This is a genomic window from Shinella sp. GW835-FHT14H05, from assembly GCF_058793575.1.
Genome location: NZ_JBXAFY010000006.1, coordinates 1 through 109,098 on the forward strand (window position 1 = coordinate 1; position 109,098 = coordinate 109,098).

Annotated in this window: 108 protein-coding genes, 1 tRNA gene and 1 pseudogene (1 of these 110 only partly in view); 68 read left to right on the forward strand and 42 right to left on the reverse strand. The window is 64.4% G+C overall.

The genetic code is table 11. From position 1 onward, the window contains the following. Positions 1–133: 133 nt before the first annotated feature. Together AC1Q6Z_RS18565 and AC1Q6Z_RS18570 are read right to left on the reverse strand one after the other, a co-directional pair. A complete protein-coding gene (locus tag AC1Q6Z_RS18565; RefSeq protein ID WP_492648829.1) occupies positions 134–553 on the reverse strand; it encodes a SufE family protein in 420 nt (139 codons plus the stop codon). Between the two features lie 159 nt (positions 554–712). Next, entirely contained in the window at positions 713–1,138 is a 426-nt protein-coding gene (locus AC1Q6Z_RS18570) for a DUF5330 domain-containing protein (protein ID WP_256120825.1), read from the reverse strand. A 508-nt stretch (positions 1,139–1,646) separates the two neighbouring features. Between AC1Q6Z_RS18570 and AC1Q6Z_RS18575 the strand changes: the two genes are divergently transcribed. From AC1Q6Z_RS18575 to AC1Q6Z_RS18600, 6 genes are all read left to right on the forward strand, one after another. After that, positions 1,647–3,179, forward strand: a complete 1,533-nt coding sequence (locus tag AC1Q6Z_RS18575; protein WP_492648830.1) for a sensor histidine kinase — start codon at positions 1,647–1,649, stop codon at positions 3,177–3,179. Next, entirely contained in the window at positions 3,151–3,867 is a 717-nt protein-coding gene (locus tag AC1Q6Z_RS18580) for a peptidoglycan-binding domain-containing protein (protein WP_492648831.1), read from the forward strand. Before AC1Q6Z_RS18575 ends, AC1Q6Z_RS18580 begins: the two co-directional genes overlap by 29 nt. A 173-nt stretch (positions 3,868–4,040) precedes the next feature. Further along, complete coding sequence (locus AC1Q6Z_RS18585; RefSeq protein WP_492649041.1) at positions 4,041–5,444, forward strand: methyl-accepting chemotaxis protein; 1,404 nt, start codon at positions 4,041–4,043, stop codon at positions 5,442–5,444. A 44-nt stretch (positions 5,445–5,488) separates the two neighbouring features. Continuing rightward, the gene (locus tag AC1Q6Z_RS18590) at positions 5,489–5,860 is read left to right on the forward strand and encodes a DUF1491 family protein (protein ID WP_492648832.1); all 372 of its coding nucleotides are present in this window, start codon (positions 5,489–5,491) and stop codon (positions 5,858–5,860) included. A 193-nt stretch (positions 5,861–6,053) separates the two neighbouring features. Next, a complete protein-coding gene (locus tag AC1Q6Z_RS18595) occupies positions 6,054–7,700 on the forward strand; it encodes a beta strand repeat-containing protein (RefSeq protein ID WP_492648833.1) in 1,647 nt (548 codons plus the stop codon). A gap of 99 nt (positions 7,701–7,799) precedes the next feature. After that, on the forward strand, positions 7,800–7,931 hold the full coding sequence (locus tag AC1Q6Z_RS18600) for a hypothetical protein (RefSeq protein WP_435265070.1): 132 nt from the start codon (positions 7,800–7,802) through the stop codon (positions 7,929–7,931). 9 nt (positions 7,932–7,940) lie between these two features. On the opposite strand, the gene AC1Q6Z_RS18605 is transcribed toward AC1Q6Z_RS18600, so the two are convergent. After that, positions 7,941–8,855 carry a DUF2336 domain-containing protein gene (locus tag AC1Q6Z_RS18605; RefSeq protein ID WP_492648834.1) on the reverse strand — a complete coding sequence of 305 codons (915 nt, stop codon included), beginning with the start codon at positions 8,853–8,855 and terminating at the stop codon, positions 7,941–7,943. Positions 8,856–9,139: 284 nt separating this feature from the next. On the opposite strand from AC1Q6Z_RS18605, the gene AC1Q6Z_RS18610 reads away from it, so the two are divergent. The 3 genes from AC1Q6Z_RS18610 (at position 9,140) to AC1Q6Z_RS18620 (ending at position 10,811) form a co-directional block, all read left to right on the forward strand. After that, positions 9,140–9,544, forward strand: a complete 405-nt coding sequence (locus AC1Q6Z_RS18610) for a YkgJ family cysteine cluster protein (protein WP_492648835.1) — start codon at positions 9,140–9,142, stop codon at positions 9,542–9,544. A gap of 131 nt (positions 9,545–9,675) precedes the next feature. Then, entirely contained in the window at positions 9,676–10,149 is a 474-nt protein-coding gene (locus AC1Q6Z_RS18615; protein WP_492648836.1) for a hypothetical protein, read from the forward strand. Between the two features lie 473 nt (positions 10,150–10,622). Continuing rightward, entirely contained in the window at positions 10,623–10,811 is a 189-nt protein-coding gene (locus tag AC1Q6Z_RS18620; RefSeq protein ID WP_256120834.1) for a hypothetical protein, read from the forward strand. Positions 10,812–10,919: 108 nt separating this feature from the next. On the opposite strand, the gene AC1Q6Z_RS18625 is transcribed toward AC1Q6Z_RS18620, so the two are convergent. The 3 genes from AC1Q6Z_RS18625 to AC1Q6Z_RS18635 form a co-directional block, all read right to left on the reverse strand. Next, positions 10,920–11,471 (reverse strand): DUF1254 domain-containing protein, encoded by a 552-nt coding sequence (locus AC1Q6Z_RS18625; protein WP_492648837.1) that lies wholly within the window; start codon positions 11,469–11,471, stop codon positions 10,920–10,922. Further along, positions 11,464–12,057, reverse strand: a complete 594-nt coding sequence (locus AC1Q6Z_RS18630) for a DUF1214 domain-containing protein (RefSeq protein WP_492648838.1) — start codon at positions 12,055–12,057, stop codon at positions 11,464–11,466. Before AC1Q6Z_RS18630 ends, AC1Q6Z_RS18625 begins: the two co-directional genes overlap by 8 nt. 89 nt (positions 12,058–12,146) lie before the next feature. After that, entirely contained in the window at positions 12,147–14,318 is a 2,172-nt protein-coding gene (locus AC1Q6Z_RS18635; RefSeq protein ID WP_492648839.1) for a transglycosylase domain-containing protein, read from the reverse strand. Between the two features lie 191 nt (positions 14,319–14,509). Between AC1Q6Z_RS18635 and AC1Q6Z_RS18640 the strand changes: the two genes are divergently transcribed. Next, complete coding sequence (locus AC1Q6Z_RS18640) at positions 14,510–15,013, forward strand: YcgN family cysteine cluster protein (RefSeq protein ID WP_256120915.1); 504 nt, start codon at positions 14,510–14,512, stop codon at positions 15,011–15,013. A gap of 4 nt (positions 15,014–15,017) precedes the next feature. Here the strand turns inward: AC1Q6Z_RS18640 and AC1Q6Z_RS18645 are convergent, their stop codons facing one another. Beyond that, positions 15,018–15,350 (reverse strand): MmcQ/YjbR family DNA-binding protein, encoded by a 333-nt coding sequence (locus AC1Q6Z_RS18645; RefSeq protein ID WP_492648840.1) that lies wholly within the window; start codon positions 15,348–15,350, stop codon positions 15,018–15,020. Between the two features lie 109 nt (positions 15,351–15,459). Between AC1Q6Z_RS18645 and AC1Q6Z_RS18650 the strand changes: the two genes are divergently transcribed. From AC1Q6Z_RS18650 to AC1Q6Z_RS18810, 33 genes and pseudogenes are all read left to right on the forward strand, one after another. Next, a complete protein-coding gene (locus tag AC1Q6Z_RS18650; RefSeq protein WP_492648841.1) occupies positions 15,460–15,729 on the forward strand; it encodes a BrnT family toxin in 270 nt (89 codons plus the stop codon). Further along, complete coding sequence (locus tag AC1Q6Z_RS18655) at positions 15,701–16,021, forward strand: BrnA antitoxin family protein (RefSeq protein ID WP_492648842.1); 321 nt, start codon at positions 15,701–15,703, stop codon at positions 16,019–16,021. The genes AC1Q6Z_RS18650 and AC1Q6Z_RS18655 overlap by 29 nt, the downstream gene beginning before the upstream one ends. A 213-nt stretch (positions 16,022–16,234) precedes the next feature. Further along, the gene (locus tag AC1Q6Z_RS18660; protein WP_492648843.1) at positions 16,235–16,786 is read left to right on the forward strand and encodes a hypothetical protein; all 552 of its coding nucleotides are present in this window, start codon (positions 16,235–16,237) and stop codon (positions 16,784–16,786) included. A gap of 331 nt (positions 16,787–17,117) precedes the next feature. Continuing rightward, positions 17,118–18,293, forward strand: a pseudogene (locus tag AC1Q6Z_RS18665) (DNA-packaging protein); the annotation flags it as partial. Between the two features lies 1 nt (position 18,294). Continuing rightward, positions 18,295–18,906 (forward strand): glycoside hydrolase family 19 protein, encoded by a 612-nt coding sequence (locus AC1Q6Z_RS18670; RefSeq protein ID WP_492648844.1) that lies wholly within the window; start codon positions 18,295–18,297, stop codon positions 18,904–18,906. A 203-nt stretch (positions 18,907–19,109) separates the two neighbouring features. Then, positions 19,110–20,249: a phage portal protein gene (locus tag AC1Q6Z_RS18675; RefSeq protein ID WP_492648845.1), complete on the forward strand. Its 1,140-nt coding sequence runs from the start codon at positions 19,110–19,112 to the stop codon at positions 20,247–20,249. 392 nt (positions 20,250–20,641) lie between these two features. Further along, the gene (locus AC1Q6Z_RS18680; protein ID WP_435265083.1) at positions 20,642–20,956 is read left to right on the forward strand and encodes a DUF6107 family protein; all 315 of its coding nucleotides are present in this window, start codon (positions 20,642–20,644) and stop codon (positions 20,954–20,956) included. 99 nt (positions 20,957–21,055) lie between these two features. Beyond that, positions 21,056–21,613, forward strand: coding sequence for an HK97 family phage prohead protease (locus AC1Q6Z_RS18685; RefSeq protein ID WP_492648846.1), 558 nt, complete (start codon positions 21,056–21,058; stop codon positions 21,611–21,613). Positions 21,614–21,630: 17 nt separating this feature from the next. Beyond that, entirely contained in the window at positions 21,631–22,881 is a 1,251-nt protein-coding gene (locus AC1Q6Z_RS18690) for a phage major capsid protein (RefSeq protein WP_492648847.1), read from the forward strand. A 196-nt stretch (positions 22,882–23,077) separates the two neighbouring features. Then, a complete protein-coding gene (locus tag AC1Q6Z_RS18695; RefSeq protein ID WP_492648848.1) occupies positions 23,078–23,647 on the forward strand; it encodes a head-tail connector protein in 570 nt (189 codons plus the stop codon). Then, on the forward strand, positions 23,647–23,985 hold the full coding sequence (locus tag AC1Q6Z_RS18700) for a phage head closure protein (protein WP_256120847.1): 339 nt from the start codon (positions 23,647–23,649) through the stop codon (positions 23,983–23,985). Before AC1Q6Z_RS18695 ends, AC1Q6Z_RS18700 begins: the two co-directional genes overlap by 1 nt. Next, positions 23,982–24,389 carry a DUF3168 domain-containing protein gene (locus AC1Q6Z_RS18705; protein ID WP_492648849.1) on the forward strand — a complete coding sequence of 136 codons (408 nt, stop codon included), beginning with the start codon at positions 23,982–23,984 and terminating at the stop codon, positions 24,387–24,389. Before AC1Q6Z_RS18700 ends, AC1Q6Z_RS18705 begins: the two co-directional genes overlap by 4 nt. Positions 24,390–24,416: 27 nt before the next feature. Then, positions 24,417–24,824, forward strand: a complete 408-nt coding sequence (locus tag AC1Q6Z_RS18710; protein WP_435265089.1) for a phage major tail protein, TP901-1 family — start codon at positions 24,417–24,419, stop codon at positions 24,822–24,824. After that, entirely contained in the window at positions 24,824–25,174 is a 351-nt protein-coding gene (locus tag AC1Q6Z_RS18715; protein WP_492648850.1) for a gene transfer agent family protein, read from the forward strand. Before AC1Q6Z_RS18710 ends, AC1Q6Z_RS18715 begins: the two co-directional genes overlap by 1 nt. Further along, positions 25,171–25,374 carry a rcc01693 family protein gene (locus AC1Q6Z_RS18720; RefSeq protein ID WP_492648851.1) on the forward strand — a complete coding sequence of 68 codons (204 nt, stop codon included), beginning with the start codon at positions 25,171–25,173 and terminating at the stop codon, positions 25,372–25,374. The genes AC1Q6Z_RS18715 and AC1Q6Z_RS18720 overlap by 4 nt, the downstream gene beginning before the upstream one ends. 3 nt (positions 25,375–25,377) lie before the next feature. After that, entirely contained in the window at positions 25,378–25,908 is a 531-nt protein-coding gene (locus AC1Q6Z_RS18725) for a phage tail tape measure protein (RefSeq protein ID WP_319311061.1), read from the forward strand. A 40-nt stretch (positions 25,909–25,948) separates the two neighbouring features. Next, positions 25,949–26,584: a phage distal tail protein, Rcc01695 family gene (locus AC1Q6Z_RS18730; protein WP_492648852.1), complete on the forward strand. Its 636-nt coding sequence runs from the start codon at positions 25,949–25,951 to the stop codon at positions 26,582–26,584. Continuing rightward, positions 26,581–27,465, forward strand: coding sequence for a phage/gene transfer agent baseplate hub protein (locus AC1Q6Z_RS18735; protein WP_492648853.1), 885 nt, complete (start codon positions 26,581–26,583; stop codon positions 27,463–27,465). The genes AC1Q6Z_RS18730 and AC1Q6Z_RS18735 overlap by 4 nt, the downstream gene beginning before the upstream one ends. Before the next feature lie 166 nt (positions 27,466–27,631). Continuing rightward, positions 27,632–28,060 (forward strand): NlpC/P60 family protein, encoded by a 429-nt coding sequence (locus AC1Q6Z_RS18740; protein WP_492648854.1) that lies wholly within the window; start codon positions 27,632–27,634, stop codon positions 28,058–28,060. Between the two features lie 3 nt (positions 28,061–28,063). Continuing rightward, positions 28,064–31,903 carry a baseplate multidomain protein megatron gene (locus tag AC1Q6Z_RS18745; RefSeq protein ID WP_492648855.1) on the forward strand — a complete coding sequence of 1,280 codons (3,840 nt, stop codon included), beginning with the start codon at positions 28,064–28,066 and terminating at the stop codon, positions 31,901–31,903. Positions 31,904–31,919: 16 nt separating this feature from the next. Next, positions 31,920–32,129, forward strand: a complete 210-nt coding sequence (locus AC1Q6Z_RS18750) for a hypothetical protein (RefSeq protein ID WP_492648856.1) — start codon at positions 31,920–31,922, stop codon at positions 32,127–32,129. A 93-nt stretch (positions 32,130–32,222) separates the two neighbouring features. Further along, on the forward strand, positions 32,223–32,474 hold the full coding sequence (locus AC1Q6Z_RS18755) for a hypothetical protein (protein WP_492648857.1): 252 nt from the start codon (positions 32,223–32,225) through the stop codon (positions 32,472–32,474). Between the two features lie 47 nt (positions 32,475–32,521). After that, on the forward strand, positions 32,522–33,193 hold the full coding sequence (locus tag AC1Q6Z_RS18760) for a response regulator transcription factor (RefSeq protein WP_256120859.1): 672 nt from the start codon (positions 32,522–32,524) through the stop codon (positions 33,191–33,193). Beyond that, a complete protein-coding gene (locus AC1Q6Z_RS18765; protein WP_492648858.1) occupies positions 33,183–34,601 on the forward strand; it encodes an ATP-binding protein in 1,419 nt (472 codons plus the stop codon). Before AC1Q6Z_RS18760 ends, AC1Q6Z_RS18765 begins: the two co-directional genes overlap by 11 nt. Before the next feature lie 109 nt (positions 34,602–34,710). Beyond that, positions 34,711–35,136 (forward strand): RT0821/Lpp0805 family surface protein, encoded by a 426-nt coding sequence (locus tag AC1Q6Z_RS18770; protein ID WP_435265511.1) that lies wholly within the window; start codon positions 34,711–34,713, stop codon positions 35,134–35,136. A 94-nt stretch (positions 35,137–35,230) separates the two neighbouring features. After that, positions 35,231–36,349, forward strand: coding sequence for a c-type cytochrome biogenesis protein CcmI (gene ccmI, locus AC1Q6Z_RS18775; RefSeq protein ID WP_492648859.1), 1,119 nt, complete (start codon positions 35,231–35,233; stop codon positions 36,347–36,349). Continuing rightward, on the forward strand, positions 36,346–36,795 hold the full coding sequence (gene ccmE / locus AC1Q6Z_RS18780; protein ID WP_256120862.1) for a cytochrome c maturation protein CcmE: 450 nt from the start codon (positions 36,346–36,348) through the stop codon (positions 36,793–36,795). Before ccmI ends, ccmE begins: the two co-directional genes overlap by 4 nt. After that, on the forward strand, positions 36,792–38,777 hold the full coding sequence (locus tag AC1Q6Z_RS18785; RefSeq protein ID WP_439618387.1) for a heme lyase CcmF/NrfE family subunit: 1,986 nt from the start codon (positions 36,792–36,794) through the stop codon (positions 38,775–38,777). The genes ccmE and AC1Q6Z_RS18785 overlap by 4 nt, the downstream gene beginning before the upstream one ends. After that, positions 38,774–39,232: a cytochrome c-type biogenesis protein gene (locus AC1Q6Z_RS18790; protein ID WP_256120864.1), complete on the forward strand. Its 459-nt coding sequence runs from the start codon at positions 38,774–38,776 to the stop codon at positions 39,230–39,232. Before AC1Q6Z_RS18785 ends, AC1Q6Z_RS18790 begins: the two co-directional genes overlap by 4 nt. A 226-nt stretch (positions 39,233–39,458) precedes the next feature. Continuing rightward, a complete protein-coding gene (locus AC1Q6Z_RS18795) occupies positions 39,459–41,027 on the forward strand; it encodes a Do family serine endopeptidase (RefSeq protein ID WP_492648860.1) in 1,569 nt (522 codons plus the stop codon). 116 nt (positions 41,028–41,143) lie between these two features. Next, on the forward strand, positions 41,144–41,827 hold the full coding sequence (locus AC1Q6Z_RS18800) for a response regulator transcription factor (RefSeq protein ID WP_439618385.1): 684 nt from the start codon (positions 41,144–41,146) through the stop codon (positions 41,825–41,827). Between the two features lie 13 nt (positions 41,828–41,840). Continuing rightward, a complete protein-coding gene (locus AC1Q6Z_RS18805; protein ID WP_492649042.1) occupies positions 41,841–43,256 on the forward strand; it encodes a sensor histidine kinase in 1,416 nt (471 codons plus the stop codon). 49 nt (positions 43,257–43,305) lie between these two features. Further along, complete coding sequence (locus AC1Q6Z_RS18810) at positions 43,306–46,254, forward strand: bifunctional [glutamine synthetase] adenylyltransferase/[glutamine synthetase]-adenylyl-L-tyrosine phosphorylase (protein ID WP_492648861.1); 2,949 nt, start codon at positions 43,306–43,308, stop codon at positions 46,252–46,254. Positions 46,255–46,266: 12 nt separating this feature from the next. On the opposite strand, the gene AC1Q6Z_RS18815 is transcribed toward AC1Q6Z_RS18810, so the two are convergent. Further along, positions 46,267–48,615 carry a PAS domain-containing sensor histidine kinase gene (locus tag AC1Q6Z_RS18815; protein WP_256120868.1) on the reverse strand — a complete coding sequence of 783 codons (2,349 nt, stop codon included), beginning with the start codon at positions 48,613–48,615 and terminating at the stop codon, positions 46,267–46,269. A gap of 117 nt (positions 48,616–48,732) precedes the next feature. Continuing rightward, a complete protein-coding gene (locus AC1Q6Z_RS18820; RefSeq protein WP_492648862.1) occupies positions 48,733–49,467 on the reverse strand; it encodes a helix-turn-helix transcriptional regulator in 735 nt (244 codons plus the stop codon). A gap of 75 nt (positions 49,468–49,542) precedes the next feature. Between AC1Q6Z_RS18820 and AC1Q6Z_RS18825 the strand changes: the two genes are divergently transcribed. Further along, the gene (locus AC1Q6Z_RS18825; RefSeq protein ID WP_256120870.1) at positions 49,543–49,911 is read left to right on the forward strand and encodes a VOC family protein; all 369 of its coding nucleotides are present in this window, start codon (positions 49,543–49,545) and stop codon (positions 49,909–49,911) included. An 8-nt stretch (positions 49,912–49,919) separates the two neighbouring features. Here AC1Q6Z_RS18825 and pepN read toward each other — a convergent pair whose 3' ends face one another. Continuing rightward, positions 49,920–52,565, reverse strand: coding sequence for an aminopeptidase N (gene pepN / locus AC1Q6Z_RS18830; protein WP_492648863.1), 2,646 nt, complete (start codon positions 52,563–52,565; stop codon positions 49,920–49,922). A 332-nt stretch (positions 52,566–52,897) separates the two neighbouring features. Here pepN and AC1Q6Z_RS18835 point away from each other — a divergent pair, with 332 nt between their 5' ends. After that, the gene (locus AC1Q6Z_RS18835; protein WP_492648864.1) at positions 52,898–53,836 is read left to right on the forward strand and encodes a DMT family transporter; all 939 of its coding nucleotides are present in this window, start codon (positions 52,898–52,900) and stop codon (positions 53,834–53,836) included. Here the strand turns inward: AC1Q6Z_RS18835 and AC1Q6Z_RS18840 are convergent. The 7 genes from AC1Q6Z_RS18840 to AC1Q6Z_RS18870 all read right to left on the reverse strand — a co-directional run bounded on the left by AC1Q6Z_RS18840 (position 53,827) and on the right by AC1Q6Z_RS18870 (position 60,778). After that, positions 53,827–55,113, reverse strand: a complete 1,287-nt coding sequence (locus AC1Q6Z_RS18840) for an MFS transporter (RefSeq protein ID WP_492648865.1) — start codon at positions 55,111–55,113, stop codon at positions 53,827–53,829. The two genes, AC1Q6Z_RS18835 and AC1Q6Z_RS18840, sit on opposite strands and share 10 nt — an antisense overlap. A gap of 389 nt (positions 55,114–55,502) precedes the next feature. After that, positions 55,503–55,646, reverse strand: coding sequence for a hypothetical protein (locus tag AC1Q6Z_RS18845; RefSeq protein WP_256120874.1), 144 nt, complete (start codon positions 55,644–55,646; stop codon positions 55,503–55,505). A 58-nt stretch (positions 55,647–55,704) separates the two neighbouring features. After that, a complete protein-coding gene (locus AC1Q6Z_RS18850) occupies positions 55,705–55,884 on the reverse strand; it encodes a hypothetical protein (protein ID WP_256120875.1) in 180 nt (59 codons plus the stop codon). Positions 55,885–56,094: 210 nt separating this feature from the next. Further along, the gene (locus AC1Q6Z_RS18855) at positions 56,095–56,955 is read right to left on the reverse strand and encodes a uracil-DNA glycosylase family protein (RefSeq protein WP_492648866.1); all 861 of its coding nucleotides are present in this window, start codon (positions 56,953–56,955) and stop codon (positions 56,095–56,097) included. Positions 56,956–57,000: 45 nt separating this feature from the next. Then, positions 57,001–58,293 (reverse strand): Hsp70 family protein, encoded by a 1,293-nt coding sequence (locus AC1Q6Z_RS18860; RefSeq protein ID WP_492648867.1) that lies wholly within the window; start codon positions 58,291–58,293, stop codon positions 57,001–57,003. A gap of 276 nt (positions 58,294–58,569) precedes the next feature. Beyond that, positions 58,570–59,358 carry an SDR family oxidoreductase gene (locus tag AC1Q6Z_RS18865; RefSeq protein ID WP_492648868.1) on the reverse strand — a complete coding sequence of 263 codons (789 nt, stop codon included), beginning with the start codon at positions 59,356–59,358 and terminating at the stop codon, positions 58,570–58,572. Between the two features lie 16 nt (positions 59,359–59,374). Then, positions 59,375–60,778: an FAD-binding oxidoreductase gene (locus tag AC1Q6Z_RS18870; protein ID WP_492648869.1), complete on the reverse strand. Its 1,404-nt coding sequence runs from the start codon at positions 60,776–60,778 to the stop codon at positions 59,375–59,377. A 278-nt stretch (positions 60,779–61,056) separates the two neighbouring features. Here AC1Q6Z_RS18870 and AC1Q6Z_RS18875 point away from each other — a divergent pair, with 278 nt between their 5' ends. From AC1Q6Z_RS18875 to AC1Q6Z_RS18895, 5 genes are all read left to right on the forward strand, one after another. Then, positions 61,057–62,721, forward strand: coding sequence for an electron transfer flavoprotein-ubiquinone oxidoreductase (locus tag AC1Q6Z_RS18875; RefSeq protein ID WP_256120881.1), 1,665 nt, complete (start codon positions 61,057–61,059; stop codon positions 62,719–62,721). A gap of 73 nt (positions 62,722–62,794) precedes the next feature. After that, on the forward strand, positions 62,795–63,277 hold the full coding sequence (locus AC1Q6Z_RS18880; protein ID WP_492648870.1) for a DUF3592 domain-containing protein: 483 nt from the start codon (positions 62,795–62,797) through the stop codon (positions 63,275–63,277). A gap of 126 nt (positions 63,278–63,403) precedes the next feature. After that, complete coding sequence (locus AC1Q6Z_RS18885; RefSeq protein ID WP_492648871.1) at positions 63,404–64,033, forward strand: L,D-transpeptidase family protein; 630 nt, start codon at positions 63,404–63,406, stop codon at positions 64,031–64,033. Between the two features lie 348 nt (positions 64,034–64,381). After that, positions 64,382–65,380: an ABC transporter substrate-binding protein gene (locus AC1Q6Z_RS18890; RefSeq protein ID WP_439618374.1), complete on the forward strand. Its 999-nt coding sequence runs from the start codon at positions 64,382–64,384 to the stop codon at positions 65,378–65,380. Between the two features lie 148 nt (positions 65,381–65,528). Continuing rightward, the gene (locus tag AC1Q6Z_RS18895) at positions 65,529–66,416 is read left to right on the forward strand and encodes an ABC transporter permease (protein WP_256120885.1); all 888 of its coding nucleotides are present in this window, start codon (positions 65,529–65,531) and stop codon (positions 66,414–66,416) included. A 63-nt stretch (positions 66,417–66,479) separates the two neighbouring features. On the opposite strand, the gene AC1Q6Z_RS18900 is transcribed toward AC1Q6Z_RS18895, so the two are convergent. Further along, a complete protein-coding gene (locus tag AC1Q6Z_RS18900; protein WP_492648872.1) occupies positions 66,480–67,388 on the reverse strand; it encodes a DMT family transporter in 909 nt (302 codons plus the stop codon). A 140-nt stretch (positions 67,389–67,528) separates the two neighbouring features. On the opposite strand from AC1Q6Z_RS18900, the gene AC1Q6Z_RS18905 reads away from it, so the two are divergent. Beyond that, positions 67,529–67,999, forward strand: coding sequence for an Lrp/AsnC family transcriptional regulator (locus AC1Q6Z_RS18905; protein WP_023517247.1), 471 nt, complete (start codon positions 67,529–67,531; stop codon positions 67,997–67,999). Between the two features lie 108 nt (positions 68,000–68,107). On the opposite strand, the gene AC1Q6Z_RS18910 is transcribed toward AC1Q6Z_RS18905, so the two are convergent. Together AC1Q6Z_RS18910 and AC1Q6Z_RS18915 are read right to left on the reverse strand one after the other, a co-directional pair. After that, a complete protein-coding gene (locus AC1Q6Z_RS18910) occupies positions 68,108–68,524 on the reverse strand; it encodes a DoxX family protein (protein WP_492648873.1) in 417 nt (138 codons plus the stop codon). A gap of 163 nt (positions 68,525–68,687) precedes the next feature. After that, positions 68,688–69,926 carry an MFS transporter gene (locus AC1Q6Z_RS18915; RefSeq protein WP_439618371.1) on the reverse strand — a complete coding sequence of 413 codons (1,239 nt, stop codon included), beginning with the start codon at positions 69,924–69,926 and terminating at the stop codon, positions 68,688–68,690. A 352-nt stretch (positions 69,927–70,278) separates the two neighbouring features. On the opposite strand from AC1Q6Z_RS18915, the gene AC1Q6Z_RS18920 reads away from it, so the two are divergent. Further along, complete coding sequence (locus AC1Q6Z_RS18920) at positions 70,279–71,217, forward strand: diacylglycerol/lipid kinase family protein (RefSeq protein WP_256120891.1); 939 nt, start codon at positions 70,279–70,281, stop codon at positions 71,215–71,217. 71 nt (positions 71,218–71,288) lie between these two features. Here the strand turns inward: AC1Q6Z_RS18920 and AC1Q6Z_RS18925 are convergent, their stop codons facing one another. After that, positions 71,289–72,647, reverse strand: a complete 1,359-nt coding sequence (locus AC1Q6Z_RS18925) for a glutamine synthetase family protein (protein ID WP_492648874.1) — start codon at positions 72,645–72,647, stop codon at positions 71,289–71,291. A 148-nt stretch (positions 72,648–72,795) separates the two neighbouring features. Between AC1Q6Z_RS18925 and AC1Q6Z_RS18930 the strand changes: the two genes are divergently transcribed. Further along, positions 72,796–74,169 (forward strand): aspartate aminotransferase family protein, encoded by a 1,374-nt coding sequence (locus AC1Q6Z_RS18930; RefSeq protein ID WP_492648875.1) that lies wholly within the window; start codon positions 72,796–72,798, stop codon positions 74,167–74,169. Between the two features lie 6 nt (positions 74,170–74,175). On the opposite strand, the gene vapC is transcribed toward AC1Q6Z_RS18930, so the two are convergent. From vapC to AC1Q6Z_RS18965, 7 genes are all read right to left on the reverse strand, one after another. Beyond that, entirely contained in the window at positions 74,176–74,565 is a 390-nt protein-coding gene (gene vapC, locus AC1Q6Z_RS18935) for a type II toxin-antitoxin system VapC family toxin (RefSeq protein WP_492648876.1), read from the reverse strand. Beyond that, positions 74,562–74,792, reverse strand: a complete 231-nt coding sequence (locus AC1Q6Z_RS18940; protein WP_256120895.1) for a type II toxin-antitoxin system VapB family antitoxin — start codon at positions 74,790–74,792, stop codon at positions 74,562–74,564. The genes vapC and AC1Q6Z_RS18940 overlap by 4 nt, the downstream gene beginning before the upstream one ends. A gap of 59 nt (positions 74,793–74,851) precedes the next feature. Continuing rightward, complete coding sequence (locus tag AC1Q6Z_RS18945; RefSeq protein ID WP_256120896.1) at positions 74,852–76,354, reverse strand: AMP nucleosidase; 1,503 nt, start codon at positions 76,352–76,354, stop codon at positions 74,852–74,854. A 60-nt stretch (positions 76,355–76,414) separates the two neighbouring features. Then, on the reverse strand, positions 76,415–76,735 hold the full coding sequence (locus AC1Q6Z_RS18950; RefSeq protein ID WP_439630524.1) for a YnfA family protein: 321 nt from the start codon (positions 76,733–76,735) through the stop codon (positions 76,415–76,417). A 69-nt stretch (positions 76,736–76,804) separates the two neighbouring features. Next, entirely contained in the window at positions 76,805–76,981 is a 177-nt protein-coding gene (locus tag AC1Q6Z_RS18955) for a hypothetical protein (RefSeq protein WP_492648877.1), read from the reverse strand. A 31-nt stretch (positions 76,982–77,012) separates the two neighbouring features. Next, positions 77,013–77,177 (reverse strand): hypothetical protein, encoded by a 165-nt coding sequence (locus AC1Q6Z_RS18960; RefSeq protein WP_256120899.1) that lies wholly within the window; start codon positions 77,175–77,177, stop codon positions 77,013–77,015. A gap of 170 nt (positions 77,178–77,347) precedes the next feature. Next, positions 77,348–77,686, reverse strand: coding sequence for a DUF2147 domain-containing protein (locus tag AC1Q6Z_RS18965; protein ID WP_492648878.1), 339 nt, complete (start codon positions 77,684–77,686; stop codon positions 77,348–77,350). Between the two features lie 456 nt (positions 77,687–78,142). Here AC1Q6Z_RS18965 and AC1Q6Z_RS18970 point away from each other — a divergent pair, with 456 nt between their 5' ends. Continuing rightward, entirely contained in the window at positions 78,143–78,412 is a 270-nt protein-coding gene (locus tag AC1Q6Z_RS18970) for an SEL1-like repeat protein (protein WP_256120901.1), read from the forward strand. Positions 78,413–78,492: 80 nt separating this feature from the next. Here AC1Q6Z_RS18970 and AC1Q6Z_RS18975 read toward each other — a convergent pair whose 3' ends face one another. The 4 genes from AC1Q6Z_RS18975 to AC1Q6Z_RS18990 all read right to left on the reverse strand — a co-directional run bounded on the left by AC1Q6Z_RS18975 (position 78,493) and on the right by AC1Q6Z_RS18990 (position 82,132). Beyond that, positions 78,493–79,614, reverse strand: coding sequence for a pyridoxal phosphate-dependent aminotransferase (locus AC1Q6Z_RS18975; RefSeq protein ID WP_492648879.1), 1,122 nt, complete (start codon positions 79,612–79,614; stop codon positions 78,493–78,495). A 163-nt stretch (positions 79,615–79,777) separates the two neighbouring features. Continuing rightward, positions 79,778–80,209: a PilZ domain-containing protein gene (locus AC1Q6Z_RS18980; protein WP_256120903.1), complete on the reverse strand. Its 432-nt coding sequence runs from the start codon at positions 80,207–80,209 to the stop codon at positions 79,778–79,780. A gap of 132 nt (positions 80,210–80,341) precedes the next feature. Next, positions 80,342–80,698 (reverse strand): hypothetical protein, encoded by a 357-nt coding sequence (locus AC1Q6Z_RS18985; protein WP_256120904.1) that lies wholly within the window; start codon positions 80,696–80,698, stop codon positions 80,342–80,344. A 210-nt stretch (positions 80,699–80,908) separates the two neighbouring features. Then, positions 80,909–82,132, reverse strand: a complete 1,224-nt coding sequence (locus AC1Q6Z_RS18990; protein WP_256120905.1) for an acyl-CoA dehydrogenase — start codon at positions 82,130–82,132, stop codon at positions 80,909–80,911. 229 nt (positions 82,133–82,361) lie between these two features. On the opposite strand from AC1Q6Z_RS18990, the gene AC1Q6Z_RS18995 reads away from it, so the two are divergent. Then, positions 82,362–83,390, forward strand: a complete 1,029-nt coding sequence (locus tag AC1Q6Z_RS18995) for an extracellular catalytic domain type 1 short-chain-length polyhydroxyalkanoate depolymerase (protein ID WP_435265130.1) — start codon at positions 82,362–82,364, stop codon at positions 83,388–83,390. Between the two features lie 7 nt (positions 83,391–83,397). On the opposite strand, the gene iolB is transcribed toward AC1Q6Z_RS18995, so the two are convergent. From iolB to AC1Q6Z_RS19020, 5 genes are all read right to left on the reverse strand, one after another. After that, on the reverse strand, positions 83,398–84,192 hold the full coding sequence (gene iolB, locus AC1Q6Z_RS19000; RefSeq protein ID WP_492648880.1) for a 5-deoxy-glucuronate isomerase: 795 nt from the start codon (positions 84,190–84,192) through the stop codon (positions 83,398–83,400). A gap of 11 nt (positions 84,193–84,203) precedes the next feature. After that, positions 84,204–85,121 (reverse strand): myo-inosose-2 dehydratase, encoded by a 918-nt coding sequence (gene iolE, locus AC1Q6Z_RS19005; RefSeq protein ID WP_492648881.1) that lies wholly within the window; start codon positions 85,119–85,121, stop codon positions 84,204–84,206. Between the two features lie 156 nt (positions 85,122–85,277). After that, positions 85,278–87,128 (reverse strand): 3D-(3,5/4)-trihydroxycyclohexane-1,2-dione acylhydrolase (decyclizing), encoded by a 1,851-nt coding sequence (gene iolD, locus AC1Q6Z_RS19010; RefSeq protein WP_492648882.1) that lies wholly within the window; start codon positions 87,126–87,128, stop codon positions 85,278–85,280. 23 nt (positions 87,129–87,151) lie between these two features. Continuing rightward, the gene (locus AC1Q6Z_RS19015) at positions 87,152–89,074 is read right to left on the reverse strand and encodes a bifunctional 5-dehydro-2-deoxygluconokinase/5-dehydro-2-deoxyphosphogluconate aldolase (RefSeq protein WP_435265134.1); all 1,923 of its coding nucleotides are present in this window, start codon (positions 89,072–89,074) and stop codon (positions 87,152–87,154) included. Positions 89,075–89,179: 105 nt separating this feature from the next. Beyond that, entirely contained in the window at positions 89,180–90,052 is an 873-nt protein-coding gene (locus AC1Q6Z_RS19020; protein WP_256118755.1) for a MurR/RpiR family transcriptional regulator, read from the reverse strand. A gap of 132 nt (positions 90,053–90,184) precedes the next feature. On the opposite strand from AC1Q6Z_RS19020, the gene AC1Q6Z_RS19025 reads away from it, so the two are divergent. The 3 genes from AC1Q6Z_RS19025 to AC1Q6Z_RS19035 all read left to right on the forward strand — a co-directional run bounded on the left by AC1Q6Z_RS19025 (position 90,185) and on the right by AC1Q6Z_RS19035 (position 95,814). Beyond that, complete coding sequence (locus AC1Q6Z_RS19025) at positions 90,185–91,306, forward strand: Gfo/Idh/MocA family protein (protein ID WP_492648883.1); 1,122 nt, start codon at positions 90,185–90,187, stop codon at positions 91,304–91,306. A gap of 97 nt (positions 91,307–91,403) precedes the next feature. Beyond that, the gene (locus AC1Q6Z_RS19030) at positions 91,404–94,757 is read left to right on the forward strand and encodes a caspase family protein (protein ID WP_492648884.1); all 3,354 of its coding nucleotides are present in this window, start codon (positions 91,404–91,406) and stop codon (positions 94,755–94,757) included. 124 nt (positions 94,758–94,881) lie between these two features. Then, entirely contained in the window at positions 94,882–95,814 is a 933-nt protein-coding gene (locus tag AC1Q6Z_RS19035) for a MerR family transcriptional regulator (protein ID WP_492648885.1), read from the forward strand. Between the two features lie 85 nt (positions 95,815–95,899). Here the strand turns inward: AC1Q6Z_RS19035 and AC1Q6Z_RS19040 are convergent, their stop codons facing one another. Further along, positions 95,900–97,012: a calcium-binding protein gene (locus tag AC1Q6Z_RS19040; RefSeq protein ID WP_492648886.1), complete on the reverse strand. Its 1,113-nt coding sequence runs from the start codon at positions 97,010–97,012 to the stop codon at positions 95,900–95,902. Between the two features lie 267 nt (positions 97,013–97,279). Between AC1Q6Z_RS19040 and AC1Q6Z_RS19045 the strand changes: the two genes are divergently transcribed. The 5 genes from AC1Q6Z_RS19045 (at position 97,280) to AC1Q6Z_RS19065 (ending at position 100,519) form a co-directional block, all read left to right on the forward strand. After that, positions 97,280–97,369: transfer RNA gene (locus tag AC1Q6Z_RS19045), tRNA-Ser, on the forward strand. 275 nt (positions 97,370–97,644) lie between these two features. After that, the gene (locus AC1Q6Z_RS19050; RefSeq protein ID WP_439616916.1) at positions 97,645–97,968 is read left to right on the forward strand and encodes a hypothetical protein; all 324 of its coding nucleotides are present in this window, start codon (positions 97,645–97,647) and stop codon (positions 97,966–97,968) included. A gap of 74 nt (positions 97,969–98,042) precedes the next feature. Beyond that, positions 98,043–98,198: a hypothetical protein gene (locus AC1Q6Z_RS19055; protein WP_439616917.1), complete on the forward strand. Its 156-nt coding sequence runs from the start codon at positions 98,043–98,045 to the stop codon at positions 98,196–98,198. Positions 98,199–98,232: 34 nt separating this feature from the next. Further along, a complete protein-coding gene (locus AC1Q6Z_RS19060) occupies positions 98,233–98,739 on the forward strand; it encodes a hypothetical protein (RefSeq protein ID WP_439616918.1) in 507 nt (168 codons plus the stop codon). Between the two features lie 724 nt (positions 98,740–99,463). Then, positions 99,464–100,519: a porin gene (locus tag AC1Q6Z_RS19065; RefSeq protein ID WP_439616919.1), complete on the forward strand. Its 1,056-nt coding sequence runs from the start codon at positions 99,464–99,466 to the stop codon at positions 100,517–100,519. A 150-nt stretch (positions 100,520–100,669) separates the two neighbouring features. Here the strand turns inward: AC1Q6Z_RS19065 and AC1Q6Z_RS19070 are convergent, their stop codons facing one another. Both AC1Q6Z_RS19070 and AC1Q6Z_RS19075 read right to left on the reverse strand, forming a co-directional pair. Continuing rightward, positions 100,670–101,542 (reverse strand): alpha/beta fold hydrolase, encoded by an 873-nt coding sequence (locus AC1Q6Z_RS19070; RefSeq protein WP_492648887.1) that lies wholly within the window; start codon positions 101,540–101,542, stop codon positions 100,670–100,672. A gap of 84 nt (positions 101,543–101,626) precedes the next feature. After that, positions 101,627–103,696 carry a lytic transglycosylase domain-containing protein gene (locus AC1Q6Z_RS19075; protein WP_492648888.1) on the reverse strand — a complete coding sequence of 690 codons (2,070 nt, stop codon included), beginning with the start codon at positions 103,694–103,696 and terminating at the stop codon, positions 101,627–101,629. Between the two features lie 133 nt (positions 103,697–103,829). Here AC1Q6Z_RS19075 and AC1Q6Z_RS19080 point away from each other — a divergent pair, with 133 nt between their 5' ends. Genes AC1Q6Z_RS19080 through smpB form a run of 3 tightly spaced genes read left to right on the forward strand, consistent with a single transcriptional unit; the run spans position 103,830 to position 105,414 of the window. Continuing rightward, on the forward strand, positions 103,830–103,985 hold the full coding sequence (locus AC1Q6Z_RS19080) for a hypothetical protein (protein WP_492648889.1): 156 nt from the start codon (positions 103,830–103,832) through the stop codon (positions 103,983–103,985). A 33-nt stretch (positions 103,986–104,018) separates the two neighbouring features. Next, positions 104,019–104,903: a 4-hydroxy-tetrahydrodipicolinate synthase gene (dapA, locus tag AC1Q6Z_RS19085; protein ID WP_492648890.1), complete on the forward strand. Its 885-nt coding sequence runs from the start codon at positions 104,019–104,021 to the stop codon at positions 104,901–104,903. Between the two features lies 1 nt (position 104,904). Beyond that, entirely contained in the window at positions 104,905–105,414 is a 510-nt protein-coding gene (gene smpB, locus AC1Q6Z_RS19090; protein WP_256118767.1) for an SsrA-binding protein SmpB, read from the forward strand. A 39-nt stretch (positions 105,415–105,453) separates the two neighbouring features. Here smpB and AC1Q6Z_RS19095 read toward each other — a convergent pair whose 3' ends face one another. Both AC1Q6Z_RS19095 and AC1Q6Z_RS19100 read right to left on the reverse strand, forming a co-directional pair. Then, entirely contained in the window at positions 105,454–105,903 is a 450-nt protein-coding gene (locus AC1Q6Z_RS19095) for a hypothetical protein (protein WP_492648891.1), read from the reverse strand. Positions 105,904–106,106: 203 nt separating this feature from the next. Next, the gene (locus AC1Q6Z_RS19100; protein WP_256118769.1) at positions 106,107–106,682 is read right to left on the reverse strand and encodes a LabA-like NYN domain-containing protein; all 576 of its coding nucleotides are present in this window, start codon (positions 106,680–106,682) and stop codon (positions 106,107–106,109) included. 409 nt (positions 106,683–107,091) lie between these two features. Between AC1Q6Z_RS19100 and rpoZ the strand changes: the two genes are divergently transcribed. Next, positions 107,092–107,496, forward strand: coding sequence for a DNA-directed RNA polymerase subunit omega (gene rpoZ / locus AC1Q6Z_RS19105; RefSeq protein WP_256118770.1), 405 nt, complete (start codon positions 107,092–107,094; stop codon positions 107,494–107,496). 111 nt (positions 107,497–107,607) lie between these two features. Continuing rightward, positions 107,608–109,098, forward strand: the 5' portion of a protein-coding gene (locus tag AC1Q6Z_RS19110; protein WP_435265147.1) for a RelA/SpoT family protein. Its footprint extends 741 nt past the window's final position; only the first 1,491 of its 2,232 coding nucleotides appear in the window; the start codon lies at positions 107,608–107,610; its stop codon lies off the right edge, out of view.

Sequence of the window (109,098 nt, forward strand, 5' to 3'; positions counted from 1 at the left end):
ACACTCGAAATGCTCCAGATCACACTCGACATCTTCCTCGCAAGAAAACGCCTCGCGAGTCCAACATGAACACTCCCCCCACAAGGGGGGAGATCAGTGGGAGCTTGCCGCGCCGTTTCGAAGATGAAGGCCGTTAAGCCGCCACCCGCACCGCCGCCTCTTCGCGGATGCGCTTCACCATCGACCGCAGCCCATTGGCCCGCTGCGACGACAGATGCTCCACCAGCCCGATCTCGTTGAACGTATCAATGGCATCCAGCGCCGCGATCTCAGAGGCATGTTTGCCGGAATAGATGGCGAGCACGATGGCGACGAGACCGCGCACGATATGGGCGTCCGAATCGCCCTCGAAGGTCATCACCGGGTCGGCGGCGTCGTCCGTATGGCTGACGAGCCAGACCTGGCTGGCGCAGCCCTGCACCTTGTTGGCGGCCGTGCGCTTGTCTTCGGAAATGTCCGGCAATGCCTTGCCGAGCTCGATGACATAGCGGTAGCGGTCCTCCCATTCCTCAAGGTAGGCGAAGTCGTCGATGATCTGTTGAAGCGTGGCCATGTCGGTTCCGTCTGCGGCTTTGGCTTTCATATAGGGGAGGCAGCCCGGAATTTGAACCGGAATCCGTATCCGCAAAAAGAAACGCCGTATGGAACGGATCCATACGGCGGTTGCAGGGGCAACGAGTCAGGCAGGCAGAAATTTTAAAAGGGGGTCAGTTCAGCTCTTGTGGTCGGGGCGGCGCGTCGGGATGGCGATGGTGCCGGTGATCACCTCGTCATCGGCATCGATGGCGGCGACGTCCGGGAGCGGCTGGTCGAGCGCTTCCTTGGCGACCGGATCGGCCTTGGCGGTCGCGGTGCCCTCTTCGGCAAACTGGGTATCGAGGAACTGGTAGGCGATGCGGGCGCCTTCGCGGGCCCGGTGGCCGAGGGCGACGAAGGTTTCAGCACCCTTCTCGCAGACGTCCGGCTTCTCCAGGCACATGGCGGTGACGTAGTGCAGCGCCTCGCTTGCGGCATTGAAGGTATCGCCGATCTCGACGCTCGGACCCTTCTCCAGCTTCGCGGAGGATTCCGCGTCGATGAAGGGGAGCAGGACGAGAACCATGGAGAACCAGAACGTTCCCTTGATCAGAAACCACATCGCTTGCCATCCTTGTTATAGGGCCTCGGCTCTTTGCGGCCTTCGGCTTTCGTGTTGGTCCTTGGCGAACCGTTGATGCGAGAATAGGGGCCGGAAGGAAATTCCCCTTTTCAGGAATCACTCAGGTTTTGCCCAGATTTAAGTAAAATGCGACCTATCGGCAGCTTTACCGGCATTTGAGGCAGATTTTAGCGATTGCCGTTAAGGATGATGGCGGAGCGCACTGGCGGAGCGCCCCGGAATGCCGGGAATGGGCGTTCGGCGATGTTGCCCCAGAGGTTAATACGAACAGAAAAATGCCGCAAAATGAGGCGCTTACGCCCCGTTAACCACGCCGGACGAATGGCCGGTGGATTGCCCCGAAATGGGACTTTTCGGGCTTTTCGGACCCTTTCAGGCCCCTGTCGTTTATTCTTTCCTTAAGTCGCCGATGCGATTTTGGGCTCACACAAAAGAACATAAACGGCAGGGTTTTGCATTGCGCCAATTGACCACCATCGCTGACAGAATGGCCGTCCGCCTGGGCGCCGTTGCGGGCGTTGCTGGCGCGCATGCCGCCGATGAACGCCCGTCCGCTTCCCTGCGCGCGACGACGCTCGCCCTTCTGGCCGCCGTCCCCGGCCTGCCGCTCGCCTTCTCCGCCGTCATGCCCGCCTCCACGGCGCTGCCGGCCGGCGTGGCGCTGGTGGGTGCCGGCGCGCTGCTTGCTGCTGCCGCGACCTCCGCCTGGCCGGTGAAGCCGGTTCAGCCCAAGGTAACGCAGATTGACGACGCGCCTGTTACAGAGCCGGCGCCGACCTCTCCTTATGATCTCTTCGCGGGCCTCGTGACGCTGCACGATGCGCGCGGTTTCGTCACCGCCGTGCATGGCCGCGACCGCGCCGACATGCTGGCCTGGATGCGCGACCCGATGGGCCGCGGTTATCTCGACCAGATCCACGTTTCCGATCGCCTCGGCTTCATCGCCGCCATCGATCGCCTGCGCCAGGGCGGCGTGCGCGAGACGGTGGACGTGCGCATCGACCGCCCGCGCATGCAGGCGGATGCCGAGCAGTTCACGCATATGCGCGTGGAAATGACGGCGCTGTGCGGCGCGGATGGCGCGCTGGCCGCCGTCGTCGCCCAGTCGCGCGATGTGTCCGACGAGGCCGTGCTGCGCACGGAAAGCGCGCGCAAGACGGCGCAGGCCGAATCGGCCAACGATGCCAAGACCCGCTTTCTGGCCGCCGTCAGCCATGAGCTGCGCACGCCGCTCAACGCCATCCTCGGCTTTTCCGACATCCTGACCGGCGAATATTTCGGCAAGCTGGAAAACGACCGCCAGCGCGAATATGTGGCGCTGATCCACCAGTCGGGCTCGCATCTTCTGTCGGTGGTCAACACCATGCTGGACGTTTCGAAGATCGAGGCCGGCCGCTACGAGCTGCTGACCGAACCCTTCATCGTCGCCGACAGCGTCAAGGCCTGCGAGCAGATGCTCGGCCTCCAGGCGCGCGAAAAGGGCATCAAGCTGACGAGCCGCGTGCCGCGCGCCATCGGCGAGGCCGTGGCCGACCAGCGGGCGATCCAGCAGATCCTCATCAACCTCGTCGGCAATGCGATCAAGTTCACCGATCGCGGCGGCGTCGTCACCATCGATGCGGCGCGCGAGGGCAAGGACCTTCTCCTGACCGTCAGCGATACCGGCATCGGCATTCCAGCCGACAAGCTGGCGCTGATCGGCCAGCCCTTCATGCAGGTGCAGAACGAATATACCCGCAAATACGAGGGCACCGGCCTCGGACTGTCGCTGGTCAAGGGTCTGGTCGCGCTGCACGGCGGCAGCTTCGTCATCCAGAGCCGGCCGGGCGAGGGCACGGTCATCACCATCCGCGTGCCGGCGGACGGCTCCGGCGTGGCGCGCGAAGGTGACCCGCGGCCGACCACGGCATCCACCGTCGATTTCCCGCCGCGCCTTGCGGCTGCCATTGAGACCGTTTACGAGCCGTCGCTGGATGGCAAGGACACGAACGATGAACGCGCACGTCAGAAGACAGCCTGAGCGGCGGCCGCAAGGCCAGGCCCGCAAGGGCCGATCCGGCACCCGCGCCGAGCCGCAGCGCAGGCCCAATATCGTCATCACCGGGCTGGTCGCGCTCGGCGGCCTTGCCGCGCGCCATCCCAGCACCGTGGGCGGCACCTGCGCCTTCCTGGTGGTCTTCTCCTTCGTGGCGGCCAATGCGCTGTGGTATCAGCCGGGCGGCCATCCCGCACCCTTCCTGAAGATGCGCTCGGCCGACAATTCGCTGGGCTTCACCGCCACCAAGCCGGAACCGCACGACGTGACGACCTTCGTCATCGAGCGCGAGGGCGAAGAGCAGGACCTGCCGGAGGTCACCGACGTGACGCCCGCCGAGCGGCCGTTCGACGAGGTGGCGAAGGTCATCGAGAACAAGCCTGCGCGCACGCAGGCCGAGGAAGAGCTCGATCCGGTCGCCGCCGCCATCATGGAGGCGGAAGCCGATCCCGGCGTCACCTCCGCCGTGGCAAAGCCGGTGCCGAGCGAACTGGTGATGAAGATCCAGAAGGGTCTGAGCAACATCGCCTATACGGATATTGCGGTGGACGGGCTGATCGGCGAGAAGACGCGCACCGCCATCCGCCACTTCGAGAAGCACTATCGCCTGCCGGTGACCGGCGAGCCGAACGAGCAGGTGCTCGCCAAGCTCAAGGATATCGGCGCGCTCTGAGCTTTCTTGTTTTAGCAATGCAGGAATGCGACCAAAGTCGTACGCCTACGACAGGCTTTCCCGTAAAGCATCCGTTAACCATGTCTGCTGGATGATCCTTTGATAATCTGGAGGATCGTCGAGCCATGTCCAACGCTGCCCTGCGTGAGACTGCGCATAACCTGGAAGCGGACATGCCGGAGCCGCAGGCGGATGCCGCGGTGCTGCGGCGCGTCGTGGGGGCGCTTGCCGCCGAGGCGTCGGATCTTGGCCTGCACCTTGTCGATATTGCCGGCTCCATCCAGGACACCGCCACGCAATCGCGCGAGCACGCGACCCTCTTCACCCGGCTGACGCAATCGGCAACGGCGATCGCCAGCGCCAATGGCGGCATCGCCCGCGCGCTGGGCGAGACGGACCAACTGGCCGCGAGCGCCCGAAAGGTGCTGGGCGAGCAGGCGGTGCAGCTCGACGGCTCGATTGCCGCGATCGACCACATGGTGACGGCTTCCAACGAGATCGGCACGGAGATTTCCGCCTTTGCTGTGGCGCTCGCCGATGTCGGGCGGCTGGCAGATGCGATCGGCACGATTGCGCGACAAACGAACCTCTTGGCGCTCAATGCGGCGATCGAAGCGGCGCGGGCGGGCGATGCCGGCAAGGGTTTTGCCGTGGTGGCGGCGGAAGTGCGGACGCTGTCGCTCGAAACATCGAATACGACCGCCTCCATTCAAAAAACATTGCAGGAACTGCGCGCCCGCATCGACCGGCTTGAAGCGGCGGGCGAGGGCGCGCGCGTTTCCGCCGAGGGCGTGAAGGCGACGGCCTCCGACGTGCAGGGCTCGTTTGCCGGGGTGGAAGAGGTCATGTCGAAGATCCTCGACAGCGCCTCCTCGCTCGCCGCGACGACGGGCGCGGTGGACAAGGAATGCAGCGAGTTCGCCCGGTCGATCGGGGCGGCCTCGGCGGAGATCATCCGCTCGAATACCGTGCTGCAGGGCGCCTCCGGAAAGGTCGGCGAGGTGGTGACGATCTCCGAGCGCATTATCCAGGCGACGGCGAGTGCGGGCATCGAGACGCCGGACAGTCCCTATATTAACCTCGTCCAGACGCTCGCCGACGAGGTCTCTGCCCGCTTTTCCGCGGCCGTGCTGAGCGGCGAAATTGGCATGGAGGCGCTGTTCGACCGGCAGTATCGGCCGATCGCCGGCAGCGATCCGGTGCAGATGATGACGCGCTTTACCGATTTCACCGATCGCGTGCTGCCGGCCATCCAGGAGCCGGCGGTGGCAACCGACGAACGCATCGCCTTCTGCGCGGCGATCGACGACCAGGGCTACCTGCCGACGCACAACCGCAAATTCTCCGAGCCGCAGCGCCCGGGCGATCCCGCCTGGAACACCGCCAACTGCCGCAACCGACGCATCTTCAACGACCGCGTCGGCCTCGCCGCCGGCCGCAACAAGGAACCCTTCCTCGTGCAGACCTACCGCCGCGACATGGGCGGCGGGCAGTTCGTGCTGATGAAGGATATTTCGGCGCCCATCACGGTCAATGGGCGGCACTGGGGCGGGTTGCGGTTGGCGATCCGGGTCTAGATCTCGCGATTGCCCCGCGGCTTCGCGCCGTGTAAGCCGCGACCATGCGTCTTCGCTCCGACATTTTCGTTTCCGCCCTGATGCGCCGCGTCTTTGCCCGCGGCGATTTTGCGGCTGTCGAGGTGAAGGGGGCGGAGGAGGCGGGGGCGGTGTTCGTGCGGCAGATGTTTCGCGACGGGCGGGAAAGCCTGCATGCGCCGGCGCCGCAGAGTTTTTTCGAGGCGGACGAGACGGGAATGCGGCTGTTCGAGACCCGGCTGGCGCGGGTCGAGGCGCAGGTCGTGGCCGAGGCGATTGCGCGCGAGCGGCGTTTCGATGGCGATCTTTGGGTGGTTTCGGTCGAGACGGACGAACTTGGCGACCTGATCGACTTCGCGGTAGCCGAGCCGAAGGATGACGGGTTCTTCCGGCGTTAACCCTGTGGCCATGGGACGCGCCCGATTGCCCTGTTTTAAACGGATTTTTCGCCGAAGAGGCGCTAGAGCATTTCCAGCCGAAGCGGCATCGCTTCGGCGTCGGATAATGCGGCAAAAACAAAAATTGGAGCATGTCCGGTGAACCGGACATGCTCCAAGACGTGGTCACGTCAATGACGGACGCCTGATTACCATGAGCAAATACGACATTCTGGTCGACATGATGTCGGCGCTCACCGCCCGCGAGGCCAACAGCCAGTGGATCGTCGCGCCCGGCGTTTCGATCTCCACGGCCGCCACGGCTGTCGATGCCGGCGGGGCTTTTGCCGGGCGCACGCTGGTGATCGATGGCACGGTGAATTCTTACGCCGGCAATGCGGTGGTGTTTGGCGCCGCCGCGCTCGCCGCCAATGCCGGCACCGTGGCGATAAAGGCGGATGGGGTGATCTCGGCGGCGCTTGTCGGGCTGAATGCGGCCGGTGGTGGGTTCGTGTTTTCCAACCAGGGCACGCTTTCAGGCGGCACGGCGGCGGGTGTCTTCAGCGGGGCGGGGCTCAACCTCACCAATCGCGGCTTGGTGCTGTCGTCCGGCGGCCCGGGTATCAAGGCGACCGGCAGCGATGCGCTTGTCACCAACCATGGCACGGTGAAGAGTGCGGGCGATGCGGTGACCGTTTCGGGCACCAAGGCGATCATCACCAATTACGGTTTCATCCAGTCGACGGCGGATGACGGGATCAGGAGCATTGGGGCGACGGCGATCGTCACCAACAGCGGGACGATCGATGCCAGGCTCGATGCGGTGACCGTGACGGGTGCCGGCGGGGTCGTGACCAACAATGGCAAGATCGTTTCGCGCGCCGACGAGGGCGTGGTCATTGCCGGTTCGGGCGCCGTGATGGCGAACAACGGTACGATCTCGGCCGTGAAGGATGGCGTGCGGCTGGATGGCGCGAAGGTCAATTTCGCCAATCACAAGACAATCACCTCGACTTCGGGCGACGCCATCGATGTCGGCGGCGCCTATGCGCAGGTGATGAACAACGGCACGCTGAAAGGCACCTCCGGCATCCATATCGATGGTGCCGGTGCGACGCTGACGAACAATGGCTCGGTGACGGCGACCACCGGGATTGCGGTCGCACTTCTCGGCAAGGGCACGAACAGTTTCGGTAACAACGGCACGTTGAAGGCGGGCGACCTGGCGCTGAAGGGCGGCAATGGCGTCGAGGTGGTCATCAACAACGGCACGATCCGCGGCGATGTCGATCTCGGCGCTGGCAACGACACGTTTGACACACGCGGCGGCAAGGTTTTCGGCACGGTCGCGGGCGGCAAGGGCAACGACACCTATCTCGTAGCCGATGCCAAGCTGAAGCTCGTCGAGAAGGTGGGCGGGGGCACGGACACGGTGCAGTCGACGGTGAGCTACACGCTGGGCGCCAATCTCGAAAAGCTCATCCTGCTCGGCACGGCGGGCATCAGCGGCACGGGCAACGCTCTATCGAATGTCATCATCGGCAACAGCGGCGGCAACACGCTCTCGGGCGGGGCCGGCAACGACATCCTCGATGGCGGCAAGGGCAATGACGCGCTGACCGGCGGTTCCGGGGCGGATGTCTTCATCTTCTCCAAGGGCCGCGACACGGTGACGGATTTCAAGCCGGGCACCGACCGGGTCGATCTCTCGGACGTTTCCGCCATCACCGGCTTTTCCGACCTGATGAAGAGCCATGCCGTGCAGAGCGGCGACGACGTGCTGATCCGCGCGGGCAGCGAAGTTATGGTGCTGAAACATGTCGACCTGTCGGATCTTCACAAGGGCGATTTCCTGTTCTGAGATCCTGTTCCCGCGGGAACATCGCGCGCGGCTCCATCATGGGAAAAGGGAGACACACAGGCAGCGGCCTGTGCCGAACCCCCTCAGGAGGAACGCCCCATGTTTATCGTGCTGCCTGCCCTTGCACTGCTGATTTCGGGAATGTTCGTCGCGACCACGCTGGCCGCGCTCTCCGCCGAGCGCAACGAAAGCGCCGCGGTCCGCGTGCCGGCCAAGCGCCGTATATTCTGAGAAACCTAACTAGCCGGCGGCGCGCTGCCGACCGGTTTCGGAGGACCTGTCATGGTGATCCTGCCCGTTCGACTGCGCGTCGTCAGCGTTGGCCGCCTTCGGCACGCCATCGCCATTCGTATAGCTGTCCGCCCGCTGCCAGCTCTCGACCCGGAGGGTCGCCTCGGCCGGATCTAGCGCCCAGAGCATCAGTTCGGCGCTGCCGCTCGCCAGGTGCGGGTAAATGCATGTGAGCACGAAAACGGTATCCGCGCTGGGCATGTCCAGCGCCACGAGCGTTTCGGCAAGCTGCCGCCCCGACACATCGAGAAGGATACGCTCGGACAGCCACTGGCTGGAACCGAGCGCGTCGGCGAGCGTCACGGCCAGCATGCCGACTTCGCCGGCGCGGGCAAAACGCACGAGAAGCGCCTGGTGCACCTCGCTTGCCGGCTCAAGCCGGGCGGGCGCCTCGACCGCGGGCGTCGCGGCGCGCACGAGGGCGCGCAATTCTTCGCGGATCCGCTCTTCCCGTCCCAGCCTTGCGGCCTCTTCCAGCGAGGCCTCGCGGTCTTCGCCGGTGCGGCGGCTGGCATGGTCCTGGTGGCTGCCGACCAGCGCCTCGATCATGACGGGCGAAAGATTGTCGCGCCGGCCGATGGCGCGGGCATGTTCCGGGCCGGTCGCGCGCAGGATGCGCATCAGCGTGACGTCGGGAATGGCTTTTGCGCCCATGAGGAAGATCGCGGCGACGCCGATCGGCTGCGAGGCGATGAAGAGGGCGGTCTCGTCGGGGATCTGCGGGCAGCGCGAAAGGGCGGCGACGGCCTGGCGGCGTGCCTCCTCCGTGGAAGCATTATAGAGCGGCTCGAACAGCTCGCCGAACTGGTGCAGATCGGAGCGCGACGGAAAACGCAGGCTCTCGAAGCTGGAAACCGTGGCCATCAGAACGATGTCCTTCGGCCGCCCTGCTTGCGGTCTCTCCAGTTCGCGAAACCTGTCCGCCACAAAACACCTGCTAAAGTCCCCGGAACGGCAGCCCCTTGCCGTCTCCACAATCGTTCATGAAAAGTAGAGGAAAAGCGTTAGCAACGCGTTAACCTTGCTCGCGCGGAAACCGCAATGTTTACAAGAGACTGCCGTCTGGGTTGCCGTGGGTGCCGCGGCGTTTGCGTGCCGGATCGGGACGCGCCCTTCTGGTCGGGCCGGCGGCGTGCTATCGCTCCGCCATGACCACCTCTTCGCCAATCGTCGCCGGCCGCTCCTGCGGAACCTGCACGCTTTGTTGCCGCCTGCCGGAGATCGACGCGTTCGACAAGCCGGCGGATGTCTGGTGCACGCATTGCGTCGCGGGGCAGGGCTGTTCGATCTATGCCGATCGGCCCTCGGTCTGCCGGGATTTTCTCTGTCTGTGGATGACGAGGGAGGACCTCGGCGCGGAGTGGGAGCCGGCGCGCTCCCACCTGATGATCTACGGGCAGGGGCCGCAGATCACGGTGCTTGCCGATCCCGACCAGCCGGACCTTTGGCGGCGCGAGCCCTATCATGGGCAACTGAAGGCGTGGGCGGGGGAAATGGCGCCGGCGGGCGGCTACGTCATCGTGTTCTGGCGCGATGAGGTGCACAAGATCTGACGGCGAGATTCCATTCGATATCGGGCATGGACATGGTATCGTCCGCACCTTGGCGACGATGGGCTGGCGCTATGAAGATCTGGCAATGCGCGATGTTTTCGACCCTGTTCGCATGGTCCCCGCAGCCATGCATGGCCGAGGCGTGGGAATTGGCCCAGGCCGATACGGCGCCGGTCGACAATTTGCACAAGAACCGCACGCCCGGAGGCAGCCCGCCGACCGGCAGTGCTTTGCCCGAAGCCGGCGTGAAAACGGTCGACGCGGCCGACATGCCCGTCACGGTCGACGAAATGCTGTCACGGCTTCTGGCGATGAACATCACCTATAGCGTTCCGGAAAGCCAGCTGCGGGAATGGCTGGCCAATGCCGAATACACGCCCTATCCGGCGATCGCGGCGGGGCTGGTCAGCCTGTTGCAGGGGCGGCGACTGAAGAACGCGCTCGACGTGGATGTCATTGTTTATGATTATGAAAGTTCGCCGGGCGCGCAGTCCCCGCGCAGGAACGAGGATGTCGATCAGGCCGTCCTGACCGCCGCCGTTATCAAGGGCTACAATGCCCGCCATGCCACGTCGGCGACCGCGCTTTCCGAGGTCATCGAATAAGCAGGTCCGCCCGACCGTTTCTCTTCACAGGTGCAGCCGGTTTTTTACGACGGGACCGGCCGATTTGGGAACAGGGGTCACCCTGTTCCATGCGGAACAGCACGATGCAGGGCGATGGCATAGGATTAACAGCATGTTAACCCGATAGTCGCTAGTTTTAGGGACATGGATCGGCTCGTCTATTGCGATGGACGTGTTATGATTCGATCATGTGAACGGTGGATACCCTGACGGTGCCACCGTTCCGCGAGGGAAAGGTGCGATGGTCCGGATACCGGGCGGTCACCAGACAAATTCCCGTGAATGGGAAACTTCTGGACCCGTATCGCCGTTTTCTTCCCGTAAGCGACAGGGACGACATCGACTCATGTCGCAGCCGGGGTGACGGAACCGGATGCACCGGCCCGTAAAACGGGCAGGGTGAGAATGTAGAAGTGCTTCATCCGTCTCGGTTCTTCTTTTTGGAGGCGAGAATGGCAGACGTAGTACGATTGAAGGAATGGCTCGCGCGAACACCAAGACGCGACACCATTCGCCGTGAGGCTCCGGCCCAGATACTGCTTTTTACCGGCGTGCGTTATGAGCGCCTGACACCGGCCATGCTTGCTGCACGCAGCAAGGCGGGCAAACACGGCGCCCCGGACACGGCCCGCCGGCCCTGAAACCTTTCCCGTCGCCGCTGGAGCGGCGACTGGCGTGCGCGTGCGGCCGCAGCGCATTGTCTATCGCGGGCAGACCGCGCCCTGTCGCTCGTCGTCGAGCGCGCTTTCCTATTGTTCCGCCGTGAAGGGTTCGCAGCTTGCATCCGCGAGGAAGTCGGTTGCCGCTTCCTGCCGGCTTTCGGTGGGCACGAAGATGCGCAGCACGGCGTAACCTTCCTCGCCGCGCATTTCCACCAGGATCGACTGTTCCAGCTCGGCCGGCACGGCCTTGCGGATGGCGATGAGCTGGATGGGGGTGGCGATCAGCGTGTCGAGCGCGCCCGAGACCGAGGTGCGGTCGTTCATGCTGAACACCTCGTTGGACGCCCCATCATAGACCGCGAGCGACCAGAAGGGCACGTCGCCATCGGCAAACAGCCGGATGGGACCGTTTTCGACGGAAAAGGCGCAGACGGCGGTCTTCATCGCCGGGTCGTCATTGATCGGCGCCAGCGTATCGCCGAAATTCGCCAGCGGGAAGAAACGGTTCGCCTCGCCGAAGGTCTGCACGCGCGTATAGGCATCGCGGCCGGTGAAGCTCGGCAGCGAGAGGATGATGACGATGTGCAGCAGCGCCGCGCCGACGAGGCCGATGGCGATGGCATAGACGAAACTACGCATCGGCGCAGTCCAGCCGGGTGATGCCGGGCATGGCAAGGTCGATGACGCCGGAGCTGCCGGCGGTCGGCGTGTCGAGTAGCGTCATGACGAGCAGGAACGGCGCCTTGCCCTCCGGAACCGCCAGCCAGTTGCCGGGTGTCGCCGCGGAGGCGATGCGAATGGCAAAACTGCTGTCCGGCGTGCGCAGCACCGACCAGGCATTGATTCCGACCGGCAGGCCGGGGCGGCTGCCGGCGAGCGGGTTGCCGTTGGTGTCGGCGGCATGCAGCGTCCACAGGCGAGCAGGGGGCGTGATGCCCTCTATTTCGTAGCGGCAGTTTTCGACCAGCGTGCGCCCGCCGCTATCGGTGGCGGCGGTGAAGGTGAGGCCCTCGGCGCCACCGAGCAGCAGCCTGCCGTCGCGCGCGCGGTGTGCCTTTGCATAGGGATCGGCATCGACCGTCTGGGCGGTGGGGAAAGCCGTCCACGGCCCGAGCGCGATGGCGCCGAAGCCGACGGTCGCGCGCAGCGCATAGATCGAACTCAGGATGCCGAGCCCGAAGGCGACGGCGAGCGCTGTGGCGATGACGAGGGGCGTGCGGAACAAGGGCGAAGCGGCTTTGCGTCCGGAATTGCGTCGAAACGAAGAGATAGAGCGTTTTTGCGATTCGGAGAAACGCGGAAACGCTCTATCCGTTACTCTGTCCGGTTGGCGCCGGTGCCGTCAAGCGCGGCCACGCGGCCATCGGCCTTCAGGGGCTTGGCCTCGTTGAACTGCCGGGCGACATCCTTCAGCAGCTTGGTGACGTCGGCCGAGAGCGAACGCGGACGAACGAGGGCGGGAAGCGCGTTCTCATCGGTCGAGGTGGCAGCGACTTCGCTTGCCTTCTTGCCGTCGGGCAGCGGGTTCTCGATGCCGGGGATGGGGCGCAGCTCGATGCCCTGGTGGGCATAGTCCATCAGGCGCTTGAAGGTCATGGCGGGGAGCGAGCCGCCGGTCATGTTGTTGGTCGACGTATAGTCGTCGTTGCCGAACCAGACGGCGGTCGTGTAATTGCCGGTGAAGCCGACATACCAGGCGTCGCGATAGGCCTGCGTCGTGCCGGTCTTGCCGCCCGAGACGATGCCGCGGTCGAGCGCGCCGCGCCGCGCCGTGCCGCTCACCGGGATGGTCACGAGGATGCGGTTCATCGACGAATCCGCCTGTTCGGAGAGCACATGTTTTGCCGGCGGTTCGTCGCGGCCGAAATCGTAGAGAATGTCGCCGTCGTAATTGATCATCTGGCTGATGCCGTGGCGGCGCGACTGGAGGCCGCCGGCGGGGAAGACCGCATAGGCCGTCGCCTGATCGAGCACGGTCACCTCAGAGGTGCCGAGCGGCATGGTCTTGTCGGTCCGGATCGGCGTCTCGACGCCCATCGCCTTCGCCATTTCCGCGATGCGCTTGGTGCCGAGCTTGTCCTTGGCGAGGCGCACCGGCACGGTGTTGATGGACTTCGCCATCGCGGTCATCAGTGTCATGCGGCCGGCATAGGAGCGGCCATAATTCTGCGGCGACCATCCGCCCCAGCTGATCGGCGCGTCGACGATGGTCGTTTCCGGCGTCATGCCGGATTCCATCGCGGCGGCGTAGGTATAGGCCTTGAAGGACGAACCCGGCTGGCGCAACGCCCTCGTGGCGCGGTTGAACTGGCTTTCGCCATAGTCCCGCCCGCCGACCATGGCGCGCACGGCGCCGCCGTTTTCGATCATCACCATCGCGCCCTGCTTGACGCGGTAGCTCTCGCCGTACTGGCGCAGCCCGCTTTCCACGGCCTCTTCGGCGGCGGCCTGCAGGCCCATGTCGATGGTGGTGCGCACGATGAGCGAATGCTGGGCGAAGGGTTTTGCGATGCGCTGCACCTCCTCGAAGGCCCAGTCGAGGAAGAAATCGGGTGCGGTCTTCTCGTTGCGGTCGATGATGGTGGCGGGGTTGCGCCGCGCGGCGATTACCTGGCCCTCGGTCATCAGCCCGCCCTGCACCAGGTTGGTCAGCACCTCGTTGGCGCGCGCGCGGGCTGCGGGCAGGTTGATATGCGGGGCGTAGCGGGCGGGCGCCTTGAACAGGCCGGCGAGCATGGCGGATTCGGCCAAATTCACGTCGGTGACGTTCTTGCCGAAATAGAACTGCGCCGCCGCGGCCGCGCCAAAGGTGCCGCCGCCCATATAGGCGCGGTCGAGATAGAGGCGCAGGATTTCCTTCTTGGAGAGGTTGGCTTCCAGCCACAGCGCCAGGAACGCCTCCTTGATCTTGCGCTCGATGGTGCGCTCGTTCGAGAGGAACAGGTTTTTCGCCAGCTGCTGGGTGAGCGTGGAACCGCCCTGCACGACGCCGCCGGCGCGCGCATTCTCGTTCATGGCGCGGGCGAGGCCGAGGAAGTCGATGCCGAAATGGCTGAAGAAGCGGCGGTCTTCCGTCGCCAGCACCGCCTTGATCAGGTGGTCCGGCAGTTCGTCGATCGGCACGGAATCCTCGTGGATGATGCCGCGATGGCCGATTTCGTTGCCGTAGCGGTCGAGGAAGGTGACGGCGAAGTCGCTCTGCGCGCGCCAGTTGCCCGTCGTCTCCTCGAAGGCAGGCAGCGCCAGGGCGAGCAGCAGCACGAAGCCTGCCGTGCCGAGGTTCATGCCTTCGCCGGCGATCTCGAAGACCGCCTTCTTCCAGCCCTTGGCGTGGAAGCGGCGGGAGAAGATGGTGATCTCCTCCCAGATTTCGGCGAGGCGAAAGCCGGCATTCCAGACCGTGGAATCGATCCAGGAATCGAGGCGCAGGAAGAAGTGCCGCTTGCGGCGGCGCGGTTTTGGGGGCTTCTGGCTGTCGTCTTCCACGTTTCGCTTACCTTTGCCGGCGGATGCGGGCCGCAGCCTGCCCGCCTCTGGTTAACGTCCTGTGACCACCGGTTTATTCAGGCACGATAGCAGTCTTTTGAGACGAGCAGAACGGGATTTGCGCGAAAGGGTTAGCAGCCGCGCTCTTGACCTTTGGCCGCAAGGGGTTCAGGGGTCGGGGCATGACGAAGATGAAGCACAGGGGCGCCGCCGCGCCGGCCGAGGCCGGAAATGCGGACGTGCTGCCGTTCTGGAAGACGAAGACGCTCGCCGAAATGAACGACGTGGAGTGGGAAAGCCTCTGCGACGGCTGCGGCCTCTGTTGTCTCAACAAGCTGGAAGACTGGGAGACGGCCGAGATCGCCTGGACCTCGATCCGCTGCGTGCTGCTCGACGGCGAAAGCTGTCGCTGCTCGGACTACGAGAACCGCCAGGCGACCGTGCCCGACTGCATCCGCCTGACGGTGGAGAGCGTCTCGGAAATCTCCTGGCTGCCGCCGACCTGCGGCTATCGCCTCGTGCGCGACGGCGAGGACCTCTACTGGTGGCACCCGCTGGTCTCCGGCGATCCCGAGACCGTGCACCAGGCCGGCATTTCCGCCCGCGGCCGCACGGTGAGCGAGGAGGGCCTCGACGTCGAGGACTACGAGGATTACCTCGTGACTTGGCCGCTCGAAGTGGGCAGGGGGAACTAGTCTCTCAGTTTAGGCTCGCGGCCACCAGCTTCTTCGGCGCCACGTTGCGCCAGGCAGTGCCGATCAAGTCGCGCACCCGCTCGTCATCCGCGCCGTCGAAATAGACCGAGGTCCAGCCCTTGAGCCCCCAACCGCCCGGCACCGGCGCACACAGCCCCGGATCGGTCTCGACCACCATCGCCTGCTGGCCCGGCGTCAGCTTCAAGACGGCCCGGCCGGCCTGCGGCAGCGACATGAAGATCTTCTTACCCACCCGGAAGTCCCGCTTCCCGAAATGAGCACTCTCCCGCGCCTCCGGCATGCCGAGCGCGATCGCGATGAGATCGTCGGATGTCATAAGGGGGAGGGTAACATTATTCTTGATGGGCTGAAAGTTCGTGGCGATGCACAGATTTTTGTATCACTTTTAAGCTGCGCTCCGGCTTTAAAAGTGATACAAAAACTCCATGGAAATCACTTATGACGAAGCGAAGCGGCTGGGCAATATCGCGAAGCACGGCCATGACTTCGCGGCGCTCGATATGGATTTCTTCGTGGAAGCGCTGGTCGCTCCGGCCCATTCCGGGCGTTGGAAAGCGATCGGCATGTTTCGAGACGGCACGCTTGCCGTGGTCTTCGCGACGCTGGGAAGCCAGGCTATCTCTCTGATTTCCATGCGCGCCGCGAGCAGGAATGAAAGGAAGCTCTATGAGCACTACCGCCAGACGTCCCCGTGAAATTTCCTCGGAAGAGGAAACCCGCATCCAGCAGGGTATTGCCGATGATCCGGACAATACCGAATGGACAGAAGAGGATTTTCGCAAGGCAAAACCGTTCCGGGATGCCTTGCCCGAGCTTGCAGCGGCGATCGATCGGGCGAAGGCCAAGCGCGGCCGGCCGACGGTCGACAGCCCGAAACAGCAGATTTCCGTGCGGCTCGATCCCGACCTTATCCAGCATTATAAGTCGACCGGGAAGGGCTGGCAGTCGCGGATGAACGACGATCTGCGCAAGGCGGCAGGCCTCTAGTGAAAAGGAAAAAATAGGAAAATAGTCCTTGACGGCGTCACGGTGGTTTGATAGGGTTATGGCATAGTCGGAAAGGTGCGGGCGGAAAGCCCGCCGGGCTTTTCGGAAGGCTGGATGGTTTGGCGGTTTTGGCCCGCGGCCGGCTTGATGGGAATTTATTGACAGGCGCTCGTTCCAATCGGACCGGGCGCCTTTTCATTTTCGGGTGTGGCGATGGACAGCGGTTTGACGGTGGATCTCGGGCTTTTCGGCATCGCGCCGGAGATGGCGGTTTATGATGGGCTGGCGGGGCGGCGGGCGGATCTTAGGGGCGGGGCGGCGCCGGTGCTCGATACCAAGGCGGAAGCGCCGCTCGATCCGTTTCTCGATATGCAGGCGATGCTTCTGGAAATGACGAAGGAGCTGCGCGAGCGGTTCCAGCGCTTCCAGAGCCAGCGGGCCTTTGCCGAGCGGGATGCCGATGCCGCCGAAGACGAAGCGTCGCGCAAGCTGGCGCAGACCGATGCCAAGGCGGCGATCGAGGCCGTGTCGCTGATCGTGCGCACGCTGGAAAAGATCGACAGCCTGCAGCGCACCTTGATCAACGAGCGGGCCGAGGCGGAAGCGGCGCTGGGCGAGCCGGATGACGGCGAGGCGCTGGCGGCGGAGTTCGACCGACTGGTGGAAGAGCGCGTGAAGGACCGGTTGAATGCCGCAAGGGAAGACTGGATGCGGGAAAGCGGGGCTGGCGGCGATGCTGCCGAGCGGGCGGAAAGCGGGCCGTAGGGACCGGCTCGCCCTTCGGGCGGCCGGGCGGAAGATCGATGCGGATATGACGGCGGCGGCAGCGGGCTTGCGGATGATCGAGGATGAACGGGCGCGGACGGCTTTTCGGATTGCTGCCGATGGGTTGGAGGCTGGGCTTGGGCGGTGCGAAGCGGTAGGTGGCCCCTCATCCCCCTGCCGGGACCTTCTCCCCGCGGGCGGGGAGAAGGGGGGCGAGGAAGCGCCTCGTTTCCAAGCTGCTCCCGATGGTGATGCGGGCGGGCCGGATGGCGATCGCCAGCCCCGGTTTCGCACCCGGGAGGAATCCCGAAAATGGCACTTTCAATCGCGCCTGGCCCAGATGCCGCCGAAGGGCGACTGGCGGGTCTGGCTGCTGATGGGCGGGCGCGGCTCCGGCAAGACGCGGGCGGGTGCCGAATGGGTGCATGCGATGGCGCTGGCGCGGCCGGACAGCCGCATTGCGCTGGTGGCGGAGACGCTCGGCGATGCGCGCGAGGTGATGATCGATGGCGTTTCCGGCATCTGCCGGATCGCCGGGCGATCGCGGCCGGAATTCGAGGCCTCGCGCCGGCGGCTCGTCTGGCCGAACGGGTCGATCGGGCAGATTTTTTCGTCGGAAGACCCCGAAAGCCTGCGCGGGCCGCAGTTTCATCTCGCCTGGTGCGACGAGCTCGGCAAATGGAAACATGCGCAGGAGACCTGGGACATGCTGCAATTCGGCCTGCGCCTCGGCGACGATCCGCGCGTGCTGGTGACGACGACGCCGCGGCCGGTGCCGCTTTTGCGGGCGCTGGCGGCTGATGGCAAGACGGCGGTTCGGCGCATCCGGACGGAAGACAATGCCAAAAACCTTTCGCCGCGCTTTCTCGATGCCATGGCCGATCGCTACGGCGGCACGCGGCTCGGGCGGCAGGAGCTGGATGGCGAACTGATCACCGACCGCGCGGATGCGCTGTGGAGCCGTGCGCGGCTGGAGACGATCCGGCTGCGCAATCCGGGGCCGCTGTCGCGCATCGTCGTGGCGGTCGATCCGCCGGCAACAGCGTCCGCGGCCTCGGTTTGCGGCATCGTCGTGGCGGGGCTGGATGGCGGCGGGCGGGCGGTGGTGCTGGCCGATTGTTCGGTGACGGGCGCAAGCCCGGCGGGCTGGGCGGGCGCGGTGGTGCGGGCCTTTCGGCGCTTCGATGCGGACCGGGTGGTTGCGGAAGTCAACCAGGGCGGCGACATGGTGACGGCGATGCTGCGGAGCGTCGACGCCAATCTGCCGGTCGCGACGGTGCGGGCGACGCGCGGCAAATTTTTGCGGGCTGAGCCGGTGGCGGCGCTCTACGAGCAGGGGCGGGTGGCGCACGCGGCCGCCTTTGCCGAACTGGAAGACCAGATGTGTGATTTCGGGCCGGACGGGCTGTCCGCCGGCCGCTCGCCGGACCGGCTGGATGCGCTCGTCTGGGCGCTGACGGCGCTGGTGCTCGACCGGCTGGGCGAACCGCGGGTGCGAGGGGTTTGAGATGGTGATCGATCGCAAGGCGTTTTTCGACCATGTCCGCGGCGCGCTGTATGGCGGCCGGCTGGAGCAGGGGCAGGTCGCGGGTTTGACGGCGCTGCTCGACCGGTTCGAGCAGGGCGGCGAGACGCGCGACCGGCGCTTCCTCGCCTATATGCTGGCGACCGCGCATCACGAGACGGGCGGGCGCCTGCAGCCGGTGCGCGAGACCTTTGCTGCGACGGACGCCGCGGCGATCCGCGTGCTCGACCGGGCCTTTGCTGACGGGCGGCTGCCGCAGGTCTCAGCACCCTATTGGCGGCGGGATGCGGACGGGAAAAGCTGGCTCGGGCGTGGGCTCGTGCAGATCACCCATCGGCGCAACTATGAGCGTTTGGCGGAATTGACCGGCATCGACCTCGTGGCGCGGCCGGAGCGCGCGATGGAGATGGCGGTGTCCGTCGAAATCCTCTTCGTCGGCATGCTGCGCGGCGCCTTCACGGGGCGACGGCTGGCGGATCATTTTGCTGCCGGGCGGGCCGACTGGGTGGGGGCGCGGCGCATCATCAACGGGCTCGACCGTGCGGAGCGGGTGGCGGGGTATGGGCAGGCGTTTTTTGCGGTGTTGGGTGGGTAACGGCGGCGGGTGCCGCGTGGATCCTCGGGTCGAGCCCGAGGATGACGGAGGGGAGGAAAGGCCTCTGCTTCCCTGAACGGTGCGCACGTCGAACCGTGGCGGTGACAATCCGCGCGCTCTCCTTTCGTCATCCTCGGGCTCGACCCGAGGATCCACGGCCGCACCCGCAGCATCATTGGCAAATTCAAACAACCGAGGGCATCATGAAGCTACCATCCTTCCTTTCGCGGCGGCCAAGGGCAGCGGCGGAGACCAAGGCGTCGGGCTTTTTCGCGCTGACGGCCGAGGGCCGGGCGCATTGGTCGAGCCGCAGCTACGCGTCGCTGTCGCGCGAGGGGTTCATGAAGAACCCGGTGGCGCACCGTGCGGTGCGGATGATCGCGGAGGCGGCGGCCTCGGTGCCCTGGCTTGCCTATGCGGTCGAGGCGGAGCGGCCGGACGAGCCGCTGCTGGCGCTCATCGCCCGGCCGAACGGGCGCATGGCGGGCACGGACTTTTTGGAGACGCTCTATGGCCACCTGATGCTCTCCGGCAATGCCTTCGTCGAGGGCGTGCGGGTGGGCGATGAACTGCGCGAACTGCATCTCCTGCGGCCGGACCGGATGCGCGTGATCGAGGGGCAGGACGGGTGGCCGGAGGCCTATGAATACCGGGCGGGCAGCCATGTCCGCCGGCATGCGGCCGGCGAGGGGCAGGCGATCCTGCATCTCAGGCTGTTCCATCCGCTCGACGACCAGGTGGGCTTTGCGCCGCTGGAGGCGGCCTCCATGGCGCTCGACCTATCCAATACGGCGGCGATCTGGAACAAGGCGCTGCTCGACAATTCGGCGCGGCCTTCCGGCGCGCTCGTCTACCAGCCGAAGGAGGGCGGCAACCTCACGCCCGACCAGTATGACCGGCTGAAAAGCGAGCTGGAGGAAGGCTATTCCGGCCCGGCGCGGGCCGGGCGGCCGATGCTGCTGGAAGGCGGCCTCGACTGGAAGGCGATGGGGCTCTCCCCCCGCGAGATGGATTTCGTAGAGGCGAAGAACGGGGCCGCACGCGACATTGCGCTCGCCTTCGGCGTGCCGCCCATGCTGGTCGGCATCCCGGGGGATGCGACCTATGCCAATTACCAGGAGGCCAATCGCGCCTTCTGGCGATTGACGGTGCTGCCGCTGGTGCAGCGGACCGCGGCGTCCTTTGCGGCCTGGTTCTCCGAGGGTCAGGAGACGGGGCTGCGGCTGGTGCCGGATCTCGATCAGGTCAGCGGGCTTGCGGCGGAGCGCTCGGAATTGTGGGCGCGCGTGGGGGCGGCGGCGTTTCTGACGGACGAGGAGAAGCGGCGGGCTGTGGGGTATTGAGGTGGGCGCGTTCTGCGGATGGTGCCCCTCATCCGGCCTGCCGGCCACCTTCTCCCCGCAAGCGGGGCGAAGGAGATATGCCGCACCGGCTTCCTCAACCAATGACCGTTTGCGGGGCAAGTTCCCTCTCCCCGCTTGCGGGGAGAGGGTTAGGGTGAGGGGCAAGCGCTGCTTTCGCGAAGAGAAATCAGCCGTATAGATCGAAGACGTGAATCGCTTTGCCGCCTGCTGGAATCACAACTTGAAGGCGTTGAATCGGCTTTAGAACAAAGCCGCATAAGCGATTCAAAAGACTCGGCGTTTCCCACCGCCTGACTCTGCGCGAGGCAGGACGCTTTCGGCCGGCTGCGGCCGAACCGCTTGAATTTCATAATAATCTGAAAGGCTTAACAATGGCTGACATCGGAAACGATGGCGGGCTGTGGACGGCTCGTCTGGTGGGGGCTTCGGCGGGTGCTGCCGTTTCGCTCATTTATTTGCTGCCGAAGAGCCGTCGCGAGGCGGCTTGCCGGTTTTTCACCGGGCTTGCCTGCGGGCTCGTCTTCGGCGGGCCGGCGGGGCTTTGGATCGCGGTGCGGCTTGGCATCGCGACCTATCTCGGGCCGGCCGAGGTGCTGCTGACCGGGTCGGCGGCGGCGAGCCTTTCGGCCTGGTGGGGGCTCGGCGTGCTGGCGCGCGTGGCGGAGCGGATGAGGGGCGGCGAATAGGGAGTAGCGAAGAGCGAACAGAGAATGGCGCCATTCGCCACCGAAACGGGCGCCTTCTCTATTCGCCTCCATTCCATTTCCAAATCATCGGAGCAAATCATGATCACCGACGACCTGCCGGTCTGGCGGACGAAGAAATATGCCGATCTGACGCTTGCCGGCGTCGCCAGTGACGGGGTGTTTTCCGGCTATGCGAGCCTGTTCGGCGAGGTGGACCTCAGCAAGGACGCGATTGCGCCCGGCGCCTTCGTGCGCTCGCTGGAAAAGCGCGGGCCTGCCGGCGTGCGCATGCTGTTCCAGCATGATCCGGCCGAGCCGCTCGGGCGCTGGCGCACCATCCGCGAGGATGCCCGCGGGCTCTATGTCGAGGGCGTGCTTTCGCCCGGCGTGGCCCGCGCCCGCGAGGTGCTGAACCTCATGAAATCCGGCGCGCTGGATGGCCTTTCCATCGGCTTCCAGACGGTGCGTTCGAAGACCGACCGAGCAAGCGGCGTGCGCCGCATCCTGGAGGCGGATCTTTGGGAAATCTCGATCGTCACCTTTCCCATGCTGCCTTCGGCGCGGGTGTCGAACGTGAAGAATGCGCGGTGGTTCCGCGACAGGGAAACGGAGCTCGTTCGCATCATGCGCCGGGCGGCCCGGATGATGAAACGCTAACAACTGAAGAGGTAGACATGACGGAGATCCACAAGACCGCGCCGGAAATCAAGGCCGTGCCGGAAACGATGACCGCCGCCTTCGACGACTTCATGGAGGCCTTCGAGGCCTTCAAGGAGACCAACGACCGCCGGCTCGGCGAGATCGAGCAGAAACTGACGGCCGACGTGGTGACGCGCGACAAGGTGGACCGCATCAACCGCGCCATAGACGAGCAGAAGCGCGTGCTCGACCATCTCGCGCTGAAGAAGGCGCGCCCGGCACTCGGCGGCAGCGGCGAGGGCAGCCTGGAAGCGGCCGAGCACAAGGCGGCCTTCTCCGCCTATATGCGCCGGGGCGACGAGAATGCGCTCAGGGCGCTGGAGGGCAAGGCCATGTCGGTCGGCTCGGCGGCCGATGGCGGTTATCTCGTGCCGCCGGAAACGGATACGGAGATCGGCCGCAGGCTTTCCGCCGCCTCGCCGATCCGCGCGCTGGCGACCGTTCGCCAGGTTTCGGGTTCGGTGCTGAAGAAGCCGTTTGCCACCTCCGGCATGGCGGCCGGCTGGGTGGCGGAGACGGCCGCGCGGCCGCAGACCGGCAATGCGCAACTCGCTGAGCTCTCCTTCCCGACCATGGAACTCTACGCCATGCCGGCAGCGACGGCGGCGCTGCTCGACGATGCGGCGGTGGATGTCGAGGGTTGGATCGCCTCCGAGGTCGACATCGTCTTCGCCGAGCAGGAAGGCACCGCCTTCGTCTCCGGCGACGGCACCAACAAGCCGAAGGGTTTCCTGAGCTATACCAACGTCGCCGATGCGAGCTGGAGCTGGGGCAATATCGGCTATATCGCGACGGGCGCGGCGGGCGCCTTCAAGGCGAGCAATCCCTCCGACACGCTGTTCGACACGGTCTATTCGCTGAAGGCGGGGCACCGGCAGAACGGCACCTTCGTGATGAACCGCAAGACGCAAGGCACGATCCGCAAGTTCAAGGATACGGACGGCAACTATCTCTGGCGCCCGCCGGCCTCCGCCGGCCAGGCGGCCTCGCTGCTGGGCTTCGCCATCGCGGAGGCCGAGGACATGCCGGATGTGGCGGCCGACAGCTTCTCCATCGCCTTCGGCGACTTCCGCTCCGGCTATCTCGTCGTCGACCGCACGGGGGTTCGCGTGCTGCGTGATCCCTATTCGGCCAAGCCCTACGTGCTGTTCTACACGACGAAGCGCGTCGGCGGTGGGGTGCAGAACTTCGAGGCAATCAAGCTGGTGAAGTTCGCGGCGAGCTGAGCGACGTCATCCAATAGCGCCGTCATGGTCGGGCTTTACCCGACCATCCACCCGTCGTCGCATGGCTGTGGATCCTCGAGTCAAGCCCGAGGATGACGGAGAGAGTGCACCGGCGGTCGTCCCCTGACGCCGGTGCTGGCGGGCGCGGCTTCCTCCCGGCCGCGCCCGCCGTTCCTCCAGACCGGACAGGACCCCAATGACCATTGCCGAACTGATGCCGCCGGCCGCGGAGCCGATCACGCTTGCCGAAGTGAAGGCGCATCTGCGCCTCGATGCCTCCGATGAAGACACCCTGCTTGCGGGCCTGATCCGCGCCGCGCGGGAACACCTGGAGGGACAGACGGGGCTGGCGCTGATCGCCCGCACCTTTCGCCTCTATCTCGACGACTGGCCCGAGGCCCGCGTGATTCACATTGCCAGGGGGCCGGTGCAAACCATTGAAACAGTGACGGTTTACGACGCCTCCGGTGCGCCGGTCGAGGTCGATGCGACGGGCTATGTGCTGGATGGCACGGCGCGGCCGGCGCGGCTGGTGCTGCCGGCGCGGCCGGCGACGGAACGCGCGCTGAACGGCATCGAGATCGATTTTACCGCCGGTTTCGGCGAGAGCGGCGCGGAGGTGCCGGACACGCTGAAGCGGGCGCTGCTGCTGCATGTCGCGGCGATGTACGAGCTGCGCGGCGTGCTTTCGCTGGACGACCAGCCGGGCGCGGTGCCGCAAGGCTACGACCGGCTTGTCGCGCCCTATGCCATGCGGAGGCTCTGATGGCCTTCGATGGAACCATCGATCCGGGCGCCTTCACGGCGCGGCTGGTGCTGGAACAGCCGGTGGAAGTGCCGGACGGGCAAGGGGGCGTGGAGCGCACATTTTCCGCGCTGGCGACGCTCTGGGCGCGCATCGAGCCGACGGTCGCGAAGGCGGACGAGGCGGCGGGGACGCTGCCGGTGACGGTGACGCACCGCATCTGGATGCGGCGGCGCGAAAACCTGGCCGGCGGCATGCGGCTGCGCAAGGGCGCGCGGCTCTTTGCCATTCGCGCCTTCCGCGATCCGGATGAGACCGGCCGCTACACGCTTGTCGACTGCGAGGAGATCAAGCCATGAGCGCGGCATCGGCCCTGCAGAAGGCGATTTTTGCCCGGCTTTCGGATGACACGGCGCTGGCGGCGCTGGTCGGCGCCAACGGCATCACGGACCGGCGGCTCGCCGAGCCGGCCTCGCCGCTGGTGGTGATCGCCGGCATCGACAGTGCGGACCATTCGACGGCGAGCGAGACAGGCGAGGAACACACGGTGACGCTCGAGGCCTGGTCGGAGACGGCCGGGCACCGGCAGGTGCAGGCGATCGCGGCGGCGGTGCGCGCGGCGCTCGACGATGCGGCGCTGACGCTCGCCGGGCACCACCTCGTGCTGCTGTTTCATCGCGACACGCGGCTGAGGCGCGACGGCAAATCCCACTTTCACCGCGCGGAAATGCGCTTCCGGGCGGTGACGGAACCGGACATTTAACCCCATTTTTCGAAGAGGAACCTTGCCATGGTGGCACAGAAGGGGCGGGACCTGCTGCTCAAGATCGACAACGGCGCGGGTTTTGCGACGGTTGCGGGGCTGCGCTCCAAACGTTTGTCGTTCAATGCGCAGCTCGTCGACGTGACGGATGCGGAATCGGCGGGGCGCTGGCGCGAGCTGCTGGGCGGTGCCGGCGTGCAGCGCGCGGCGGTCTCCGGCAGCGGGATTTTCAAGGACCAGACGTCGGATGCGACGGTGCGCTCGCTGTTCTTCGGCAGCACGATCGTCCACTGGCAGGTCGTCATTCCGGATTTCGGCACGGTCGAAGGGCCGTTCCAGATCGCGGCGCTGGAATATTCCGGCGCGCATGATGGCGAGATCGTCTTCGAGATCGCGCTGGAATCGGCCGGTGTGCTGACCTTCGGGGCGCTCTGATGGGCGCGCGGGCGAACCGGCATCGCGGCGAGATCGAGGCCGTCTTCGACGGCGAGCGGCGGGTGCTGTGCCTGACGCTGGGGGCGCTGGCCGAGCTGGAAACGGCCTTTGCCGTCGACAGCCTGACGGGGCTGGCCGAGCGGTTTTCCTCCGGGCGGCTGAAGGCGGACGACCTGATCCGTATCATTGCGGCGGGGCTGCGCGGCGGTGGCAATCTTTTCAGCGATGAGGACGTGGCGTCGATGGCCGTGGCGGACGGGCTTGCGGGTTTTGCGCGCATCGCCGCCGAATTGCTTCAGGCGACATTTGGCGCCGGTGCCGAAAACCCTCCGGTGCCGCATCCGGCGTGAGCGGCGAGAGGGCCGCCTTCCCCTGGGAGGCGGTGCTCCATGCCGGGCTCTGCCGCATGCGGCTTTCCGCGAAGGACTTTTGGGCGATGACGCCGCGCGAGCTCGGCTTTGCGCTGGGCGTGCTGGGGCCCTTGCCGGCGGTGCCGGGGCGCCAGGCGCTTGCGGCGCTGATGCAGGCCTTTCCCGACAACAAGGAGTGAACCATGGCGGACGACAATCCTCTCTCCGGCACGCTGGACGATGCCGGCGCGCTTTCGACGATCTTCGACGACCTGGAGGCACGCTCGCGCTCCTTCGGATCGGCACTGACCAGCGCGCTGAAGGGCGCGGTCGTGGACGGCAAGGGGCTGGAAAGCGTGCTGCGCGGACTGGCGCTGCGCATGAGCGATATCGCGCTCTCCGTCGGGCTGAAGCCGCTGGAGGGGCTGCTGTCCTCCGGCCTTTCCGGCCTGCTTGGCGGTGCGACGCCCTTTGCCAAGGGCGGTGTCGTGGCCGCGCCCACCTATTTCGGCAGCGGCGGCGGCCTGGGGCTGATGGGCGAGGCGGGGGCGGAGGCGATCCTGCCGCTGAAGCGCGGGCCGGACGGCGCGCTGGGCGTGGCGACCGAGGGCGGTGGCGGCGCGCGCATCGTCTTCAACGTGACGGCGCAGGATGCGGCGAGTTTTCGCAAATCCGAAGGGCAGATCGCGGCGATGCTGACTCGTGCGGTGGGGCGGGGGCAGCGGAGTTTGTGAGCGGAAATGAGGGGGAGGCCCCGCAGGCGAGGATAGAGACATGGCAGGATTTCATGAGGTGCGGTTTCCGTTGCGGGTGGCGCTCGGCACCAGCGGCGGGCCGGTGCGGCGGACGGATATCGTCAGCCTGTCCAACGGGCGCGAGAACCGCAACCGGCGCTGGCAGGATGCGCGGCGGCGTTACGATGCGGGATCGGGCGTGCGCTCGGTCGAGGATCTTTATGCGGTCCTCGCCTTCTTCGAGGCGCGGGCGGGGCAGTTTTACGGGTTTCGCTTTCATGATCCGGTGGACCACAAGTCTTGTGCGCCGGGCGGGACTGTCAGCGCGAGTGACCAGCAGATCGGCACCGGCGATGGGGTGACGGCGGCGTTTCAGCTGGTGAAGCGTTATGCGGATGCCGGTGGCGAGACGGTGCGGACCGTCGACAAGCCGGTGGCGGGCACGGTGGTGGTTTCCGTTGCGGGCGGTGTTCGGCCGGCGGGCGATTACACAGTGAATTCCGCGACGGGTGTCGTGACCTTCAAGCCTGGGAAAATTCCGGCTTCGGGCGTCATCCGGGCTGGTTACGAATTCGACGTGCCGGTGCGGTTCGACACGGACCGCATCGATATCGACCTGGCGCAGTTCAATGCCGGGCGCATTCCTTCCATTCCGCTTCTGGAGATCAAGCCATGAGGACGATCCCGAGCGGGCTTCAGGCGCATCTCGACGGGGAGGTGACGACGCTCTGCCATGCCTGGCGGGTGACGCGGCGCGATGGCGTTGTGATGGGCTTTACCGACCATGACCGCGATCTTTCCTTCGGCGGGCTGGACTATCTGGCGGCGAGCGGTTTCGAGGCGAGCGAGGCGGAGGACGGCAACGGGCTTTCCGCCGAGGGCGGCGATGTTTCGGGCGGGTTTTCGGCGGATGCGGTTCGCGCGGAAGACCTTTCGGCGGGGCGCTATGACGGGGCGAAGGTCGAGGTCTATACGGTCAACTGGCAGGATACCTCCCAGCGGCTGCTGCTGCGCACGGCGGAGCTTGGCGAGGTGCGGCGCGAGGGCGGGCTTTTTCGCGTGGAACTGCGGCGACTGACGCATCGGCTGGACCAGGTGCACGGCCGCATCTACGGGCATCGCTGCGATGCGGTGCTGGGCGACAGCCGGTGCGGCAAGGATGTTTCGATATCGGCATTCCGGGCGACCGCGACGGTGAGCGCGGTGCTGGATGATATGCGGGTGCGGGTGAGCGGGCTTTCGGGCTTTGCCGACCGGTTCTTTCGTTATGGCGTGCTGACGTTTACCAGCGGTTTGGCCGAGGGGCTGACGGCGGATATCGAGGACCAGCGCAAGGCGGGCGGGGAACTGACCTTCTGGCAGCCGGTGCCGGCGGGTGTCGCGGTCGGCGATACGATGTTGGTGACGGCGGGGTGCGACAAGCGCTTTTCCACCTGCAAGGCGAAGTTTGCCAATGCGCTGAATTTCCGCGGTTTTCCGCATATGCCGGGGAGCGACTTCACCTATGGCTACGCGGATGGCGAGACCGTGCATGACGGGAGGCCGCTTTATGAGTGAGAGCGCGTCGCATCCCCCTCATCCGGCCTGTCGGCCACCTTCTCCCCGTGGGGAAGAAGGGGACTCGCGGGTGCCGTCAGTTTCCGCCTTATGCGCTGCGGAGACGCAGAACGCTTCCATCCCTTCTCCCCCACGGGGAGAAGGTGCCCGAAGGGCGGATGAGGGGGTGGGCGAGCGCGTCGTCGAAATCGCGCGGGGCTTCATCGGCACGCCGTATCGGCATCAGGGGTCGTTGAAGGGCGTCGGGTGCGATTGTCTCGGGCTGGTCCGCGGCGTGTGGCGGGAGCTTTACGGGGCGGAGCCGGAGGTGCCGGGGCCTTATGCGGCGGACTGGGCGGAGCGGGCGGGGAAGGAGCGGCTGCTTGAGGCGGCGTCGCGGCATTGTGGCGGTGCGCTTCCGGTTTCGGCGCTTCGGCCGGGGGATCTTCTCATCTTTCGCTGGCGGGCGGGGGTAGCGGCGAAACATGCCGGCATCGCGGCGCCCGATGAGCGTTTCATCCATGCCTACGAGCAGGGGGCGGTGATCTCTTCGCCGCTCGTGCCTTCCTGGCGACGGCGTATTGCCGGCGTCTTCCGCTTTCCGGAGATTGGCTGAGCCATGGCGACACTTCTTTTCCAGGCGGCCGGTGCTGCGCTCGGCGGCATTTTCGGGCCGTTCGGCGCGATTCTTGGGCGGGCGGTGGGCGCGCTTGCGGGCTCGGCGGTCGATCGGTCGCTGATCAACGGCATGACGACGATTTCCGGCGCGCGGCTGAACGACGGGCGCGTGCCGGGGGCAGAAGAGGGCACGGCGATGAGCCGCGTCTATGGTACGGCGCGTGTCGGCGGGACGTTGCTGTGGGCGACGCGGTTCGAGGAGGAGGTCTCCGTCGAACGCACCGGGGGCAAGGCGACGGGGCCGCGGGTCGAGACCTATAGTTACTTTGCGAATTTCGCGGTTGGGGTGTGCGAGGGGCCGATTGCCGGCATCCGGCGTGTGTTTGCGGACGGGCGGGAGATCGACCTGACGGGCATCGAGATGCGCGTGCATCGCGGCACGGCAAGCCAGGCGCCCGATCCGCTGATCGAGGCGAAACAGGGGGCGGGCAATACGCCAGCCTATCGCGGGCTCGCCTATGTCGTCTTCGAGCGGCTGCCGCTCGATATGTTCGGCAACCGCATTCCGATCCTGCAATTCGAGGTGCTGCGGCCGGTGGGTTCGCTGGAAAGCAAGATCCGGGCGGTGACGGTCATTCCGGGGTCGAGCGAGCATGGTTACGATCCGCGCTTGGTGACGGAGAAGATCGCGTCGGGCAAGGGGCGCAACATCAACCGCAACACGCTGGTCGCGGCGACGGACTGGGTGGCGTCGATCGATGAGTTGCAGGCGCTTTGCCCCAACCTTGAGCGGGTGGGGCTGGTGGTCGCCTGGTTCGGCACGGATCTCCGGGCCGGGCAGTGCCGGATCGTGCCGGGCGTCGAAGTTTCCGCGCGGCAGGACGAGAGCCGGCCTTGGGTGGTTTCGGGCATTCCGCGCGATGAGGCCTATGTCGTCACGCGCGTCAACGACCGGCCGGCCTATGGCGGCACGCCGTCGGACGCGAGCGTGATCGCGGCGATCCGGGACCTGAAGGCGCGCGGCATCGAGGTCTATCTCTATCCGTTCCTGATGATGGACGTGCCGATCGACAACGACCTGCCCGATCCCTATGGCGAGGCGCAGCAGGCGCCCTATCCCTGGCGCGGCCGCATCACCTGCCATCCACCGTCCACCAACAAGACGGCGTCGGCGCGGGCGCAGGTCGAGGCCTTTGTCGGCAATGCCGATGCCGGCGACTTTGCCGTTTCGGGCGAGGAAATCACCGGGCCGCTCGGCGACGAGGGGTTTCGGCGGCTGGTGCTGCACTATGCGCTGCTGGCGGAAGCGGCCGGCGGGGTGGATGGGTTCCTGATGGGTTCGGAAATGCGGGGCTTGAGCTGGCTGCACGATGGCAGCGGGGATTTTCCCTTCGTCGAGGCGCTGGTCGATCTGGCGGCGGATGTGCGGGCGATCGTCGGCGGGGGCACGAAGATCACCTATGCGGCCGACTGGAGCGAGTATTTCGGCCACCAGCCGGGCGATGGCAGCGGCGAGGTGCGCTATCATCTCGATCCGCTCTGGGCGTCCCCGGCCATCGATGCTGTCGGCATCGACAATTACATGCCGCTTTCCGACTGGCAGGATGCCGATACGCTGGCCGGCAATCCGGACGGGTTTCGCCATTCGGAGGACATGGCGGCGATGCGGGCGATGATCGCCTCCGGCGAGGGGTTCGATTGGTACTATCCCGATATGGACGCGCGCCGGGCGCGTGAACGCGCGCCGATTTCGGACGGCATGGCGGGCAAGCCCTGGGTGTTTCGCTACAAGGACCTCGAAAACTGGTGGGGCAACCGGCATTACGAGCGCGGCCCGGGCGGCGCGGAACTGCCGGGCCATACGGCCTGGGTGCCGCGCTCCAAGCCGATCTGGTTCACCGAACTCGGCTGCCCCGCGACCGACAAGGGGGCAAACCAGCCGAATGTCTTCGTTGACCCGAAGAGCTCGGAGAATGCGCTGCCCTATCATTCCGGCGGCGCGCGCAACGATGCGGTGCAACGCCGCTTCCTCGATGCGCACCATGGCTGGTGGCAGGGCAGCGGGCCGGAAGCGGGCATGGTCGATCCCGACCATATCTTCATCTGGACCTGGGACGCGCGGCCCTATCCGGCCTTTCCGGAGGATACGGCGCTGTGGTCGGACGGGCTCAACTGGCAGCGCGGGCACTGGCTGAACGCGCGGCTGGGGGCGGGCACAATTGCGGATGTGATTGCCGCTGTGCTGAAGGATCACGGGTTTACGGATTTCGATGTTTCCGGTGTCGCGGGCGATCTCTCGGGCTTCGTGCAGGCGGACCAGACGTCGGCGCGCGGGCTGATCGAACCGCTGATGGAGGCCTTTCAGATCGATGCGCTGGAGGCGAATGGCAAGCTTGTGTTCCGCTCGCGGCTGAAATCCGCGCTGCTGCCGACCGAACTTGCGATCCTCGCCGAGCGGCCGGATGAGGCGCTGTTCGAGGAGAGCCGCGGGCATATCAGCGATTTTGCCGGCGAGGCGATCCTCGATCATTTCGATGGGGCGGGCAGCTATTCGCGGGTGACGGCGCGCTCGCGCCGCATGGCGGGCGGAAACGATCGCGTGCTGCGGCTGGCGCTGCCGGCGGTGCTGCATGCGGGGGCTGCTGCGGCCAGCGTCGAGACGGCGCTGCGCGACCAGCGGGCGGGGCAGCGGCGGGTGACGTTTCGCCTGCCGCCGACGGCGCTTGCCGTGACGCCGGGCGATATCGTGCGGCTCGCCGATGGGCCGGAGGGACGCTTTCTTATCACGGGCATCACCGATGGGCTGGTGCGCGAGGTGGAGGCGCGGGCAATCGCGGCGGGGGAAAGCCCGGCGCCGCTGCTCATCGAGGGCGCGAGCCGTCCTTCGAGCGGGGCGGGGCCGGGGGATGCGTTTACGCCGGAGGTGGTGTTCCTCGATTTGCCGATCCTCGGCTCCGGGACGGCGCAGGATTTTGCGCGGGTCGCGGCCTATGCGCAGCCCTGGCGCTCCATGGTCGTGTCGAGCTCCGAGGGCAGTGAAGGGTTTCGCAGCCGTGTGCGGCTGGAGCGGCCGGCGCGGATCGGGCGGCTTGTCGATCCGCTCGCCGTCGGTGTCGTCGGACGGTTCGATCCGGGCCGGGTGGTGATGCTGGACCTTGCGGGCGGCGGGCTTGCCTCGGCGGAGACGCTTGCCATGCTGAACGGTGTCAACCGCATTGCGGTTCGCGGCGGGAACGGGGCTTGGGAGATCATCGGCTTTACCGGGGCGAGTGAGATCGCGCCGGGGCGCTGGCGGTTGACCGGTCTGTTGCGGGCGCTTCATGGCACCGATGATGCGATGGTTTCCGGTCATGCGGCCGGTGCCGTTGTCGTGGTGCTCGATGATGCTGTCCGGCCGCTTGGGCTGGACGTGGAAGAGGTGGGGCGGCTTTCCAACTGGCTTGTCGAGGCGGTCGGCGGCTCGGGCGGGCAGGCGGGGCCGTTTGCCTTTGCCGGAGGCGAGCGGGCGCTGACGCCGCTGGCGCCGGTGCATCTTCGCGGCCGGCGCGGGGCGGACGGCGTGGTGCGGCTATCCTGGGTTCGGCGCGGGCGGGTCGATTCGGACACCTGGCTTGCCGCCGAGATACCGCTCGACGAGCCGAGCGAGGCCTATCGCCTCGATATTCTTTCCGGCGAGACGGTGGTGCGTAGCGTCGAGACCTCGGTTCCCGCCTTTACCTATGCCGCTATCACGGAACTTGCCGATTTCGGGGCGCCGCAGACGACCATGAGCATCCGCGTGCGCCAGCTTGGCCGCGCGGTGCCGCTCGGCCTTCCGGCGCGCGCCACCATCACCCTTTGAACGAAAGGAAAAAGCGATGAACGACGATCTGAAGGCCTGGTATCAGTCGCGCACCGTCTGGGGCGCGCTGATCGCGATTCTCGCCTCGCTTGCCAACGCCGCGGGCCTTGAGATGACGGCGGGCGACGAGGGGGAATTGGCCGATCTCGTGGTGTCTGCGGTCGGCACGATCGGCGGCCTAATTGCGCTTTACGGGCGGATTTCGGCGCGTCGCCGGGTGCGGTGACGGAGGCCGGATCGTCCACAGGGCATTCATTTGCCATTCAGCGAGGATCGTTTATTGCTTGCATCACAATGATCCGCACCTGAAAGTATGTTCATGGCATCGCCACTTCTCATAACCGCGCTTGCGGCCAGCCTGCTCCTTCCGGGGCCCGTCGGGACGGGAACCGCGCGGGATGTCGTTGCGGTGGCCGGCGATTGCAGCGCCGCTGCGGCGCAGGTGGTGGAGCAGACCGGAGGCGAGCTTCTCTCGGCGCAGCCGAAGGGCGACACCTGCGTGGTGACGGTGCTCGTGCCCGGCAAGGGCAATGCCCGGCCGCGCAAGGTGACCGTGCGCGTACCGATGTAAGGCCTCCAAAAGCCTTTCGCGATGGAATGAGATAGGAAAGAGGCCGAATGCGCATCCTGGTGGTCGAGGACGACGTCAACCTGAGCCGGCAGCTCAGCGAAGCCCTGAAGGAATCCGGCTACGTGGTGGACCAGGCCTTCGATGGCGAGGAAGGCCACTATCTCGGCGATACCGAGCCCTATGACGCCATCATCCTCGATATCGGCCTGCCGGAAATGGACGGCATCACCGTTCTCGAAAAGTGGCGTGCCGACGGGAAAACCATGCCCGTCCTCATCCTCACCGCCCGCGACCGCTGGAGCGACAAGGTCTCTGGCATCGATGCGGGCGCCGACGACTATGTGGCAAAACCCTTCCATGTCGAGGAAGTCCTCGCCCGAATTCGCGCGCTGATCCGCCGGGCGGCGGGGCATGCGAGCCCGGACATCGTCTGCGGGCCGGTGCGGCTCGACACCAAGGGCTCCAAGGCGACGGTCAATGGCGAGACGCTGAAACTCACGTCACATGAATACCGGCTGCTCTCCTACCTCATGCACCATATGGGCGAGGTGGTGTCGCGCACCGAACTGGTCGAGCACATGTACGACCAGGATTTCGATCGCGATTCCAACACGATCGAGGTTTTCGTCGGGCGCTTGCGCAAGAAGATCGGCGTCGACCTGATCGAGACCGTGCGCGGCCTCGGCTACCGGATGCAAGCCCCCGCCAATGGCAAATAACGCCAGGCGCTCCCGCTCGCTCACCTTCCGCGTTCTGCTTCTCGCCTCGCTCTGGGCGGCGGTTGCCCTCATCGTCATTGCCGTCGTCATCTCGACGCTCTACCGCCAGAGCGCGGAGAAGAGCTTTCGCGATCTTTTGCGCGCGCAGCTCTATAATGTCATCAATTCCGTCTCGACGGACGAGAACACCCGGCTTTCCGGCGCGCCGCAGCTCGGCGACCTGCGCTTCTTCCAGCCGCAATCGGGCTGGTACTGGATCGTCGAGCCGATCGGCGGGGCCCTGGCGACGGAGACGCTGACCTCCTCCTCGCTCGGCATCGGCAGCATTCCGATTCCCGATACGGACAGCATTCCCTTCGATACGCGCTACGAGCGTTTTTACACGACTATCGATTCCTTCGGGAACGAGGTGGAGGTGGGGGAGACGGAAGTGGTGCTGGACGACGAGGGGCGCACGGCACGCTTTCGCGTGGTCGGCAACCGCGACGTGCTGGAGGCCGATATCGACGACTTTTCCGGCAGCCTCTACCTGGCGCTTGCCGGTTTCGGCTTCGGCAGCCTGCTGCTCAATGCGGCGGCGATCCTCATCGGCCTGAAGCCGCTCGACCGGGCGCGCAAGGCGCTGGAAAAGATCCGGGCTGGCGAGAGCGAGCAGCTCGACGGCGATTTTCCCCGTGAAATCCTGCCCTTGGCAAGTGAAATAAATGCGTTGATTGACAGCAACCATCGCATCGTCGATCGAGCGCGTATGCAGGTCGGCAACCTTGCCCATTCGCTGAAGACGCCGATTGCCGTACTGCTCAACGAGTCGCGTCTTCTGGCCGCCCCCCAAGGCGATCTCGTGCGCACTCAGGCGGAAGCCATGCAGGGCCAGGTTCAATCCTATCTAAACCGCGCGCGCATTGCAGCGCAGCGCGAATCGGTGCTCGCCCGCACGGAGGCGCTGACGGTGCTGGAACGGCTGGTGCGTGTGATGCGCCGCCTCAACGTCGACACGCAGTTTCCACTCGACGTCGATCCGCCCGGCCTCGTGCTGGCGATGGAGCAGCAGGACGTCGAGGAAACCGTCGGCAACCTTCTGGAAAACGCTGCGCGTTATGCCCGCACGACGGTGGCGATCCGAGCGTCCGTCGCACCGGCGGAGGTGCGTGGCAGCGACGACGCGCGCAAGAGCTGGATCGTCATCGAGGTGGAGGATGACGGGCCGGGGCTGGAGCCGGGCGAGATTCGCGAGGCGATGAAGCGCGGCAAGCGGCTCGATGAAAGCAAGCCGGGCACCGGGCTCGGCCTGTCCATCGTCAGCGAGATTGCGTCGGAGTACCAGGGAACCTTCGGGCTTTCGCGGGGTTCCGGCGGCGGTTTGCTGGCGCGGCTGGTGTTGCCGGCTGTCACAAAGGATGTTGCCTGAGGCGGCGGACAATGCAACAAGGGAGGGGCTCGCGAATATGAGGATCGCGGGATGGACGAATTGCCGGGCGGCGTGCCGCCCCATGCGTGAAGAGAGACGGTTCCAGCGGATGAAGACGGGTTTGCGCGGCGCCTTTTTCCCTTTCCTTCTGGCAGCAGCGACGGTTTCGGGATGCACGACCACATCGGGTGGCAAGACGCAGACCGGCGGCACGGTGCCGGCGGGCGCGGGCGTGTATATCACCGCGCTGCAGGGCGGGCTCGTCAGCCGCAATGCCGCCGCAGGACTTTCCAAGGCCGATATGCAGCGGGCGCTGGAAGCGGAATACCGCGCACTTGAAGCCGCACCCGGCGGACAGCCGGTTGTCTGGCAGGGCAAGGGCGTCAGCGGATCGGTGGTGGCGGCAGCCCCCTACCAGGTCGGCTCGCAGAACTGCCGGCAGTACAGCCACACGCTGACCGTCGACGGCCGCGATACCGCGACGCGCGGTGCGGCCTGCCGCAATGCGGACGGGGCCTGGACGCCGCTTTCCTGATAACGCTTTGACGGTTGCGGCGAAACGCCTCAAATTTGCGTCATTGTTCCCTGGGGAATTGGAAACGCCGGCGCGTTCCAGTATTTGATCTGTCATGCTTTTCTGGATTCTTGTCGCCATCCTGACGGCCGCCGTCGCCGCCGTCCTGCTCCTTCCCCTGCTGCGCCGCCCCGTGGCGGCTGCGGGCGACGACAGCCATGACGTGGAAGTCTATCGCGACCAGCTCGAAGAATTGAAGCGCGACCAGGCGACGGGCCTGATCGGCGCGACCGAGGCCGAGCTTGCCCGCGCGGAAGTGGCGCGCCGGCTGATCGCCGCCAGCAAGGCCGAGGCGAAGGACCGGGCAAGCCCGGCCGAGCGCCGCAACCTGATGGCGCAGGTCTTCGTGATCGTGATGCTGCCCGCCATCGGGCTCTGTCTTTACATCGCGGGCGGGCGGCCGGATCTTCCGGCCCAACCGCTCGCAGAGCGCCTGGCAAACCCCGGCAACGACATCAACATGCTGATCGCGCGCGCCGAAAACCATTTGGCGCGCAACCCGCAGGATGGGGCGGGGTGGGACCTGCTGGCCCCGATCTATTATCGCGGCGGGCGCATGGAGGATGCGGCGAACGCCTTCTCCCAGGCGATCCGCCTGTTGGGCGCCACCCCCGAGCGGCTGGACGGCCATGCGGAAACGCTGATCGCGCTCGCGAACGGCATCGTGACCGCCGAGGCGCGCGTGCAGCTCGAACAATCGCTGAAGCTGAAGGCGGACAATCCGCGCGCAAAATATTACCTCGCGCTGGCGCTGGAGCAGGAAGGCAAGAAGCCGGAAGCCCGCGCCGCCTTCGAGGCTTTGGCCAAGGAAGCGCCGGCGGATGCGCCCTGGCTGCCGCTGGTCAACCGGCATATCGCTTCGCTGGGGGAAAACCAGCTCGGCAATCCGACGGCGGACGACGTCGCGGCCGCAGAAGGCATGGCGACGGGCGACCGGCAGCAGATGATTGCCGGCATGGTCGAAAGCCTTGCGTCGAAACTTCAGGAAAATCCCGACAATTTCGAAGGATGGATGCGCATCATCCGTTCCTACGTTGTGCTGGATCAAAGGCCGAAGGCCGAGGCTGCTCTACAGACGGCGCTGAAAACCTTCCCGGCGGCGAGCGAGAACGGCAAACAGCTTCTGGCGCTGGCCAAGGACCTATCGATTTCGGCTGAGGGCGGCGGACAATGACACGCAAACAGAAACGCTTGGCGGTGATCGGCGGCGGGGTGGCCTTCCTGGTCGCGGCGGTGCTGCTCGTCATGTTCGCCTTCAGCCAGTCGATCGCCTACTTCTATGTGCCGGGCGATCTCGCCAAGGCCAATGTGCCGCCCGGCACGCGCATCCGGCTCGGCGGCCTCGTCGAGAACGGCACGGTGAAGCGCGGCGAGGGCTCGACCATCACCTTCACGGTGACGGACACGCTCTCCACGGTGCCGGTGACCTATACCGGCATCCTGCCCGACCTGTTTCGCGAGGGGCAGGGCGTAGTGGCGGAAGGCGCCTTCGGCACGGACGGGCTTTTCGTCGCCGACACGGTGCTCGCCAAGCATGACGAGACCTATATGCCCAAGGACGTAGCGGACCGGCTGAAGGCGCAGGGCGTGGAACTCTCCGGCAAGGAAACGATCAAATGATCATCGAGCTTGGACATTATGCCCTGGTTCTGGCGCTGGCGACGGTGATCGTCCAGTCGGTGCTGCCGCTGATCGGCACCATCCGGGGCGACCGTTCGCTGATGGCGGTGGCGCCCGCTGCGGCCCTTGCCGGCTTCCTGCTGGTGCTCTTCTCCTTCTCGGTGCTGACCTTCGCTTATGTCGTCTCCGATTTTTCAGTTGCGAACGTCTGGGAGAATTCGCATTCGCTGAAGCCGATGATCTACAAGATCTCCGGTGTGTGGGGGAACCATGAGGGCTCGATGTTGCTCTGGCTTCTCATCCTCGTCTTCTTCAGCGCACTGGTCGCGACCTTCGGCGCAAACTTGCCGGAGCGGCTGCGTGCTAATGTCTTGGCAGTGCAAGGCCTGATCTCGACGGCGTTCGCGCTGTTCATCCTGCTGACGTCCAATCCGTTTCTCCGGCTTTCGCCGGCGCCGGCCGAGGGGAAGGACCTCAATCCGGTGCTGCAGGATATCGGCCTAGCGATCCATCCGCCGCTGCTCTATCTCGGTTATGTCGGCTTCTCCGTCTGTTTCTCATTCGCCATCGCGGCGTTGATCGACGGGCGGATCGATGCCGCCTGGGCGCGTTGGGTGCGGCCGTGGACGCTGGCCGCCTGGAGCTTCCTGACGGCCGGCATCGCGATGGGCTCCTACTGGGCCTATTACGAACTCGGCTGGGGCGGCTGGTGGTTCTGGGATCCGGTGGAGAACGCATCGTTCATTCCCTGGCTTGCCGGCACGGCGCTGCTGCACTCGGCGCTCGTCATGGAAAAGCGCGAGGCGCTGAAGATCTGGACGGTGCTGCTCGCCATCCTTACCTTCTCCATGTCGCTGCTCGGCACCTTCCTCGTGCGCTCGGGCGTGCTCACCTCGGTGCATGCCTTCGCGACCGATCCGACGCGCGGCGTGTTCATTCTCGCCATCCTCGTCTTCTTCATCGGCGGCGCGCTGTCGCTTTTCGCCTTCCGGGCCGCGACGCTGAAGGCCGGCGGGCTTTTTGCGCCGATCTCGCGCGAGGGCGCGCTCGTCCTCAACAATCTGATCCTGACGACCGCGGCGGCGACCGTTTTGACCGGCACGCTCTATCCGCTGGTGCTGGAAGCGCTGACGGGCGAGAAGATTTCTGTCGGCCCGCCCTTCTTCAATCTCACCTTTGGCCTCTTGATGCTGCCGCTGCTGCTGGCGGTGCCGTTCGGGCCGCTGCTCGCCTGGAAGCGCGGCGACGTGCTCGCGGCCGGGCAACGGCTGTTTGCGGCGGTCGGCGTCGGGTTGCTGCTGGCGGCGGCCGTGGTCTATGCGCAGAACGGCGGGCCGGTGCTCGCCTATTTCGGGCTTGCCATCGGTTTCTACATGATCGCCGGGGCGATCACCGATCTATGGCTGCGCGCCGGTCTCGGCAAGGTGGCACGCAATGTCGCCTTCCGCCGCTTCATCGGCCTGCCGGGCTCGGCCTTCGGGGCCGCACTCGCCCATATGGGTGTCGGCGTGATGGTGATCGGCGTGATCGCGGTAACGGCCTTCGAGACCGAACATGTTGTGGAGATGAAGCCGGGCATGCAGGTCGAGGCGGGTGGTTATGTGCTGACCTTCGACGGCATGCGCCGCGGGCAGGGGCCCAACTATTCCGAAGAATCGGGCCACTTCACGGTGGCGCGCGGCGGCGTGACGGTGACCGACGTCTGGTCCTCCAAGCGCCTCTACACCGCACGCCGTATGCCGACGACCGAGGCGGGCATCCGCACCTTCGGCTTCAGTCAGCTCTATGTGTCGCTCGGTGATGCGATGGCGGATGGCGGCATCGTCGTGCGGGTCTGGTGGAAGCCGATGATCCTGTGCATCTGGCTGGGTGCGCTGATTATGATGGCGGGCGGCGTCGTCTCGCTCTGCGACCGGCGCCTGCGCGTCGGGGCGCCGCAGAAGGTGCGCAAGGTGAAGCCGGCGCTGGAGGCGGCGGAATGATGCGCCGCCTGCTGCTTGCCGCAGCGTTCCTGCTTGCCGCATTCCCGGCCTTTGCGGTCAATCCGGATGAGGTGCTTGCCGATCCGGCGCTGGAGGCGCGCGCGCGCGCATTGTCCTCTCAGCTTCGTTGCATGGTCTGCCAGAACCAGTCGATCGACGATTCGAATGCCGAGCTTGCCCGCGACCTGCGCCTTCTCGTGCGCGAGCGGCTCAAGGACGGCGACAGCGACGAGGCGGTGATCAACTATGTCGTCTCGCGCTATGGCGAATTCGTGCTTTTGAACCCGCGCCTGCGCGGCGAGACGCTGCTGCTGTGGGGCGCGCCGATCGTGCTGTTCATCGCGGGGGCGGCGGCGATGGTGCTGTTCGTGCGCAAGCGCGGCGGCAAGCCGACCGGCACGCCGCTGTCCGAGGCGGAAAAGGCCGAGCTCGAGCGCGCACTCAAGCGCGACTAGAGCATTTCCGCTTTTCTTCGAATCGCGAAAACGCTCTACCTCTTTTTTTCGCGCAATTCCGGACGCAAAACCGCGTTCCGCACTTTTGCTGGAATTGCTTTGACCCGGAATTCTCCAACATTACGAAAAATTCATGCTGCGGATAGTGCGCCGTAATGTGCGCGAGCCTATCTCTTCTCCATCGGCTGCCGAACGCGGCCATGAAGTGAGAGAAAAGGTGCAAAGAATGTCCAAGATTTCAGCATTCCGTCCCAACCTCAAGACCGTACTGAAGACGACCACCGTCGCCGGACTTGCGGCCGTTATGCTCGCGACCGGCATTCCCGCGCGTGTTACCGAGAGTTTTGCAGAGGCCGTTTCCGTCCAGGCGCCGCAGGTAGCGAGCTTCGCCGACGTCGTCCAGGCCGTCTCGCCGGCCGTGGTTTCCGTTCGCGTCCAGTCCGATATCAAGCCGGCTTCCGACGAGGGCGGCAACAACTTCAGCTTCAATTTCGGCGGTCGCGATCTCGACGAACTGCCGGACAACCACCCGCTGAAGCGCTTCTTCCGCGAGTTCGGCGGCCAGGACGGCTTCCGCGGCGACCGCGGCCCGGATCGCCGCTTCGGCGATCGCCGTGATCGCAAGCCGCACCTGCGCCCGACCTCGCAGGGTTCCGGCTTCTTCATCTCCGAAGACGGCTACATCGTCACCAACAACCACGTCGTCAACGACGGTTCGGCCTTCACCGTCGTCATGAACGACGGCACCGAACTCGATGCCAAGCTGATCGGCAAGGACAGCCGCACTGACCTCGCCGTGCTGAAGGTCGACGACAAGGACAAGCGCAAGTTCACCTATGTGAGCTTCGCCGATGACAGCCAGATCCGCGTCGGCGACTGGGTCGTCGCCGTCGGCAATCCGTTCGGCCTCGGCGGCACGGTGACGGCCGGCATCATCTCGGCCCGCGGCCGCGATATCGGCTCCGGCCCCTATGACGACTACCTCCAGGTGGACGCTGCCGTGAACCGCGGCAATTCTGGCGGCCCGACCTTCAACCTCAACGGCCAGGTCGTCGGCATCAACACCGCGATCTTCTCACCGTCGGGCGGCAATGTCGGCATCGCCTTCGCCATTCCGGCGTCCGTCGCCAAGGGCGTCGTCGCGGATCTGATGAAGGACGGCAAGGTCGATCGTGGCTGGCTCGGCGTGCAGATCCAGCCGGTGAGCCGCGACATCGCCGACTCGCTCGGGCTGGCGGATGCCGCCGGTGCGCTCGTGGTCGAGCCGCAGACGGACTCGCCCGGCGCCAAGGCCGGCATCCAGAAGGGCGACGTGATCACGGCGCTCGATGGCGAGCCCGTCAAGGACCCGCGTGACCTCGCCCGCCGTGTCGCCGACATGTCGCCCGGCACCAAGGTCGACGTTTCGGTCTGGCGTGACGGCAAGGCGCAGAACGTCTCGGTCGAGATCGGCACGCTTGCCGGCGAGCAGATCCAGGCCGCGACCGGCACCACCGAGGAAGCCGAACCGGAAGCCCCCGCCAGCGAGCAGGCGCTTGCCGATCTCGGCATCACGGTCACCCCGGACGATAAAGGCCTGACGGTCTCCGCCGTCGATCCGGACTCCGACGCCAGCGACCGCGGCCTGAAGGAAGGCGACCGCATCACCTCCGTCAACAACCAGGCTGTGAAGTCTGCCGACGACGTGGTGAAGGTCATCAACAACGCCCGCAAGGACGGTCGCTCCAAGGCGCTGTTCCAGATCGAGACCAACGACGGCAGCCGCTTCCTGGCACTGCCGATCGAACAGGGCTGAACGGCTCCGTAACCTCGCTCCATGGCGCCGCGAAATCGCAAGGTTTCGCGGCGCTGCCGCATCGGGGTTTCGCGCGTCTAGCCAAGTCCCGCTGAACATGCTGTAAGGTCCGGACGATGAAGATATTGATTGTGGAAGATGATCTGGAGGCGGCCGCCTATCTCTCGAAGGCCTTTCGCGAGGCGGGCATCGTGCTCGACCATGCGAGCGACGGCGAAAGCGGCCTCTTCCTCGCCACCGAGAACAGCTATGACGTGCTGGTTATCGACCGCATGCTGCCGCGTCGTGACGGCCTGTCGGTGATCTCCGAGCTGCGCCGCCGCAACATCCACACGCCCGTGCTGATCCTCTCCGCGCTTGGCCAGGTCGACGACCGCGTCACCGGGCTTCGCGCCGGCGGCGACGATTACCTGCCGAAACCCTACGCGTTCAGCGAGCTTCTGGCTCGTGTCGAAGTGCTCGGCCGCCGCAAGGGCACGCCGGAGCAGGACATGGTCTACCGCGTCGGTGATCTGGAACTCGATCGGCTGTCTCACACCGTCAAACGCGCCGGCAAGGAGATCCTGCTCCAGCCGCGCGAGTTCCGCCTGCTCGAATATCTGATGAAGAATGCCGGCCAGGTGGTGACGCGCACCATGTTGCTGGAAAACGTCTGGGACTATCATTTCGACCCGCAGACCAATGTCATCGACGTTCATGTCTCGCGGCTGCGCTCGAAGATCGAAAAGGATTTCGACCAGCCGCTGCTGCGCACGGTGCGCGGCGCCGGATACATGATGAAGGACGAGGCGGCGGGCTGACCTCATGCATCGGATGCTCGGCCGGCTGACCGCTCTCTACCGTACGACTGCGGTGCGCCTCTCCGCGGTCTATCTGCTGCTGTTCGCCACCTGCGCGGCCTTCCTCGTCTTCTACGTCTCCTCCATGTCGGAAAACCTGCTGCAGCAGCAGATGCGCGAAGCGGTGGCGCAGGAGACCGAACAGATCGAGCGCGTCTTCGACAACAATGGCATGAACGGCCTGCTGCGCACGCTGGAGCGGCGCTCCCGCCAGCCGGGCGCCAATCTCTACGTCATCGCCAGCCCGACGGGCGAGGTGCTGGCCGGCAACGTGGCCTCGCTGCAACCGGGCGTGCTGGACACCGAGGGCTGGACGGAGACGCCGTTCCGCTACCAGCGCTACCAGGAGGAGGCGCGCGGCAACAACCGCCCCATGGCCTATGCGCAGGTGAGCGTGCTGTCCAACGGGCTTCGCGTTCTCGTCGGCCGCGATCTCGGCGAGCCGGAGAATTTCCGCAACCTGGTGCGCCAGGCGCTGATGGTGGCGCTCGGCGTGATGGGCGTCGGCGCGCTTGCCATCTGGTATCTCATCGGCCGCAATGCGCTCAAACGCATGGACCGGATGTCCGGCGCCAGCCAGCGCATCATGGCCGGCGACCTCTCGCAGCGCCTGCCGACGAGCGGTTCCGGCGATGAATTCGACCGCCTGTCCGAATCGCTCAACACCATGCTCGGCCGCATCGAGAAGCTGAACGAAGGCCTGAAGCAGGTTTCCGACAACATCGCGCACGACCTGAAGACACCGTTGACGCGGCTGCGCAACAAGGCGGAGGCGGCGCTTGCCGGTGGCGAGAAGACCGATCACCGCACGGCGCTGGAGGAGATGATCACCGAATCCGACCAGCTCATCCGCACCTTCAATGCACTGCTGATGATCTCCCGCGTCGAGGCCGGCCAGGCGCCGGCGGAAATGAGCCCCATCGACATCAGCGGCATCGCGCATGACAGCGCCGAACTCTACGAGCCGGTGGCCGAGGATTGCGGGCTGAAGCTCGTGACGGAGATCGCCGACGGCATCGAGATCAAGGGCAACCGCGAACTCGTCGGCCAGGCGCTCGGCAACCTCATCGACAATGCGGTGAAATATGCCGAGGGCAGCGGCGGTGAGCCGGAAATCCGCATTTCGCTTGCGCTGCGGGAGGGCGACGTCGTGCTTGCGGTTTCCGACAGCGGCCCCGGCGTGCCGGAGGAAAAGCGCGACGACGTGGTGAAGCGCTTCGTGCGCCTCGATGCCAGCCGCTCGAAGCCCGGCACCGGCCTCGGCCTGTCGCTCGCGGTCGCCGTCATGGAGATGCATCACGGCCGGCTGGAGCTCGATTCCACCCATCCGGAACGGGAAAACAATCGGGGGCTGACGGTCCGCATGGTTTTCCCCGTCGTTGTGGACTGATACAGCTCTTCGGCAACGAGCGAGCAAAAGCTCTTGCCGAGGAGACATCATGAGCGCAACGGAAACGACGCGGTTTTCCGATCTTTCGACGAGCCCGATCCGGCCCCTGAGCCAGGCGGAGGTCAAGTCGGTGCTCTCCGATCTCAAGGATTGGGGCAAGGACCACGCCGCCATCGCCAAGCTCCTCGGTGAGGACGGCCCGCTCAAGGACTTTATCGTCGCGGCCTTTTCCCTCTCGCCCTATCTGCGCGATACCGCGCGCATCGACCCCGGCCTGCTTGTCCGCGCGCTCGAAGAGCCGATCCTGCCCGCCATCGACGCGGCGATCGATCGTGCGCGAAACGCCTGGCAGCCGGCCGGCGAGGTGACGGAGGCCGTGCTGATGACCCGGCTGCGCGTTGCCAAGCGCGAGGTCGCCTTCCTCACCGCGCTCGCCGACCTTGCCCGGATTTTTGACGCGCGCCGGACGACCGCGCTGCTGACCGACCTTGCGACCGCCGCGACCTCCGCCGCCATCGACCATCTCCTCCTCTCGGCGCATGACAGCGGCAAGCTGAAGCTGCCCGATCCCGCGCATCCGAGCGACAGATCGGGCCTCATCGTGCTCGGCATGGGCAAGCTCGGCGCCTCGGAACTCAACTATTCCTCCGATATTGACCTCGTCATCTTCTTCGATCCGATGGCGGAGATCGCGGTCGATGCGAACGAAGCCGTCGAGACCTTTTCCCGCCTCGTGCGCCGGCTGATCCGCATCATGCAGGAGCGCACCGGCGACGGTTACGTCTTCCGCACCGACCTGCGCCTCCGGCCCGATCCGGGCGCCACGCCGCTCGCCATCTCGGTCGATTCGGCCATGCTCTATTACGAGGGCAGGGGGCAGAACTGGGAGCGCGCCGCCTTCATCAAGGCGCGGCCTATCGCCGGCGACATCAAGGCCGGCGAAGCCTTCCTGAAAGACCTCATCCCCTTCGTCTTCCGCAAATATCTCGACTATGCGGCGATCGCCGACATCCATTCGATCAAGCGGCAGATCCATGTGCACAAGGGCCATGGCGAGATCGCGGTGAAGGGCCATAACGTCAAGCTTGGCCGCGGCGGCATCCGCGAGATCGAGTTTTTCGTGCAGACCCAGCAATTGATCGCCGGCGGCCGCGTGCCGGCGCTGAGGCTGCGCGCCACCGAGCCGATGCTTTCGGAACTCGCGAGGGCCAACTGGATCGACGAGGCGACGGCCGGGGAACTGACCGAAGCCTACTGGTTTCTGCGCGATGTCGAGCACCGCATCCAGATGGTCCGCGACGAGCAGACCCATCTTCTGCCGGAAACGGAAGCCGAGCTGAAGCGCATTGCCTTCATGCTGGGTTTCGCGGACACGGCCGGCTTTTCCGCAAAACTCGTTTCGGTGCTGAAGACCGTCGAGCGGCGTTATGCGGCGCTGTTCGAGCAGGAGGCGAAACTCTCGTCGGAGACCGGCAATCTCGTCTTCACCGGCCAGAAGGACGATCCGGATACGCTGGAAACGCTGAAGCGCCTCGGCTTCGAGCGCCCCGCCGACATTTCCCGCACCATCCGCACCTGGCACTACGGCCGCTACCGCGCCACGCAATCCGTCGAGGCGCGCGAGCGGCTGACGGAGCTGACGCCGCAGCTTCTCAGCGTCTTCGGCGAGAGCAAGCGGGCGGACGAGGCGCTGCTGCGCTTCGACAGTTTCATATCCGGCCTGCCGGCGGGCATCCAGCTCTTCTCGCTGCTCGGCAACAATCCGGCGCTGCTGTCCCTCATCGTCAACATCATGTCGTCGGCGCCGCGGCTTGCCGAGGTGATCGCCGCCAAACCCCATGTCTTCGACGGCATGCTAGATCCGAGTCTGCTCGCCGAGCTGCCGACGCGCGCCTACCTTTCCGAGCGCATCGATGGTTTCGTCTCCGGCGCCCGGCATTACGAGGAAATCCTCGACCGCCTGCGCATCATCGCCGCCGAGCAGCGCTTCCTGATCGGCATCCGGCTCCTGACCGGCGCCATCACCGGCAGGCAGGCCGCCCGCGCCTTGACCCATGTCGCTGACCTCATCGTCGCCGCCGCGCTAAAGGCGGTGCTGGAGGAGATCGAGGCGGCGCATGGCAAATTCCCCGGCGGGCGCGTGGCGCTGGTCGGCATGGGCAAGCTCGGCAGTTTCGAGCTGACCGCCGGCTCCGACATCGACCTCATCCTGCTCTACGACCACGACGCCGACGCGTTCGAATCGGATGGCGCCAAGCCGCTCGACAACATCAAATATTTCACCCGCATCACGCAGCGGCTGATCGCGGCGCTCTCCGCCCCGACGGCAGAAGGCGTGCTCTACGAGGTCGACATGCGGCTGCGCCCCTCCGGCAACAAAGGCCCGGTGGCGACCCGCATCACCTCCTTTGCTAAATACCAGATGGAGGAGGCCTGGACCTGGGAGCACATGGCGCTGACGCGCGCCCGCGTGCTGTCGGGGGACGAGAGCCTTGCGGCAGAGGCGCAGGCGATTTTCGGCTCCGTGCTCGGGCGCAAGCGCGAGGTCGGCAAGATCGCCAAGGACGTCGCCGAAATGCGAACACTCATCGATCAGGAAAAGCCGCCGAAGGACATCTGGGACCTGAAGCTCATTGCCGGCGGGCTGATCGACATCGAGTTCATCGCCCAGTTCCTGGCGCTCGTCGCGCCGGCGAAGGGCGCGCCCCAGCCGGACAAGGTGCTGCCGACGGCCGATGCGCTGGCGCTGCTCGGTGCCGAAATGATGGACCCGAACGACCTCGACACGGTGCAAAAGGCGCTGACGCTCTACACGGAGATCTCGCAGATCGTACGTCTCTGCATCGACGGCGGTTTCGACCCCAAGGAGGCCCCCGCCGGCCTTATCGACCTCGTCTGCCGCGCCGGCGACTGCCCCGACCTGCGCACGCTGGAAGCCGAAATCCGGCGGCTGTCCAAGGCAGTGCGCAAGATTTTCCAGGCGACGGTCAAGGGCTGACCGTCGCGGTCTTCACGCCGCCACGAGATGCAGCGCCGCCAGCCGTTCCCGGTCGGGGATGCGCACGGAGATGATCGTGCCCTTGCCTTCCAGCGAGCGGATGCGCATGGCGCCGCCGTGCAGGTGGGCGAGGGAGCGGGAGATGGCGAGGCCGAGGCCGGAGCCGCCCTTGCTCTTGGCGTATTGGCTCTGCACCTGCTCGAAGGGCTGGCCGATCTTCTGGAGGGCGGATTTCGGGATGCCGATGCCGGTATCGGCGATGGTGAGCGTCACCGCGCCATCCACCCGGCGCGCCCGCACTTCCACCTCGCCGCCGGCATTGGTGAACTTCATGGCGTTCGACAGCAGGTTCAGCAGGATCTGCTTCATGGCGCGCCGATCGGCGACCGTCAGCAGGTTGTCCGGATAGGCCTGACGCACCTGGATCTGCTTCTTCTCGGCCTGCAACATGGTGAGGCGCAGGGTCTCCTCGATCAGCGGCGCCAGGTCGATCGTCTCGCAGCTGACGCGCATATGGCCGGCCTCGATCTTCGACATGTCGAGGATATCGCTGATGACGTTCAAAAGGTGCTTGCCGCTCTCGTGGATGTCGCGGGAATATTCGCGGTACTTGTCCGAGCCGATCGGGCCGAACATCTGGTTTTGCAGGATTTCGGAAAAGCCGAGGATGGCGTTGAGCGGCGTGCGCAGCTCATGCGACATGTTGGCGAGGAATTCGGACTTGGCGCGGTTCGCCGCCTCGGCGCGCTCCTTTTCCGCCTGGTAATTGGCATTGGCGACGGAGAGTTCCGACTTCTGCCGCTCCAGCTTGGCGCGCGAGGCCGAAAGGTCGCCGATGGTGGCCATCAGCCGGCGCTCGGACTCGCGCAGGCGCACCTGGTGGCGCTTCATCATGGTGATGTCGGTGCCGACGGAGACGAGGCCGCCGTCGCGGGTGCGCCGCTCGTTGATCTGCAGCCAGCGCTCGTCGGCAAGCTGCACTTCGCTGGTCTGCGAGGCGCCGGTGCCGTCCGCATCGGCGATGCGCCGTTCGATGACCGGGCGGGCGGCCGCGGCATGCACCGCCGCGCGCTCGGTGCCGGGCACCAGCACGTCGTCGGGAAGGCCGTAGGCCTGCTGGTAATGCGCATTGCACATGACGAGCCGGTCGCTCTTGTCCCACAGAACAAAGGCCTCAGAGGTACATTCGATGGCGTCGGCAAGACGCTGGTCGGCTTCCTGGTAACGCTGGGCGAGCCGGTGCTGCTCGGTCACGTCCATGGCGATGCCGATCATATGCATGCGGCCGGATGCCATGCGGATGAGCTGGGCGCGCGCGCGCAGCCACACATAATGCCCCTCGGCATGGCGCATGCGAAACACCTGGTCGACCTGCTTGGCCTCGCCACGGGCGACCGCACGCGCGACCTGGTAGATGCCGTCGTCGTCGGGGTGCATCAGGCGCGCCGCATCGCCGAAGGACAGCACGCTGTCGCGCGCCGGCATGCCGAGCATCTCGTACATCGAGCGCGACCAGAACAGCCGCCGGCTGGTGAGGTCAAAATCCCACAGGCCGCAGCGGCCGCGGGCAAGCGCCGTCTCGACGCGCAGGTTGGATTCCGCGAAGATCGCATCCGCATCGCGGGCGCGCTTCGCCTGGATATAGTAGGCGTAGAGAATGACGAGCAGGATCGCCGAAATGCCGGAGAACAGCGTGACGTTTAGCGCCACCTCGTCGCGCCAGAACACCGCGAGCTGCCCGAGCGGGTTGGCGACGATGATGAAGCCGCCCTTCTTGGGCATCTGCACGAGCGAGGCGTAATATTCCTCGCCGCCGATGCGGGCGCGGAACACACCGGCCTGCTCGCCGAAATACTGGCTGGCCGCAAGCTCGGGCGAGAAGCGCGCGAGCGATTGGCCGACATACTGCGCCGCCGCAAGCGAGGCGCCGAAGACATGCCCCTTCTCCTCGACGAAGAGCACCAGCCCGCCGGGCTGCATGCGGTCCTGCGGCAGGTTGAGGGTGAGCGCCGCCTCGACCGCCATGCGGTCGGACTTCGCCAGGCTGTCGGCCATGCGGCCGGAGAAGACGGCGCCGACGGCCAGCGCCGTCAGCGAGGTCGTGTCGCGTACGCTCGTGTCCATCCGGTCGTGCTCGACCAGGATGCCGACCATGCGAGAGATGGCCACCACGAACAGGAAGGCGATGATCAGGATCGGTATCGACCGCTTCAGCACGGGCTCGGCCCGTGTCAGATGCCGTGCGGCAGGTCCGGCGAATATCTTCGCCTGTCCCGTCAGTTCATCTTCCCAGGCCGCCATTCCCGGAAATTTGAGACGAGTCCACCCGCCGGCTGCGCGTCCTCGTTGCGCGTCCGCCATAGTCTTAAACCTTGTACCTTTTCGTGATTCGGCGCGCCGCTCGCCCGAATCTACCCTAATGAATCAATTGTGATTCCGCTTGTCCAGAGGAAAGGGTTAAAGTTTTTTAACCATTTCTTATGGTTGGGATTTTGCATTTGCCGAAACGGGCTCGGCTGCGATCTGTCGGCGCGGACCTGCCTCCGTCTCCTTCCATTCCTTCAGCATTGCCGCGCGCCGGCGCGGAGAACGTTCCTCAAGCATGGCGAGCGCCAGCATGCGTTCTGTGCGAAAATGCCGGTAGCCCTGCCGCGATTCGCACCAGGCAACCAGCATCCGCGTGTCCTCGAAATAGCCGAGCGCCACCGGCCAGATGGTTCGTTCCGAAAGCGCGCCGACACTGTCGGCATAGGAGAGCCGCAGCTTCCGCTCCCGCCGGATCGCCGTGCGGATCAGGGCGAGATCGACGATTTCGCTGTCGACGATGCGCCGCGGCCCGACCAGCAGCGCCGTATTCTCCAGCTCCTCGCGCAGTTCCGCCGGCAGCACCGCGGAAATCTTGGCAAGCGCGTCCGTCGCGGCCTTCGTCACGGGGGCGTCGGCGAATTTCTGCACCCAGCGGAAACCGAGCATCAAGGCTTCCAGTTCGCCCTGCGAGAACATCAGGGGCGGGAGCATGAAGCCGGGGCGCAGGATGTAGCCCACGCCGGGTTCCCCCTCGATATCGGCACCCTGCGCCTGTAGCGAGGCGATGTCGCGGTAGAGCGTCCGGATGCTGATGCCGAGTTCGCCGGCAAGCGTGGCGCCACTCACCGCATGGCGGTGGCGTCTCAGGACCTGGAGGAGAGCGAGCAGTCTTTCGGATCGGGCCATGGCAACATACTGCCAGTTTTTGGCAGCGGTGTCGCCTAAAGATCATCCCGTCAACGCAAACAAAGGACGATCCCCATGACGGCTCCCAATCTCCTCATTCTCTACGTCGAAGACGCGGCAGCGAGCGGCCTGTTTTACGAAAAGCTGTTTGCCCATGCGCCGGTGGCGCAGTCTCCGGGCTTTGTCGCATTCCGGTTCGAGAACGGCCTCGGCCTCGGCCTGTGGTCGACCAGTTCCTCGGAATTCGTCTCCTCGGGCACCGGTCACCGCAGCGAAATCGCCATCGTCGCGGAAGACAATGCGTCCATCGACCGGCTTCACGATGAATGGCGCGCGGCCGATGTCGCGATCGAGCAGCCGCCGTTCAACGCGGTCTTCGGCCGCACCTTCGTCGCGCTCGATCCGGATGGCCACCGCATCCGCGTCTGCCCGCCGGCCAACTAAGAGAAGGGCTAACCCTTCAGCATGCGCTCCACGATGTCCGACACGTCAGATGACAGCTTTTCGCCTGCGGCAATGCTGCGCAGCGCGTTGCGGGCGTGGTCGGAGCGCACTTCCTCTAGCGCGCGCCAGGAGCGCATGGATGTGAGGATGCGGGCGGCGAGCTGCGGGTTCTTCGGGTCGATTTCCAGAATCTGCTCGGCGAGGAACCGGTAGCCGGCGCCGTCCGCCCGGTTGAAGCCGGTCGGGTTGGAGAAGGCGAAGGTGCCGACGAGCGCGCGCATGCGGTTCGGGTTCGTCTTGTTGAAAAGCGGGCTTTCCATCAGCGCCTTGACGCGCTCCAGCGCACCATCGCCCGGAATGGTCGACTGGATGGAGAACCACTTGTCGATGACCAGAGCATTGTCGGCAAAACGCGCGCGGAAGGTTTCGAGCGCCGCCGCCGTCTCCGGCGCATCCGGGAAGCGGTGGGCGAGCACGGTAAGGGCTGCGCTGAGGTCCGTCATATTGTCGGCCGCCGCGAAAGCTTCCATGGCGCGGGCCGGCGTGCCGTCGGCGACGGCGAGATAGGCAAGTGCCGCATTGCGCAGCGCCCGGTGGCCGGCGCCTTCCGCATCCGGCGTGAAGGCACCTTCGATGCGGTGGCGCTCGAAGAGGTCTGCGAAGACGGCCGGATCGCGGTTCGCCACGAAGGCGAGCACGGCCTCGCGGCCGGTGCGGATGGCGTCGGGATCGTTGTTGCTGCCGAGCTCGCGCGCGATGTCGGATTCCGATGGCAGCGCCAGGGCCTGTGCCCGGAAGGCGGGCTCCAGCGTCTCATCGCCGGCAATGGCGATCAGCGTGTCGGCAAGAACCGGGTTCGTCTCGACCGACGCGCCGGCGCGCGCCTTGCGTGCCGCGTCCACGAGGTTCGGAAGCGCCAGGTCGTTCAGCGCCTGCCAGCGGGCGAAGAGATCGCTGTCATGGCGTGCGATATGGGCGAGGTCGGCCGGGGCCTGCTCGAAATGCAGGTTGATCGGTGCCGAAAAACTGCGGTTGAGCGAAACGACCGGACGCGAGGTAACGCCGGAGAAGGTCACCGTCTGGCGGCGCTCCTTCAAATGCAGCACGTCGCCGGTCACCTTGGCGCCGCTGGTGGCGGGCGTCGCCTCCGAGCCGTCGGCCGAGATCAGGCCGAAGCGCAGCGGAATGTGCATCGGCTCTTTCGTGCTCTGGCCGGGCGTCGGCGGGATCATCTGTTCCAGCGACAGCGTGAATTCGCCCTTGCCCTGGTCGTAGCTCGAAGAGACGCTGACCAGCGGCGTGCCGGCCTGATGGTACCAGAGCGAGAACTGCGTGAGGTCGACGCCGTTCGCCTCCTCGAAGCATTTGACGAAATCCTCGATCGTCGCGGCATCGCCGTCATGACGCTCGAAATAGAGGTCCGTGCCCTTCTTGAAGCCGTCCCGGCCGACGATGGTCGCGATCATGCGCGTCACCTCGGAGCCCTTTTCGTAGACGGTCGTCGTATAGAAGTTGTTGATTTCGCGGTATTTCGTCGGGCGCACCGGATGGGCCAGCGGACCGGCATCCTCGGGGAACTGCTCCGACTTCAGGTGCCGCACTTCCGCGATGCGCTTGACCGCGCGCGAGCGCTGGTCGGCGGAGAATTCGTGGTCGCGATAGACCGTCAGGCCTTCCTTGAGGCAGAGCTGGAACCAGTCGCGGCAGGTGACGCGGTTGCCGGTCCAGTTGTGGAAATATTCGTGCGCGATGATCGCTTCTATATTCGCATAGTCCTGGTCGGTCGCGATTTCCGGGTCGGCGAGCACGTATTTGTCGTTGAAGACGTTGAGCCCCTTGTTCTCCATGGCGCCCATGTTGAAGTCGGAGACGGCGACGATCATGAAGATGTCGAGGTCGTATTCGCGGCCGAACACCTCCTCGTCCCACTTCATCGAGCGCTTCAGCGCATCCATGGCATAGGCCGCGCGCGGCTCCTTGCCGTGCTCGACATAGATCTTCAGCGTGACCTCGCGGCCGGACAGCGTGGTGAACGTGTCTTCCACGACGCCGAGATCGCCGGCAACCAGCGCGAAGAGGTACGAAGGCTTGGGATGCGGATCGAACCAGGCGGCGAAATGTTTGCCTTCGCCGTAACTGGCGCCGCCCAAAAAGTTGCCGTTGGACAAGAGCAACGGGCAGCTCGCCTTGTCGGCGATGATGTTGACCGTATAGACGGCCAGCACGTCCGGCCGATCGGGGAAATAGGTGATGCGGCGGAAACCTTCCGCTTCGCACTGGGTGCAGTAGACGCCGTTCGTGCGGTAGAGGCCCATCAGCTGGGTGTTGGCCTCCGGATTGATCATCGTGGTGATGGTGATCTCGAAGGGTTCCGTCGCCGGCAGGTCGCGGATCGTCAGGCTATCCGGCGTCGCATCGTAGCGTGCGGCATCGAGCTCCATCTGGTCGAAGAGCAGGCCGGTCATGACGAGCTCGTCGCCGTCGAGAACCAGTGGTGCGGCAAGATCGGCGCCTTCGCGGCGATGGAAGATCAGCCGCGCCTCGACCTTGGTCTCCGTCGGATCCAGTTCGAAGGTCAAATCGACGCGCTCGAGAACAAAGTCGGTCTGGCGATAATCTGCCAGATGAATGATCCGGCCGTTCTCTGTCCGCATGGATATGTCCTGCATTTTTGCCGTCCGGCCCGTAAAGTTCTGTGCAACGCTACGGGCTACAAGGACGGTCTGCCCCCAGTTCCATGGATAGATATGCTTATTCGCTTAACATCTCATTTCCAGCCGACCCCCATTCACAATTTTGTGCCTTGTTGGCACAGAAGGTCCGACTGGCGCCTGATAGCCAGGTTCCGATCAAAAATATCCGCGACGCATCACCAGAATTGATCCCATCCGGCGGTCAATCCCGCTAGACTTGCAATCCTCTGTATCGGTTCTCCGGTCTCTCTCAACGCCTGATGCCACGGCCAGCCGGTCGTGACGAGTTCCCCATGGACATGCCATATCCAAACCCCATGCGGGGGATTTTCCTCAAGGTTACCTCCGTGGTGATCTTTCTCTGCATGTCCACGCTCATCAAGGCGGCCGGCAAGGATCTTCCGGCCGGGCAGGTCACCTTCCTGCGCTCCAGCTTCGCCATGGTGCCGATCATCGTCTTCCTTGCGGCACAAGGCCAGTTGCGCGGCGCGTTTCGCACCAACGACATTTTCGGCCATTTCAAGCGCGGCATTATCGGCATCCTGTCCATGGGCTTCGGCTTCTATGGCCTCGTGCACCTGCCGCTGCCGGAATCGATCGCGCTCGGTTATGCGCTGCCGCTCGTCACCGTGGTCATCGCCGCCGTCTTCCTCAAGGAGAAGGTCGGCATCTACCGCTGGTCGGCCGTTCTCGTTGGGCTGGTGGGTGTGGCCATCATCAGCTGGCCGCGCCTGACGCTGTTTCGCGATGGCGGCTTCGGCTCGTCGGAGGCGATGGGTGCGCTGGCCATGCTGGCCTTCGCCGTGCTCGGCTCGATCGCCATGGTGCTGGTGCGCAAGCTGGTGCAGACCGAACGCACGCCGACCATCGTGCTCTATTTCTCGCTGTTCGCGTCGATCTTCTCGCTCGGCACGCTGCCATTCGGCTGGGCCGAGCTGAGCTGGCAGGCGCTCGGCCTGATGGCGCTTGCCGGCTTCTGCGGCGGCATCGCGCAGATCATGCTGACGCAGAGCTATCGTTATGCGGATGTCTCGACGATCGCGCCGTTCGAATATACCTCGATCGTGCTTGGCCTGATCATCGGCTATTTCCTATTCGGCGACGTGCCGACCGGAACCATGCTGACCGGCACCGCCATCGTCGTCGTCGCCGGCATCTTCGTCATCCTGCGCGAGCACCAGCTCGACCTGAAGCGCCGTGCGGCGCTGAAACACCAGACCCCTCAGGGCTGACGCCAGTCCGGCGTGGTCGTGTCCTCTAGGCGCTCCTCCGTCACCGCATCCGGCTGGAGAGCGCCCGCTGCGGCATCCGCACCCAGAGGCTGCGCGGTCATCGCCTGGAAATCCGTCTTGGCGACAAGACCGTCATTCGCCTCGCGCCGGCTGATGCGCCAGGCGGCATAGGCGCAATAGAGCAGGAAGTAGACCGCCAGCACGACGAAGAGGGCGCCCGGTCCGAAGCGATCCATGATCGGCCCGACCATAAGCGGCCCGGAAATCGTGCCGAAGCCGTAGACGATCATCATGCCGGAAGAGACCTCGACATATTCGTCCGGCTGCGCGCGGTCGTTGGCATGCGCGACATTCAGCGCATAGATCGGGAAGATGACCGAGCCGACGAAGGCGGCGACGATGTAGAGCAGCACCGGCGACCCGCCGGCGACGAACGCCATGGCAAGGCAGGACAGCGTGCCGACAAGGCCGCAGGCGACCATGACGAGGCGGCGGTCCATGCGGTCCGAGGCGCGGCCGATCGGGATCTGCGCGATGGCGCTGCCGAGCAGCACGCAGGCGAGCAGCGTGGCGCCCTCTGCCGTCGAAAGGCCGATGCGCTGCGTGAACACACCGCCGAGATTGAGCCAGGCGCCGGAGAGCGCACCGGCAAGAAAGGCACCGACGACGGCGACGGGCGAGCGCCGGTAGAGCTTTGCTACGTCGAACCGCGCCTGCGTCGGCGGTGCGGGCAGCGGCGAGGAGGTGAGCGCCGTCGGCAGCAGCGCGACGGAGAAGATGATGCCGCACAGAATGAAGAGCGAGGTGTTGGACGGGTCGCCGAGCGGCACCAGATATTGCCCGCCGATCGTGCCGACCATCGTGGTGATCAGGTAGACGGAAAAGATCGAGCCACGGTTCTCGTTGGTCACCCGCTCGTTCAGCCAGCTTTCGATGATGAGATAGCTGCCGGAAATGGCAAAACCCGACATGGCACGAAACAGCATCCAGGCGCGCCAGTCGACCACAAGCGCGCAGAGCAGGATACCGATGGCGAGCAGCGTGATCAGCGCCACGAAGACGCGCACATGGCCGACAAGCAGCACGAATTTCGGCGTGACGATGCAGGAGAGCGTGAAACCGATCGTGTAGCCGGTGGCGATCATCGAGATGGTTTGAGTCGACCATCCCTCCGCGACCGCGCGCACCGGCACGACATAACTTTGCAGCCCGAAGGCCACCATCATCAGCAGGGTGGACAGCATCAGGCTGAGAATGGAGACGAGGCTCGCCAGCATGGGGGCTCCGCAGGAGTGGCGCCGCGCGGCGCGTTCAATGTGCGAGTGTCGCTCTATTGCGGACGCGTTGCGCTGTCCACTGCGACAGCGGCTGACGTAAAAAACAGGAAGATCGTCGGTAGGGTTCAGGAGGGGAGCGAATTCCCGGCACGGTTGTGCTAAAGGGAGCTGTCGAGGCGAAAATCTCGGCGCAATGAAAGGAGGTGAGACGATTGAAAATCCGGCTTACGCTGACGATCAGGTTCAGGACTTGGCGGTTCACCCTGACCATCAGCTAAGAAAACGGAGATCGGGCTTCGGCCCGGTCTCCACCGGAGGAAAGTCGTCTCACCTCCTCACGAGGGAAACATTACCATAGCGCCGGTGGCTTTCAAAGCCATGGCCGGCCGTCAGTTGGGCAGGAAGGCCTTGAGCGGGTCGCGGCGCTGCGCCGCATCGCGCGGCAGCGAGGCCAGCACGGAATATTCCCGGGCGGCATTCACGGCGGCGCGGATGTCGGCAATGTCGGACATCAACTTGCGAAAGGCGGCCATGGTTTGCTCCTGGGTTCGGGTTGCATCGGGCGGCGCCGTCTGGCGCAGCACCCGCGTATCAGCGCTGGATGAACTCGGAGAAGAGCTGAACGGGGCGGTTGATGCGGGCGAAGCCGGTGGCCGTGAGCTGCTCGTTGGCCGGGGCAGCGATGCCGCCGAAACCATGGCCGGCACGAAGACCGGAGTGGCGGAGCGTCTCGAAGCTCGAATGGATGGGCCGAAAGCGGGCGGCGGTCATAGGTCTGTTCCTTAAATCCTGTCCTCCCGTGCTCTTATATTGCGCCGCAACATGAATTTTGCAATGCGACATTCTGCCCGGCAGATATGTGCAATTCGCATGGCTGCTGAAACAATTTGTTCATGCTTGAGGCAGAATCGCGACCCATTGTGGGGCAGCCCGCAAGCGTCGAGCGCCAAGTCATTGAAAAGACTGAGGGAGGCCGGTCGCCTAGCCGCTGAGCCCTGCACGAAAAGCGAGCAGATCCTGCCAGGCAAGGCGCTTGCTGATCGGCGCTGTCGCCAGATCTTGGGGGTGAAGCGTCGCAAAAGCCGGGATATTTCGGCCGGAAATCGTGATCTCCCGCCATTCGCCGCGCAATTGATGGATCGTATCGTTAGAGCGGAACAGGAATCGCGCGGCAAAATTGCCGAGCACGAGCAGGTGATTCGGCTCGGCCAGCGCGATCTGCCGCTCGATGAAGGGGCGGCAGATATCCGCCTCGCGTTGCGACGGCGGCCGGTTGCCTGGCGGGCGCCAGGGCACGACATTGGTGATGAGCAGGTCGGCGCGGGCAAGCCCGATGCCGCCGAGCATGCGGTCGAGCATCGCGCCCTGCCGCCCGGAGAACGGCTGGCCGTCGCGGTCGTCCTCGGCATTCGGCATGGCGCCGATCACCATGACCGCGGGTTTGGCCTTGCCCTCGGCGAAGACGAGGCAGCGGGCGCTGGTCTTGAGGTTGCAGCCGTTGAAGGCCTCCATCGCGGTGCGCAACTCATCGAGCGAGCGAGCGCTGCCGGCGGCAAGCTCGGCTTCGGCCACCGCCTGGCCGTCCGGGATCGCCACATTCGTCAGGGGGGCGGGGGCCGCAGGCCGCGGCTGCTCCTGCCGCGCGGGCGCCTGCCGGGCCGGCGCTTGCGGCACAGGGGCCGCCTCCCGCTGCGGGACTACGCCGCGCGCCGCGCGCATCGCCTCGAATTCGGCGATGCGATCGACCGCCTCTTCTTCCAGCAGCCATTCCACGCCCGCATCCGCATAGAAATGCAGGAGCGATCGCAGCTGGTCGGGGTTGAGGTCTCGCGCGGTGTTCATGCCCTGCACTTTAGCGAAGCGAACCCGGCGAGGAAAGCGCCGCGCTCACGCCGCCCATTCGGCGACGTCGTTGCTTTCGCCGATCAGCGCCAGGCCATGGGCGATGGAGAGCAGTTCGCCGCCGCTCTCGATCTTAGCTTCATCAAAACGGTGGGTGAAGATGCGCCGCACGGCCGGCACGAAGGATGTGCCGCCGGTGAGAAACACCTTGTCGATGCCATCAGGCGCCGTGTTGGTCTTCTCCAGCACCTCGTCGAGCGCGCCTTCGATGCGGGCGAGGTCCGGCGCAATCCAGTCTTCGAAATCGGCGCGTTTCACCGTCTTGTGGCCGGCGCTGCCGAGCGGCGGGAAATGGAATTCCGCCTCGTCGGCGCCGGAAAGTGCCATCTTGGTCGCCGAAATCGCCTGGTAAAGCGGGTAGCCCTCGTCATGCTCGACAAGGTCGATGAAGAGCTCCAGCTTTTCCGGCTCGATCGCCGAGCGGACCAGCGACTTGAGATCGGTGAACTCGCGCGTCGTCTTGAAGATCGACAGCTGGTTCCAGCGGGCGAAGTTGGCGTAGTAGCCGGAGGGCACTTCCAGGAGCTTGTCGAAGCTCTTGAAATAGGTGCCCTTGCCGATTTCCGGCGCCACGAGATGGCTGATCATGCGCGAATCGAAATGGTCGCCCGCAATGCCGACGCCCGAATGGCCGATCGGCGTTGCCGACAACTGGCCGGCCTTGCGCTCGAAGCGGATCAGCGAATAGTCCGTCGTGCCGCCGCCGAAGTCGGCGACCAGCACGGTGGCATCGCTCTTCAGCGTCTGCGCGAAATAATAGGCGGCCGCGACGGGCTCGTAGACATAGTGGATTTCCGGAAAGCCGAGCCGCGTCAGCGCCGCATTGTAGCGTTCGAGCGCCAGCGCCGGGTCCGGGCTTGCGCCGGCGAACTGCACCGGCCGCCCGGCGATCACCCGCGACACGTCGCCCGGCCATTCGTCGCCCGCATAGGTTTTCAGCCGGCGCAGGAAGATTTCCATCAGGTCGTCGAAGGCGTGCCGGCGTGCGAAGATCAGCGTGCCCTGGAACAGCGCGCTCGCCGCAAAGGTCTTGATCGACTGCAGGAAGCGGCAATCGCCGGGATTGTCGATGAACTGGCGGATCGCCGCCTGTCCCGCCTCGACCTTCAGCGCCTGGGCGCCGACCACCGGGTCCTTCATGAAGGAGAGCGCCGTGCGCATCGTGTCGGTGACGCCGACGCTGCTGGTGAAGGTCATCGACTGCGTGTCGCTGCCGCCCGTCGAAAGCGCCATGACCGTGTTCGTGGTGCCGAAATCAAGCCCGAGTGCCCGTGCCATCGCCGTGCCCCTATGATCGTCGAATTGTCTTGAAGCGAGGCGTGAAGCCCGCGCGCGAAAAGGGCGCGTCAGCGCGCGCCCGGAATTGGGAGAGGCGCCAGATGGCACAGGCCGGCGCCGATGGCAAGCGCTTAGGACCAATCGACATTCAGTCCATGCCGGCCTGCAAATGGCGATCTTCCGCGCTTCCGGTGCTCACGTACCGAAAGTACGCTGTGCTCCGGATCACGGAAACTCACCATTTTCGGCACGGCCTGAACTGAATGGCGATTGGTCCTAGACCGAGCGCGCCGCGCCGCCATCGCAGCGAACGAGGCTGCCGGTGACGTAGCTTGCCGGCGCGCTGCACAGGAAGGCGGCGGTGGCGGCGAATTCTTCCACGGTGCCGTAGCGCCGGGCGGGAATGGCCTTTTCCGAGGCTGCACTCACCTCGTCGACGCTCTTGCCGCTGCGCTCCGCGGCGGCTGCGTCCAGGCTCCTCAAGCGGTCGGTCATGATGCTGCCGGGCAGCAGCATGTTGCTGGTGATGCCGTATTGCGCAACTTCGCTCGCCAGCGTCTTCGACCAGCCGGCAAGCGCCGGGCGCAGCGTGTTGGAAAGCGCGAGGCCGGAGATCGGCTCGATGACGCCGGAGGAGGCGACCGTCAGGATGCGGCCCCACCCTTGCTGCTTCATGCCGGGCAGCAGCCGGTTGGTGAGGGTGATGATCCTCAGCACCATGGAATTGAAGTAGGTGGCGAGTTTTTCCTCGCTCATGTCCTCGGTCGAGCCCGGCGTCGGTCCGCCGGAATTGTTGACGAGGATGTCGACGCCGCCGAGCTTTTCGGCGACGCCCTTTACGATGGTCTCGACGAAATTGTCCTCGCCGAGATCCGCCTGCACCCAGTCCGCGCGGCCAAAACCTTCCGCATTGATCGCGTCACAATTCGCCTGGAGTGTCTCGGCGCTGCGGCCGCAGAGCAGCACATGCGCGCCCTCGCGGGCGAGCGCTACGGCGATGCCCTTTCCGAGGCCGCGGGAGGAGGCGAGGATGAGGGCGCGTTTGCCGGCGATGCCGAGATCCATGGTAATGTCCTTTGTTTCAGTCGGCGCGGTAGGGCACCTTGCCCGGATTGAACAGGTTTTTCGGGTCGAGCGCCGCCTTGATCGCCTGCGCCACGGCGCGGCGGGCGGGGTTGCCATAGGTGAGATAGGCACGGCGCTTCTCGGTTCCCACCCCGTGTTCGGCGGAAAAGCTGCCGCCGAATTCCGCAACGCCGGTATAGACCGCATCCTCGATCGGCGCTTTGACCGCGGCAGCCGTGACGCCCTCGCCGATGACGGAAAGGTGCAGGTTGCCGTCGGCGATATGGCCATAGACATAGGCGTCGAAGCCGGGGTCGACGGCCTTCAGCCGCGCCCGCAGGCCCGTGACATAATCATCGAGCGAGCCGGGCGGCACGGAGACGTCGTAAGAAGGGGCGGACGGAAAATGCCGGTACATGAAATCGCCGTCCTCGCGCAGCGCCCAGAAGCGGCGCGCCTGGTCGAGCGAGGCGGCGACGATGCCGCTCGTCAGCCCGTGTTCCTCCCAGAGGCCGGCAAGACCCTCTTCCAGCGCCTCGCGCGCCTGCTCTTCGCTTTCGGCGGAAACCTCCATCAGCAGGATTGCCGGCGTGTCATCCTCTAGCCAGCCGAGATCAAAATCCTTGTCGCCCGCGCTGTCGCGCAGGTAGCGCTGCCACATCAGTTCCGCGCCTTCGAGCTGCATGGCAGGCTGCGCGCGGAAATGGGCGATGAGGGCAAGTGCGGAGGTCGCATCGCGCAGGCCGACGAGCGCCGTGGCGCGCATCGGGTTGAAACTTTCGAGCTTCAGCACGGCACGGGTGACGAAGCCGTAGGCACCCTCCGAGCCGATGAGGAGCTGCTTGATATCCGGCCCGGCGCTCACCTTCAGCACGCGCGTCAGGTCGCTGAACAGCGTGCCGTCCGGCATGATGGCCTCGATGCCGAGCACCTGGTGGCGCATCACGCCGTTGCGGAAGGCGAGGATGCCGCCGGCATTGGTGGCGATCATGCCGCCGATCGTGGCGCTGCCGCGCGCCGCAAGGTCGATGCCGGGAATGAGGCCGACCTCAGCCGTCGCCTCCTGAAGCGCCTGCAAGGTGACGCCGGCGCCGACGGTGACGGTGCGGGCGAGGGGATCGATCGCCTCGATGCGGTTGAGCCGCGCTGTGGAGAGAATCAGTTCGCCCGGCCGGCTGATGCCGCCGCCGACAAGCCCGGTGCGGCCACCCTGCGGCACGATCGGCACGTCGTTTTCGAGGCACCAGCGCACCACCGCGGCAGCCGCTTCGGGCGTTGCCGGTTCCGCCAGGGCGCCTGCGCCAAAATTGTCGCGATGTTCGCCGGGATGCCGGTTTGCCAGCCGCTCGCTTCCGACAAGGTGAAGATCCTCGCCGAAATCGTTCAAGTCGCGTTGCAGCGATCGGATAATCTCGGTCATGGCACGGATCCCTCTGGCCTGGTGGCTGGCCGCAAATGCCTAGTCGGATGGTGATCCGGAATCAAGCGAGCACGGGCGCGCGGGAGCGACAATCGATTGACGTTTACGTTAAAGTCAATAAACTTCCGGCCCTGTCATGAAGTCATGCGCAAATGCAGGGAAAGTCTGTCGCAGAACGGCTCGACAAGGCTTGCGTCATTTGCCATGACAGGTGCCGACATGAGGCCGACCCGAGGGAATACCGTGGCTTTTGATGGGTTGCGGGGTGGAGAAGACGGATGAGCGAAGAAATGGAACTCCCCGAACGCGAGAGCATGGAATTCGACGTTGTGATCGTCGGCGCAGGCCCGGCGGGCCTGGCAGCGGCGATCCGGCTGAAGCAGGTCAATCCTGACCTCACCGTCGTCGTGCTCGAAAAGGGCTCGGAAGTCGGCGCGCACATTCTTTCCGGCGCGGTCGTCGATCCGATCGGCATCGACCGCCTGCTGCCCGATTGGCGCAAGGATGACAGCCATCCCTTCAAGACCGAAGTGACGGACGACCATTTCCTGCTGCTCGGCCCGGCCGGCTCCGTGCGCCTGCCGAATTTCGCCATGCCGCCGCTGATGAACAACCACGGCAACTACATCGTCTCGCTCGGCAATGTCTGTCGGTGGCTGGCGACGAAGGCGGAAGAACTCGGCGTCGAGATCTATCCGGGCTTTGCCGCCACCGAAGTGCTCTACAATGACCAGGGTGCCGTGATCGGTGTGGCCACCGGCGACATGGGCATCGAACGCAACGGCGAGCCCGGCCCGAACTATACCCGCGGCATGGAGCTGCTCGGCAAGTACACGCTGATCGGCGAAGGCGTGCGCGGCTCGCTCGCCAAGCAGCTCATTTCCAAATTCGATCTCCAGAAGGATCGCGAACCCCAGAAGTTCGGCATCGGCCTGAAGGAACTCTGGCAGGTCAAGCCGGAGAACCACAGGCCCGGCCTCGTGCAGCACTCCTTCGGCTGGCCGCTCGGCATGAAGACCGGCGGCGGTTCCTTCCTCTATCACCTGGAAGACAACCTCGTCGCCGTCGGCTTCGTGGTGCACCTCAACTACAAGAACCCCTATCTCTTCCCCTTCGAGGAATTCCAGCGCTTCAAGACGCATCCGGCCATTCGCGGCACCTTCGAGGGCGGCAAGCGGCTCTCCTATGGCGCGCGCGCCATCACCGAGGGCGGTTACCAGTCGGTGCCGAAGCTGTCATTCCCCGGCGGCGCGCTGATCGGCTGCTCGGCCGGCTTCGTCAACGTGCCGCGCATCAAGGGCAGCCACAATGCGGTGCTGTCGGGCATCCTCGCCGCCGAAAAGCTGGCGGATGCCATCGCCCATGGCCGCGCCAATGACGAGCCGATCGAGATCGAACAGGGCTGGCGCGACAGCGCCATCGGCTCGGACCTGCGCAAGGTCAGGAACGTCAAGCCGCTGTGGTCGAAGCTCGGCACGGCGCTGGGCGTCGCACTCGGCGGCCTCGACATGTGGACGAACACGCTGTTCGGCGGCTCGATCTTCGGCACGCTGAAACACGGCAAGACGGACGCGCAGTCGCTCGAACCGGCGGCAAAACACAAGCGCATCGACTATCCGAAGCCGGATGGCGTGCTGACCTTCGACCGCCTCTCCTCGGTGTTCCTGTCGAACACCAACCACGAGGAAGACCAGCCGGTTCACCTGCAGGTGAAGAACCCGGAGTTGCAGAAGACCTCGGAACTCGACGTCTATGCCGGCCCGTCCACCCGCTACTGTCCCGCCGGGGTCTACGAATGGGTCGAAAAGGACGGCAAGGACGTCTTCGTCATCAACGCGCAGAACTGCGTGCACTGCAAGACCTGCGACATCAAGGACCCCAACCAGAACATCAACTGGGTGCCGCCGCAGGGTGGTGAGGGGCCGGTTTATCCCAATATGTAATGTCCCGGAGGTGGCAGCTTCAAGTTGCCGCCTCTGCCTGTATAATCCCTCCTGAACCGGGCAGGGAACCGACATGCAAGCCAAACCGGCATCCGGGACGACCAGGCGGAGATGGCGCGGCGGCGTGCTCGCCATCGTCGGGGCCGTCTTTCTCGTGGTGGGCGTGCTGGCTGCCTGGGGGCTCTGGTCGGTCCATGCGATCTACCGCGATATGGCTGCCTCCGGCCGCACCGTCGAGGCCGAGATGACGGGCTTCGAGACCGCGTGGCTCGGAAGCCGCGCCAGCCGCCGTGAAGTCTATTACCCGATCCTGGAATTCGCGGCAGCCGACGGCCAGCTAATCAGGACCACCTCCTACACCTCCATCGATCCCGCCGACTACAAGCCTGCCGGCCGGCTGGCGGTCGTGCATTCGGCGGCCGACCCAGAGCTTGCCATGCCGGTCACGGCGCTCGCGGCCTGGCCGGATGCCGCGGCCTTTGCGATCGGCGCCTTCAGCTTGTTCTGCCTCGCAGTGGGCGGCGTCCTGCTTCGCGCCGGCCTGTCGCGATCGTGATTTTTGGCCAAATTTCCGCCACGCACCTTAACATCGCCTGCAACCGCAGCGCGCCGCTTAACCGTCGATTAACCATAACCGCATAATTCTCAGCCCCGAGGATCATATATTCAAGGGGCTTTAACCATGTCGATTTCCCGCCGCGGATTTTTGCTCGGCGCATCCGCATTGCTCGCCGGCTGCGCGACGAACGGAGGCAGCGACCGCGCCAATTACGGCGACCGCCTGGACGAGCAGCACCCGCTGAAGGCGATGCCGCTCGACAAGATCAAGCCGGAGCTTCGCCGCCAGGAAGTCGCCTATGACACCCGTCATGCGGCCGGCACCGTCGTCGTCGATACGCCGGAACGCCGCCTCTATTACGTGCTCGGCAATGGCCGGGCGATGCGCTACGGCATCGGCGTCGGGCGCCAGGGCTATTCGCTTGCCGGTGGCGCCATCATTGGCCGCAAGGCGGAATGGCCGACCTGGACGCCGACGCCGAACATGATCCGCCGCGACCCCGGCAAGAACCTGAAATATGCCGGCGGCGTGCCCGGCGGCCTCAACAACCCGCTCGGCGCGCGCGCCATTTACCTCTACCAGGGCGGCAACGACACCATGTTCCGCATCCACGGCACCAACCAGCCTTGGTCGATCGGTCAGGCCATGTCGAGCGGCTGCGTGCGCATGCTCAACCATGACGTGATCGATCTTTACCAGCGCGTGGCGGTCGGCGGCCGCGTGCATGTGATCCAGGGTCGCCGCGAGGCCTGATCTTGCCCCATGTCGCAACTGGAGCAGGCCGGCACATGCCGGCCTTTTCGTTTTGCGGTTTGAAAAAGCTGAATTGTATCATACCATTGCCCGCGTGATCCCCGACCCGGACAAAGTCGGGCGGGTCTCGAAGAATTGACCCCTCCATGACGCATAGAGGTCAATGGCAGACGCATTCGTACCGGCATTCGACCGCGTAGCTGCAAAAGTCGAGGATGCGGTATCGTGAACATGCAGGGCTTTCGGCCGGCCTGTCCACGATAGCCCGCAGAAGATCACGGGCCCGGCGCCGGCGGTGCAGCGGGCCCTTGTCGGCACAATGACACCGCCGAAAATGAGGGAACGGATATGAAACATCTTCTTGCTTCCACCTGCCTCGTCGCTGGCTTGCTTGCCATGACGGGTGCGGCGCGCGCCGAATGCGGCGACGTGACCATCGCCAGCATGAACTGGCAGAGCGCCGAGGTTCTCGCCGCACTCGACAAGTTCATCCTCACCGAGGGTTACGGCTGCAACGCCGAAGTCATCGTCGGCGACACCGTGCCGACCATCACCTCGATGATCGAGAAGGGCGAGCCGGATCTGGCGCCGGAAGGCTGGGTCGACCTGCTGCCGGACGTCGTCAACCGCGGCATCGAGGAAGGCAAGCTGATCGGCGCGGCGACCGCGCTGTCCGATGGCGCCGTGCAGGGCTGGTGGGTGCCGAAATACATCGTCGACGCCAACCCGGAGATCAAGACGATCGAGGACGCACTGAAGCATCCGGAACTGTTCCCGGATCCGGAAGACAAGGCCAAGGGTTCCGTGCACAACGGCCCGCAGGGCTGGGGCGGCACGGTCGTGACCGGCCAGCTCTACAAGGCCTATGGCGGCGAAGGCGCGAACTTCACGCTGGTCGACACGGGTTCGGCTGCCGGCCTCGACGGCTCGATCGCCAAGGCCTACGAGCGCAAGGAAGGCTGGGTCGGCTATTACTGGGCGCCGACGGCCCTCCTCGGCAAGTACGAGATGGTGAAGCTCGAGCACGGCGTTCCCTACGACGCCGCCGAATGGAAGCGCTGCAACACGGTCGCCGATTGCGCTGACCCGAAGAAGAACGACTGGCCGAAGGACAAGGTCCAGACGCTGGTGACGAAGACCTTCTCCGAGCGCGCCGGCGCCGATGTCATGGGCTACCTGAACAAGCGTTCGTGGAGCAACGACACGGTCAACAAGCTGATGGCCTGGATGACCGACAACCAGGCGAGCGGCGACGATGGCGCCAAGCACTTCCTGGAAGAGAACGAAGCCCTCTGGAAGGACTGGGTCTCGCCGGAAGCCGCCGAAAAGATCAAGGCCGCTCTCTGATCACGCCATCGGGCGGCGCGTCCTCGGGCGCGCCGCCCTTCGTTTTAGCGCATGCCGTTGGCGCAAATCGATGCGCACATCCCGGCGACATGCATCAGGGTTGGCTTAAAGACCGGCACAGATTGGTCAAAGCCGGAAGGGGTTCGATATGGAATGGTTCACGAAATTTCCCACGATGGACGCGGACACCCTTCGCGACCTCAAGAAACTGATCGATGAGGGTTTTCGCGGCTTCACCCGCGCCTATGGCGACGGCATCGAATCGATCTTCGAGCCGCTGCAGCACTTTCTCATCTGGTCCGAGCGCTTCATGACGCGCACGCCCTGGCCGATCATCCTTCTCCTGATCGCGCTCGTCGCCTGGTTCGCCAGCCGCAACTGGAAGATCGTCGCCGGCGCGGTCGGCACGCTGCTTCTCATCGGCTATTTCGACATGTGGGACGACACGATGAAGACCATCTCGATGATCTTCGTCTGCACGGTGCTTTCCATCGTCATCGGCATACCGATCGGCATCCTGATGTCGCGCTCCAATCGGGTGCAGAACGTGGTCAACCCGATCCTCGACGTCATGCAGACCATGCCGAGCTTCGTCTACCTCATCCCGGTCGTCATGCTGCTTGGCATCGGCAAGGTGCCGGGCCTCATCGCGGTGGTCATCTACGCCATCCCGCCGATGATCCGCCTGACCAATCTCGGCATCCGCCTCGTCGACAAGGATGTGCTGGAGGCCGCCGACGCCTTCGGTTCGTCGAACTGGCAGAAGCTGAAGAACGTGCAGATGCCGCTGGCACTTCCCACCATCATGGCCGGCATCAACCAGACGATCATGATGGCGCTCGCCATGGTGGTCATCGCCTCGATGATCGGCGTGCAGGGCCTCGGCCAACCGGTGCTGAAGGCGATCTCCAACCAGTACTTCACCCTCGGCATCTTCAACGGCCTCGCCATCGTCGGCATCGCGATCATCTTCGACCGCGTCAGCCAGGCCTTCGGCAAGCGCCTGCAAAAACACCGCGAGATCATCCACGGCTGATTCGCGCGGACGCGAAAAAGGGCGCCCCGGTGACAAGCCGCGGGCGCCCTTTTTGTTTGGATCTCAGTGCTTGCGCGAGAACAAGCCGGTCGAAAGCACCACGCCCGCGCCGACCACCAGCGCCGCGGTTATTTCCGCCGCACCAAAGCTTTCGCCGAGGAAGACCGCGCCGCCGAGTGTCGCCAGCACCGGCGTGATGGCGGTGAAGGCGGCGGCCTGGCTGCCGCCGAGCGCCCGGATGGCGGTGCCATAGGCGAAGGTGGCGATGAGGCCGGAGAGGATGCCCTGGCTGGTGACCTGGAGCGCGAGGTCGGAGAGCAAGGCCTGGCCGAGATGCGTGCCGTAGATGGCGGCGAGCACGAGATGGATCAGGAACGACCAGATGGCGATGAGCGCGGCACCCTCCAGCGCGCTAAGGCCCGAGCGGCGGAAGGCATGGGTGAAGCCGGCCCAGAGCACGGCGCCGAGCGGCAGGAGCAGGAAGCCGGTCATCGTCATGCCGCTCTTCTGCAGGCTGGCGGCGAGCAGGATGACGACGCCGGCAACGATGGCGGCAAGGCCGGCAAGGCGCATGCGATCCGGCCGCTCGCCGAAGAGCACGATGCCAATGACGGCGGTCGCCAGCGGCATGGAGCCGCCGAGCAGGATGCCGCCCGGTGCGGCGGGCGTCACATGCAGCGCCGCGGCCGTCACCTGGAAGAACAGTGCGCCGGCCCCCGCCACCATGACGACGACGAGTTTCAGCGGCACGCCCTTCGGCACGAGCCCGGTCTTCAGCCAGATCGGCGCCAGCAGGATGGCCGGCACGCCGTAGCGGATGAGGCCGATATCGACGGTGCCGAGCGGCGTTGCCGCGGTGTGGCGCGTCGCCAGCACCCAGGTCGCCCAGATCAGCACCGTGACGACCGCGCCGGCATAACCGGCGACCTGCGGATTGGATTTTCCTTCGGACGAAAGCGAGATCATGGCCATGGCGACGTTCCTTCCCGGCGTTGGCGCAATTCATGGCCAGACTCTAGCGCCGGAGGTCGGGGCATGTCCTTGCGACTTATGCCCCTTGGAATGTACAATGCGCAGGATCATACCAAAATCGGCGGGGAAAGTTTCGGAAAATGCCAAATCTCGATAAATTCGATATCGCCATCCTGAAGGTGCTTCAGGAGGATGCACGCGCGACCAATGTCGAAATCGCCGAGCGGGTGAACCTCTCGCCGTCGCCGTGCCTGCGCCGCATCCGCAACCTGGAAAAATCCGGCGTACTGCGTGGCTACCGCGCCGATATCGACCGCAAGGAGGTCGGCCTCGGCCTCACCGTCTTCGTCGAGATCAAGGTGGGGCGGCACAGCAAGGAAAACGCCATGGCCCAGCAGGAGGCGCTGCTCGCCATTCCCGAAGTGGTGTCGTGCTTCCTGATTTCCGGCAATGCCGATTTCCTGGCGGAGGTGGTGGTCGAGGACCTCTCGGCCTACGAGCGGCTCCTGACCGAAACGCTGCTCGCCATGCCCGGCGTCACCGACATCCGCTCGAATTTCGCGATCCGCAGCATCAAGACCGGCGGCCCCCTGAAGCTTCCGTCGCTCTGACGCGGAAAACCGCCCCGACGAGAGGCGTCGGGGCGGTTGGGACGGCCGGAGAGGCGGGGCCGTCCGGGGACGCCACCCCCGGAGAGAGGGGCGACGTCCGACCTGTCGTCAATGCGCAGAGGCGACAGGCGCTTTCGCGGATTTCCAGGCGACGACCATCAGCGCGCCGATGACGGTGATGTGCTCCATCACCACGTAGAATTCGATCGTGCGGATCGGCTCCTGCATGGTCCAGAAATTATGCGCGATCGGGATGGTCAGCGCCGTGAAGACGGCGAGCATGCCGGCGCCGAGCCAGGTCCAGCGGTTGGCGATGATCAGCGCTGAGCCGACGAGCTGGGTGACGGCGACGGCGATGTTGAAACCCGTCGCCGGCTCCAGGCCGAAATGCGCCATCTCGGCGACGCCGGCGTTGAAATCGGCGAGTTTCGCGATGCCGGAGAGCCAGAACATCGAGGTGAGGATCGTGCGGGCGAGGAAGCCGAAGACGCGACTGCCGGTGATGTTTTCGATGGGGGCGGACATTCTGTGGCTCCGATGGAATTCATAGGCTTGCAGGGGAAACTGCGGGCTGCGATGACCCATATCTAGCAGAGTTCAGGCGCGGTTTTGTCACCTTGGTAACAGGCCTGCACAAACGAAAACGGCGCCCGATGGGGCGCCGCCTGGTGGTTTCAATCTAGCCGAATCACTCGGCCGGGCAGACCGGGGTTGCTTCGCGATCGATCTTTTCCAGCGTCAGCGAGACTAGGAAGACGCCGAAGCCGATAACGGCGGTGGCGGCGCCGACGAAACCCATCGAGCCGTAGCCGTAACCCCCGCTGATCGCCAGGCCGCCCAGCAGCGCGCCGAGCGCATTGGCGACGTTGAAAGCCGAGTGGTTGAGGGCGGCGGCGAGCGTCTGCGCGTCACCCGCGACGTCCATCAGGCGCGTCTGGAGCGCCGGGCCGACGACGAAGCTGCAACCGATGAGGAAACAGCAGACGCCGAGCAGGATCGGATTCTCAGCCGTCAGCGAGAGAGCGATCAACACGAAGAAATAAAGCGCCAGCGAGCAGCCGATGGTGCGCATCAGCGAAATATCGGCAAGCTTGGCGCCGAAAATATTGCCGACGATCATGCCGCAGCCGAAGATCGCCATGATGACCGGCACCATGTTGACGTTGAGGCCGGCGACCTCGGTGACGATCGGCGAGATATAGGTGAAGACCGCGAACATGCCGCAAAAGCCGGTGGCGGCGATGCCGAGCGTAAGCCAGACCTGCTTGCGCTTCAGGGCGCCGAGTTCCGTCAGCGCGTTGATGCCCTTCGGCCGCTTGTCGCACGGCAGGAAGAGGGCGATCAGCGCGACCGTCAAAAGCCCGGTAATGCCGACGGCGACGAACATGTACTGCCAGTCGAGCAACTGGCCGAAATAGGCGGCGAGCGGCGTGCCGATCAGCGTTGCAAGCGTAAGGCCGAGCATGACCTTGCCGACCGCCTGCGTGCGCTTGTTGACCGGCACCATGGAGGCGGCGACGAGAGCCGCGACCCCGAAATAGGCACCGTGTGGCAGGCCGGAGAGGAAGCGGAAGAGCATGAAGCTCTCGAAGGTCGGCGCAACGGCGCTGGCGAGGTTGCCGGCGGCGAAGAGGCCCATCAGCACCAGCAGCAGGTCGCGCCGGCGGAAGCGCGCGCCGATGACCGCGATGACCGGTGCACCGACGACGACGCCGAGTGCATAGGCGCTGATGACGTAACCCGCCTCGGCGGTGGTGACGCCGAACGTGCCGGCGACATCAGGCAGAAGGCCCATGATGGCGAATTCGCCGGTGCCGATGCCGAAACTGCCGACGGCAAGCGCCAGGATGATCAGGGTGACGGTGAGGCTCGAAAGCGGCGGCTGCCCGGAGGAGAGGGCGGCAAGGGGCAGGGGATGTTCGGACACGGGGTGCTCCGCAGGAATTGCTCAGACGCGGCAAATCGGCGACAGACCCTGCAAGGGCGGCCACTCCTCCTGGCTGCTGATGCGGTATGGTCCGGCCCGAAAGGCCACGATGGGGAAGGTATCGTCCAGCCGGCAGGCGTACTCCCGACGCAGGCGACCGGTGGGCAATATATCAGACCAAGCCGCGCTGCCTACTGCGAATTTTCACCCTCCCGCATTTGGCCGTAAGCACCTGTGCTCACGATTTATTGCACTCTGTTGCACGATCGCCTGTTAATCGCCGCTTTCTCGACTATCTAATGGATCGAAAATCACCCTTGGGCGTTTCTCGGCCGAGATGCGGAGTATGCGAATGAGAGTGCAGGCGATATTCAACAAGGACGGGGGCACGTTTCGCACCACCGACATGGAGGCCTATGCCCGCCATGCGGAAAAGGTCTTTTCGGATGCGGGGCACCATCTCGATTGCGATATCGTCGAGGGGGCCGATATCGAGATGGCGCTGCGGCGCTGTTCGGATCGCACCGATCTCGATGCGATGCTCGCCGGCGGCGGCGACGGCACGGTTTCGGCCGCGGCCGGCCTTGCCTGGCAGAGCAAGATGCCGCTCGGCATCGTCCCGGCCGGCACGATGAACCTTTTTGCCCGCTCGCTGAACATTCCGCTCGACATTTGGCAGGCGATCGACGCGCTGGCGGATGGCGACATCGCCGCTGCCGACATCGGCACGGCGGACGACCGCGCCTTTGTGCACCAGTTTTCCGCGGGCCTGCATGCCCGCATGGTGCGGCTGCGCAATGCCATGACCTACAGCTCGCGTCTGGGCAAGATCGCGGCCAACACCCGCGCCGCCTTCGGCGTGATCCTCGATCCGCCGGAATTCGAGGTGGAGTTCAACGTCGATGGCGTCGAGGAGAGCCGCAGGGTCTCCGCCATCAACGTCTCGAACAACCGCTTCGGCCAGAACGGCCTGCTCTATGCCGACGACCTCACCGGCGGCCATCTCGGCTTCTACACCACCAAGCCGCTAAAGCCCGCAGGCGTCGCAAAACTCGCCTTCGACATCCTGCGCGGCAAGCTGCGTGAAAATGCCGACGTCACCGAAATGACCGGCACGGAAGTCGACCTGCATTTCCCCAAGGTCGATCGGGCGATCAACTGCGTCATCGACGGCGAACTGCTGCCGATGGACCGCGAAGTCTCGATCCGGCTGCATCCGGGTGAATTGAAGGTGATGGTGCCGAAAGTGGCGGTGAACAAGGTGGCGACGACGGAGCCGGCTGCGGCTTGACGTAGGATCTCCCCCCTTGAGGGGGAGATGCCCGGCAGGGCAGAGGGGGGTAAGCCGCGCTCGCGACGGCCCTAAATCCGCGGCAGATACGTTTGGTAGTCGAAATCCGAGACCGTGCGCAGGTAGACGATCGCTTCCTTGCGCTTCGTGTCGCCATAGAGCTTCTGGTATTCCGCGCCAAAGGCGTCCTTGATGAAGGGCGAGGCCGAAAATTCTTCCACAGCCGTCAGGAAGTCGTGCGTCAGGCGCTTGGCATCCGGCGCTTCCTTGCCGGGCTCCGTCACCGGGCCTGGATCGAGCTCGTCGTCGAGGCCGAGCAGGATGCCGCCGAGGATGGCGGTCAGCAGCAGGTATGGATTGACGTCCGCACCCGCCACGCGATGCTCGACACGCGCCGCCGGGCCGTCCTTGTCCGGAATGCGGATCGCGGTGCCGCGGTGGCCGAAGCCCCAGGTGAGGTCCACCGGCGCAAAGGAGCCGGGCTGGAAGCGGCGGTAGGAATTGGCGAAAGGCGCAAAGACGAGCTGCGCATCGCGCATTGTCTGCAACATGCCGGCGCAGGCCGACCGCAGCTTCGCCGGATCGCCACCCTTGGCGTCTAGGATATTCTTGCCGTCCTTGTCGATGACGCTGCAATGGACATGCAGACCCGAGCCCGCATGCTCGGCATAGGGCTTTGCCATGCAGGTGGATTTGAGCCCGAAGCGGCGCGCAGCCTGTTCGGCAATGCGCTTCAGGTATATGCAGTCGTCGGCGGCGGCGAGCGCGTCCGGGCGGTGCAGCAGGTTGATCTCGAACTGGCCGGGGCCGAATTCCGCCGTGGTGGCATCCGCCGGCAGTTCCATGTCCCTTGCCCAGGCGCGCACGGTCTGGAGATAGTCATCCAGTGCATCGGTGGCGCGCATGTCGTAGAGCTGGAAACCATTCGGCTCGTCGCGATACATCAGCGCTGCCGGCGGGCGCGGCTTGCCGGTCACGCGAAAATCGTCCTCGACCAGGTAGAATTCGAGTTCCGTCGCGACGACCGGTGTCAAACCACGGTCTTCAAAACGCTTCACCATGCGCGCAAGAATGGCGCGCGGGTCCATGAAGGAGGCGGTGCCGTCGAATTCATGCATGGTGGCGAGCACCTGGCGCGAGCCTTCCGGCGCCCAGGGCATGGCGGCGAGCGAACGGCGGTCGGGAATGCAGACGCCATCGGGATCGCCGACGGAAAGGGAGAGGCTCGTGATGTCGTCATTGTCGTCGCCCCAGATGTCGAGCGACTGGGTGGAGGAGGGCAGGCGCACCGAACCGTCCCAGATTTTCTTCTCGCCTTCGAGCGGAACCTGCTTGCCGCGCAGGTCGCCATTCATGCCGACGAGGAGGATTTCGATACGGGGCGGGGAGTTGGCGGGCGGCGAACCGGCTGCCTTGGTGTCGTTTGTCATGGTGCCTGCTTTGGTTTGGCGGGAGGCTTCGACAGGAAATTTTGCTTTCGCTCGATCTCTTGCCAAATGCCTGTTGTATGGGCATTTTCGTAACTCATTCTGTCCCGCCGTTCAATAAGGCGGGACCTACCCCTAAGGATGTATTCAAATGTCGAACAGCAGTGCAGCAGCCGTATCCAACCTCGGTGCCCTCGATGCCGCCCATCACCTTCATCCCTTCTCGGACATGAAGAAACTGAACGCGACCGGCACGCGCATCATCGAGCGCGGCGAGGGTTGCTACATCTTCGACAACCACGGCAAGCGTTATCTCGACGGTTTCGCCGGTCTCTGGTGCGTGAACATCGGCTATGGCCGCAAGGAGATTTCCGACGCCGTCGTGCGCCAGATGAACGAGCTGCCCTATTACAACACGTTCTTCGGCACCACGACGCCGCCGGCCGTTCTGCTCGCGCAGAAGATCACCTCGCATGCTGGCCCGAACATCAACCGCGTTTTCTTCACGGGCTCCGGCTCGGAAGCGAACGACACCTGGTTCCGCATGGCCCGCGTCTATTGGGGCGCCGTCGGCAAGCCGACCAAGAAGGCGATCATCGCCCGCAAGAACGGCTATCACGGCTCCACCGTCGCCGGCGCCTCGCTCGGCGGCATGAAGTGGATGCACGAGCAGGGGGATCTCCCGATCGCCGGCATTCACCACATCGACCAGCCCTTCTGGTATGCCGAGGGCGGCGACCTCTCGCCGGAAGAATTCGGCCTGAAGATGGCCCGCCAGCTGGAGGAAAAGATCGACGAACTTGGCGAGGACAATGTCGCCGCCTTCGTCGCCGAGCCGATCCAGGGTGCGGGCGGCGTCATCGTGCCGCCGGCCACCTACTGGCCGGAAATCGACCGCATCTGCAAGGCGCGCAACATCCTGCTCGTCGCCGACGAAGTGATCTGCGGCTTCGGCCGCACCGGCCACTGGTTCGGCCACCAGCATTTTGGCGTCGAGCCGGACCTCGCGCCGATCGCCAAGGGCCTCTCTTCCGGATACCTGCCGATCGGCGGCGTCATGGTCTCCGACCGCGTCGGCAATGTGCTGGTGGAGGAAGTCGGTGATTTCAACCACGGCTTCACCTATTCCGGCCACCCCGTCTGCGCCGCCGCCGCACTCGAAAACCTGCGCATCATCGAGGACGAAAAGCTCGTCGAGCGCGTGCACGACGACATCGGCCCCTATCTCGCCGCCGGCCTGAAATCGCTGGAAGACCTGCCGATCGTCGGCGAGGTGCAGCAGGTCGGCCTGATGGCCGCCGTCCAGCTCGCCGAGGATAAATCGAGCCGCAGGCGCTTCGAGGACAAGGAAAAGGCCGGCGTCACCGTGCGCAACCATTGCCTGGAAAACGGCCTGGTGCTGCGCGCCACCGGCGACCGCATGCTCTTCTCCCCGCCGCTCGTCATCAGCCATGCGGAGGTCGACCAGATGGTGGACATCACCCGCAAGGGGCTGGAACATGCCTGGAAGGTGATGACGGCCTGAGAAGGTTTAAGCGATCCGAAGGCCGAGATGCTCGGCCATCGGATTAAAATCCCTGTCTGCATGGAGCAGGCTATGGCCGTGCTCCATGCAATAGGTGCCGATGATGAGGTCGGCCGTCTTGCGGATGGTGATGCCTTTTGAACGGAGCTTTCTGAAGTTGGCTGCCGCCTTGACCGCGATCTCGGGGGAAAGCAACGCAACCACGCCGAACATCGCCAGCCGCTTCTGAATGTTTGCGGCGTTCGAATCGCTTACCGCGCCTTGCAGAATTTCCAGCATCACAATGTCGCCGAGGATGATCTCCGCAGGATCCGTGATTGCTTTGAGGCGCGCCGTTTCCCGTGTTAATGCACCACGGAAGGACGCAATCCAGACCGAGCTATCGACAAGGATCATTCCGCCGCGTCTTCACGAAGATGATCAGGCGGCCCCCAGCTTTCACGCATCGCGTCGAGGTCGCCTTCCCACCCAATCCCCCACAGCTCATCCAGCGCCTGCCGCCGGTAGCCGTTTTCGACGAATTGGCGAAGCGCGAGCTCGACGGTCGCTTTTTTCGTCGGCAAGCCGGATAACTCCATCGCCTTGGCGATCAAGTCGTCATCAAGATCGATGTTGGTGCGCATGGTGACCTCGTGTGTATAAAGACGAGTGATTATACACCAAGGCGCAACCGCTCACAACATCACTGAAACGCCGTCTCGAAGAAGCTCCTGAGTTTGCGCGAGTGCAGCTTCTCCGTCGGCATGCCGGCGAGCTTCTCCAGCGCCCGGATGCCGATCCGCAAATGCTGGTTGACCTGCGTCCGGTAAAACGCCGTCGCCATGCCCGGCAGCTTCAATTCGCCGTGCAGCGGCTTGTCGGATACACAGAGCAGGGTGCCGTAGGGCACGCGGAAGCGGAAACCGTTGGCGGCGATGGTGGCGGATTCCATGTCGAGCGCGATGGCGCGGGACTGGGAGAGGCGCTTTACGGGGCCACGCTGGTCGCGCAGTTCCCAGTTGCGGTTGTCGATGGTGGCGACGGTGCCGGTGCGCATGATGCGCTTGAGGTCGTAGCCTTCGAGGCCCGTCACCTCTTCCACTGCACTTTCCAGCGCCACTTGCACTTCGGCGAGCGCCGGGATCGGCACCCAGACGGGCAGGTCGTCGTCGAGAACGTGGTCCTCGCGCACATAGGCGTGAGCCAGCACATAGTCGCCGAGTGTCTGGCTGTTGCGCAGCCCAGCGCAATGGCCGAGCATCAGCCAGGCATGCGGGCGCAGCACGGCGATATGGTCGGTTATCGTCTTGGCATTGGAGGGGCCGACGCCGATATTGACCAGCGTGATGCCGCCATGGCCCTTCTTCTTGATGTGATAGGCCGGCATCTGCGGCAGGCGGGCGAGCGTGATGTCGGTCTCCGGCTTGTCGGCGCCGGCGGGCGTGATGATGTTGCCGGGCTCGACGAAGGCCGTGTAGCCATTGCCGCCCTCGGCCATTTGCTGGCGCGCCCAGGCGCAGAATTCGTCGACATAGAACTGGTAGTTCGTGAAGAGCACGAAATTCTGGAAATGCTGGGCGTTCGTCGCCGTGTAATGGCTGAGGCGGGCCAGCGAATAATCGATACGCTGCGCGGTGAACGGACCGAGCGGCGAGGGTTCGCCGGGGCCGGGCTCATAGGCGCCGTTGGCGATCTCGTCGTCCGTCGTGGTGAGGTCCGGCGCGTCGAAAAGGTCGCGCAGCGGCAGTTCGATACCCTCCGCGATCTCCGCTTCCACATAGGCGCCCTCGCCGAAGGCGAAGTGCAGCGGGATCGGCGTCGTCGATTCCGACACGATGACGCTGATGCCATGGTTGCGCATCAACAGGCCGAGCTGTTCCTTGAGATAATGCCGGAAGAGTTTTGGCCGGGTGATGGTCGTCGTGTAGACGCCGGGCGAGGCGACATAGCCGTAGGAGAGGCGGGAATCGACATGGCCGAAGCTGGTCGTCTCGATTGAGACCTGCGGGTAGCAGGCACGGAACCGCTTGTCCGGCGTGCCGGCCTTGCCGAGCGCCACGAAGGCGTCGGTCAGGAAGGTCGTGTTGCGGTCGTAGAGCGCCTGCAGGGCATCGACCGCGGCCACCGGATCGTCGAAGGATCGGGGCTCGTACGGGTCCGGCGTGGCGAAGGAAAGGGGTTTTTGCGAGAAGATTCGTTTGCTCATGCGCGATTATAGTGCGTTGTTTTTTACAAGCAAACGACAACTTGGAGACGCCCACAAGCCCTATCGCGGTGCCGCCAGAATGATGCCGGCACCGACGAGCGCGAGTGCTGCCCCCGCGACATCGAAGCGGTCGGGCCGCATGCCTTCGGCAAACCACAGCCAGATGAGGGAGGCCGCGATATAGACCCCGCCATAGGCGGCATAGGCGCGGCCGGCAAAGGCGCTGTCGACCTGGGTGAGAAGCCAACCGAAAAGCGCCAGCGACGCCATGCCGGGCACGAGCCAGAGCACGGACTTGTCGAGCCGCCACCAGGCCCAGAAGGCGAAGCAGCCGGCGATTTCGGCAAATGCGGCAACGGAAAAGACGAGAAGGGATTTCATCCGGTGCTCCGGGCTATTGGCGAAAGCCTGCCCGGTTTAGCACGGATTCATGGGGCGGGAAGTGCAGTCTCAGCTCATCGACTGGCGCTGGAGTGTCACGAAAAGCACGAGGCCTGCGCCCTGCTTTTCGATGCCGAGGCCGCCCGCATTGCTCCAGGCAAGCGCACCGACCGGAGCGATCATCATCGCCGAGAGGGCAAGGATGCGCAGTGCGGTGGCTGAAGTGTGGAGGAGGGCGGAGATCATTGCGGGTTTCCAGGCGTCGAAAAAGGCGGGGTCAGAGCGAGGCGCGGCACATCTGCGGGGCGGAGCAGGCCACCAGCTTGCCGGTGGTGTTGTGCGTGCTGCGGCGGTAGTCGGTCTCGACGGCGGCGGCGAGCATGATCGCGAAAATGGCCATCAGCAGGGTGATGATCGTGAGGCGGCGTGCGAGGATGTCCATTGGTGTGTCCCTCATTCAAATGTTTCGGTGTGACCCTTTTTGCACCGCGGGACTGAACGCTCCCTGAGAGGTCGGTTCATCTCCCGTTCAGGAAGACTGTGAATGCGCTTTTCCGAAAACAAAAAAGCCGGCGCTTGCGGGCGCCGGCTTTTGGTTTCGATCGTTTCGGTTCAGAGCCTGGACCAGGTCTGCGACTTGCACAACACCTTCAATACGCAGCCCTTCATCTTCAGCGAATTGCCGCTGACGGCACCGGAGCCGCTATAGGTCTTGTCCGCCGCCGGGTCGGTGATCGAGCCGGTATAGTCGGCGCCGGACCCGTCGAGTTTGCCGATGCGCTTGCCGGCATGTTTGCCGGTCTTCAGCGTGATGCAGAAACTGCCGCCGCACTTTGCAATTGCCGCGGTCTCGCCGCTGGCGGTCTTCCAGGTGCCTTCGATCGGCTCTGCGGCAAGTGCAGCCCCCGGAACCACGAACAGGGCGGCGGCGATCCATGTCTTCAATTTCATTCTCTTCCTCCTCCAGAACGAGAGCCTGAAGATATCTTACGCGCACGTAAAGGTAAATATGTTCGGGAGCCGGATTCCGGCGCCGGAAAACGGTGAAAATTGCCGGCTGGAAAAACCCGACCGTTTTGCGTGGTTATCAAAGGGTTGAAATCGCCGGTTGAACAATCCGTAAATTTTTAGACGAATGCGCCGGTTTCCAGCGGTTCCGATGTTTAACGAAAACCCAAATTTACCAAGCGTTTGGACTTTGTTTGTCTCAAATTAAGCATGCATTTTAAGCGCATTTTGAAGCCCCGCCGGCATAGTGGAGCCATAAGACGAGCACGGAAAAACCGGCCGGCAAAACTCTGAAGGAAGACCAAGGCCGCACAAGACGGCAGGCGCCCGAGGAGGCCCGAAAGGGCAGGTAAAACAGGACACTACAAGCAGTAAACCAGTTAGACAGGGACAATCGAAATGGCACGCTTTGACTTTCAGAATACCGAAACGGCCGCCATGACGGGCGGCGAGAGCCGCGCTGAAACCTTCTGCGACATGGGCCTTATGTATGCCACGGGTCGCGGCTGCGACATCGACGTGGTGCAGGCCCACAAGTGGCTCAACATCGCTGCGATCAAAGGTTGTGAACGCGCCGCAGAACTGCGCGCCGACCTCGCCGCGACGATGACCAAGACCGACCTCGCCCTGGCGCTGCGCGCCGCCCGCGAGTGGATGACGGTTCACTGAATGAGGGGCGCATAGCGAGCGGGGAGTAGCGAAGAGGGGAAGTGCAAGAAGACCGCCAAAGCGGCACCTTCCCCAATTCGCTACTCGCTATTCGCTACTCGCTTCAAGACCTGCGGCAAAGCTTCCTCGAGCAACGCCATATCGTCCTGCGGCCCGACGCTGATGCGGATGCATCGGTTGAGGGGGGCGACGCCCGGCATGCGGATGAAGACGCCATGTTCCATCAACCCATCGACGATCGCGCGGGCGTGGGTGCCGTCGCGGCCGCAATCGATTGTGACGAAATTGGTGGCGGAGGCGAGCGGAGACAAGCCGTTGGAAAACGCGATCTGCGAGATGCGCTCGCGGGACGCGGCAATGCGGGCGATGACGTCCGTCAGATAGGCCTGGTCTTCCAGCGCGGCGAGTGCCGCCTGGACCGAAACCCGGGCCATGCCGAAATGATTTCGGATCTTGTCGAAGGCCTGCGCATTGCCGAGCGTGCCGATCGCATAGCCGATCCGCGCGCCGGCAAGGCCGTACGCCTTTGAGAAGGTGCGCATGCGCAGCACGTTCGGCTGGCCGATCAGCGCATCGATCGACGGAATGGTGCCCGCCGGCGCCGTCTCGCCATAAGCCTCGTCGAGGATGAGCAGGGTGGTTTCCGGCAGCGCGCGCGCAAAGGAGACGACATTGTCGGCATCCCACCAGCTTCCCATCGGATTGTCCGGATTGGCGAAATAGACGAGCGGCGCCTTTTCCCGGCGCACGGCGGCAAGCAGGCCGTCGAGATCCTCCCGGTCGGCGACATAGGGCACGGTGACGAGCCGGCCGCCAAAACCGTTCACATGATAGTTGAATGTGGGATAGCCGCCGAGCGACGTCACGACATCCGCGCCCGGCTCGATGACCAGCCGCACGATCTCGCCGAGCAGCCCGTCGATGCCGCCGCCGACCGCGATATTGTCGCGTGAAATGCCGTGGTGGAGGGCAAGCGCCTCGCGCAGCTCGAAATTCTCCGGATCGCTGTACATCCAGGTCGTTTCCGCCGCTTTCCGCATCGCCTCCAGCACGGAGGGGGCGGGGCCGAAGCCGCTTTCGTTCGCGCCGATGCGCGCACGCACGGCAAGGCCGCGATTGCGCTCGATGGCTTCCGGCCCGACGAAGGGAACCGTCGAGGGCAAGGTCTGGGCGAGGGCGGTGAAACGGGAAAATGCGGACATGAACAGCGCCTGGGATCGATGGAACGGTCGGGATCTCCGCTGCCGGCCGGTCTCACAAAAAATGCCCGCCGGAATCGATTCTCCCGCGGGCACCCTAGCCAATAATGCGTGAAGACGAAACGATCAGCCGATGGCCGACCCGGTCAGCCACGGGCCGACCCAATCAGCCGATGGCCGAGCCGACGCCGCTCTTCTTCTCGACGCCCACCATGTAGCGCCGCTCCGGCTGCTTCGATTTGCCGGTGATGCCGCCGGTGAAATAGTCGGAGCGCACGATCAGGCGCAGCAGCTCCTCGTCGATCTCCTTGATGAACTGCACGCCGATGCGGTTGTCGTTGCGGTAGACCTCTGCGCAGCCGATGCGCGACGTGACGCCGACGATGGAGAGATAATAGTGAAGCGGCAGGCCGATCGTGGTGTTCACGGTGAAGCTCGCGCCGCCGACCGAAATGTCCACGAGCTTGCAGCTACGCGTCTTCGGCGCCATCAGGTCGAACCCGACGGTCATCAGCATGCCCTGCCGGTTGACCGCAAAACGCTCCCACTTCCGCTCGTAAAGGCCCCCGCTGGAGCGCTTCTTGTCGTCGTCACTCATTGCCGCTTTTCTCCCAAAGGGGGTGGACGTCATGTCCGACAGAGATGGCAGGAGTGTCGCAGGCGAGTATTTTGTTTCGTTAAAACAAAAACTTAAAAGTTTAATCGTCCGGTTTTTTGGTGCTTGACGCCCTCAGGCGTCATGCTTTTCCGTGTGGCGGCCGAGCACGAGATCGAGGAAATCGGTATCCAGGAACATGTTGAAGCGCACCACCAGTTCCTCGCCGTCGCGCTTGAATTCCGTGCAGGGGATCTCGTCGCGGATGCCGTGAATCTCCAGATAGAAATTCTCCGGCAGCTCCAGCGCCTTGTTGATGGAAAGCACCGCGCCGGCGCTGGAAATGCTGCGGATGAGGCAGGTGTAGCGCATCGCCGTGCTGAGATGGTGGCCGATCGGGGTGATGAAACCGGGCTTGTCGATGCGATACTGGACGAAGCTGCGCTTGGGGTGACGCAGGTGAAGCTGCTCGTGCATGCTGTCGAGGGGCATGGCGCCCTCCCGCTTCTGTTTCCGGGTTTCAACTGTACCGAAACGGGATGGATAAAACGTGAACGCGGCCGCTCGTATTTGAACGAGCAGCCGCGGGAATTTCTGAAACCTCTCCTCCGTCATGGTCGGGCTTGACCCGACCATCCATGCCACGGTCGCGGCGTGGATCCTCGGGTCAAGCCCGAGGATGACGTTGGTGGGGAGGCGGTCTTACTGGAAAGCCTGGAGGCCCGTCTGGGCGCGGCCGAGGATCAGCGCGTGGATGTCGTGCGTGCCCTCGTAGGTGTTGACCGCTTCCAGGTTCATGACGTGGCGGATGACGCCATATTCGTCGGAAACGCCGTTGCCGCCGTGCATGTCGCGCGACACGCGGGCGATGTCGAGCGCCTTGCCGCAATTGTTGCGCTTCATCAGCGAGATGAGCTCGGCCGGTGCCCGGTGTTCGTCGAACAGGCGTCCGAGGCGGAGCGCCCCCTGCAGGCCGAGCGAGATCTCGGTCTCCATGTCGGCGAGCTTCTTCTGGATGAGCTGGGTGGCGGCGAGCGGCTTGCCGAACTGCTTGCGGTCGAGCGTATACTGGCGCGCGGCATGCCAGCAGAATTCGGCCGCACCCATGGCGCCCCAGGCGATGCCGTAGCGCGCACGGTTGAGGCAGCCGAACGGACCGGCAAGGCCCGAAACCTCCGGCAGCAGGTTCTCATCCGGCACGAAGACGTCCTGCATCATGATCATGCCCGTAACGGAGGCGCGCAGCGAGAACTTGCCCTCGATCTTCGGCGTCTCGAAACCCTTCATGCCGCGTTCCAGCACGAAGCCCTTGATCTTGTTGTCATGCGCATCGGATTTCGCCCAGACGACGGCGACGTCGGCGATCGGCGAATTGGTGATCCAGTTCTTGGCGCCGGAAACGAGGTAACCGCCGTCGACCTTCTTTGCGCGGGTGATCATGGAGGAGGGGTCCGAGCCATGGTCCGGCTCGGTCAGACCGAAACAGCCGACCCATTCGCCGGAAGCGAGCTTGGGCAGATACTTCTGGCGGGTCTCTTCCGTGCCATAGGCGAAGATCGGATGCATGACGAGCGAGGACTGCACGGACATCGCGGAGCGATAACCGGAATCGACACGCTCGACTTCGCGGGCGACGAGGCCGTAGGAAACGTAGTTGGCGCCGACGCCGCCATATTCCTCCGGCACGGTCGGGCCGAGCAGGCCGAGTTCGCCCATCTCGCTCATGATTTCGCGGTGGAAGATCTCGTGGCGGTTGGCTTCGGTGACGCGCGAGGCGAGCTTGTCCTGGCAATAGGCGCGCGCCGTATCGCGGATCATGCGCTCTTCGTCGGTCAGCTGGTCTTCGAGCAGGAAGGGGTCGGCCCAGTCGAAGGGCGCCATCTTGGCGCGGGCCTGTTCCGGAGTGGCGCTGTGGTGCTCGCTCATGTGCTTCCATCCTGTCGCGGTTTTGTCGTTGCAGAAGTGCTACATCAGGTGGTCCGTCTCCGAAAGGCCGGGAACGAAATGGGCAGGCCGACGCTTTGGCTATTTATGAATGCCCTCATGAGCCTGGAGAATGAGCTTTCCATGTATTTCTCCATTTCCGCCTTGATCCTGCCCCTTCGCATGAGCAAGTAATCTGATAATGAGCAATTCCCCCACGAGGAGGCCAAGCATGCGAGACCGTTTCAAGCGATCGGTCGAGCGGCTGGTGCCGACCGAAGCCCGGCTGAGCGATCTGTTCTGGCCGTTTTCCCGCGAACCGGAACGCAAGGCACCCGCCGCCCGACGGCGGCCGGCAGGATCTTCCACGCTCACCGAAGTGGTGGGTTTCGGCAGCAATCCCGGCGGCCTGCGCATGTTCGAGCATATTCCGGACGGCCTGCCCGCCGGGCGCCCGCTCGTGCTGGTGCTGCACGGCTGCCAGCAGAGTGCCGAGAGCTATGATCGCGCCGCCGGCTGGGCCTCTCTTGCCGAGGAACGCGGCTTTGCCGTCGTCTACGCCCAGCAGCGCGAGGCGAACAATCCGGGTCTCTGTTTCACCTGGTTCCGGCCGAGCGAAGTGACGCGTGACCGCGGCGAGCTGATGTCGATCCGCCAGATGCTGGCACATGCCGCCGAGCGGGCGGCAAGCGACCCGGAGCGCACCTTCATCACCGGCCTTTCCGCCGGCGGCGCCATGACCGCCGCCATGCTCGCCAACTACCCGGAGGTCTTTGCCGGCGGCGCGATCATCGCCGGCCTGCCCTTCGGTGCCGCACGCGACGCCACCCGTGCCTTCGACGCCATGGCCGAGGCGCCGGATCGCACGGCCGACGAATGGAGCGATCTGGTGCGCACGGTTTCGCCAAGCATCGCCCGCAAGCCGGTCATTTCCATCTGGCACGGCACGGCGGACGAGACGGTGGCGCTGTCGAACGGATATGCGCTGGTCGAGCAATGGCGCGATCTCTACCGCCTGCCCAAGGAAGCCTTCGTCGAAAAGCGCATGAAAGGCCGCCGCACGCGCATCTGGCCGGACAAGGACGGCAAGCCGCTCGTCACCCTGCATGAGATCGACGGCATGGGCCACGGCACGCCGGTCGCGCGCGGCGAGGGCGGCGGTTACGCCACCTCCGCCGAGCCCTTCATGCTGGAAGCCGGCTTCTCCTCGACGTTGGACATCGCCAAGGAATGGGGGCTGACGCGCAAATGGAAGCGCTAGTGGCCGCTCAGGCGAGCAGCCACTCATGCTCTTTGGCGTTGTGGAACTTCCACACCCGCTTCGGCCCCGCCATCACGTTGAGGTAATAGAGATCATAGCCGTGGATGGTGGCGCAGGGGTGGTAGCCCTTTGGCACCAGCGTCACGTCGCGATCCTCCACCGCCATCGCCTCGTCGAGCGAGCGGTCGTCCGTATAGACCCGCTGGAAGGCGAAACCCTGCGGCGGGTTGAGGCGGTGGTAGTAGGTCTCTTCCAGAAAGCTTTCGTTCGGCAGGTCGTCCTGGTCGTGTTTGTGCGAGGGGTAGGACGAGGTGTTGCCGCTCGGCGTGATGACTTCCACGACGAGCAGCGAATGCGCCGAATCGTCGTTTTCCGGCATGATGTTGTAGACGTGGCGGACATTCGAGCCCTTGCCGCGGCTGACCTTCGGATGCGTTCCCGGCGGAATGGCCTTGGCCTTGAAATCGCCCCCGCCCGGGGCCGAGCAGACGGCGAGTTCCAGATCGGTCTCCGCCGTCACCGACCAGTTGGAACCGGCCGGTATATAAAGTGCATGCGGCGCGCCCTCGAACGGGCTCATGCGCTCGCCCAGCACGCCGAAATCCCGGCCGCTGGCCATCGCCTTGCCCTTGCCGGAAATCCAGACGAGGCAGACCTCGCGGCTCCCCGTCTCGGCCGAGAGAATCTCGCCCGGCCGCATGTGGTGCATATCGAAGCCGACATAGGTCCAGCCGGCGCTTTCCGGCGTCACATGGCTGACGCGGCCGTGCGCGCCCTCCGGTTTTACGAGCAGGTTCGGCATGGGCTTGTTCCTTATCCTTTCGGAAAACCTTCCGTCTCCACGGTATAACCCGCGGCGGTCATGACGCGCATCAGTTCCGCATAACCGACCTCGGCCATTTTTTGCGGCGGCGCCTTGCGGGGGTCCTGTTCGGCTTCCACGACGAACCAGCCTTCATAGCCGTGGTCGGCCAGTCGCTGGACGATCGCGCCGAAATCGAGCGAGCCATCGCCCGGCACGGTGAAGGCGCCGAGCGCCACCGCGTCGAGGAACGATTGCCTGCTGCGATCGAGCCCATCGACCACGGCCTGGCGGATATCCTTGACATGCACATGGTTGATACGGGCGTGGTGGTTGTCGATGGCGCGCAGCACGTCGCCGCCGGCAAAGGCCAGATGCCCGGCATCGAGCAGCAGCGGAATGCCTTCGCCGGACGCGCGCATGAAGGCGTCGAGTTCCGGCTCGGTCTCCACGACGGCGGCCATGTGATGGTGATACGAGAGCGGCATGCCCTGTTCGGCGCACCATTCGCCGAATTCCGTGAGGCGGCGGCCATAGGCCTTCATCTCGTCGTCGGAAAGGCGAGGCTTGGTGGCGAGCGGCTTGGAGCGGTCACCCTGGATGGACCGGCCCACTTCGCCATAGACGATGCAGGGCGCATTGACCGCCTTGAACAGCTCGATCATCGGCGCAATACGGTCCTTGTTGGCCGCGAGTTCCTCATCGACCAGCGTGCCGGAAAACCAGCCGCCGCACAGCGTCACATCGGCCGCGCGCAGGATGGGCAGCATCACGGCGGGATCTTCCGGAAAGCGGCGGCCCTTTTCCATGCCGGTAAAGCCTGCGCTGCGCGATTGCCGCAGGCATTCCTCCAGGGACACGTCGTCGCTGAGCTCCGGAAGGTCGTCGTTCCACCACGCGATGGGCGACATGCCGAGTTTGGCTTTCATCTCAAAATCTCCTTGGGCGGAGGCAGTGGCCTCCCTTGTCATTGTTTCTGCCTTCTTCTCCTCCGTCATCCTCGGGCTTGACCCGAGGATCCACATCCCGCGGCATGGATCCTCGGGTCAAGCCCGAGGATGACGGAGGGGAGGAGGGGTTCTGTCCTAGCCGACGGTCTGTGCCGCGCGCGCCTTCTCATAGGCTTCGCGCGCCTTGTTGACCTCCGTGCGAGGGCTGACTTCAGGCACCGCCACATCCCACCAATGGCCACCTTCCTGCGTCGTGATGAGCGGGTCCGTGTCGATGACGATCACCGAGGTGCGGTCGTTGCCCTTGCTACTCTGGATGGCCGTTTCGAGGTCGGCGATGGACGAGACCTTCACGGCGACCGCCCCCATGCTCTCGGCATGCGCGCGGAAATCGATGTCGGGCATCATCTCGATCATCGAGTCCTTCAGGAGGTTGTTGAAGTTGGCGCCGCCGGTTGCCATCTGCAGCCGGTTGATGCAGCCATAGCCGCGATTGTCGAGCACGACGATCGTCAGCTTCTGGCCGAGCATGATGGAGGTCGAGAGTTCGGAATTCATCATCATGTAGGAGCCGTCGCCGACCATGACGACGACATCCGCCTCCGGCCGCGCGAGCTTGACGCCGAGGCCGCCAGCAATCTCGTAGCCCATGCAGGAAAAGCCGTATTCCATGTGGTAGCCGCCCGGCTTGTGCGCCTGCCACAGCTTGTGCAACTCGCCTGGCAGACCGCCGGCGGCGCAGACCAGAACCGAATTGTCGCCGCCGATCGAGCGCTGCACTGCGCCGATGACCTGCGCATCGGAGGGCAGGTCGACATTCGTGGCGGCGGTCGCCTTTTTCACGGCCGCCATCCATTCCTGCTTGCGGCTCTTGGCGGCCGCCTCCACCGAGGCGGAGGCTTTCCAGCCACCGAGGGCTTCGGAGAGCAGCGTCAGTCCCTCGCGCGCATCGGCGACGAGCGGCTGGCTGTCGTGCTTGGCGGCATCGAAGGCGACGGTGTTGAGGCCGATCATCTTGACGCCGTCGCCCTTGAACAGCGCCCAGGAGCCGGTGGTGAAATCCTGCATGCGGGTGCCGACGGCGAGGATGACGTCCGCCTCCTCGGCAAAGGCATTGGCGGCCGAGGTGCCGGTAACGCCGATCGAGCCCATGCAAAGCGGATGGTCGTCCGGCAGCGCCGACTTGCCGGCCTGGGTGACGGCGACCGGAATGCCATGCATGCCGGCAAAGGCCTTGAGTTCGGCGGTCGCCTGCGAATAGAGCACCCCGCCGCCGGCGATGATCAGCGGCCGCTCCGCCTTGCGCAGCGTGGCGATGGCCGAGGCGAGTTCGTCCGTGTCGGGGCGAGGGCGCCGGTGCGTCCAGACCTTTTCCTCGAACAGGCTTGCCGGATAGTCATAGGCCTCCGCCTGCACGTCCTGGCAGAGCGACAGCGTCACCGGACCGCAATCGACCGGGTCGGTCAGCACCTGCATGGTGCGCTTCAGCGCCGGAATGATCTGCTCGGGCCGGGTGATGCGGTCGAAATAGCGCGAGACGCAGCGGAAGGCGTCGTTCACCGAGACGGTGCCATCGCCAAAGTTCTCGATCTGCTGGAGAACCGGGTCGGGAATGCGGTTGGCGAAGACGTCTCCGGGCAGGAACAGCACGGGCAGGCGGTTGACATGCGCCACACCTGCGGCGGTGATCATGTTCAGCGCGCCGGGGCCGATCGAGGTCGTGCAGGCCATGAAACGCTGGCGGAAGCTCGCCTTTGCGAAGGCGACGGCGGCATGCGCCATGCCCTGTTCGTTATGGGCGCGCAGCGTCGGCAGGTCATTGCGCACCTGGTAGAGCGCTTCCCCCATGCCCGCGACGTTGCCGTGGCCGAAAATGCCCCAGACGCCCGCGAAGATCGGCTGTTTCTTGCCGTCGACGACCGTCATCTGTGCCTTCAGGAAATGCGCGACGGCTTGCGCCATCGTCAACCGGATCGTCTTTGACATGGTATTCCTCCCGTATTCTTTATTCACAGACCGCGCGTGCGAAGCCAGGCGTCAGTCAGCTCGCGGAAGCGGCCGGCCATCTGGGCGATCGCTGCCTCGTCATCCATCTTGCCGCTCATCCAGGCGCGGGCGGCATCGACGAAGATCGTGCGGCCGACGGCAAACCCTTTCACCGACGGCGCTACTTTCGTCGCCTCGAAGGCCTTGACCAGGTCCTCGGTCGGCGCTTCCAGGCCGAGCAGCACGATACCACGGCAATAAGCATCATTTTTGGCGATTACGGCCTCGATGTTCCGCCATGCGCCGGCGGACGCCTGCGGCTCCAGCTTCCACCAGTCCGGCTTGATGCCGAGATCGTAGAGTTCCTGAAGCGCCGTCGACACGGTGTCATCCTTGAGCGGCCCGTTCTTGCCGGCGATGATCTCGATCAACAATTCGCGCCCGACGCGGCGTGCGGCTTCGAAAAGCGTGCGCAGCTTCTCCTGCTGCTCCTTCTTGAGGGCCGCCGGATCGTCCGGATGGTAGAAACACAGGCACTTGATGCAATGGTCGAGCGGCCATTCGACGAGCTGCGAGCCGATATCCTGGCTGAACTCGAAGCGCAGCGGCTTGGAGCCCGGTAGCTCGACCGGGCGGCCGAGCCAAGAGAAATTCTGCGTCGCGGCATCGAAGAAGGCATCGCGACCGAAGCGTTCGTCGATCAGCATGCCGTAACCCGGCCGGCCATCGGCGACGCGCGCGGCGGCCTTGACGGTCAGCCGCTTGAACTCGGAAATTTTTTCGTGCGGCACCTTCAGTTCATCGGCGACGTCGACGAGCTGCATGCGGTGGTCGCAGGCGAGCGCCATGAGGAGGGGTATATCGCCCTGCTTGCGGTTGGTCGCCCAATGGATGTGGTTGATCGCCTCGTCCTTGCGCAGCGCCCGATGCTTGCTGCCATTCTTCAGGAAGAAGGTGAGCTCTTCCCAGCTCGGATATTCCGGCGAGCAGAGCAGGCGGGAGACGGCGAAGGCGCCGCAGGCATTGGCCCAGGTGGCGGAGGTCTTGTGGTCCTCGCCCTTCAGCCAGCCGCGCAGGAAGCCGGACATGAAGGCGTCGCCCGCGCCCAGCACATTATAAACCTCGATCGGGAAGCCATCACCGACCACGCCGTCTTCCAGGTCGTCCGAAATCGGCCCGTCATAGACGATGCAGCCCATGGCGCCGCGTTTCAGCACGATGGTGGCCGGGGAAACGGCACGGATGGCTTTCAACGAGGACAGCACATCGTCGGCGCCCGATGCGATCATGATCTCCTCTTCGGTGCCGACGATCAGGTCGCAATCCGGCAGCACGGATTTCAGAATGGCGGAGACGCGGTCGGACTTCACATAGCGCTCGAAACCTTCCGCATGGCCGGCAAGGCCCCAGAGGTTCGGGCGATAGTCGATATCGAAAATGACCTTGCCGCGCGATTCCTTGGCGATGCGGATCGCCTTGCGTTGCGCGGCCTCCGTGTTGGGCCGGGAAAAATGCGTGCCGGAAACCAGCACGGCGCGCGAAGAGCGCACGAAGGCCTCGTCCACGTCGCCCTCGTCGAGCGCCATGTCGGCACAGTCGGTGCGCACGAAGATCATCGGCGAGACGCCTTCGGATTCGATGGCGAGCAGAACGAGCGCGGTGAGGCGGTCCTTGTCGGTCCGGATGCCCTCGACATTCACCCCTTCACGGGCGGACTGTTCGCGGATGAAACGGCCCATCTGCTCGTCGCCGACGCGGGTGATGAGCGCGGATTTGAGCCCGAGGCGGGCGGTGCCGATCGCGATATTCGCCGGGCAGCCGCCGACGGACTTGGCGAAGGAGGCGGTGTCTTCCAGGCGCGTGCCGAGCTGCTGGCCGTACAAGTCGACGGACGAGCGGCCGATCGTAATGACGTCGAGCGTCCTGTCCTGGTCAAGGTGCGGCATGTCTTCCTCCCGGTCTCGCGGCGCCGCCATCTCAGCGCGGCGGTACGTTGGGAAAATGAAACATGAATTCCATTATTCTGTCAATTCGGAATATTCATTCCGTTTCTATTCCGCACCATTTCGTTTCGGGGAGCGCCGCATGCTGCGGCGTTTTTCGGCAATCGCGACCGGCAGCGCCATGGCCAGCGCCATGGAGGCGGAAAGCGAGCGGAAGCCGGCATAATCGGCCTCGGACACCTCGAACCAGTGGGTGGCGGAGGTGGCGAGCGGCGAGAACACCGAATCCGTGATGGCGACGATCGGCACGCCGCGGCTTGCCAGTTCCTGCGCCTGCGCAAGGCTGTCGGCGGCATAGGGCGCAAAACTTGCGGCGATCACTGCATCCTTGCGCGTCGCGAACTGGGCGATTTCCGGGTCGATGCCGTTCGGCGAGGCGAGGATCTGGTGGCGGATGCCGAGCTTGCCGAAGGCATAGGCGATATGCGCGGTCAGCGGATAGGAGCGGCGCTTGGCGACAAGGTAGATGGTCTCGGCCTGGGCCAGAAGTTCGACGGATTTGGAGAAGATATCGCCGTCGATGGTGCTCGCCAGCCGCGCGACGGACTGGCTTGCTGCCGTCAGGAAGCCGGAAAGCAGTTCCGTGTCGCTGTTGGCCGCCGGGGCCGCTTCGAGCGACAGCAGCCGCTCCTCATAGGACAGCGTGCGGTCGCGCAACCGGGCGCGAAAAACGTTCTGGAGGTCGGAAAAGCCCTCATAGCCGAGATGGTGGGCAAGGCGCACCAGCGTGGAGGGCTGCACGTCGGCCGCCGTCGCAATGCTCGCAGCGGTGCCGAAAGCCATGTCGTCCGGGTTGGAGAGCGCATAGGCCGCCACTTGCGCCAGCCGCTTCGGCATGGTCGCCTTGCGCTCGATGATGACGCTGCGCAGGCTGTCGAAATCGCGGGGTACGCGCGTCAGGGCCGCTTCGCTGTTGCTCATGGATGTCTCTCCTCACGCGGCCATTCTGCTACAAATGAAATAAATATTCCATATTATCGGAAAAGATAGTTTTCGTTCCAAATCTTTCCGGTTACACATGGTCTAAACGATATAGCGGATGGAGGAGACGTCATGAAGGCCCTCGGCATAGGACTGATCGGTACGGGTTACATGGGCAAGTGCCATGCGCTCGCCTGGAACAATGTCAGCACGGTGTTCGGCGATGTCGACCGCCCGCGCCTCGTGCATCTGGCCGAGGCCAATGCGGAGCTTGCGGCAAGCCGCGCCCGCGAATTCGGCTTTGCGAAATCGACCGCCAACTGGCGCGACCTGCTGGCCGACCCGGAGGTCGACGTGATCTCCGTCACCACGCCGAACCAGTTTCACGCCGACATGGCGATCGCGGCGCTGGAAGCCGGCAAACATGTCTGGTGCGAAAAGCCGATGGCGCCGGCCTTTGCCGATGCCGAGCGCATGCTCGCCGCCCAGCGCTCTTCCGGCAAGATTGCCGTCATGGGCTACAATTATATCCAGAACCCGGTGATGCGGCACATCCGTTCCCTGCTGGACGAGGGGGTCATCGGCACGGTGAACCATGCGCGCGTCGAGATGGACGAGGACTTCATGGCCGATCCGGAAGCCGCCTTCTACTGGAAGAGCGAGGCGTCCTCCGGCTATGGCGCGCTCGACGATTTCGCCGTGCATCCGCTCTCGCTGCTGTGGAGCCTGTTCGGCCATGTCGAGGCGGTGATCGCGTCGCTGGCAAAACCCTATGCCGACCGCCCGCTGAAGGACGGCGGTCGCCGCGAGGTCGAAAACCACGATATCGCCAGCGTCCTGATGCGCCTTCCCGGCGGTATTTCCGGCGTGCTGATGGCCAACCGCTCCGCCTGGGGCCGCAAGGGCCGCATCGCGCTGCAGGTCTATGGCTCGAAGGGCACGATCCTCTTCGACCAGGAGCGCATGAACGAGTTCCAGCTCTACACGACCGAGGGCAGGGCGAGCGAACAGGGCTTTTCCACAGTCCTGACAGCACCGCACCACAAGCCCTATGACCGGTTCATTCCGGCCCCCGGCCACGGCCTCGGCTTCAACGACCTGAAAGTCATCGAATGCCGCGAGCTGATCGCCGCGATTGCGGGCATGGCGTCGCATTCCATCGATTTCAACCATGGCCTGCGCATCGAGAAATCCGTGCACGCCATGGCACAATCTTTCCGCGAAGCCCGCTGGGTGGAAATTGCCACAGAATGAATTTCTGGCGACCGGGCCAAAAAAATCCGGTCGCCTCCTCATTGAAACGGCGGGGGCCATACGTAATACTCTCGGCAATAATGCCGGAGGGATGGGCATGTTAAAGCAAATGCAGAGACGCTGGGCGCCGGTCCTCTTCGTCTCGATTGCTGTCATCGTGTTCAATGTGAGCGCCGCAGAGGCGAAACGCGTTGCACTGCTGATAGGCAATCAGAAATACGAAGAGACGGCCCAGCTCAACAACCCCGCGAACGATGTGGAGCTTATGCGCGCCTCGTTCGAGGCAGCGGGTTTCGATTCCGTCAAGACTGTGCTCGATCTCGACCGCGGCGCCATGGTGAAGGCGTTGCGCGAGTTTGAGGATGAGTCTGCCGATGCGGATATGGCGGTGGTCTATTATTCCGGCCACGCCATGGAGATGAACGGGGTCAACTACCTCATCCCCGTCGATGCGGCGCTGAAGAGCGACCGCGACGTCGAGGACGAGAGCGTGGCGATCGATCGCGTGCAGCGCTCGCTCGAAGGCGCCAAGAAGCTGAAGCTCTTCATCCTCGATGCCTGCCGCAACAATCCGTTCTCGCAGTCGATGACGCGCTCGATCGGCACCCGTGCCGTGACCCGCGGTCTCGCCCGCGTCGAACCCGAATCGGCCGATACGCTGATCGCCTTCGCCTCGAAGGCCGGCACGGTCGCGCTCGATGGCGAGGGCAAGAACAGCCCGTTTGCCACGGCACTTTCGAAATACCTGACGGAGCCTGGCCTCGACGTGCGCATCGCGCTCGGCAAGGTGCGCGACGAGGTGGTGGAAGCCACCAACCGCGAGCAGGAGCCCTTCGTCTACGGTTCGCTCGGTGGCGCGCAGATCTTCCTGAATATCAAGGAAGTCAACATCAACGTCACCAACAGCGGCAACACGCAGGAGGTCTCGCCGAACGGCCAGTCCGAAGCGGCAGCCGACTGGCAGAACATCCGCGACCTCGCCGACGAGGACCTGATTGCTGCCTTCATCGCGAAGCACGGCAAGGATCCGGTCTACAAGATGCTGGCGGAAAAGAAGCTCGCCAGCCTCCAGGAGGCGACGCAGAACGACGGCCAGGATGCCGCGAGCATAGCCTGGGACGCTCTGAAGGAATCGACCGATGCGGCCGCGCTCCAGCGCTTCATCGAGCGTTATCCCGACAGCACGCATCGCAGCAGCGCCGAACAGCTGATTGCCGCCCTTGAGCCGAAGAAGGGCCTCAGCGTCGAGCTCTCCACCTCCAAGGAGACGCCGGCCTCGCGGGATTGCTTCCTGCTCGCCGGCGAACCGCAGTCGCTTCCGGGCTTCATGGGGGTCAACTTCCTGAAGATCGACGCCAAACGGGCGCTTTCCGCCTGCGCGCAGGCCGTCAACGAGAACCCGTCCGACGGCATGCTGGTCAACCTGCTCGGCCGCGCGCACGATTCCGACCGCAACTATGTCGAAGCCCGTCGCAACTACGAAAAGGCGATCGACCTCGGCAACATGTACGCGCTCACCAACCTTGCCTGGTTCTCGGTCTACGGCACGGATGGCCCGATCGACGTGCCGAAGGGCCTGTCGATGTTCGAGAAGGCCTCGATCGCCGGCAACTCCTACGCCCAGGCATCGCTCGGCTGGCTCTACCGCGAAGGTTATGGCGGCACGCGCCAAGACTATAACGAAGCGGTGAAGTGGTATCAGCAGTCGGCCAACCAGGGTTATGCCAATGCCATGGCGACCATGGGCTGGTTCTACCGCGAAGGCCTCGGCGTCTCGCAGGACTATGTCCAGTCGCTGACCTGGTATCGCAAGGCGGCAGATGCCGGCGACGCCAACGCCATGTCCTCGCTCGGCTGGGCCTACCAGAACGGCCTCGGCACGGCGCAGGACTATGCGGAAGCCAAGGTCTGGTACGAGAAGGCCGCCAATATCGGCGATTCCTACTCGATGGCCTCGCTCGCCTGGCTCTATGACGTCGGCAACGGCGTGAAGCAGGACTATGTCGAAGCCCGCTACTGGTATGAGAAGGCCGCAAACGCCGGCAGCGCTTATGCCATGGGCAACCTGTCGCGCCTCTATGACCAGGGTCTCGGCACGCCGGCAGACGCCAAGGAAGCCGTTCGTTGGGCGGCCGGCAGCGTCGAAAGCGGCGACCAGGCCAAGCTGAAGGAACTCAAGGAAACCCCCGGCAACTTCACCGTCGCCTTCCGCAAGGAAATGCAGAACCTTCTGAGGGAACGCGGTTATTACAGCGGTTCTTCCGATGGCGAATTCGGCGCGGCAACGCTCGCCGCGATCGACAAGCTGGCCGCCGGCCGCAACGACAGCTCGTCGCTGTCGTCGACGACGACCACCACCACCACCGACAACAGCCAGTCGACGGTCACGCTCTCCGGTTCGGATGCCGACCAGTGCTACGAACTTGCCGGCGAACCGAACCTGCGCCCGGGCTTCCTCGGAAAGCTCTTCGCGCAGATCGACTACGGCCGCGCGATCCCGGTCTGCGAAGCGGCGCTCAACGCCAATCCGTCGGACAACTCGATCCGCAACATGCTGGGCCGTGCCCACGACGCCGCGAAGAACTTCTCCAAGGCGCGTGAGCACTACCAGAAGGCCGCCGACGAGGGGAACCTCTACGCCCTGACCAACCTTGCCTGGTATTCGATCTATGGCACGGATGGCCCGGTCGACATGGCCAAGGGCACCCGCATGTTCGAGCAGGCCTCGAACGCCGGCAACCCCTATGCCCAGGCCTCCCTCGGCTGGCTCTACCGCGAAGGCTATAACGGCACGCGCAAGGACTATGACGAGGCCATCAAGTGGTATCGCAAGGGCGCCGAACAGGGTTACGCCAATGCGCAGGCCACGATGGGCTGGTTCTACCGTGAAGGCCTCGGCACGACGCGCGACTACACCGTCTCGCTCGACTGGTACATGAAGGGTGCGGAAGGCGGCGACGTCAATGCGATGTCCTCCGTCGGCTACGCCTACCAGTCCGGCCTCGGCGTCGCGGTCGACTATGTCGAAGCCCGCAAGTGGTACGAGAAGGCAGCCGCCTTCAACGACTACTATTCGATGGCCTCGATCGGCTGGCTCTACGACGTCGGCAACGGCGTGACGCAGGACTATGCCCAGGCCCGCGACTGGTACGAGAAGGCGGCAAACGGTGGCAACACCTATGCCATGGGCAACCTGTCCCGCCTCTTCGACCACGGCCTCGGCACGCGCGCCAACGCCAAGGAAGCCGCCCGCTGGGCCGCTGCCAGCGTCGAAGGCGGCGACCAGGGCAAGCTCCAGGAACTCAAGGGGTCTCCGGCAAACTTCACGCCGCAGTTCCGCAAAGAGTTCCAGTCGATCCTCAAGCAGCGCGGCTATTACAACGGCCCGATCGACGGCGATTTCGGCGCATCGACGCAGAACGCCATCGACCGTCTCGCCGCCCGCACCTGACACGGATCAGCTTCCGCAAGAACCGCCAGCGACCATCGTCGCTGGCGGTTTTCGTTTGGCCGGCGAAAATCCGCGCGAATCGGTCCTTGACCCTCCACCGGGTGGAGGCCGTAGTGGGGATGCCATGGGAGCGAAGTTTTACACGATCGGCGAATTGGCGCGGCTTTCGGGGCAATCCGTCCGCCGCATCCGCTATTATTCCGACAAGGGCCTGCTGCCGAGCGACCGCTCGGCGGGAAACTACCGCATCTACAGCGAGACGGATGCGGCACGGCTGGACCTCATCCGCGCGCTGCGCGAGGCGGGCGTCGGCCTTGCCGCTATCGGCAAGCTGATCGGCCGCCGGCTGAGCCTTGCGGACGTATTGCAGGCCCGGCTCGCCATCCTCGAAACGGAAATAGCGGCAAGGCGCCGGATGGCCGCCGTGCTGCGTGCAACGCTTCGCCTCCCGAACCCTGCCGATGCTGATCTGAGGAGGTTTTGGACCATGGCAAACCGAAGCAACAACGACATGCATGCCCTCGTTGAACGTTTCGTCGAGCGGATCGCCGAAGGGGCCGCGATGGACGAAGACTGGCGCCGCCGGATGATCGAGACGAGCGTTCCCGACCTGCCGGACGACCCGACGCCGGACCAGATCGCCGCCTGGACGGAACTTGCCGACATGCTAGAGGACGAGGATTTCGCCCGCGACCTCAAGACGGAGATGGCAACCTTCTGGACCGGCGCCTTCGACCCGGCCGCCTACCGCGACGCCGCGCTCAGGACCTACGAGGCCGCCCAGGCGGCCATCGCGAAAGGGATATCGCCGCAGTCGGTGGAAGCACAGGCGATCGCCACTGCCTGGCTCGATGATTCGGCGCGTGCGATGGGCCGCGAGCCGGATCGCACCTTCCTCGACTGGCAGTTTGCCCAGTATGAAAAACAATCCGGCCGCATGGGCCGCTACCGGCACCTGCTGGCGATTCTGCGTGGGGAGGGTGATTCGGCCGAACCGGACAGGGTCTGGACCTGGCTGAACGACGCGCTGCGCGCCTTGCCGGTGCCGCTAAAGTAAGGTCCTGAAATGAGAAATGCCGCACGCGTTGCTGGCGCGTGCGGCATGACAAGCTCGGGAGCGCCCCTTGTGCCGGGGGCGGAGCTTAGAGCAGGAAGTCGTTCGAATAGTAGCGCGTCAGGCCCGCGTCAATCTCGAAATCCGCCCGGCCATCGCCATTGACGTCGCCGGAGATGATCGTGCCGGAATAGCGCAATTCGCCCGACGTGCCGGAAAACGCATCCTTGCCGATGAAGGTGAAGGAGTTGTTGCCGCTTCTGTCGGTCCTGGCGTCGATGTCGCGCAGGTCGATCACGTCGTCCTGGCTGTCCGGCTTGAAGTCGTCGATGACGTCGCGCTGCGAGCCGACCTTGCTGTCGGAGGTACGCAGGAAACGGAACGTATCGGCGCCGGAGCCGCCGACGAGGAAGTCGTTTCCGCTGTCGCCGACCAGCAGGTCATTGCCGGAGCCGCCGACCAGGTCGTCATTGCCCGAGCCGCCATAGAGACGGTCGTTGCCGCTGTCGCCATAGAGGTCGTCATTGCCGCTGTCGCCGTAAATCACATCCTTGCCGGCTCCGCCATAGAGCCGGTCATTGCCGCCGAGGCCTTCGAGCTGGTCGTTGCCGTTGCCGCCGCGCAGGATGTTGTTGCCGCCGGTGCCGATCAGCGTGTCGTTAGAGTTGGTGCCCGTCGCATTCTCGATGCTCCGGAGCTCCTCATTGCGGCCGCTGACGGCGCGGGCAAAACCCCGGTCGAGATCGACATAGATGCCGCGGCCTTCCTCACTGCTCGAATCCTGCAGCGAGTAGTTGATCGTGTCCGTACCCGAACCGCCGTTGAACGAATTGCGGTAGCCCACGGAATAGAAGGTATCGTTGCCGCTGTCGCCGTAGTAGTCGCTGGCAAGCGTCTTCACCTCGAAGCGGTCATTGCCGTCGCCGCCGCGAACCACGTCATATTCCCCGCTCGCCTTGGCCGCGCCGCTGTGTTTGTAGATGTCGTTGCCGGAGCCGAGGAAGATGTCGTTGCCACCTTCGAAGCTGTTGCGCACGAGGTCGTCGCCGCTGCCGGCTTCCACATAGTTGAGGCCACCACGGCTGTCGGTCCGATTCAGAACAATCTCGTCATCGCCGCCATAGGTGTAGATTTCAACCTCGGTGCGCGAGTTCTGGACGACGTAATCATCGCCGTTCGTGCCCTTATATACAAACGCCATGTCCTCGTTCCTTTCTCATTCATCTGCTGTTGCCCGACTTTTAGCGCCGGCAAGCTGAACCGCTCTTGAACAAAGTGGGGAGACAGAAGGCAATTTCGAGGCCGCCGGGCGAAAATTTGCAGAGACGGTGGCCTGCCTTGCCGATTCCCGAGCTCAAAACCCGTTTTCGCCCGCGGGAAGCCGCCATATGTATAAAGCGCCTGATTGCGGGAAAAATCGAAAAAGCGCTTGATCAATGAGGGCTTTGGCCCTATCAGGACCGCGAGCGGAGAGGTGGCCGAGTGGTCGAAGGCGCTCCCCTGCTAAGGGAGTATACCGGAAACGGTATCGAGGGTTCGAATCCCTTCTTCTCCGCCAGTCATTCCCCATAGTGTGTGGATTTTGCTATCTGATTACGGATGGCTAAAGCACCTCCCGACTTTACGTCCCTGTTGTTCGCATTTGCATGGCTAGCGCCGCCGCGCAGGCCTGTGTTTCCTCGCTCTGGTCGAATTACCGCCGCACGGTGCCCGATTCGCTTCGAGCTATGCGTCGCCGCCTTTAGCCCGTCCCAAATTGTCCATTCGCAACAGAATAGATTGGTTGGCCGGAACGTGCCGTCTGTAGTGCTGCTCACCTATATGGAGACAGGCATGCGGGAAATTGTCGTCCGAGCCTACAAAGCCAGTGGCGGCGGCCACGAGTTGCTGGCCGTCATACCCCTGAGCGGCGCGAACCTTCCTGGACAGGACGGCCGGCACGCGACGGATAACGAACTGATCGCCGTCACGATGGTGGAGCTTCGCAATCAACGACGCTTTTCGGACGCCGAAATCGAAGCGTTCCAATATAGAGTGGATCGTCCGCGATATCCTGCCGCGCCAGAGGTCATTCCTGAGCTTCCTCAGGAAACGACGATGTCTCCGGAACCGTCTCAAGCCATTGCCCGCCCGAGCATAACCGGCTCCAGCACTTAAGGGCGAACGCTGCCATTTCCATCGTCCTAATCCTTCGGTGGTTGGACTACGGCAACGTGGATGGGCGATTTGACATGACCATCATCGTTGTGGATCGCAGCACCAGCAACGACGCGATCGAAAACCAAATTGAAGCGCAACCGGTGAGCCTGTTCAGCTCCAAGCGCACGCCTACACCAGGGAAGCAATATCTTTATCGCACCTGGGCTAGAGCGACGCCGGCCTCATGAGGCGTGGCGCGTGGTCCAGCAGCCCTAGGATGGAGTGCAGCCGGCAACGCGGTTCAAATCGGGGCGCGCCTTCCATGTTGAACCGGCAATGCTTGGGATCGCCGCCACACCGCAAAAGACCGCATTAAAAAGTCCGGCACCATTCGAATACACCGGTGAGATCGGCCGTGTCCCTACAACGATGATAAACCGGGGGGCGATCGAGCACATGAACGACTGGACTTTGTTCTTCATCGGGCTTGCCATACTGCTTGCGTTCTCCTTCACACTCAACACGTTCTTCCTGGGGTCGTTCATTTCGGGCATGAAGCGCTATCTGCTGGGGCGCATCATCGGCGGAACGATAAAGGACACGAGGATCGACCACGAGGCCACCCACCGCACGCTGGGCCTGTTCGGGCTTCAGACGCGTAACGGTGGGCCTGGAGACGAGGACATCCATCGTCTGACCCCGAAGCGCTGGCAGGAGGTGCTGACATGGATTTGCTACATCGGCATGGGTATCGGCTTCGCCATCATGATTTACGCCAAAGCCCGGTAGCAAAACGGCAGGCGCCACGGCTGGCGATTTTCTACCTGGCGGCAAGCATGGTCTTTCGCGACGACGTCGCCGGCCAAAACCAAGAGTAGAGAATCCCTCATTCCATGAGATGACGATCACCTGCCCCCGCCGACAGATGGCGCTGCGGACGGTGGGCGTTGCGAGCCTTATATATAAGGGAGAGCAGGAGGCTGCCTGCTGCTGAAGTCGTCGGCTTCTTTCATGTGCGATGAAGCGCCTTTGATCGCCGACTCAAAACTCCGCTGCGTGAATCACCCGAATCGACATCGAAAAACACCGCTCGCGATTCCCGCTTTCGGTCATGCCGGTCTGACTGTGATAGAGAAGCGGATGCGAGAAAATGCGTCTCCGCCACGTCAAAGTGCGGCCTTTGCCCTTATTTCGCCCGGTCTAAGGCAGGGTTATACAGTTGTCCTGTCGGGCTAAGTGCCCGCTTCATAAGGCCTTTTGTTAAGGATCCATAAACTTTTAGCGATCCGGTCCGCCATTTTGTGTCCTTTGCGCAACAGCGCTTGGCGAAGGCTGACACAAACCCCGCCTCCTTTCAGTTTGGAGATTGCTTACGGAAGCGCGTCTTGTATTTTCAGGTTCGGAAGCAGGGGCGGTTGATCGTCCGCTTCCTGAACTTGGGGATGGGGCAGGGAACGCTGTCCTTCAGCAAAAAACCCAGACCCGTTTGAAACTTTTTGACTGGAGGTCAGAAATGAACATCAAGAGCCTTCTTATCGGCTCCGCTGCTGCACTCGCAGCAGTATCCGGCGCCCAGGCTGCCGACGCTATCGTTGCTGCCGAGCCGGAGCCGATGGAATACGTTCGCGTTTGCGACGCATTCGGCACGGGTTACTTCTACATCCCGGGCACCGAAACCTGCCTGCAGATCAGCGGCTACGTTCGTTTCCAGGTAGACTTCGCTGAAGACTCCGCTGGCCCGAACGGCGACGACTGGGGCTACCGCGCTCGTACCCGTGGTTACCTCTCGCTCGACGCCAAGAGCGACACCGAGCTCGGCACGCTGACCGGTCACATCGACCTTCAGGCCGACTCGCACCAGGACGTCTTCCTTGACGGTGCATGGATCCAGCTCGGCGGCTTCAAGGCTGGTTACTTCTACACGGAATGGGATAAGGGCATCAACGGCGAGACCGACGTTCTCGACGGCACGATCTTCAACATCATCGGCGGCGAGTCGCTGCTGAATGCTGTATCCTACAAGTACGAAGGCGGCGCTTTCGCTGCTACCGTTGCTCTCGAATCCTTCGCCAACGCCAAGAACGGCTTTGTTGAATTCGAAGACGGCCTCGGCATCTCGGGTGTTGTCACCGGTTCGTTCGGCGCCGTAAGCGCTGACTTGCTCGGTTCCTACGACTTCGACGCTGAAAACGGCGCCATCCGCGGCCTCGTTTCCGCTGACGTCGGCCCGGGCACGCTCCAGGCTGCTGCTGTCTGGTCGTCGGGTGCAAACCGTTACTGGGACGCTTCCGAATGGTCGGTTGCTGCATCGTACAAGGCTAACCTCTCTGAAAAGCTGGCAATCACCCCCGGCTTCCAGTACTGGGGTACGCTCGACTATGACATCGACGGCGACTACGTTGGCGACCGTGACGCATGGCGCGCTGGCCTGACGCTCGACTACACGATCGTCACGGACCTCACCACCAAGATCAGCCTGCAGTACACCGACGTCGACAACGGCGCTGGCAACAAGGGCGCCGGTGGCGACCAGTGGTCGGGCTTCGTCCGTCTGCAGCGTTCGTTCTAATCTGATCTGACTTTTGTCAGTGATGGGAGACCCGGCTTTCGAGCCGGGTCTTTTTCGTTTTCGGCATGGTATCGGCTGGACGCGCACGACCTTTTCCAGCGTGAACTGGCGGTGCACGATGAGACTTGGAATTACAGTCTTGTTGACCCGTCAGAATCCGGCGAGGAACGCTTGGACCGATGGGAAGACGGTGGCGTGGTGCAGGAGAGGGGCGTGGCCTTGGCCCGGTGTGACCACGGTTTTCACCGTTGCGGCCTGCGCGGCCATCCGGGCGAGCGTCTGCTCGGCGAAAAGGCGAGAATGTTCACCGCGCACGACAAGCAGCGGCTTTTTCGCCAGAAGCTCGAATTGCGGCCAGAGCGTCGGCAGGGGTTTTGAGAAGTCGATGGCCTGCAACTGGTCCGTCAGCTTCGGATCATAGTCGGGAACGAGCCGGCCTTCCTTTTCCGCGTAGATCGCCTCTGCCATGTCGCGCCAATCGGCGGGGGAAAGGGCAGGGAAGGACGCGCCGTGGATATCGCGGAGCAGGTCGGCGGCCACTTCAAGATTCTCCGGAACGGAGCGCCCGGAGAGATAGTCGCGAATTTCCCTGAGACCGTCCGCCTCGATTTCCGGGCCGATATCGTTGAGAACAGCACCGGCAATGAGGTCCGGCTTCACCGCGGCCATGATATGCAGGATCAGCCCGCCGCGTGACGTGCCTGCGAAAAGGCAGTGCTCCAGGCCGAGCGCTGTGCAGACGGTGATGACATCCCGGCATTCGATGGCGACATTGTAGTTCGCCGCGGTCTCATCATAGCCGGAAAGGCCGCGGCCGCGATAGTCGAGCGCGATGACCCGGCGTGGTGCGATGGGATCCTGCGCGACGAGCAGGGCAAGCTGGTGAAAATCCCGCACGTTGCGGCTGAGGCCGGGCAGGCAGACGAGGGGCAGCCGTCCGGTGTCCGATTTTGCCACGTAGTCGCGCGCATGAAGCATCAATCCGTCTTCGGCTGGGAAGAAACGGCTTTCGAATTCATTCATGTGTCTGCATCCGCTTGGCCGATGGAAAGGAAGCGCAGCCTAGAGGGGCCGCTTGTCGAGGGCAAGACGCCACCCTCCGCTCGCTTACCGGCCGACGCTCAGGTCGTGCACGATATCGGCCTTCTGGCCGAGCCGGGTCTTGTAGACTTGGTAGTTCTCCATGACCCGCTGCACATAGCCGCGTGTCTCGGAGAAGGGGATGCGCTCGATCCAGTCGACCACCTCGTCGATCGGCTTCCCGCGCGGATCGCCATAACGTGCGATCCACTGCGGCACTCGGCGCGGGCCGGCATTGTAGGCGATGAAGGTGAGCACGTAGGAGCCGCCGAAATCGCTGATCTGCTCGCCGAGATAATGGGCGCCGAGCGTCGCGTTATAGGCGGCGTCCGTCGTCAGCCGCTCCTTGGAATAGGCGAGCCCGTAACGTTTTGCCACACCCTGCGCGGTGCCCGGCATCAGTTGCAGCAGGCCCTGCGCATTGGCGGGCGAGACAGCGGCCGGGTTGAAGGCACTTTCCTGGCGCGCGATTGCATAGGCAAGCGCCTTGCCGGAGCCCGAAATATTGGCGCCGTCCGGAATGACGCCGATCGGGAAGGCCAAAGCCGCGACATCGATGCCGCGCCCGAAGGCGATCTTGCCGATCTGCAGGGAAAGCTGGTGATTGCTACCCTTTTCCGCCTGTGCAGCGAGAAGTGCGAGTTCGCCCGGGCTCATCAATTCACCGGCTAGCGCTCGATAAAGGCTTTCGCCGCGCCAGCCATGGCCGGCCGCCTGCAAGCGGGCGATCGCCTGCACGGCTTCGCGTTGCTGGAAACGCGCGCGCTCTTCCGTCGTCGGCGTCGGATAGGCGACGTTCAGCGCCGTGCGGCCGAGCCTTGCGCCGGCAAGCTGGCCATAGAAGGTGCCGGGAAAATTCGCAGCCTTGGCAAAATAGTCCTTCGCCTCGGCCGGATTGCCCTTTTCCGCCGCCCGGCCCAACCAGTACCAGGCACGCGATACGGACAGTGGGCGATCGGAGGCTTGCAGGATGCGCTGGAAATGGCTTGCGGCGGTCTTCGCATCGCCGAGATCGCGCAGCGCATACCAGCCGGCGTGGAATTCTGCCTCGACGATGTCTGTCGGATCGTCCGCCCCATGGCGCGCGGCGACGCGATAGGCATCCTTGTAATCGCCGAGATCGGCAAGACCGCGGCTGACGATGCGCTGCTCGTTCCACCAGGCGCCGGGATTGATCAGGCGCGCCGGGTCCTCCGGCATGGCGGCGAAGAGTTTTGCTGCCGCGCGATATTCCTCCTGGTTGCGCAGGTGCCGGATGCGCAGGAACGTATAGGCCGGGTCCTTCTGCCAGCCGGCATCGACGGCCTTGATGAGCGTGCCGGCCGTCTTGTTCTTGCGGATGACGGCCGCCCAGGCGCGATAGAGCGACTGCGCCTTGCCGAGATCGCCGAAACGCTGAGCCTGGTCGGCGCGGTCGCGATAGAGCAGCATTTCCATTCGCATCTTGTGGTCGGTGGCGGTCAGCAGCGTGCCGAATTCTTCGAGCGCCTTGCTCTCCAACTCCTTGGACAGCGGCTCCTTCTGCCAGAAGGACCGCAGGATGTCCGCGGCGCGCGCCGCATCCCCCGTCGCGACGAGCGCGCGGCAGAGCACGAGGGCGCCTTCCGGCGTTTCCGGCCGCGTCGTGCCGAAGGCGGCGAGCACGTCGGCGCTCGCCGGGTTTTCGCGGGCAAGCGCGCGTTCGGAATTGGCGCGCAAAGCCTTCAGCCCCGGCCAGCCCTTCAACTCGCGCTGGGCATTGGCGATTTCCCAGGAGGGCACGCCGCGCTGGCCGGAGACGGCGATCGCCCAGGTCAGGATATGCCGGTCGAGACTGTCGGAGGCGAGACGGTTGCGCGCAACGATCGCCGCCGCCGCATCGCGGTTGGAAAGCGCGTCGAGCCCTTCGCGCAGTTCCGCGCTCACCGCCTGCACACTGTCGGCGCGCGGAATGGCGTTGGTGATGATGTCCTTCGACGGCATGTCCGCGGCAAAGCCGAGCGGCTTTATCGAAGAGGTCGTGGTGTTGTCCGCCTCGACGGGCGAGGAGCGCAGCGCAAGGCCTGTTACTCCGGCGAGAAGCAAGGCGCAAAGGGCAAAACTGTTTCTCGAGATCATGTCACATCCCGGATGCCTGACAGGCGGCACATCAGAAGCGTCTCTTCCCGCCTGATCTTTGACAATCATTAACCCTTTGTTGTCTTAACGAAGCCTTACCGGCCGCGCTCACTAAGCCGTGAAGGCGGCTGACATGCAGGCGACGGATCACGCGGCACGAATATTCTTCGTTGCGTATCCTTTCGCCTTGATCATGCATGAAAAACGCCCCTCGCGCCGCTTGCCGCATGACTGTCACATGATTATTGTGCGGCAGTTTTTAACCACGGAATACGGCCAAAGCATGTAAGCCCCCGGGCGGCTGTGGTCTCAGGAGTTCTCGATGTTCAAGGGATCCATTCCCGCTCTCGTCACCCCGTTCACCGATGCCGGCGCCGTCGACGAAGACGCCTTTGCCGCGCATGTCGAATGGCAGATCAGCGAAGGCAGCCACGGCCTCGTGCCGGTCGGCACCACCGGCGAATCGCCGACGCTGTCGCATGACGAGCACAAACGGGTGGTGGAACTCTGCATCAAGGTGGCTGCCGGCCGCGTGCCGGTCATCGCCGGTGCCGGCTCGAACAACACCAAGGAAGCGATCGACCTTGCCCAGCACGCCGAAAAGGCGGGCGCGGATGCGGTCCTCGTTGTCACGCCCTATTACAACAAGCCGACGCAGAAGGGCCTTTTCGCCCATTATGCGGCGATTGCGCAGAGCGTGAAACTGCCGATCATCATCTACAACATTCCTGGCCGCTCGGTGGTCGACATGTCGCCGGAGACGATGGGCGCACTGCATAAGGCGCATCCGTCGATCATCGGCGTCAAGGATGCGACGGGCAAGATCGAGCGCGTTTCCGAACAGCGCATCACCTGCGGCAAGGGTTTCGTCCAGCTTTCCGGCGAAGACGCCACCGCGCTCGGCTTCAACGCCCATGGCGGCGTCGGCTGCATCTCGGTGACGGCCAATGTCGCGCCGCGTCTCTGTGCCGAATTCCAGGAAGCGACGCTCGCCGGCGATTATGCCGCGGCCCTGGAATACCAGGACAAGCTGATGCCGCTGCACAAGGCGATCTTCATCGAGCCGGGGCTTTGCGGCGCGAAATATGCGCTGAACCGCACCCGCGGCCTGAGCCGCTTCGTGCGCTCGCCGCTCATCCCGACCCTGGAGCCGGCGACGGAGGCAGCGATCGACGCAGCGCTTCGCCATGCCGGCCTTTTGAATTGATATGATAACAAAACCCCGTCCAGTAACGCCCAAAACGACACCCAGGAAGCCATCGACGATCAAGAAGATCGTGGCGGAGAACCGCAAGGCCCGCTTCAACTACGAGATCATCGACACCTACGAGGCCGGCATCGTGCTGACCGGCACGGAGGTCAAGTCGCTGCGCGAAGGCAAGGCGAACATCGCGGAATCCTACGCGTCGGACGAGGGCGGCGAGATCTGGCTGATCAATTCCTACCTGCCGGAATATCTCCAGGCGAACCGCTTCAACCATGAGACCCGCCGGCGCCGCAAGCTCCTGCTCTCCAAGCGCGAGATCAATCGCCTGCGCATCGCAATCAACCGGGAAGGCATGACGCTCGTGCCGCTGAAGGTCTACTTCAACGATGTCGGCCGGGCGAAACTCGAACTCGCGCTCGCCAAGGGCAAGAAGCTGCACGACAAGCGCGAGACGGAGAAGGAACGCGACTGGAATCGCCAGAAGGGCCGCCTGCTGCGCGATCGCGGCTAAGGCACCCTTCGTTTTCCGTTAGATACACTTCGGAATTGCTCAGAACTGGCTGTAGAACTGCGCGATGACGGACTGGCGCGCCGTGCGGGCGAGTTGTTCGTTGTTGACTTCCGGCGGCACGTCCGGCGAGGCGGCCGGGTTGGCGCTTGGCGTGCGCGGCGTCAGGAACGAAGACATCAGGCTGTTGAGGTCGGTGCTTTCGATCGCGAGGCGCGCGGTCGGGTTGCGGCCGTTGCTGACGCGCTCGTCGGTCGTCGCTTGGGCAGGCGGCACGGCATAGGCGGGCAGGGCGGAAATGCCCGGCAGGCCGCTCGGCGCATAGAGGAAGCTGAGATCGCCGATGTCTTCGGCCGTCTCCGAGGGCGTCGAAACCTGGGTGACCGGCTGCGGCGCGGCGAGCGCGGCAAGGGCTGTGACGGCCGGACGGGTCTCGAGCGCGCTCGAGACTGCCCGATAGCTGTTTGCCGAAAGCGATACTGCGTCCACCATTGCCCCGATGTTCCAATGCGAAATGACTGTCCGGTATTGGGAATATCAGGGGAGTCTTGAGGAAGCTTAATGGCCGGAAGGCCTATTTGATTCAATGTTTAACGAAGCCTTGAAACGCCTGGTTTTCAAGGTTTTCGCAGGTCCAAAAAGAAAACCCCGGTCGCGTGCGGCCGGGGTTTTCTGTTCCGTTCCTGAGCGTCAGCCTATTCGACGACGTTTTCGGCGGGCTCCACATTGCGCTGCGGGCGCTCCGAGGGGTCGCGGCCGATCTCGGCCCTCAGCGATCCGAGGTCGATGAAATAGTCGGCCTGGCGGCGCAGGTCGTCGGCGATCATCGGCGGCTGGGTCTGCATGGTGGAGACGACGGAGACCTTGCGGCCCCGGCGCTGCAACGCCTCGACGAGCGTGGTGAAATCGCCGTCGCCGGAGAAGATGACGAGGTGGTCCACCGTCTCGGACTGCTCCATCGCGTCGATGGCGAGCTCGATGTCCATGTTGCCCTTGATCTTGCGGCGGCCGAGCGAGTCGGTGAATTCCTTGGCGGGCTTGGTGACGACCTTGTAGCCGTTATAGTCGAGCCAGTCGATCAGCGGGCGGATGGAGGAATATTCCTGGTCTTCGATCAGCGCCGTGTAGTAATAGGCGCGCAGCAGGTAGCCGCGTTTCTGGAAGGCCTTCAGAAGTTTTCTGTAATCGATGTCGAAGCCGAGAGTTCTGGACGCCGCATAGAGATTTGCACCGTCGATGAAGAGGGCGATTTTCTCGCGGGGGTCGAACATATTGGGCAATCCTTTAAGTAGACGTTGGGGTAAACGATTGAGCCCAGGCCAAGTATCGGCCTGTCCGGATGCACTACCCGGTTGAATTAACTCTTTTTCATATAATCTTCATTTAGGGCAGTGCGGCGTGCTTTCCAAGCAAATCTAGGTTGCGGCTGTCATTTTTCCGTCCGGTATCGTTTCAGTAAAATCGAGACTTGGCGAATTGGAAAATAGTTCCCGCGCCTTACCCTATTTGTCGGATATTTGGGCTTTTCACCTACCGTTAGGGGAGGCATCAATCACAAGTTACATGGGCTCCCTTACGACACGCCAAAACAGGGCGGGATAAGGAAAAACTTGAATTTTCCGTCCATTGGCTGTATCGGGCATGCAAACCCCTGAAATTCTCGATCACAAAGGACAGGCAATGGCCCGTGTCACCGTTGAAGATTGCATTGACAAGGTAGACAACCGCTTCGAGCTGGTTCTCCTTGCAAGCCATCGCGCCCGCCTCATTTCGCAGGGCGCCGCCATCACCATCGACCGCGACAACGACAAGAACCCCGTCGTGGCGCTGCGCGAAATCGCCGACGAGCGCCTTTCGCCGGACGACCTCAAGGAAGACTTGATCCACTCGCTTCAAAAGCATGTCGAAGTGGACGAGCCCGAGCCCGATCCGGCAAGCCTTGCCGCCGACACCGAAACCACGACGGCCAGCGCCGACGAGGACGAGGACCAGCCGGAAACCATCGCCTTCGACCGCATGTCGGAAGAAGAGCTGCTGGCCGGCATCGAAGGCCTCGTGCCGCCGGAAAAGAGCGACGACTACTGATTTCGGTCACTTTACCGAAGCCGTTGATATTGCGAATGTCGGTGCGCCCCTCTTAAGGTCGGGGCGCACTTTTTTTTGCCCGGCGCTGGACCGGGAAGGAGCCGACCGAGAATGATGCGTCAATATGAACTCGTCGAACGGGTTCAGAAGTACAAGCCGGAAGCCAACGAGGCGCTGCTGAACAAGGCCTATGTTTATGCGATGCAGAAACATGGCCAGCAGAAGCGCGCGAGCGGCGATCCCTACATTTCGCATCCCCTCGAAGTCGCCGCGATCCTGACCGACATGCGCCTCGACGAATCGACGATCGCGGTCGCGCTGCTGCACGACACGATCGAGGATACGAGCGCGACACGCGCGGAAATCGACGAGCTGTTCGGCGAGGATATCGGCGCGCTGGTCGAAGGCCTCACCAAGATCAAGAAGCTCGACCTCGTCTCCAAGAAGGCCAAGCAGGCCGAAAACCTGCGCAAATTGCTGCTCGCGATTTCCGACGACGTGCGCGTGCTGCTCGTGAAACTCGCCGACCGGCTGCACAACATGCGCACGCTGGACCACATGACGCCGGAAAAGCGCGCCCGCATTTCCGAGGAGACGATGGACATCTATGCGCCGCTCGCCGGTCGCATGGGCATGCAGGACATGCGCGAGGAGCTGGAAAACCTCTCCTTCCGCCACATCAACCCGGAAGCCTTCGAGACCGTCACGCGCAAGCTGGAGGAACTCTCCCAGCGCAACGAGGGCCTGATCCGCAAGATCGAGGACGAGCTGCGCGAACTGCTCGTCACCAACGGCCTTTCGGATGCGCTGGTCAAGGGTCGGCAAAAGACGCCCTATTCGGTGTTCCGCAAGATGCAGTCGAAGTCGCTGTCCTTCGAGCAGCTTTCCGACGTCTATGCCTTCCGTATCCTCGTCGACGACATTCCCGGTTGTTACGCTGCCCTCGGCATCGTGCACACGCGCTGGCGGGTCGTGCCGGGCCGCTTCAAGGATTACATCTCGACGCCGAAGCAGAACGACTACCAGTCGATCCACACGACCATCGTCGGTCCGTCGCGCCAGCGCATCGAGCTGCAGATCCGCACCAAGCGCATGCACGAGATCGCCGAATACGGCATCGCCGCCCATTCGCTCTACAAGGACAAGGACAGCACGAACGGCGAGGAGAAGACCCGCTCGCCGCGCTCAAACGCCTACGCCATGCTGCGCCGGACGATCGAATCGCTGGCGGAAGGCGACAATCCGGAAGAATTTCTCGAACACACCAAGCTCGAACTCTTCCAGGACCAGGTCTTCACCTTCACCCCGAAGGGCCAGCTGATCACACTGCCGCGCGGCGCGACACCCATCGATTTCGCCTATGCGGTGCACACCAATATCGGCGATACCTGCGTCGGGGCCAAGATCAACGGCCGCATCATGCCGCTCGTCACCCGCCTCAACAACGGCGACGAGGTGGAGATCATCCGCTCCGGCATCCAGGTGCCGCCGCCGGCCTGGGAGGAGATCGTCGTCACCGGCAAGGCGCGTGCCGCCATCCGCCGCGCCACCCGCGCCGCCGTGCGCAAGCAATATTCCGGCCTCGGCTATCGCATTCTGGAG

Excerpts from the sequence above, each read along its gene's own strand:
- AC1Q6Z_RS18565 (WP_492648829.1), bottom strand. The coding sequence starts at position 553 with ATGGCCACGCTTCAACAGATCATCGACGACTTCGCCTACCTTGAGGAA.
- AC1Q6Z_RS18570 (WP_256120825.1), bottom strand. The coding sequence starts at position 1,138 with ATGTGGTTTCTGATCAAGGGAACGTTCTGGTTCTCCATGGTTCTCGTC.
- AC1Q6Z_RS18575 (WP_492648830.1), top strand. The coding sequence starts at position 1,647 with ATGGCCGTCCGCCTGGGCGCCGTTGCGGGCGTTGCTGGCGCGCATGCC.
- AC1Q6Z_RS18580 (WP_492648831.1), top strand. The coding sequence starts at position 3,151 with ATGAACGCGCACGTCAGAAGACAGCCTGAGCGGCGGCCGCAAGGCCAG.
- AC1Q6Z_RS18585 (WP_492649041.1), top strand. The coding sequence starts at position 4,041 with ATGCCGGAGCCGCAGGCGGATGCCGCGGTGCTGCGGCGCGTCGTGGGG.
- AC1Q6Z_RS18590 (WP_492648832.1), top strand. The coding sequence starts at position 5,489 with ATGCGTCTTCGCTCCGACATTTTCGTTTCCGCCCTGATGCGCCGCGTC.
- AC1Q6Z_RS18595 (WP_492648833.1), top strand. The coding sequence starts at position 6,054 with ATGAGCAAATACGACATTCTGGTCGACATGATGTCGGCGCTCACCGCC.
- AC1Q6Z_RS18600 (WP_435265070.1), top strand. The coding sequence starts at position 7,800 with ATGTTTATCGTGCTGCCTGCCCTTGCACTGCTGATTTCGGGAATGTTC.
- AC1Q6Z_RS18605 (WP_492648834.1), bottom strand. The coding sequence starts at position 8,855 with ATGGCCACGGTTTCCAGCTTCGAGAGCCTGCGTTTTCCGTCGCGCTCC.
- AC1Q6Z_RS18610 (WP_492648835.1), top strand. The coding sequence starts at position 9,140 with ATGACCACCTCTTCGCCAATCGTCGCCGGCCGCTCCTGCGGAACCTGC.
- AC1Q6Z_RS18615 (WP_492648836.1), top strand. The coding sequence starts at position 9,676 with ATGGCCGAGGCGTGGGAATTGGCCCAGGCCGATACGGCGCCGGTCGAC.
- AC1Q6Z_RS18620 (WP_256120834.1), top strand. The coding sequence starts at position 10,623 with ATGGCAGACGTAGTACGATTGAAGGAATGGCTCGCGCGAACACCAAGA.
- AC1Q6Z_RS18625 (WP_492648837.1), bottom strand. The coding sequence starts at position 11,471 with ATGCGTAGTTTCGTCTATGCCATCGCCATCGGCCTCGTCGGCGCGGCG.
- AC1Q6Z_RS18640 (WP_256120915.1), top strand. The coding sequence starts at position 14,510 with ATGAAGCACAGGGGCGCCGCCGCGCCGGCCGAGGCCGGAAATGCGGAC.
- AC1Q6Z_RS18645 (WP_492648840.1), bottom strand. The coding sequence starts at position 15,350 with ATGACATCCGACGATCTCATCGCGATCGCGCTCGGCATGCCGGAGGCG.
- AC1Q6Z_RS18650 (WP_492648841.1), top strand. The coding sequence starts at position 15,460 with ATGGAAATCACTTATGACGAAGCGAAGCGGCTGGGCAATATCGCGAAG.
- AC1Q6Z_RS18655 (WP_492648842.1), top strand. The coding sequence starts at position 15,701 with ATGAGCACTACCGCCAGACGTCCCCGTGAAATTTCCTCGGAAGAGGAA.
- AC1Q6Z_RS18660 (WP_492648843.1), top strand. The coding sequence starts at position 16,235 with ATGGACAGCGGTTTGACGGTGGATCTCGGGCTTTTCGGCATCGCGCCG.
- AC1Q6Z_RS18670 (WP_492648844.1), top strand. The coding sequence starts at position 18,295 with ATGGTGATCGATCGCAAGGCGTTTTTCGACCATGTCCGCGGCGCGCTG.
- AC1Q6Z_RS18675 (WP_492648845.1), top strand. The coding sequence starts at position 19,110 with ATGAAGCTACCATCCTTCCTTTCGCGGCGGCCAAGGGCAGCGGCGGAG.
- AC1Q6Z_RS18680 (WP_435265083.1), top strand. The coding sequence starts at position 20,642 with ATGGCTGACATCGGAAACGATGGCGGGCTGTGGACGGCTCGTCTGGTG.
- AC1Q6Z_RS18685 (WP_492648846.1), top strand. The coding sequence starts at position 21,056 with ATGATCACCGACGACCTGCCGGTCTGGCGGACGAAGAAATATGCCGAT.
- AC1Q6Z_RS18690 (WP_492648847.1), top strand. The coding sequence starts at position 21,631 with ATGACGGAGATCCACAAGACCGCGCCGGAAATCAAGGCCGTGCCGGAA.
- AC1Q6Z_RS18695 (WP_492648848.1), top strand. The coding sequence starts at position 23,078 with ATGACCATTGCCGAACTGATGCCGCCGGCCGCGGAGCCGATCACGCTT.
- AC1Q6Z_RS18700 (WP_256120847.1), top strand. The coding sequence starts at position 23,647 with ATGGCCTTCGATGGAACCATCGATCCGGGCGCCTTCACGGCGCGGCTG.
- AC1Q6Z_RS18705 (WP_492648849.1), top strand. The coding sequence starts at position 23,982 with ATGAGCGCGGCATCGGCCCTGCAGAAGGCGATTTTTGCCCGGCTTTCG.
- AC1Q6Z_RS18710 (WP_435265089.1), top strand. The coding sequence starts at position 24,417 with ATGGTGGCACAGAAGGGGCGGGACCTGCTGCTCAAGATCGACAACGGC.
- AC1Q6Z_RS18715 (WP_492648850.1), top strand. The coding sequence starts at position 24,824 with ATGGGCGCGCGGGCGAACCGGCATCGCGGCGAGATCGAGGCCGTCTTC.
- AC1Q6Z_RS18725 (WP_319311061.1), top strand. The coding sequence starts at position 25,378 with ATGGCGGACGACAATCCTCTCTCCGGCACGCTGGACGATGCCGGCGCG.
- AC1Q6Z_RS18730 (WP_492648852.1), top strand. The coding sequence starts at position 25,949 with ATGGCAGGATTTCATGAGGTGCGGTTTCCGTTGCGGGTGGCGCTCGGC.
- AC1Q6Z_RS18735 (WP_492648853.1), top strand. The coding sequence starts at position 26,581 with ATGAGGACGATCCCGAGCGGGCTTCAGGCGCATCTCGACGGGGAGGTG.
- AC1Q6Z_RS18745 (WP_492648855.1), top strand. The coding sequence starts at position 28,064 with ATGGCGACACTTCTTTTCCAGGCGGCCGGTGCTGCGCTCGGCGGCATT.
- AC1Q6Z_RS18750 (WP_492648856.1), top strand. The coding sequence starts at position 31,920 with ATGAACGACGATCTGAAGGCCTGGTATCAGTCGCGCACCGTCTGGGGC.
- AC1Q6Z_RS18755 (WP_492648857.1), top strand. The coding sequence starts at position 32,223 with ATGGCATCGCCACTTCTCATAACCGCGCTTGCGGCCAGCCTGCTCCTT.
- AC1Q6Z_RS18760 (WP_256120859.1), top strand. The coding sequence starts at position 32,522 with ATGCGCATCCTGGTGGTCGAGGACGACGTCAACCTGAGCCGGCAGCTC.
- AC1Q6Z_RS18765 (WP_492648858.1), top strand. The coding sequence starts at position 33,183 with ATGGCAAATAACGCCAGGCGCTCCCGCTCGCTCACCTTCCGCGTTCTG.
- AC1Q6Z_RS18770 (WP_435265511.1), top strand. The coding sequence starts at position 34,711 with ATGAAGACGGGTTTGCGCGGCGCCTTTTTCCCTTTCCTTCTGGCAGCA.
- ccmI (WP_492648859.1), top strand. The coding sequence starts at position 35,231 with ATGCTTTTCTGGATTCTTGTCGCCATCCTGACGGCCGCCGTCGCCGCC.
- ccmE (WP_256120862.1), top strand. The coding sequence starts at position 36,346 with ATGACACGCAAACAGAAACGCTTGGCGGTGATCGGCGGCGGGGTGGCC.
- AC1Q6Z_RS18785 (WP_439618387.1), top strand. The coding sequence starts at position 36,792 with ATGATCATCGAGCTTGGACATTATGCCCTGGTTCTGGCGCTGGCGACG.
- AC1Q6Z_RS18790 (WP_256120864.1), top strand. The coding sequence starts at position 38,774 with ATGATGCGCCGCCTGCTGCTTGCCGCAGCGTTCCTGCTTGCCGCATTC.
- AC1Q6Z_RS18795 (WP_492648860.1), top strand. The coding sequence starts at position 39,459 with ATGTCCAAGATTTCAGCATTCCGTCCCAACCTCAAGACCGTACTGAAG.
- AC1Q6Z_RS18800 (WP_439618385.1), top strand. The coding sequence starts at position 41,144 with ATGAAGATATTGATTGTGGAAGATGATCTGGAGGCGGCCGCCTATCTC.
- AC1Q6Z_RS18805 (WP_492649042.1), top strand. The coding sequence starts at position 41,841 with ATGCTCGGCCGGCTGACCGCTCTCTACCGTACGACTGCGGTGCGCCTC.
- AC1Q6Z_RS18810 (WP_492648861.1), top strand. The coding sequence starts at position 43,306 with ATGAGCGCAACGGAAACGACGCGGTTTTCCGATCTTTCGACGAGCCCG.
- AC1Q6Z_RS18815 (WP_256120868.1), bottom strand. The coding sequence starts at position 48,615 with ATGGCGGACGCGCAACGAGGACGCGCAGCCGGCGGGTGGACTCGTCTC.
- AC1Q6Z_RS18820 (WP_492648862.1), bottom strand. The coding sequence starts at position 49,467 with ATGGCCCGATCCGAAAGACTGCTCGCTCTCCTCCAGGTCCTGAGACGC.
- AC1Q6Z_RS18825 (WP_256120870.1), top strand. The coding sequence starts at position 49,543 with ATGACGGCTCCCAATCTCCTCATTCTCTACGTCGAAGACGCGGCAGCG.
- pepN (WP_492648863.1), bottom strand. The coding sequence starts at position 52,565 with ATGCGGACAGAGAACGGCCGGATCATTCATCTGGCAGATTATCGCCAG.
- AC1Q6Z_RS18835 (WP_492648864.1), top strand. The coding sequence starts at position 52,898 with ATGGACATGCCATATCCAAACCCCATGCGGGGGATTTTCCTCAAGGTT.
- AC1Q6Z_RS18840 (WP_492648865.1), bottom strand. The coding sequence starts at position 55,113 with ATGCTGGCGAGCCTCGTCTCCATTCTCAGCCTGATGCTGTCCACCCTG.
- AC1Q6Z_RS18845 (WP_256120874.1), bottom strand. The coding sequence starts at position 55,646 with ATGGCCGCCTTTCGCAAGTTGATGTCCGACATTGCCGACATCCGCGCC.
- AC1Q6Z_RS18850 (WP_256120875.1), bottom strand. The coding sequence starts at position 55,884 with ATGACCGCCGCCCGCTTTCGGCCCATCCATTCGAGCTTCGAGACGCTC.
- AC1Q6Z_RS18855 (WP_492648866.1), bottom strand. The coding sequence starts at position 56,955 with ATGAACACCGCGCGAGACCTCAACCCCGACCAGCTGCGATCGCTCCTG.
- AC1Q6Z_RS18860 (WP_492648867.1), bottom strand. The coding sequence starts at position 58,293 with ATGGCACGGGCACTCGGGCTTGATTTCGGCACCACGAACACGGTCATG.
- AC1Q6Z_RS18865 (WP_492648868.1), bottom strand. The coding sequence starts at position 59,358 with ATGGATCTCGGCATCGCCGGCAAACGCGCCCTCATCCTCGCCTCCTCC.
- AC1Q6Z_RS18870 (WP_492648869.1), bottom strand. The coding sequence starts at position 60,778 with ATGACCGAGATTATCCGATCGCTGCAACGCGACTTGAACGATTTCGGC.
- AC1Q6Z_RS18875 (WP_256120881.1), top strand. The coding sequence starts at position 61,057 with ATGAGCGAAGAAATGGAACTCCCCGAACGCGAGAGCATGGAATTCGAC.
- AC1Q6Z_RS18880 (WP_492648870.1), top strand. The coding sequence starts at position 62,795 with ATGCAAGCCAAACCGGCATCCGGGACGACCAGGCGGAGATGGCGCGGC.
- AC1Q6Z_RS18885 (WP_492648871.1), top strand. The coding sequence starts at position 63,404 with ATGTCGATTTCCCGCCGCGGATTTTTGCTCGGCGCATCCGCATTGCTC.
- AC1Q6Z_RS18890 (WP_439618374.1), top strand. The coding sequence starts at position 64,382 with ATGAAACATCTTCTTGCTTCCACCTGCCTCGTCGCTGGCTTGCTTGCC.
- AC1Q6Z_RS18895 (WP_256120885.1), top strand. The coding sequence starts at position 65,529 with ATGGAATGGTTCACGAAATTTCCCACGATGGACGCGGACACCCTTCGC.
- AC1Q6Z_RS18900 (WP_492648872.1), bottom strand. The coding sequence starts at position 67,388 with ATGGCCATGATCTCGCTTTCGTCCGAAGGAAAATCCAATCCGCAGGTC.
- AC1Q6Z_RS18905 (WP_023517247.1), top strand. The coding sequence starts at position 67,529 with ATGCCAAATCTCGATAAATTCGATATCGCCATCCTGAAGGTGCTTCAG.
- AC1Q6Z_RS18910 (WP_492648873.1), bottom strand. The coding sequence starts at position 68,524 with ATGTCCGCCCCCATCGAAAACATCACCGGCAGTCGCGTCTTCGGCTTC.
- AC1Q6Z_RS18920 (WP_256120891.1), top strand. The coding sequence starts at position 70,279 with ATGAGAGTGCAGGCGATATTCAACAAGGACGGGGGCACGTTTCGCACC.
- AC1Q6Z_RS18925 (WP_492648874.1), bottom strand. The coding sequence starts at position 72,647 with ATGACAAACGACACCAAGGCAGCCGGTTCGCCGCCCGCCAACTCCCCG.
- AC1Q6Z_RS18930 (WP_492648875.1), top strand. The coding sequence starts at position 72,796 with ATGTCGAACAGCAGTGCAGCAGCCGTATCCAACCTCGGTGCCCTCGAT.
- vapC (WP_492648876.1), bottom strand. The coding sequence starts at position 74,565 with ATGATCCTTGTCGATAGCTCGGTCTGGATTGCGTCCTTCCGTGGTGCA.
- AC1Q6Z_RS18940 (WP_256120895.1), bottom strand. The coding sequence starts at position 74,792 with ATGCGCACCAACATCGATCTTGATGACGACTTGATCGCCAAGGCGATG.
- AC1Q6Z_RS18945 (WP_256120896.1), bottom strand. The coding sequence starts at position 76,354 with ATGAGCAAACGAATCTTCTCGCAAAAACCCCTTTCCTTCGCCACGCCG.
- AC1Q6Z_RS18950 (WP_439630524.1), bottom strand. The coding sequence starts at position 76,735 with ATGAAATCCCTTCTCGTCTTTTCCGTTGCCGCATTTGCCGAAATCGCC.
- AC1Q6Z_RS18955 (WP_492648877.1), bottom strand. The coding sequence starts at position 76,981 with ATGATCTCCGCCCTCCTCCACACTTCAGCCACCGCACTGCGCATCCTT.
- AC1Q6Z_RS18960 (WP_256120899.1), bottom strand. The coding sequence starts at position 77,177 with ATGGACATCCTCGCACGCCGCCTCACGATCATCACCCTGCTGATGGCC.
- AC1Q6Z_RS18965 (WP_492648878.1), bottom strand. The coding sequence starts at position 77,686 with ATGAAATTGAAGACATGGATCGCCGCCGCCCTGTTCGTGGTTCCGGGG.
- AC1Q6Z_RS18970 (WP_256120901.1), top strand. The coding sequence starts at position 78,143 with ATGGCACGCTTTGACTTTCAGAATACCGAAACGGCCGCCATGACGGGC.
- AC1Q6Z_RS18975 (WP_492648879.1), bottom strand. The coding sequence starts at position 79,614 with ATGTCCGCATTTTCCCGTTTCACCGCCCTCGCCCAGACCTTGCCCTCG.
- AC1Q6Z_RS18980 (WP_256120903.1), bottom strand. The coding sequence starts at position 80,209 with ATGAGTGACGACGACAAGAAGCGCTCCAGCGGGGGCCTTTACGAGCGG.
- AC1Q6Z_RS18985 (WP_256120904.1), bottom strand. The coding sequence starts at position 80,698 with ATGCCCCTCGACAGCATGCACGAGCAGCTTCACCTGCGTCACCCCAAG.
- AC1Q6Z_RS18990 (WP_256120905.1), bottom strand. The coding sequence starts at position 82,132 with ATGAGCGAGCACCACAGCGCCACTCCGGAACAGGCCCGCGCCAAGATG.
- AC1Q6Z_RS18995 (WP_435265130.1), top strand. The coding sequence starts at position 82,362 with ATGCGAGACCGTTTCAAGCGATCGGTCGAGCGGCTGGTGCCGACCGAA.
- iolB (WP_492648880.1), bottom strand. The coding sequence starts at position 84,192 with ATGCCGAACCTGCTCGTAAAACCGGAGGGCGCGCACGGCCGCGTCAGC.
- iolE (WP_492648881.1), bottom strand. The coding sequence starts at position 85,121 with ATGAAAGCCAAACTCGGCATGTCGCCCATCGCGTGGTGGAACGACGAC.
- iolD (WP_492648882.1), bottom strand. The coding sequence starts at position 87,128 with ATGTCAAAGACGATCCGGTTGACGATGGCGCAAGCCGTCGCGCATTTC.
- AC1Q6Z_RS19015 (WP_435265134.1), bottom strand. The coding sequence starts at position 89,074 with ATGCCGCACCTTGACCAGGACAGGACGCTCGACGTCATTACGATCGGC.
- AC1Q6Z_RS19020 (WP_256118755.1), bottom strand. The coding sequence starts at position 90,052 with ATGAGCAACAGCGAAGCGGCCCTGACGCGCGTACCCCGCGATTTCGAC.
- AC1Q6Z_RS19025 (WP_492648883.1), top strand. The coding sequence starts at position 90,185 with ATGAAGGCCCTCGGCATAGGACTGATCGGTACGGGTTACATGGGCAAG.
- AC1Q6Z_RS19030 (WP_492648884.1), top strand. The coding sequence starts at position 91,404 with ATGTTAAAGCAAATGCAGAGACGCTGGGCGCCGGTCCTCTTCGTCTCG.
- AC1Q6Z_RS19035 (WP_492648885.1), top strand. The coding sequence starts at position 94,882 with ATGGGAGCGAAGTTTTACACGATCGGCGAATTGGCGCGGCTTTCGGGG.
- AC1Q6Z_RS19040 (WP_492648886.1), bottom strand. The coding sequence starts at position 97,012 with ATGGCGTTTGTATATAAGGGCACGAACGGCGATGATTACGTCGTCCAG.
- AC1Q6Z_RS19050 (WP_439616916.1), top strand. The coding sequence starts at position 97,645 with ATGCGGGAAATTGTCGTCCGAGCCTACAAAGCCAGTGGCGGCGGCCAC.
- AC1Q6Z_RS19055 (WP_439616917.1), top strand. The coding sequence starts at position 98,043 with ATGACCATCATCGTTGTGGATCGCAGCACCAGCAACGACGCGATCGAA.
- AC1Q6Z_RS19065 (WP_439616919.1), top strand. The coding sequence starts at position 99,464 with ATGAACATCAAGAGCCTTCTTATCGGCTCCGCTGCTGCACTCGCAGCA.
- AC1Q6Z_RS19070 (WP_492648887.1), bottom strand. The coding sequence starts at position 101,542 with ATGAATGAATTCGAAAGCCGTTTCTTCCCAGCCGAAGACGGATTGATG.
- AC1Q6Z_RS19075 (WP_492648888.1), bottom strand. The coding sequence starts at position 103,696 with ATGATCTCGAGAAACAGTTTTGCCCTTTGCGCCTTGCTTCTCGCCGGA.
- AC1Q6Z_RS19080 (WP_492648889.1), top strand. The coding sequence starts at position 103,830 with ATGCAGGCGACGGATCACGCGGCACGAATATTCTTCGTTGCGTATCCT.
- dapA (WP_492648890.1), top strand. The coding sequence starts at position 104,019 with ATGTTCAAGGGATCCATTCCCGCTCTCGTCACCCCGTTCACCGATGCC.
- smpB (WP_256118767.1), top strand. The coding sequence starts at position 104,905 with ATGATAACAAAACCCCGTCCAGTAACGCCCAAAACGACACCCAGGAAG.
- AC1Q6Z_RS19095 (WP_492648891.1), bottom strand. The coding sequence starts at position 105,903 with ATGGTGGACGCAGTATCGCTTTCGGCAAACAGCTATCGGGCAGTCTCG.
- AC1Q6Z_RS19100 (WP_256118769.1), bottom strand. The coding sequence starts at position 106,682 with ATGTTCGACCCCCGCGAGAAAATCGCCCTCTTCATCGACGGTGCAAAT.
- rpoZ (WP_256118770.1), top strand. The coding sequence starts at position 107,092 with ATGGCCCGTGTCACCGTTGAAGATTGCATTGACAAGGTAGACAACCGC.